Here is a 115,343-nt window from a genome sequence, read left to right on the forward strand (position 1 = left end):
ACCTCAATAAGCTGCACCAGATCCGTCGCCTGCTTGCGGTAGGCCAGCGCGCCGACGTCAGAAAGAGAAAGCTGATGTAAATCGTCAACCAGCTTGGTTAACAGGGCAACCTCACTTTGCAATGAGGTAATGGCGTCGGGCGTCAGCTTACGAACGCCATCCTGCATGGCTTCCAGTTCACCGCGTAAAATAGCCAGCGGCGTGCGTAACTCATGGGAGATATCGGCCATAAATGCCCGGCGCATACTTTCATTTTTTTCCAGCGAACGGGCTAACAGGTTAAAGTCATGGGCCAACTGACCCAGCTCATCCTGACTGCTGACCTCAACCCGGGTGGCTAAATTCCCTTCGGCAAGATGATGGGTGCCGTCCACCAGCCTTTTGACCGGCGCCAGTAGGCCCCGCGCCATCAGCCAGGTCACCAGCGCGGCAAGCAGGGTAGAGAGGCCAACGATATACCAACTGGTTCGTCGCTGTTGCTGGTCAAAATTAATATCGGTACTGCGCGTCAGGCGTTCAGGCGGGGAGCTGATTATCCAGCCCACGATTTTGCCGTTGCTGGTGGTGATGTTATGACGTATGCCTTCTGGCGGCACCTGTGAACGTGGGCCTACCATCACTTTGTACTGCTGATCGAGCACCCAGAACTGGGTTCGCCAGCCGTGCGGCGGAAGCTGATTACTGCTGTCGGGATTTTGTTCCAGCGATCGCAGCATGGTAAAAATCAGTCGGTCATTATTACGCAGAAAGTCCCAGTTGCCATGCTGCTCGTATTGATCGGCCAGCGCTGCACCCAGCAAATTCAGTCGCTGTTCATTACCACGTTTAATGTAGTCCACGAAGCCATGCTCAAAACTCAGCCTGACGCCCCAGTGCATGGTGATCAGCACCAGCATGCAGGTGGAGAAAATAGCCATAAACAGCTTGGCACCAATGCCAACGCGCAGAAACGATCTCATTCACTTCTCCGGCGCCGCAGATCGACGCTTTTACTCTCTTCTTTCGGAACGCGCCAGAACACCAGCGCAGGCAGAATAATAATCAGGGCCATACAGAGATAAACGTAGATAAAGGCCTGATGGCTTAGCCCGTGGTGCCCCAGCGCCGACTGGCCGAAGGCGCCCAGCAGCAGGCCCGCAACGGTAACGCCGATACTCATGGATAGCTGCATGATCATGGATAACAGACTGTTGCCGCTGGAGGCCAGTTCGTCAGGCAACTCCTTTAGCGTCAGCGTATTCATTGAGGAGAAGCGAATGGCATTCACCATGCCCTGCAGAAACAACACCAGCGGCAACATGGCCGTCCAGCCCAGCATCGCCACCAGCGGAAACAGTAAGACCACCAGCGCCAGGCCCACCGTCGATCCCACCAGCACGTTGCGGTAGCCAAACAGGTTAACGGTACGGACCACGATGCGTTTCATGCCCATATTTCCCAGCACCATCGCAATCATCATCAAACCGGCATGAAACGGGCTGAAACCCATGCCGATCTGTAAAAAAAGCGGCGTCATAAACGGCAACATTCCGCTGCCGATGCGGCCCGCCAGGCTACCGAGTAAGCCAATAGAGAACACCCGATTATCAAACAGCTTCAGGCTAAACAGCGCATCGTCGTTATGGCGCGCATGTAACAGGTAAAACAGCAGTGACCCCATTCCTGTCAGAATCATCGCCGCCAGCAACAACGCAGAGCCGCCGCTGCTGCGCTGACCATCAAGGGCCAGCGTCAGGGTTGCCATACCGACTGCCAGCAGGATAAAACCCAGAAAATCGAAGCGTCGTGGCGGCATGGCGTAGTTGGGTAACAGCTTTAAGGTGGCGATGGCGCCGATCACACCAACCGGGATGTTAATCAGGAAAATCCAGTGCCAGCTGGCATATTCCACCAGCACTCCGCCAAGCGCCGGACCCAGTAGCGGACCCACCTGGCCGGGCAGGGTGACGAATGTCATTGCAGACATATATTGATCGCGCGGCACAATGCGCATCACCGTCAGGCGACCCACCGGCACCATCATGGCGCCGCCGACGCCCTGCAGTACCCGCGCGACGAGCAGCTGATCCAGCGTGTTCGATAACCCACACATCAGCGACCCCAGGCTAAACAGAACGATGGCGCTAAAGAAGATATTTCTGACGCCAAACCGATCGGCCAGCCAGCCGCTCAGCGGCAGCGTCACCGCCACCGTTAACACATACGCGACAATGACCGAATGCATATGCAGCGGGCTCACGCCCAGATCCTGAGCCATTGACGGGATCGCCGTGTTGACGATCGTGGTATCCAGCGCCTGCATAAAGAAGCCAAAGGCGACAATCCATAACTGCCAACGGACAGTTACGCTCTGCATGATAGTGACCCCTTAATGCTGAGTGGCATTGATCGTCTGGGTGCGCTTTTTACGACGCAGTTTATCCATCATTAAGTACACCACCGGCGTGGTATACAGGGTGAGCAACTGACTCATGATCAGGCCACCCGCAATAGTAATGCCTAACGGCTGGCGCAGTTCCGCGCCATCTCCGCTGGTCAGCACCAGCGGGAGTGCGCCAAACAACGCTGCCAGAGTGGTCATTAAAATAGGGCGGAAACGCAGCAGGCAGGCCTGAAAAATGGCATCGCGCGGACTCAGGTTACCGTTGCGCTCTGCCTCAAGAGCAAAGTCCACCATCATGATGGCGTTCTTTTTCACGATCCCGATTAATAACAGAATACCGATCAGGGCAATCAGGCTGAACGGCGTATCAAACAGCGCCAGCGCCAGCAGCGCACCGACGCCCGCCGAAGGCAGCGTGGAAAGAATGGTTAACGGGTGCACATAGCTTTCATAAAGAATGCCCAGCACAATGTAGACCGCCGCAATGGCGGCCAGCATCAGCCACAGCTGGCTGCTCTGTGACTGCTGGAAAGCCTGCGCGGTACCAGCGAAGCTGCCCCGCACGCTGGAGGGTACGCCCAGCGCGGTCATGGTGCGCTCAATGGCCTCCGACGCCTGCGACAGCGACACGCCTTCTGGCAGGTTAAAGGAAATGGTCGATGCTGCAGACAGCCCCTCGTGGTTGACCGACAAAGGTGCGTTAGCCGGTTGCCATTTGGCGAACCAGGCGAGCGGAATCGGTTTGCCCTCGCTGTTGATCACAAACATCTGATTCAGGGCGCTAATGTCCTGGGTGTAACGGGGATCCACTTCCATGACGACCTTGTACTGGTTCAGCGGCTGATAAATAGTGGAAATCTGCCGCTGCCCAAAGGCATCATTTAACAGGGCGTTGGCTTCTGAAACGTTGATCCCCAGCCGGGCCATGCTGGCGCGGTCATAGGTCAGTGCCATTTCACTGCCCTTATCCTGTTGGTCGGAGTTGACGTCAGCCAGTTCCGGCAGGGCAGTAAAGGCCTGACGGATTTTAGGTTCCCAGGTGCGCAGCGCAGCAAGGTCGTCTGACAGCAGCGAGTACTGATAGCTGGCATTGGCTTCGCGACCGCCCACTCGGATATCCTGCACCGCATTAAGATACAGATTGGCACCGGGTTCGTTCGCCAGTTTGGCACGCAGGCGGGCAATCACCGCCTGCGCCGTGTCTTTCCGTTCAGACAGGGGTTTCAGAGAAATAAACATCAACCCCATGTTGGTGCGCATGCCGCCGGTAAAGCCTACCACGCTGGAAACGTCCGGATCGGCGCCAACAATTTTCATGAAATCTTCCAGCTTGCCGCGCATCGCCTGGAACGAAATACTTTGGTCAGCCGAAATAAAGCCAGACAGGCGGCCGGTGTCCTGCTCGGGCAGGAAGGTTTTGGGAATACTGATAAACAGCCATACCGTCAGAGCCACGGTGCCCAGCAGCAGGAGCAGTACCCAGCGGGCATGATTGAGCACAACGGTCAGCGAGCGGGCATAACCGCGCTGAACCGCCAGCAGCAGCCGTCCAACGCCCCGTCGCTGAGGTTGACTGCGCGGCGCGTGGGGTTTGAGCAGATAAGCACACATCATTGGCGTGAGCGTGACCGAGACAAACAGGGAAATCAGAATGGCGACCGACAGGGTGATTGAGAATTCGGCAAAAAAGCGACCAATCAATCCGCCTGTCATGAGCAGCGGCAGGAAGACCGCGATTAAGGAGAGGCTCATCGACAGCACGGTAAAGCCGACTTCACGCACCCCTTTCAGTGCGGCCGCCATCGGTTTCATCCCGGCTTCCACATGGCGGGCGATGTTTTCCAGCACCACAATCGCATCATCCACCACAAAACCCGTGGCGATCGTCAGGGCCATCAGCGACAGGTTATTCAGGCTAAAGCCGCACAAATACATTGCGGCGAAGGTGCCGATCAGGGATACCGGCACGGCAACGGCGGGGATCAGCGTGGCGCGGCCGGAGCGTAAAAACACGAACACCACCAGAATGACCAACGCAACGGCAATCATCAGCGACTGCTCCACTTCCTCAAGAGAGGCGCGGATGGTAGGGGAGCGGTCCTGAGCCACCTCAAGGTTGATGGCAGCCGGAATGATCTCGTGCAGTTCGGGCAGTTCGGCACGAATGCGATCCACCGTTTCAATCACGTTCGCATCGGCGGTTTTTCGTATCACCAGTAACACTGCCGGTTTACCGCGCGACATCCCGGCGTTGCGCACGTCCTGGACTGAATCCTGCACCGTGGCAACATCCGACAGGCGCACCGCCGCGCCGTTGTTGTAGTGCACCACCAGCGGCTGATATTCACTGGCAGTTTGTAGCGCATCGTTAGTGCGCAGCTGCCAGCGCTGCTGGCCGTCTTCCACCGCGCCCTGAGGGCGGCGCTGGTTGGCGTTGGAAATCGTCTGCCGTACTGCATCCAGCGAAACGCCCTGGTTAAACAGCGCCTGCGGATTCAACGCCACGCGCACCGCGGGCAAAGAGCTGCCGCCCACGGTCACATCGCCCACGCCGTTAATCTGCGACAGCTTCTGCGCCAGCTGTGTGGACGCGTAATCGTAAAGCTGAGCCGGGCTGTACAGATCTGAGGTCAGCGTCATGATCATGATCGGTGCATCAGACGGGTTCGCTTTGCGGTAGGTCGGGCGCGAAGGCATTCCCGTGGGAAGCAGACTCTGCGCGGCATTGATCGCCGCCTGCACATCCCGCGCCGCGCCGTTGATGTCACGATCGAAATCGAAAACCATAATGATGCGGGTCGATCCCAGGGAGCTGGTGGAGGTCATCTCACTCACGCCCGCGATGCGGCCCAGCGAGCGCTCCAGCGGCGTGGCAACCGAGGAGGCCATGGTTTCCGGCGAGGCACCGGGCAGAGAAGCCGACACCATTATGACCGGAAAATCCACCTGCGGCAGCGGCGCGACCGGCAGCAGGCGGAACCCCAGTATCCCCGCCAGCGCAATCGCCAGCGTGAGCAGCGTGGTGGCTACCGGCCGATGGATGAACAGCGCAAAGAACTTCACGACGGTTCCTCCGTGTGACCGATGCGGCGACGCAGATTGTGCGCCAGACGGTCAAACAGCAGATAAATCACCGGTGTGGTAAACAGGGTCAGAACCTGGCTCAGTATCAGGCCGCCGACCATGGCAATCCCCAGCGGTTGCCGTAATTCTGCGCCAACGCCGGTGCTGAGCATCAGCGGTAACGCCCCCAGCAGCGCCGCCAGGGTGGTCATCAGAATGGGGCGGAAGCGCAGCAAACAGGCCTGGTAAATGGCGTCATAGGGCTTCATGCCCTGTTCCCGCTCGGCGGCAAGGGCGAAGTCAATCATCATGATGGCGTTCTTTTTCACGATACCAATCAGCAAAATGATGCCGATGATCGCCACAATATCCAGCTCGTTACCGCTTATCATCAGGGCCAGCAGCGCACCTACGCCCGCAGTAGGTAGCGTTGAAAGAATGGTAATGGGATGGATAAAACTCTCATACAGGACGCCCAGGACGATGTACATCGCCACGACCGCCGCCACAATCAGCCACACCGTGCTGGTCAATGCGGCCTCAAAGGCCAGCGTGCTGCCCTGGAACTGGGTCATCACCTCTGACGGCATGCCAAGCTGTTCCTCGGCCTGGATGATGGCTTTTGTTGCGTCTTCCAGAGAGTAGCCTTTTGCCACATCAAACGAGAAAGTGGCAGACGGAAACTGGCTCAGGTGATTGATCGTTAAGGGCGCATGGCGTTGCTCAATACTGGCGATAGCATTAAGGGGAACGCTGCCGCCATCGGTACTGGTCAGGCGAATGCCATCCAGACTTGGCAGGCCCTGGATCGCGCTGTTGTCCTGTTCCAGCACCACGCGGTACTGATTTGCCTGGGTATAAATGGTGGAGATCAGCCGCTGACCAAAGGCGTCGTAGAGCGCATTGTCCACATCTGCCATGCTGATGCCCAACCGGCTGGCGCTGTCGCGATCAACCTTGATATAGGCTTCCAGGCCCTGATCCTGCCAGTCGCTGCTGACATCACGCAGCGCGGGCAGTTTCTGCAAGGCACTTACCAGCGCGGGCACCCAGGTGCTGAGTGAGTCCAGCGAACCGGACTGCAGCGTGAACTGATAGGGCGTTCGGCTGGCCTGGGTATCAATTGTCAAATCCTGAACCGCCTGCAGCCATAACGTCACGCCGGGGATCTTGCTGACTTGCTGTTGCAGGCGTTGCTGAATCTCAGGAATACGTTCGCTGCGCGCATCCAGCGGTTTAAGGTTTATCTGCAACCGGGCACTGTTAAGGGATGGATTGGTGCCGTCCACGCCCACAAACGAGGTGAGACTTTGCACCGCCGGATCTTTCATAATCACCGAGGCGACGTCGCGGGTGCGTTCCGCCATACTGGCATAGGACACCGACTGCGGGGCCTGCAGGGTGCCCTGAATAATGCCGTTATCCTGCTGCGGGAAAAACCCTTTGGGAATGGCGATCCATAACAGCACGGTAAGCAGCAGGGTTCCCAGCGCCACGGACAGCGTCAGCCAGGGATGATTGAGCACCCGGCTCAGCCCCCGGCCGTAAACCGCGATGATACGATCAAACATCGCTTCGCTGGCGCGGGAAAAGCGGTTCTGCCTGCGCAGTGATTCGGCGCTGAGCATGCGTGCACACATCATCGGCGTCAGGGTGAGCGACACCACGGCCGAAATCAGAATCGCCACCGCCAGCGTGACCGCAAACTCCCGGAACAGACGACCAATCACATCGCCCATAAACAGTAACGGGATCAATACCGCAATCAGTGAAAAGGTCAGCGAGATAATGGTAAAGCCGATTTCGCCGGCGCCCTTCAGGGCGGCGGTCATGGGTTTTTCGCCTTTCTCGATATAGCGTGAGATGTTCTCGATCACGACGATGGCATCATCCACCACAAAGCCTGTGGCGATGGTGAGCGCCATCAGCGTCAGGTTGTTGATCGAAAACCCCAGGAAGTACATCGCGGCGAAGGTGCCGATCAGCGACAGCGGCACCGCCACGGCCGGAATAATGGTTGCAGGGACGTTGCGAAGAAACAGGTAGATGATCATCACCACCAGCCCCATCGCCAGCATCAGTTCATGCTGTGTGTCAGTGACCGACGCGCGAATATTGGTGGTGCGGTCTGTCACCAGCTTCACGTCTACGGATTTAGGCAGGCTGGCAATCAGCGACGGCAGCATGGCACGAATGTTATCGGCCGTGGCGATAATGTTGGCACCGGGTTGGCGCTGCACATTCAGCACGATAGCCGGTTCACGATTAGACCAGGCTCCCAGCCAGCTGTTTTCTGCGCCCTGATCGATGGTCGCCACGTCGGCCAGCCGCACCGGGGCGCCATTTTTATAACTGACGATCAGCTGGCGATAATCCTCCACGGATTTCATCTGATCATTGGCGGAAAGGGTGACCGAGCGGGTAGGGCCATCCAGGCTGCCTTTCGCGGAGTTAACGTTAGCATTCGTGATGGCCGTACGTACCGCTTCACTGGTCAGCCCCATAGCGGCCAGCGCCTGGGTGTTCATTTTCACGCGCACGGCGGGACGTTGACCGCCCGTCAGCGTGACCAGACCAACGCCCGTGACCTGGGATATTTTCTGTGCCACGCGCGTTTCCACCATATCCTGCACCTGGGTTAACGGCATGCTGGTGGTGGTGACGGCCAGGGTCATGATCGGCGGATCGGCCGGGTTCACTTTGCTGTAAACCGGCGGGTTAGGCAGATCGTTGGGCAGCAGGTTGCTGGCGGAGTTGATCGCCGCCTGCACTTCCTGCTCTGCCACGTCGAGCGGCAGGGTCAGCTGAAACTGCAGAGTAACGATGGAGGCGCCGCCAGAACTTTGTGATGCCATCTGCTTGAGTCCGGACATCTGGCCGAACTGACGTTCAAGGGGCGCGGTAATCGAAGAGGTCACCACATCCGGGCTGGCCCCGGGATAGAGAGTAACGACCTGAATGGTGGGATAGTCCACTTCCGGCAGGGCGGAGACCGGCAAAAAGCGGTAACCCAAAATCCCAGCCAGAAGAATGGCGATCATCAGTAAGGTCGTTGCGACCGGACGCAGTATAAACTGGCGTGACGGCCCTCCGCTGTGGTCAGGAGGCATAACCTGCATTACTCAGATTCCCCTTTTGACGGCAAGCTGGCACGGGTCTCTTTTGTGGCGCGACTCTGCGCGGCAACCACTTCGACTTTTGCCCCTTCCGTCAGGCGGTCCAGCCCGTCGGTAACGACGCGGTCGCCTGCGTTGAGTCCGGCGCTGATCACTACTTTTTGGCTGTCCTGCAGTCCGGCGGTTACGCTTTTCTTACTGACCTTGTCTTCATTGTTGATCACCCAGACAAAGTGGCCTTCATTGCCCATTTGCAGCGCGGCGGCAGGAATAACCACTGCATCCTGCAAGGTATTCACCTTCAGCCGGGCGTTGACGAACTGGTTCGGGAAGAGCAGGTCATCCTGATTATCAAAGCGCGCTTTGATTTTGATCGTACCGGTCGTGGCGTCGATCTGGTTATCCAGACTGAGCAGCTTACCGCGGGTGATTAAATGTTGATTGCTGCGATCCCAGGCTTCTACCAACAAGGGTTCACCACTTTTCTGCGCCTGCATGATCTGACTAATATTATTCTCAGCGACGCTGAACACCACGTCCACCGGGTGCGTTTGCGTAATCACCACTAAGCCATTGGTATCGCCGCTGGTAATGTAGTTGCCAATATCAACCTGCTTCAGGCCTACACGGCCATCAATCGGCGAGGTGATGCGGCTGTAAGTCAGATTCAGTTGGGCGCTGGCAACACTGCCTTCGTCGGCTTTAATGGTGCCCAGGGTTTCACTGACCAGGGCGTTCTGCGTGTCCAGATCCTGCTGAGACACCAGCGACGTTTTCGCCAGTTTTTGATAACGGGCTAAATCGCGGCGTGCGTTAGCCAGAGTTGCCTGATCGCGTGCCAACTGGCCCTGCGCCTGCATGAGCGCAACCTGATAGGGGCGCGGGTCAATCTCCGCTAACAACTGCCCGGCTTTGACCTGCTGACCTTCCGTGAAGTGGATGGACATCAGGTTTCCATCAACCCTGCTGCGGACCGTCACGGTATTGGCGGCCGTCACGGTGCCTAACCCGTTAAGGTATTGCGGCACACTTTCTGTCACCGCGCTGGCCGCCTGAACGGGAGCCAGCGGTTTGTGCGCGCCATTGCCTCTTTTGCCATGTGCTGACTGACCAGACAGGTCACCGTCGCTGCTGGGCTGTGCCGGATGTTTCCACCAGTAATAGCCGCCTGCGGCTACGGCAATGACCACCAGCACAATCAGACCTTTTTTCATAACAGGGTATCGGTTGTTCATTGTTGTTGTTGCTCTCCAGCCATGTCTTTCCAGGGCGCGGGCTTAAACGGTAGCCTGCAAACCACGAATTGTAGTCGTCCCTGCCGGTAAAAATTTGAAGGAATTAAGGATTTCTGTCAGCACAGCGTAATTATGTTCTTTTTCTGAACAGACGTGGCCGTTTAATTGCCGCCCGTCAACAGAATGCGTTTCATAAAGTTTGCCACAGGATAACGGGTGATGAGCCGCTGTTGTCAGGAAATAACACGTTGAAATTTGATGAAGGGCAACACGGGTAAACGTCAGAGAGGAAATGTTCGCCAGGCGATAGTGATGCGCGGGGGCATCCGCTGGCAGTTGCCCGCAGGGAGGCGGGCAAAAGGCATGGCTGGCACAGGACGGTTCCGCCTGTGCCGGTAGGTCAGGCAAACATAACCTCTGCCCAGCGCGCCAGGCCAGCGGTCACTGAGGCAAAGTCGTCTCCTCCCGCTATCGGTGTGTCTGGCAGGGCCTGCTGGAGCGCCGCGCGCAAAAGTGGGGAACGGGCACTGCCGCCGGTGAGATAAATCACCTCGGGTTTGATATGGCTGGTCGCCAGTGCCAGATGAACCTGCTCCAGAATCTTCTCCAGCGGCTGGCCGATCGCCTCCTGCAGGGTCGCTACGCTGATCTCGGCCTGTAAGCCGGAGGTAACAAAATCCAGTGACGCCGCAAACGCAGGGCGCTCAGACAGCGCGATCTTGCTCTCTTCCGCCGTACGGACCAGGCGATAACTCAGCTTCTGTTGCCAGACTTTAAGCAGGTGAGCCACGGCGGCAGGATTTTCTGCATCGCGCACTAAATCACGCAGCAGCTTGCCGCAGGCGGCGCTGTAGAAATCGCTTTGTGCCGGCACGTCGTTCACCGCCACCGCATTCCACCAGGGCAGGGCAGGCAGGGCGGTGCCTTTTTGGGTGTTGCCGCCCGCGCCGAGCAGGGGCATCAGGGCTTTAAACGCCAGCATAATATCTAAATCGTTACCGCCTACTCGGCAGCCGCTGTGACCCAGCAGGCTTTCACGCCGGTCTGACAGGTTGCGCCATTGCGGGCCCATCAGCAGCATTGAGCAGTCGGTGGTGCCCCCGCCAATATCGACAACCAGTACGCGGGTCTCTTTTTCCAGTGTCGCTTCAAAATCCAGGCCCGCCGCGACCGGCTCGAACTGAAATTCAACATCCCGAAAGCCGGCGCGTTTGGCCGCGCGAAGCAGAATGCCCTGTGCCTGTTGATTCGCATCTTCGCTGCCTAATCCCTGAAAGTTGACTGGGCGGCCGATGACCGCCTGGTCGATAGGCTGCTGGGTCTGCGCTTCACCCTGCTGGCGAATGTGCAGCATCATGGCGCACACCAGATCCTCAAAAAAGGCAATCTGCTGCGGTTTCAGGCCGGTTGCGCCCAGAAAGGATTTGGGGGATTTAACAAACCAGACATCTTCTGGATCGACCATGTAATGCTGAAGTGCGGTCAGGCCGAACTGCACGCTGTCAGGTAAGACATCAATATCTTCTTCACGGTTGTAGCGCAGGGCCCGCTGCAGCAGCGCGGTGCTTTCCTGTTCCGGTGTTGCAACCTGATGATGGCGGTGAAGCCATTCCGTCACCGCTTCACGCGTTGGGGAGCAAATCATGGACGGCAGCAGGCGTTGGCCATTCTCCAGCGTTAACAAACGCGGCGCGCCTTTTTCACTGACTGCAATTGAGCAGTTAGCCGTACCGTAATCAAATCCAATGAACATTTTTCGCCCCCAGGCCGGAAAAAAGGGGGCGACTTTAGCGCAGCTGATCGGTCGTGGCAAGCGGTGAGCGGCAGAATTAGCGAATAGCGAAAAGGGGGGCTTCCGCAAGCCTGCTCATTGGCTGGCGTTCCGCAACGGCACTGCCCCAAACGCCGTCCACTTCAAGGCTGATCAGCGTGGTGAGCACCGCGGGAACGGACACCGGGCCGGCAAGCAGGGTGATATCACGCTGGCTGGTCTGGCTCTGAATAATGGAGATTAGCATCTCATCCATCAAATTGTTGTGCAGGTTAGCCACCAGTTCCGGGGACAGGATCAGGCAGTCCACAACTTTACCGGTCAACTGGTTAAAGGCATCCAGATTGCGGCCGAAATGCTGCAACACGATGCGGCAGCCCGCCTGGCGCAGTTTCATCAATGCACCGATCAGGCCATCGCCGCTGGAAAGCACGCTGGAGGCGTTAAGCGCGATCCCGCTATGGCTGCGGGCAAGACCGGATTCGGTGAAGCGCAGGCAGAGGTTGTCAACGAAAGCCGGATCGTACAGTGCGTGCACATCGAGAGGCAAAATCAGTGCGATACCTTTTTGGCTCATCGTTGCAATCTGCTGGCGGAAGAAGGCATTAACAATATTGTCTTCAAGCCGGCGTTTCAGCATATCGTCAGTCAGGTTATTACGTAGCAGATGCTCATCAATGAGTAACCCTTCTGGCGAAAATAGCTGAACCTCAACCAGCCAGACGCTGGCGGAATGCGGCTTGCCAGGCGGCGCAACGGCCCATACCTGCATGTCCACTTGTAAGGCATCCAGGGTCGCGAGATCCACGGAGTGATGGCTTCCCATGAGCGCCAGCGCATGCTGCTCATACACCTTATACCGACCCCGCCCACTCCGCTTGGCGTTATAACAGGCAATATCTGCCTGAGACAGCACATCGCTACTCTGACAGTTCTGCGCGTTGATTTGGGTTATGCCTGCGCTGGCACCGACCTGATAGGCGCGCCCCAGCCATTCAAAACAGTAGTCACCGACCGCGCGAACGATGTCCTGCACCACGTCGCGAGCCTGATCCAACGAACATTCGGGCATCAACACGGCAAATTCATCCCCGCCCAGGCGGGCCAGGAAATCGCTCCCGCGCAGGCGATGGCGCATTAAATCCGACAGTTCGCTCAACAGGGCGTCCCCGGCTGCGTGGCCTGCGCTGTCGTTCACCGCCTTAAATTTATCCAGATCGATAAAGACCAGAACGTGCTGATTCTGATGCTCGACGGCGTCGGACAGTAACCGCTTAAGCTGCAGTTCAAAGCTGGCACGATTAGGTAACCGGGTCAGCGTATCGTGCAGTGCGCTGTAGCTCAGACGCTTCATCACTTTACGTGACTCACTGACGTCCTGTATCACCATCACCGCTCCACGCTCGGTACCTGATTCAGATTTCAGCGGCGTTATACTGTAATGAATATCAATATGCTCGCCATTGAGCGTGTGCAGCACCCACTCCTCAGAGAGATAGGGCGCGGTTTTTTCAGACGGCACATGGCACAGCAGCAGATTATCGACTTCAGGGCCATGACGACCGTGCGTGATATGCAGCAGTTCGTTTACCGGTTTGCCCGCCGCAGCCTCTTGTGACCAGCCTGTCATTTTTTCCGCGACCGGGTTCATAAAGGTCACGCACATGTCCTGATCGGTACTGATAACGGCCTCTCCGATCGAGTCGAGCGTGATCATCATGCGCTCTTTTTCCTGAAACAGCGCCTCATTCAGGTTCCGTAATGAGGTGATGTCCTGAGAGATCCCCAAAATGCGTTCGATACGGCCTTCTTTACTGAGCAGGCGGTTTGCCTGAGAACGGATCCAATGCTGCCCGTCCTCCCGTACCACCCGGTACTCCATCTGGAAGGAACTGCTTTTCTCAATGGCACCCTGAATGGTGAGCACACAACGTTCGCGATCGTCGGGATGAACCAGCGTGACCCACAGATCGTAGCTGGGCAGTTCATGGGGCTTCATGCCAAACAGCGCATACATGCGTTTATCCCACAGAACTTCGCCGCTGGTCAGATTCCATTCCCATACGCCGATGCCGCCCGCCTCATTCGCAAGGGTAATGCGTTCCATCAGGCGTTTGTTCACCTGCTCACTCTGTTTCAGCTCAGAAATATCAATAATCTGCGCGATAAAATAGAGTGGTTGCTGCGCCTGATCGCGCACCAGGGAAAGCGTTAGCCGTACCCAGACGATTTCGCCGTCTTTGCGGAAATAACGTTTTTCCAGCGTATAAGAGTAAATCTCGCCCTGCAGCAGCTTATCCAGTCGGCCCTGGACGTCGTAAAGATCATCCGGATGAGTGATTTGCTGGAACGTCAGTTGAGTCAGTTCATGTTCCGGATAGCCCAGCGTGTCACACAGGGATTTATTAACCTGAAGCCATCGGCCTTCAGCAGAAACCAGCGCCATGCCAATCGCGGAATACTCCATGGCATGACGGAAACGGGTTTCGCTCTCACTGATATGGCGCTTCTCATGCCGAAAGGCATCCATCACTAATGCCATGATATGACAGGGAATTAAGACCATCAAAAACGGAAGCCAGCTGCTTATCACCGCATAGGTGCTGGCGGCCGTTGGCGTGACGTTAATCCAGCTCAGTGACAGCAGCAGTGCCATAAAGCTGGCGTTAACAAAAAACAGCACAAAGGCTTCCACCTTCGGCAACCGCACGGCACACCAGAACAGCACTACTAAAATAAAAGTAAAAGGCCAGGGTAAAAACCGCAGCGACAGGTAGCTGGCAGTAAGCGTCAGGGCCAGCGTGATGAGCGTCTCTACCAGAGACGCGCGTTTCAGGCCATTCTGCGACAGCGGCCAGGTCAGCAACAGTAAAACCGGCCCGAGCGCTAACATGCCGATAATTTCCGAAATGACCCAGGTGTAAAAGAAAGCAAATGAGGCCTGCTCTCCAACCTGCAGTATCCACAGCGCGAGTACGCCGCCAACCAGGGGCGAAATCAGGCCGGTAGCGATAACAAAGCGGATCCAGTCATTGAGCGAAACCAGCGGCGCCTCACGGTCAAGCAACGCGCGCAATAACAGCCCGCCCAGTATGGCCTGCAGCAGATTAAGCAGGGCAAATTTTAAATTAGAGAGGGCGGGACCGATAATGAAGGCATTCGCCAGTGCCGTACCGATAAGGCAGGCGATGAGTAACAGGGGGAGCTGGCGAGACGTGCTGCGAAACACCACGATGGTCATCAGTGCCGTCGAGAACCAGAGCGGTGAAATTTTACCGCTAACCACAATCAGCTCAAGGCAAAATAGCGTCAGGACGAAGGAAGCCAGGCCAAGCCAGCAGGCGTTTAGCCACTTTTTAGGTGATTTATCTGACGAGGCCAGTGTCTCAACGATCATTAATCGATCCAGCAGAGGGCAAAATAGTGCAATGGCATGCGCTGCATCGCCATTCTCATTCGAAGAATGCTAGCACATTTGATAGAAAAAACAGGGGGGAAATCATTAAATTGCGTTATTCGTTGGATTGAATGGCTCGCGGAAGCACGAGCCACCATGTGCATTATTCCCGGAAAAGATCGGCCCGGGTATAAGGTTTTTCCATGCCAGCCAGACGGGCAGAAAACTGCGCCAGGAACTGTTGTGTGGTGGCAATCCGACCGTGACCCAGCAGCAGAACCGGCACCAGCAGCGCAGCGGCGATTTGCGGCAAGCTGAACCCTTTAAGTGCCGTCTCGCGCTGGGAAAGTAAAAACGCGGTACTCAGCGTAAAGCCCAGCAGCAGACCGGTAATGACCTCGCTGACGGAATGCGCATGGATAACCAGGCGCGAAACGCCAACCATTAAGGGAATCACATAGCCCACGCCAATCGCCAGGCCGCGCCACAGGCTTGAGCAGCGCCCTGAAATTAACCAAAGCATAACCGGCCACAGGGTTGCTGACATCGCGCTGTGGCCGCTAAATCCCGTGAAGTTAAAGCGTGCGCTGCCAATACCAAAGCCAAGAAACAGTATTTTTGACACGCTGACCACCAGCCCGGCCAGGCCAAAGGCCAGAAGCCAGTACCACAGGGCGCGACGGTTATCGCTTTTCCACGGTAAAATCAGGGCAATAATCACCGCCGTGGGAATCAATAACATGCTGTCACCAAAATAGGTGAGGGTCTTCCAGAGCATAATCTTCCTTTCTTCTTCTTGGGCAAAATGCCCTTATTCATCGGCCATACCGAGCCCGACAGGTGCTGTGCGGCGTTGTTCTGTGTGAAGCGGCTAGTTTATCGGTGAAACCATTCAGGTTAAAAGGGGAAAGTCTGAAAAGGGGGGCGGTGCCATTTCTCTGGCATCAAAAGGCCGAAATCCCTATACTGAGCGCCAACTCACCCTCTCCGTTCAGCCCCATTAACTGGGTGCGCAGTTTGCGTACAGTTTCTGGCTCCAGTATCAGGTTTTTAAAAGTATGACTGACAAGTCCCATCAGTGCGTGATCGTTGGCATTGCAGGTGCATCTGCATCCGGTAAAAGTTTAATCGCCAGTACGCTCTATCGTGAAATTCGCGACCAGGTCGGCGATGAGCACATCGGCGTTATCCCTGAAGATGCCTATTACAAAGATCAAAGTCACCTCACCATGGAAGAGAGGGTTAAAACCAATTATGACCATCCCAGCGCGATGGATCATGATTTGTTATTGCAGCACTTACGTGCGGTAAAGGCAGGGCAGGACATTGAGTTGCCCGTTTACAGCTATGTTGAGCACACGCGTACTCAGGAAACGCTGCAAATTAAGCCTAAAAAAGTCATTATTCTTGAAGGCATTCTCCTGTTAACCGATGCGCGTCTGCGCCAGGAACTGAACTTCTCCATCTTCGTGGACACGCCGCTCGACATTTGCCTGATGCGACGTATGAAACGTGATGTCAATGAACGGGGGCGTTCAATGGATTCCGTCATGAGTCAGTATCAGAAAACGGTCCGCCCCATGTTTTTGCAGTTCATTGAACCCTCTAAACAGTACGCAGATATCATTGTGCCGCGCGGTGGTAAAAACCGTATTGCTATTGATATTCTTAAAGCCAAAATTAACCAGTTCTTCGAGTAGTTTACGTCTCAAAGGACGTGACGCGAGCAGGTTAAAAGCACAGATGCCGCCTGTTCGCTACACTTACTTCATGGAGTTACCGTAATGAGATTATGCGACCGCGATATTGAAGCCTGGCTGGATAGCGGGAAACTGGCGATCACGCCACGGCCACCGGTGGAACGGATCAACGGTGCAACGGTCGACGTACGTTTAGGCAATCAGTTCCGGACATTCAGCGGACATACCGCCGCGTTTATTGATCTGAGCGGGCCGAAGCACGAAGTGAGCGCGGCCCTGGATCGCGTGATGAGTGATGAGATCGTTCTCCCCGAGGGAGAAGCATTCTTTCTGCATCCCGGCGAGCTGGCCCTGGCGGTAACGCTGGAATCTGTGACCATTCCCGACGATCTGGTTGGCTGGCTGGACGGGCGCTCCTCGCTTGCCCGCCTGGGCCTGATGGTCCACGTGACCGCGCATCGTATCGATCCGGGCTGGCAGGGCCGTATCGTGCTGGAGTTCTATAATTCTGGCAAACTGCCTCTGGCACTGCGCCCGGGAATGCTGATTGGTGCGCTAAGCTTTGAACCGCTTTCGGGACCTGCCGCGCGTCCTTATAATCGCCGTGAAAATGCTAAATATCGTGGCCAGCAGGGTGCTGATGCCAGTCGTATCGACAAAGATTAATTCATGAGGATGTGATGAGAAGAGTGATAACCACGCTGGCCATCTTACTGGTGGTGGTCGTAGCGGGATTAACAGCCCTGGTTATGCTGGTCAACCCCAACGACTTTCGCAGCTATATGGTGCAACAGGTCGAACAGCGCAGCGGTTATCAACTCACTATCAATGGCGATTTGCGTTGGCACGTCTGGCCTAAACTCAGCATTCTGGCCGGGCGCATGAGCCTGACCGCGCCCGGTGCAGCCCAGCCCGTGGTCTCTGCAGACAATATGCGGCTGGATGTGAATCTTCTGCCCTTGCTATCACATCAGCTGAGCGTGAGCCAGGTGATGCTGAAAAACGCGGTGGTGCGGGTCACGCCAGACAGCACGGCGCAGGTACCGCAAAATGCCCCGCGCGGTCCGCACAACAGCGAGCCTGCATCTTCAGACCGATGGTCTTTCGATATCGGCAAACTCCAGCTGATGGACAGCCTGTTTATCTGGCAACAGCCTGGCGGCGATGCGTTCACCTTCCGTAATCTCAACCTGAATATGGAGCAGGATCAGTCGAGCCTGGCAACAATCAATCTCAGCACCAGCCTGACACGCAACCAGCGCACGGCGATGATCAATCTGAAGGGGCAATTTGATAAATCGCAGTATCCCCATCAGCTCAGTGGTCAGCTCGAACAACTGGATTACGCGTTGTCCGGGGCCAGCCTGCCACCGCAGGGCATTAAAGGTACGCTGAGCTTCCAGGGAAACTGGAATGGCGACAGAAATACCGTTGCCCTGTCCGATCTTAAGCTTAACGCCAACGACAGTGTTCTCAGCGGCAGCGCGCAGGGCGATCTTACGGCTCCGCAAAAGCTGTCTCTGGATCTTCATGCGACCTCACTGGATATGGATAACCTGCTTTTTATCTCTTCGTTAACTCAGCAGGTGAGTGGACAAAGCAGCCAGATTGCCCCTGCGCCGGTGATTGCAGACCAGCGCGAACCCACCAATGCGGACTCGCCGCTCAACGATATCGATCTGGACATAAAACTGCAGGCGGACAGCGCGGTCTGGCGAGGTCTTACGCTCTCAAAACTGGCTGTGGATGCGGTCAACCAACAGGGACTGATGACATTTAATACCTTGTCAGGAACGGTGGGGCAGGGGCGTTTCTCCGTTCCCGGCAGCATTGATATTCGTCAGCCCGTTACGCACGTCAGTTTCAAACCCGTGTTGAGTCAGGTTGATCTTCAGCCATTACTGAAGGCGTTGGCCCTGCCTCAGTCGCTGCAGGGAACCCTTGATCTTAACGGCGAGTTGGCCGGTGATAACCTCACCCTTGAGGACGCGAAACAGAGCTGGCAGGGCAAGGCGGATGTCCGTGTGAGCCATCTGAAACTGGCGCAAATTGACTTACAGCAGATGGTCCGTCGCGCGGTGGCGCGCGTGAGCGATCGCGTCAGCAGCGACGATCAGGTATTGGGACAGGGAATCGATCACATCAGCGGTCAGCTTGCGCTGAAGAACGGCCTCCTGTCCTTTAACCATCTCAGCGGCGAAAGCAAGCAGCTGACGTTACGTGGCGATGGGAGCGTCAACATGGTGCAGCAGCAGTTAGACGTTACATTGGGCCTGACGCTGAGCGGCTGGCACGGGGATGAAAAACTGGTTGCGGCCTTATCCGATCAGGTGATCCCGTTTCGCCTTTACGGCAGTTGGGAGAATCCGCAATATACGCTCCCGGTTGACGATATGCTGCGCGAGAAGCTGCAGAATGAGGCGAAATCGCGCCTGAATCAGTGGCTTGATCGTCAGCAATTAAAAGGAAATAACGCCACGCAGCCAGATTCGGCACGCCCTTAAGGCGCGGCATGCTGTTGCATGTCAGGCTGCGGCAGAATTTCAACCTTCTGAACCCGGTGCTGTTCAACCTGCAGAGTACGTAAGCGGTAATCCCCAAGGAGGATCTCTTCACCTTCCTGGGGAATATTCTGCAGGCGATCCATCACTAATCCGGCCAGCGTATGATAATTACGCTTCTCATCCAGCGGTAACGTCACGTACATCGCCAGATCCTCCAGCGGCATTTGGCCATTGGCAATCCAGCCACCCGACCCGTTAGGCTGGATATCATAGCGGGCATCGGTTTCGCCTGCTTCATTTGGCAGATTTCCCGCAATGGTTTCCATTAAGTCGCTCAACGTGACCACGCCCTCTACCGAACCAAACTCATCGACCACAAATGCAAAATGTGTGTGACCCTGACGAAACAGCTCCAGCGCTTGTAACAAGGTGATGTGCTCGTGGAACACCAGGGGCTGACGAATCAGGCTGCGTAAATCAAGGGAGTGGTGATGCAGTGACTGATGGAGCAGATCGTTAACATGCACAATGCCGAGCGGCTCTTTGCTGTTGTCCGTAACAACGATGCGCGTATGCTGATTACGATCAAGGTTAGCCATGATCTCCGCCGGATCGTCGCTTAAATCAATGTGCTGAACATCGTGACGCGTCGTCATGATGGTGTTGACATGACGCTGCCCAAGCCCCATCACTCTGGCGATCATCACGCGCTCCTGGCGATTAAACAGCGCGACAGCCTCTCCATCGGCAATCATTGACGAAGTTTTTGCATCCAGTTCCGCCTGTTCGGCTTCGCCACGTAACAGACGTAATACCGCTTCGGCAGTGCGCTGGCGTAACGGACGACCCGCCGACAGCACCTTGCGCCGGTTAAACTGTGCCAGCTGGTTCAGGGCTTCGATTAGCACGGAGAAACCGATCGCCGCATAGAGATAGCCTTTAGGAATAACAAAGCCAAAGCCTTCAGCCACCAGACTAAAGCCAATCATCAGTAAAAAGCTCAGGCACAGAATAACGATGGTCGGGTGACTGTTGACGAAACGGGTAAGGGGTTTACTGGCGAGCAGCATCAATAAAATCGCCACGGTAACCGCCACCATCATGACCGGCAGGTCGTTTACCATACCGACGGCAGTAATCACCGCATCCAGCGAAAAAATCGCGTCCAACACCACGATTTGCGCCACGACAGGCCAGAATTTAGCGCCGCCTTTTTGTTGAGCGTTCTCCTCGTCCTCCCCTTCGAGCCGTTCGTTCAATTCGGTTGTCGCTTTGAACAGCAAAAACAGTCCGCCAAACAGCAGCAGCAGGTCGCGCGCGCTGAAGGCGTGATTAGCCAGCGTAATCAATGGCTGCGTCAGCGTGACCAGCCAGGACAGGGAGGCTAACAGCAGCAGTCGGCACACCAGCGCCATCAGCAGGCCAATCACCCGCGCGCGGTCGCGTGCGGCTGCCGGCAGCTTCTCGACCAGAATAGCGATAAAGACCAGGTTATCGATACCCAGTACCAGTTCAAGAACGATTAGCGTTACTAATCCTGCCCATAGCGAGGGATCGGCCAATACCTCCAGCATGCTTTATTCACCTGAATGTCTAAAAATAAGCTTTGTCTGATGATAGTGGAGAGATGGCCTTGGGACAAATAGCGAGCTTACAGGGTCTTTACGATTTAATTGAATAGCCCATACATTAATTACAGGATAATTCTTCAGCAGATTGATTAATGCGGCGGTGAAGGTAGCGCATAAAGGTTGCAGATTAATGTCACCGTATTTCTCATTCAGAGGAATTTCTTATGCGATTATTCCTGGTGCGAACATGGAATAAATCTGATTTTTTCCTACCTGAAAGCTGAAAATGAGCGGCTTCAATACTTATTACTGGTAGTCTTTTTCCTAAAATAGTCCGGGGATGGCGGGGTCTACTTGTAAACATGCCAGTAATAACTAGTATAGCAACGAGTTAGACAACGCCTGCGCCCGAATCTGTAATTTGCGCAATCAACCGCCTCGGTACGCAGCAGAATGTCAACGCATTCTGCACAAGGACGCTTTGTGCGCAATCGCGCGCGGCGCAGGGAGAAACAGAGGTTATCAGGGCGGTATTGGCAGCGACAGCCAAGGGCGGTAGCGTGTCTGCGTCACCGCTTCGGTTTGATATTTAATCAGCACATTGCTGATAAAGTCAGAGTAATCTGTTGGTATTGTGCACGGTATTATTGGTTTCATAGTCAATGGCAATGGCGTAAATGCCGCAGGAGCTCCCCTCAGAAACGCTCGGGCTTAAGAGACAATGCTGGTTACTTAAGCGTCTGGTGTGGTGGGTTAAGGAAATAAAATAAAGAGTTAAATATGCGCGATAATGAATTTACGTTTAAAAGTCTTATCACCAAATTATTATTGGCTTGTTCTGATTTAATATGTTTCAACGCGGCATTATTTATCGCGATGATGCTAATTAATATGACATCTCCTTCACTGTTATCGGATATGTCTGATCGGGAATTTAATTTAAAAGTTGCTACACACATCTGTCTGTCAGTAATTTGCGTGGGCTGGTTTTGGGTCAGACTGCGCCATTACACCTACCGCAAACCGTTTTGGTTCGAATTAAAAGAAATTTTTCGTACCATTCTCATTTTTTCCGTCATTGAACTGTCGATCACGGCCCTGTCTCAATGGCAGATGTCGCGCTTTGTCTGGCTGTTAACGTGGCTTATCGCCCTGGTGGCAATGCCGGTGTGCCGCGCACTGTCCAAACGCCTGCTGAATAAATACGGCCTGTGGAAGAAGCAGACCATCATTATTGGCAGCAATAAAAATGCCCAGGAAGCGTGGGAGGCTCTGCAAAGCGAAGAGGTTATGGGCTTTGAGGTTATTGCCTTCTATGACGTGGACGGATCCTGCCCACAAGAGCTGATTTCGGGTATTCCGGTGCTGCGCGACGAGCAGGCGCTGTGGAGGCTCACTAACAGTGAAACCCAGTTCATTGTGGCGGTTGAGTTTGAGCAAAGTCAGTATCGTGACATGTGGCTGAAATCGCTGGCGATGCATAACTGCCGCTCTGTTTCAGTGATTCCTACCTTACGTGGGGTGCCGCTGTACGGCACTGACATGGCTTATATCTTCAGCCATGAAGTCATGATCCTGCGTGTTCAGAATAACCTGGCCAAACGCACCTCACGCTTCCTGAAGCGCACGTTCGATATCTTCGGGGCACTCTCCATCATTTTGATGCTGTTACCGGCGCTGCTAGTGCTGGGATTCCTTGTGGGACGTGATGGCGGGCCGCCTATTTATGGTCACGAACGCGTCGGCCTGAACGGGCGTAAATTTAAATGCCTTAAGTTCCGTTCAATGGTGATCAACTCGAAAGAAGTGCTTGAGGAAGTCTTGCGAACCGATCCGGTTGCCCGTGCTGAATGGGATAAAGATTTTAAACTCAAAAACGATCCCCGTATTACTAAAGTCGGTCACTTTATTCGTAAAACCAGCCTTGATGAGCTGCCGCAGTTGTGGAACGTCGTACGCGGCGACATGAGCCTGGTCGGGCCGCGCCCGGTTATTGAAGACGAACTGGCGCGTTATGCGGGCGATGTCGATTACTACCTGATGGCAAAACCGGGTATGACCGGATTGTGGCAGGTGAGCGGCCGTAACGATGTGGATTATGAAACGCGCGTCTACTTCGACTCATGGTATGTAAAAAACTGGTCGCTGTGGAACGACATTGCAATTTTGTTCAAAACCGTGGGTGTGGTTTTGAAACGTGATGGTGCTTACTAGCCGCAAAAGAGCTTCTGTCAGCCGCGCGCCGAAGTGCCACTTCAGGTTCCGGCGGGCAGATTTCTCTAAAAAAAAGCGGTACGGCATTGATAAACCGAAATGTTCTGCTTTGCTTTATTCCGTTCCGGGTAAAGCGCGTGATGGGTACAAGACAGGAGCTAAGAATAATGAACGACATGTTCAGGGCCTGAGTCAGGATAGCTTACTTTTTTCGAGCGCTTACACAGCGGCGTATTCGCCTCTATCAAACATTAACTGATAGCGAAGATCTAAATGATTACAATGAAAATGAAGATGATACCTGTTCTGGTATCTGCAACTTTTATGGCCGGGTGTACTGTCGTGCCGGGGCAAAATTTATCCACTTCGGGAAAAGATGTCATTGAGCAGCAGGACAGCAATTTTGACATCGACAAGTACGTTAACGTTTATCCGTTAACGCCAGGCCTGGTGGAGAAAATGCGTCCTAAGCCACTTGTGGCACAGGCTAATCCGTCGTTACAAACCGAAATTCAGAACTACGAATACCGCATCGGCATCGGTGATGTTCTCACCGTCACCGTGTGGGATCACCCCGAACTCACCACGCCTGCCGGTCAGTACCGTAGCGCCAGTGACACCGGTAACTGGGTCCATTCTGACGGCACGATTTTCTATCCTTACATCGGCCGCGTCCGTGTTGCCGGCCGTACCGTAGGTGACGTGCGTAATGAAGTGGCGCGTCGTCTGGCGCAGTACATCGAAAGCCCCCAGGTTGACGTCAGCATTGCCTCGTTTAAGTCACAGAAGACTTACGTGACCGGTGCCGTGACGACCTCAGGCCAGCAGCCTATCACCAACGTACCGCTGACCATCCTGGATGCGATTAACGCAGCGGGCGGCTTAGCGGCGGACGCAGACTGGCGCAACGTTATCCTGACCCACAACGGCCGTGAGCAGCGCGTGTCACTGCAGGCCCTGATGCAGAACGGCGATCTGAGCCAGAACCACCTGCTTTATCCGGGTGACATCCTGTATGTGCCGCGTAACGACGACCTGAAAGTGTTTGTCATGGGCGAAGTGAAACAGCAGGCCACCCTGAAAATGGACCGCAGCGGTATGACCCTGGCTGAAGCGCTGGGTAATGCGGCAGGCATGGATCAAACCACGTCCGACGCGACCGGGGTCTTTGTTATCCGACCGACGCGCGGCTCCGATCGCAGCAAAATCGCCAATATCTACCAGCTGAATACCAAAGATGCGGCATCCATGGTGATGGGTACCGAATTCCAACTTGAACCTTACGATATCGTCTACGTGACATCGACGCCGCTGACGCGTTGGAACCGCGTGATATCGCAGTTGATACCAACCATAGCCGGTGTTAACGATGCGACGCAGGCTGCACAGCGCATCCGCAACTGGTCGAACTAAGGTTTCGCCATGATTAAGTCCGTGTTAGTCGTCTGCGTAGGCAACATCTGCCGCTCTCCTACGGGAGAGCGCCTGTTCAAACGCGCGCTGCCGCACCTGCCTGTGGCCTCCGCCGGACTCGGCGCCCTGGTTGGGCACGCGGCGGATAAAACGGCGACGGAGGTGGCAGCCGAAAAAGGCTTATCGCTGGAAGGTCATGAGGCTCAGCAGCTAACGGCCAGCCTGTGCCGGGAGTATGACCTGATTCTGGTGATGGAAAAGCGCCACATTGAACAGGTAAACCGCATCGATCCGGCTGCACGCGGCAAAACGATGCTGCTTGGGCACTGGCTCAATCAGAAGGAAATTGCGGATCCGTACAGAAAAAGCCGTGAGGCCTTTGAAGAGGTTTACGGGTTACTGGAACACGCCACTCAGAAATGGGTCAGCGTACTAAGCCGATAGTTGGGATTATCCATGAATATAAAAAACAAAGTCATGACCGCGCCGCGCGAGGAATCGAATGGGTGGGATCTGGCGCATCTTGTGGGACAGCTTATTGATCACCGCTGGGTTATCGTCGCTGTCACCGCCTTTTTCATGCTGGTAGCAACGCTCTACACACTGTTTGCGACGCCTATTTACAGCGCCGATGCCATGGTTCAGGTGGAGCAGAAGAATACCAGCACCGTCCTGAATGAATTACAGACGCTGATGCCCACGACGCCAGCATCGGATACCGAAATCCAGATTCTTGAATCACGCATGGTGCTGGGAAAAACCGTTCAGGATCTTGGCCTGGATGCAGTGGTTTCACAGAACTATTTCCCGGTTATCGGCAAAGGTCTGTCGCGCCTGATGGGCAACAAGCCTGGCAATGTTGCGATCTCCCGTCTGGAGATTCCGCGTACGATCGAGAAGCGCAGTGTTGAGCTCGAGGTTACGGGTAAAGACAGCTATACCGTTTCTGCCGATGGCGATGAGCTGTTCAAAGGCAAAGTGGGGCAGTTCGAAAAACACGGCGATGTGAGCATGCTGGTCAGCGATATCAATGCGGAGCCGGGCACCACGTTTACCGTCACCAAACTCAACGATCTGCAGGCAATTAACAGCATCCTGTCTAACCTGACCGTTGCAGACAAAGGGAAAGACACCGGCGTACTGGGACTGCAGTATGTGGGTGAAGATCAGGAGCAGATCAGCAAAGTTCTGAACCAGATCGTGAATAACTACCTGTTGCAGAACGTGCAGCGTAAATCCGAACAGGCCGAGAAAAGCCTGGAGTTCCTGAAACAGCAACTGCCGGAAGTGCGTGGCAAACTGGATCAGGCGGAAGACAAACTTAACGCCTTCCGCCGTGAGAACGAGTCCGTTGACCTGTCGCTTGAAGCTAAGTCTGCGTTGGATTCATCCGTTAGCGTGCAGAGCCAGCTTAACGAGCTGACGTTCCGCGAAGCCGAAGTTTCGCAGCTGTTCACCAAAGATCACCCTACCTATCGGGCCCTGTTAGAAAAGCGTAAAACGCTGGAAGATGAGCAGGCGCAGCTGAACAAGAAAATTGCGCAGATGCCGAAAACTCAGCAGGAGATTCTGCGTCTGACCCGCGATGTGCAGTCAGGTCAGGAAATCTACATGCAGTTACTGAACCGCCAGCAAGAGCTGAGCATCAGTAAGGCCAGCACCGTGGGTGATGTTCGCATCATCGATCAGGCCGCCACGGCAAACTCGCCGGTTGCGCCGAAAAAGCTGCTGATCATCGCAGCCAGCCTGATTCTGGGGCTGATGGTGTCCGTCGGTGTGGTTCTGCTTAAAGCGCTGTTGCATCACGGAATCGAGAACCCGGAACAGCTGGAAGAGCTGGGCATGAACGTCTATGCCAGCGTACCGCTCTCTGAGTGGCAGCGTAAGAAGGATACCGAAGCACTGGCGCGTCGCGGTCACAAAGGCAAAACCGATCCGCATGAGACGCTGTTGGCACTGGGTAATCCAACCGACCTCTCTATTGAAGCGATTCGTAGCCTGCGTACCAGCCTGCACTTCGCCATGATGGAAGCGAAAAACAACATTCTGATGATCACCGGCGCCAGCCCGGGTATTGGTAAAACCTTTATCTGCGTTAACCTCGCTACCCTGGTGGCCAAGGCCGGTCAGAAGGTGTTGTTTATCGATGGTGACATGCGCCGCGGTTACACCCACGAACTGCTGGGGGCGGACAATAAATCCGGTCTGTCTAACGTCCTGTCTGGCAAAACCGAGTTTACGCCGACCATGATTCAGCAAGGGCCATACGGTTTTGATTTCCTGCCGCGCGGACAGGTTCCACCGAACCCGTCAGAGCTGTTGATGCACCGCCGCATGGGTGAGCTGCTGGAGTGGGCAAGCAAAAATTATGATTTAGTCCTGATTGATACACCGCCGATTCTGGCCGTAACGGATGCGTCCATCATCGGTAAGTTGGCCGGTACCTCGCTGATGGTGGCGCGTTTTGAAACCAACACCACAAAAGAAGTGGATGTCAGCTTCAAACGCTTCGCGCAGAACGGTATCGAAATCAAAGGGGTTATCCTGAACGCCGTGGTACGTAAAGCGGCTAACTCGTACGGTTATGGTTATGACTACTACGACTACGAGTACGGTAAACCAACGAAAAGCTAAGAGCTGAAAGAAAAGGGGCGGGTTTGACCGCCCCTTTTGATCCCTGGCTCAAGATAACGACACGTAACGATTTGCACAGGTGATTCTGGATACAACGCACAATAAGCGACGAGCTAACGTCAATCATCAGAATTCATCATCAACACGCTTTTGTCTGTCGCGATGTCGGCGCAGACCTGCTGAGAGATCAACCCGGAAGGTAATCAGCACAGGCCACTGTTGGCATGAGAACTTGTGGATTTAAGGAATCACACCATGGCTCCATATTGGTATATATCAGGGTTTTTGCTGCTGATTTCGCTGTTCGAAATCCTGGTGAAAAAAGACGAACGCACAAATTATATTTTGACCTGGCTGCTGTGCTTTGCGGCCATTATTCTGATCGTATTCGGGGGGATTCGTGGCCTCGGCACCGGCATGGATGACTTCCAGTACCGCAGTTTCTTTGAGGACTTTGTACGGCGCATTCAGATCAACGGTTTTTTCAATACCGTCGCGTTTTTCCGCTACGAACCGCTGATTTTTGCGATGGCGTGGATAACGAGTCTGTTTTCGCATAACGCCAGCGTGTTTCTGTTCGTCTTCTGTGCGATTGCGGTATCCATTAACGCCTTCTTTTTCAGAAAGATGTCGCCTTATCCGGTACTGGCGCTGGCGCTGTATTCGGCGCACATCTTTATTAACAAAGACATCAATCAGATACGTTTTGGCTTAAGCTCCGCCCTGTTCCTCGGCGTGCTGTGGACGATCTACCTGAAGCGTTACTGGTGGGCCTTTACCTTTTTTATCCTGTCGTTCATGAGTCACAACACCGCCGTTATGGTGATAACGCTGGTGCCTTTCCTGTTTATTCGTGACTGGCGCTGGTGGCCGGTGGTGATCATCGTTGTCAGCCTGCCGCTCTCGGTCGTCGGGGGTTCAAGCTTCATCGCCCTGATTGCCGGACACCTCGGATCGCTGGGGGAAAGGGCATCGGGCTATAACAACGATCCCTCCTATGCAATGGATGGCAGCATCCTGTCAGTCTCGAACCTGAAGAACATCATGCTGGTGTTTATTTTCTTCTATTTCATGCTGACTGAAGAACTGAAGCGCGAAAACTATGCCCAGTATCGTCTGAACTACTTGCTGATTTTAAGTTTTGCTATCGGCGGGGCGATCCGCATCTTCCTGTATAACTTCCCGTCAGGTTCGCGTCTTTCCAACTATTTGCAACAGGTTGAACCCATCATTCTGACCTCGCTTATCTATCAGGCCAGACGCGTCTGGAAGCCGGCGCTGTTTGGCATGCTGTTTTTCTTCCTGCTCTATTACCTCTACTACAACACCATCTCAACCAAGCAGGCGGTTGTAGGGTACGAAGTGGCCCAGGAGTTCTGGCTGATTCGGTAACGGACCCGGCGGCGCGCCCCCAGTGAACGGCTTCACTTCGCGGGGCGGTCGCCTGTAACAACACAGGTTTTTCTTCGGCGTTTGTCGATTGAATTGTTTATTTTTGAATACTTTAATGAGGTGCTGGCAATGAAGGACATTCGTTTCTCTATCGTAATTCCGGCTTATAACGCGTCAGAATCGATTGTCACGACGCTGGATTGCGTTAAAGCACAAACGTATCGCCATTTCGAAGTCATCATCGTGGATGACAAATCTGCCGATGCCGCCGCGCTGGCGGAAGTGGTGCGCAGTGAGCGCTATCAGGACCTGGACATCAACCTGGTCTTGTCTGAGGTGAAACTCAACGGTGCCGGCGCGCGTAACAAAGGCATTGAGCTGGCAACGGGCGACTATGTTAGTTTTCTGGATGCCGATGACGAGTGGCATGCCGACAAGCTTCTGCAGGTCAGTGAAAAGATTGCGGAGCTGGAGGCGCAGGGTCAGCACAATACCATTATCTTCAGCCAGGTAAATATCTATCAGGACGGTGCGTTCCTGAAGGTTATGCCGATGCAGCCTCCGGCAAAAAACGAAACTGTCGCAGAGTATCTGTTTGGCTGTTATGGCTTTATTCAAACCAGCACCATCGTGCTGAAGCGTGAAGATGCCGCTAAAATTCAGTTCGATGCGCGTTTTATCCGCCATCAGGACTATGACTTCTGCATCCGTGCCGACCGCATGGGTTACCGGTTTGAAATGATCGCCGCCCCGCTGGCCAACTACCACCTGGTGACGAAGTTTGGCTCCAAACACAAAGGTGAATCGGTCAAGTACTCCCTGTTCTGGCTGGATACGATGAAACCGCACCTTACCGCACGAGATATTCACACCTACAAAGCATTCAAGCTGCCCCTGCGCTACAAAATGGACGGTAACTCGCTGATGGCGAGCGTCAGCTTCGCGCGCTACTTCCTGCTCACCAATAAAGATAATCGCACCTACTTCCTGAACCGCGTGAAAGACAAACTGAAAGCGCGGTTGGGTGGCGAAAAGGCACTCTCCTGATTCTATTGAATGTCGTGACGTTTTAACGCTACCGGAAGGTTATCTGGTGGCCCCGTCTATTTTATTTATTCAGGTATGAAAATGAATAATCACTCTGGTACCGTCGGCATTGTCATGCCTATGTATAATGCCCGCGAGACGGTATTACGCGCTGTACAGTCCGTCATCAATCAAACCTATCAGGACTGGCACCTGTATCTGATCAACGATAAATCCACCGATGATTCACTCGCGTGGGTGCGCGAGCAGTGCCAGGACCCGCGTATTACGATTCTCGACAATGCGGTCAATATGGGCGCGGCCGAAACCCGCAATGTGGGATTACGTGCTTCGCAAGAAGAGGTGATCGCTTTTCTTGACAGCGATGACGAATGGCACAGTGATAAGCTTCGCCAGCAGATGCAGGCTATCGCCGATGGGGACAATCTGGTCATCACGGAATACCATTACAAAACCCGCAAAGCTGACCACGATATTCGCTATACAAAGCCTTACCTTAAGCAGGACAGCTATGTCAAAAAGCAGTATCGGGTGTGCTTCTCATCCGTCTGTTTCCGCCGTCCGCCAGGCGGGATTTTATTTGAGCGAAAAGGTCACGAAGACTTCCTTTTCCTCTACGAACTCTTTAATCGCTACAAACAGGCCCGCGTAATTCAGAGTATTCTGGTGAATTATTACGAGTTAGGGAATTCCCTCTCGCGTAATAAAAACAAAGCCGCCAAATGGCACCTCGAACTATTAAGAATTATCTATAAAAACAATCCGTTAAAAATCTATTACTATTACGCCTGGTATATGGTGAATGGTGTGCTGTTTAGCCTGAAACACCGTTAAGCCGATCGGCAGGATTGTGTATAAATTTGAGGTGGATAACGTTTCATGAAAAAAATCGTCCTGGTGATCAAAGACGCTTACTCGTATGCGGGCACCGAAAATATCTGTAACTTTATGTCGGAATGTCTTGGTGATGCGCATGAGGTCACCATCTACTCACTGGAGGGGCACGGCGAACCCTTTTACCCTTTCGACAAGGTCAAGCAGATCGTCAGCTTCGAAGGTGAAAGTAACCCCATCAAACGTGCCGTGGCGCGTATTCAGCAGGAAGGCTTCGACACCGTGTTTTTAATCAGCATGGGTCGTCTGAGCGTGATGTTTGCTTTCTGGAATCTGATGACGCTGAAAAAGAAGCGCTTCAAGGCCTATGCCTGTGAGCACGTTGCCATCAACTCCTTCAGTAAACCCATTAAGTTCCTCAAGTTCCTGCTACTGCGCTTCTACGACCGCGTCATTGTCCTGACGGATAAAGATCATCAGGTCTTTCAGCGCTGGCACATCCCCAGTCAGGCCATTCCTAATCCGGTGGTGTACAAATCCTGGCACCGTACCACGCGCCATCGTCAGGCGCTGGCGGTCGGCCGTCTGGACAATCAGAAAGGGTTCGACCTGTTACTGGATATCTGGCGTGACTTTTCCAGAGCGCATCCTGACTGGACGCTGGTGATTGCCGGCGACGGTGAGTTGCGCCAGCAACTACAGGATCAGGCAGCCGTGCTGGGCATTACCTCCAGCGTGAATTTCGTCGGTAAGGTCAGCAATATCAACGATTACTATCGCGACAGCGATATGGCGCTGATGACCTCCCGTTACGAAGGTTTGCCGCTGGTGCTCCTGGAAGCTAAATCCTGGTCGCTGCCGGTGGTGGCCTATGACTGTCCGACAGGTCCACAGGAGATTATTAATCACGGCGAAGACGGTTTCCTGGTGCCGATGAACAAGAAAAGCGAATTTCTGGCGCGGATGGAACAACTGGCCAGCGACGATGCACTGTTCTATGCCATGAGCGAAAAAACCCAGCAAACCGCGCTGAAGTTTGACGGTAAACAGATTAAACAAAGCTGGCTGGCGTTGGTGTAAGGGCTGAAGACGCTCACTTTTGATGTGCCTCATGGGACACCTTTTATGGCTGAGTTTACGGCCTTCATGACGACGGGATTAATTGCATGAAAAGAAGAGAAGTCTTGCAAACCGCAGCCTCCGCCCTTGTCGGCGCGCTCTCCGTGAGCACCTTTTCCAGCTACGCGGCCAAAAACACTGGCCTGGCGCTCAAGTCGGTTGATGCAAGCGCGGTACCCAAAGGCGATGTTCCGATTCTGACGCCTGAAAATGTCTACGCGATGCCGCCGCAGTTCTGGCAAAACTTCCAGGGAAAACTGTGGATCGGTAAATCGGGAAGCGATGCCAGCCAGGCGGGTAACCAGATCCCCGTGTTCCTGCGCGATGCCAGCGGCAAGCTGGCACAAATCACCCAGCCGATTACCCTGAATAAGGGAAATTTTGACCAGTTTGTAAAGGATAATGCGGCGCTGATCGCGAATCCGTCTCACTCTATGGCGCTGGAAGACAGCAACGGGCAGATGGTCTTTAACATTCCGGATGTCAGCCAGCCGGGCCAGGCTGCCTTTAGTCAGCGTCTGGCACAGCCTGCGGGTTATCAGCTAATCGGTGAGATCCCCTCGGTGGACGATCTGCGCAAGACGCGACCGCTGTTTGAAGGCGCGAAGATCAAGCTCAAAAGCTGGCACCCCGGCCTGGAAGTGGGGGGCGGCGAATTCGTCGGCAGTTTCCAGCCGGCGCAGGACGATCAGGGGGTGATTTTCAGCGGCGACGGTTTTCACTGGCGTCGCGTAGTCGATGACTATAACCGACTCTCGCTGTTTGACTTTGGCGCTATCGCCGACGGCAAAACCGACAGTGCGCCCGCGATTAAAGCGATGTACCAGTGGTCGCAGCAGAGCGATCAGCCTATCTGCGTACAGTTCCCTGCGGGCACGTTCTTCGTTTCCGCCTGTAACTTCGGTGAGGAGCAGCGCCGTTTCTTCCGCATCTCCGGTGCGATGGTCAACTTTGGGTATTTCCCGGCGACCAGCATCGTCTCCGACGGCAAATCGCCGTTTGTTTTCGAGGTCAGCGCCCGCTGGGTGGAAATCTCTAACCTGATTTTTAACGGCAATACGGATACGCATCCCAATAAGCAGGGATTGTTCCGTAATACCTGCCCGGGCGGACAGTTTTTCCGTGGGGCCTGCCTGCGCTTCAACCAGGTTGGCGGCACCGCGCTCAGCCTGCTGGATACGCTGGATTGTAAGATTGACCAGTGGTACGCCTCAGCCTGTACGGGCGACGTGATTCAGGCCGGCTGGTCTGGTCAGAAAAAGGGGAACTGGGACCACAGTACGGCGATTGAGCTGTCAAACTTTAACGCCCAGCACTGTAAAGGCGGCAAAGTTCTCAACCTGCCGCGCTGCAGCCAGTCGCTGATTCACAACGGCTGGATTGAGCACTGTGATAATCCCGGCGATATCTCAAACGGTCAATGGATTATCGATGCCTTAAGCCTTGAGGACTGCAAGAACCCGCTGATTGCCTGGCACTCCCGCCTGAATACGCGTCAGACCAACCTGCAATCCGGCAGCTGGATTGACAACTCAGAGCAGGGCGATCGTTGGCTAAGCGCCTGGGAAATGGGATCGACCCGCGTTGAGTCCTACGGCGTCGCGATCGATGGCAGCCTGAAATATAACTATCTGACCTCACGCTGGCTGTTGGAAAACAACACCAATCAGGCCGTGTGGTTTGAACTGGGCAATCTTTATTCCCCCACCGTTGGCGACTCGTGGGAAATCGAAATTTTTGGACAGTCGCAGTTCAATAACGGCACGGACGGTGAGCCGCTGATGAACCTCATCAGTGGGAAAAACACCGGCGGCCGGGCGGTTATTCACGTTCAACGCAAGAAAGACCATGCTGAAGCCAGCTGGTCGGCGGAAGGCAGCAGTCCGGTGGTGGATGTGCGCTACGTCGCTAAAACCGATACCGACACGCAGGTTTTCATCAGGCTGGCAGGCTGGACGCCTTCGGCAGCGGTGATGATCAAGAGCACGGCGAAAGATCGCTTTGTCACCGGCCGCTGTGCGCGGGTCGATGCCAAAATGACCCAGGCTGCGCCGGACAGCGGCAGTCATGCCGCGCCGCAGCGCTTTAGCCTGCATAACGGTAAAGCGGGCGTGGGCGCGAATGAGCAGGGGGATTTATTGCTGGCCTCCCGCGCGTTGTCTGATGACAAGGTGGATACCAGCAAACCTGAAGGATTCGTGTCTGTCGTTATTAACGGTAAGCAGGTCGCCTTACCGTATTTTGCGATTAAATCGTAGTCAGAGAGGGCTGCCCTGATACGGCAGCCAACACCAACAGCATCTGGGATGTTGGTGCAGGATTTTTATTTGCTGTTTTTCTCCCTATTCATTTTGCCCGTTTCGGAACTGGGCGGTTGGTAGAATTAGAAAAAATTATTCGGAGTTTTTATGAAGATTTTATTGGTGGGTAACCATACCTGTGGGAATCGTGGGGATGGCGCGATTCTGCGTGGACTGATTGATTCAATTCAGGCCGCGCGCAACGATGTGGATATTGATGTGATAAGCCGTTATCCAACCAGCTCCGGTTATCTGCTTCAGCAACATATTCAGCAGGATAAGCTATTCCTGCACAACAACTCCTCGGGTAAGGGCCTGATTGGCTCTGTTAAACGCAAAGTCGCTAACCGACTGATGCCGAATATCATGATGGCGCATCTGGGCAAGGGTGGACCCTACAAATCCTTCTCCGTGCCGCCACACCTCAAAGCCTTCACGGAAAGTCTGGCGCAGTACGATGCGGTCATTCAGGTGGGCGGTTCATTCTTTGTCGATCTGTATGGCGTGACCCAGTTTGACCATGCGCTCTGCGCGCTACTGGCTAAGAAGCCGCTTTACCTGATTGGCCACTCCGTTGGACCTTTCCAGAACGCCCGCACTAATCAACTGGCCAACTTCGTGTTTGACCGGGTTGACCGCCTTATCTTGCGTGAGTCCGTTAGCCTTGACCTGATGAAGCGCGATGGCGTGACCAGCTCAAAGGTGATGCCCGGTGTGGATACGGCCTTCCTGGTACGTGCCCGTCACGTTGAAAACCCCAGCCACAGTCTGCAGCACTGGCAGAGCGTGATTCGCACCCGCAAAACCATCGCGATTACGGTCCGTGAACTGGCGCCGTTTGATAAGCGTCTGGGCGTCACGCAGCAGGAATACGAAGCCGCCTTTGGTCGCGTGATCAACGCCATGATCGCCAGCGGTTATCAGGTCGTCGCCTTATCTACCTGTACGGGCATCGACAGCTACGCCAAAGATGACCGTATGGTGGCGCTCACTTTGCGCGATCGCGTTGAGCAGCCAGAGCACTACCACGTTGTAATGGATGAATTTAATGACCTCGAATTAGGTGTCCTCCTCAGCGAGTGTCACCTGACCATCGGAACCCGTCTGCACTCTGCCATCATCTCAATGAACTTTGGTACGCCAGCGGTCGCCATCAACTATGAACACAAATCCATGGGCGTCATGAATCAGCTAGGTCTGCCGCAAATGGCTACCGATGTTCAGAGCCTGATGGACGGTTCGCTGATTGATAAAGTTCAGGCTATCCTGGCCGACTACGACACGATCAAGCAAAACGTCGAAACCGCCGTGGCGCATGAAAGGGAAGTAGGTAACAGAATCACTGAAGAGATTCTAAACGTAATAGGATGATGTGATGAAACTGACTTTTTTCACGATGCGTTTCCCGGTTGCCTCTGAAACCTTTGTTCTCAACCAGGTCACTCATTTTATTGATGCCGGTTACGACGTTGAGATTATCTCGGTATTTCCGGGAGACCTGGTCAACCGCCACGGCGCATTTGACGAATATGGTCTGGCGGCAAAGACGCATTACCTGTTACCCGAAGAAAAAATTTCCCTGACGGACAAGCTGGGACAGCGGCTGAAACTGGTTCTGCCCAAAATCACCAAAGTGTCGTTACTCCGTTCCCTAAACGTGCGCCGCTATGGCGCACAGTCCAGTAAGCTGCTGCTGCCGGCGATCGTTGCCAATGCGCGTCAGACCTATGTCGCGGATGTTTTCCTGGTGCATTTCGGCTATGCCGGGGCGCTGGCGAATAAACTGCGTGAACTGGGTATCCTGAAAGGCAAACAGGCAACGGTGTTTCACGGGGCGGATATCTCTCGTCGTCACATCCTCGACGAGCATAAGCAGGATTACCGTAATCTGTTTCAGCAGAGTGAGCTGATGTTGCCCATCAGCCATCTTTGGCAGAACAAGCTGATTGAAATGGGCTGCCCGCCTGAAAAAATTCACGTTACCCGCATGGGAATTGAACCTGAAAAATTCAATTTCCAGCCGCGTAATGCCTTCCATACGCCGTTGCGCATTGTTTCCGTTGCCCGTCTGACCGAAAAGAAAGGACTGGATGTGGCGGTGAAAGCCAGCGCCATTCTGAAACAGCGCGGTGGCCAGTTCCAGTACACCATCATTGGCAATGGCGATCAGGATCAGATGATGCGTGACTTTATTGCGCGCGAAGAGATGGACGACTGCGTGACGATGCCGGGTTTCAAACCTCAGGAAGAGATCCGTCAGGCCCTCAATGAAGCCGATATCTTTCTGCTGCCCTCTAAAACGGCTGCAGATGGCGACATGGAAGGCATTCCGGTTGCGCTGATGGAGGCGATGGCGGTAGGGCTGCCGGTGGTCTCCACCTTCCACAGCGGCATTCCGGAACTGATCGAAAATAACGTTTCTGGCTGGTTAGTGAAGGAAGATGACGCCGAGGCGCTGGCCGAGACGCTGCTGAAATTGTCAGAAGGCGCGGTGGACGTGGCACCGGTTGTTGCCGCAGCCAGACATAAAGTTGAAACCGAGTTTAATCAGCACATCGCGTATCGCGAGCTGGCACAGATTCTGGAGCAAATGGTTTGAGTGGAATAAAGTCACAGGCGATTTGGTTGTTTGGCAGTACCTGTTTCTCTGCGGTATTACAGGTTGCTCAACTGAGTATTCTCGCCCGTAAACTCGAAACCCATGAGCTGGGGCTGTTGGCGATCATCAACGCTATTTTAGCGGTGGCGGGCGTGCTGCAGGACATGGGCATGAGCAGTTATCTGGTCCATCGCCAGAATATTACCCGACGCGAACAGAGCACCATCTATTGGGTCAACGTCTCGCTCAGCTTATGTACCGGCGTTGTCATGCTGCTGATTGCCTGGCCTGTTGCCTGGTTCTATCATCTGCCGGAACTGGTAGGGTTGATTATGCTGACCAGCCTGAACTTTCTGGTGCTGGGACATCTTTCGCAATATCAGGCCCACTACATTAAAACCAAACGCATGGTGTCGCTGGCGAAGATCGAAATGGGCACCAAACTGTTTGCCTTCCTGTGCGTGGTGGCGATGCTGGAGTTTACCTCGCTGACGGTGGCCGCCGCGATTCTGGGGCTGTTTATTAACGCCTTTACCCGCATCCTGTGCATGATCGCGCTGGGTGAGAAGTCATGGCGTCCCACATGGGAGTTCGATAAACAGACTTTTTTTAGTGCGATTCGTTACGGTATCTATCAACTGGGTTCGCAGACCATTAACCAGCTTCGTACTCAGGCCGATGCGCTGGTGGTAGGTAAAGTGATGGGGGCAGAAATGCTCGGCGTCTATTCTCTGGCGAAAGAGCTGGTGCTACAGCCCCTGAAGTTGGTTTCGCCGGTGATTAACCGTCTGGCGCTACCGCGCTTCGCGGAAAAACAGCAGGATCCCGAGCAGTTGAAGAAGCTGTTCCTGAAGGGCACGCTGGTGATTATGCTCTTCAGCAGTGCCATGTACCTTGCTATCGGTATCTTGTCTCCGGTCATCGTACGCATTCTGTATGGTGCGTCTCACGAGCAGGTTTATCATCTTATCCCGCTGATGCTGCTGTTTGGCATGCTGCGTCCGATGGGTGGACTGACCGGCGCCATTTCACAGGCGAATGGCCGAACCAACGTGGAGTTCTACTGGAACATCGTGGCCAGCCTGGTCGTCATGGCCGTGCTTGCGACCACCTTTATCTGGCCAAACGTGCTCTACGTCGCGCTGACGTTGTCGATCTCACAGGTGCTGATTTCCGCGCTGGCGCATCCGTTCTTTATCAAGCCGGTTATTGGTATTCGCTTCATCCCTTATGCCCGACAGTGGGTATCTGTATCGGTCCTGTTTGTGGGGCTGATGCTGCTGGTAAATCACTTTGACCTTTTCGTGATGCCAGAATGGTTTGAACAGTGGCTGTGATGCCAATAACAACGGGCGACTCAGGTCGCCCGTTTCTTTTTATGGTTGGCACCAAAAACGGCGACGTCAATTTCTCTGCCGCTCATGTGGTCGGCCTTTATTGTTTGTGTTAACTCAGTTTATGGGGATGTTTACTCTAGGTAAAATCCCGAATTTGTAAGATTTCACAGCGAGTTAGTGTCGGCTTTTCAGATAAAGATTATACTTCCTTTTCCGGTCCATCCGGCATAATTGACGCATGTCTTCACTTCATTAGATGGAATAACTATGACCAAGCTTAAAGCAGTAATCCCGGTTGCGGGTCTCGGTATGCATATGCTTCCGGCGACTAAAGCCATTCCGAAAGAGATGCTGCCTGTCGTGGACAAGCCAATGATTCAATACATCATTGATGAGTGTGTTGCAGCAGGGATCAAAGAGATTGTGCTGGTCACCCATGCGTCCAAGAATGCGGTAGAAAACCACTTCGATACCACCTATGAACTCGAAGCCCTGCTGGAAGCACGCGTTAAACGCCAGCTGCTGAGTGAAGTCCAGTCAATCTGCCCGCCGGGCGTGACCATCATGAACGTGCGTCAGGCGCAGCCACTGGGCCTGGGGCATTCTATTCTCTGCGCGCGTCCTATGATCGGCGACAATCCTTTTGTGGTTGTCCTGCCTGACGTGCTGTTGGACGATTCCACCGCTGACCATTTACGATATAATCTGGCGGCAATGGTTGCGCGTTTTGAAGAGACCGGTCACAGCCAGGTGCTGGCAAAACACCTCACCGACTACGATCTGTCTGAATACTCAGTGATCACGACTGAGCAGCCGCTGGAAAACCCAGGTGATGTCAGCACGATTACTGACTTCGTTGAGAAACCTGAGCACCCGGCCGAGTTAAACTCAGACCTGGCAGCGGTGGGACGCTACGTGCTTTCAGCCGATATCTGGGCTGAGCTGGAGCGTACCGAACCGGGCGCATGGGGCCGTATTCAGTTAACGGATGCTATCGCCAGCCTGAGTAAGAAAAAAACGGTCGATGTCTCACTCATGACGGGTCACAGTTTCGACTGCGGACGTAAAATGGGTTACATGCAGGCATTTGTCTCCTACGGTCTGCGCAATAACGCACAGGGCCGCGACTTCCGCGAAGCGATCGAGAAAATTCTGGCGAAGTAATCAACTATCATTCGCCGCGGCTAACGCGGCAGAAAGGGAGAAGAGATGGCTATTTTGGTAACGGGCGGGGCAGGTTATATCGGCTCCCACACAGTGCTGGCACTGCTTGAGCGCGGTGATGATGTGGTGGTACTGGATAATCTGTGCAATGCCTCGCGTGAGGCCATCAATCGGGTTGAGAAACTCGCCGGCAAGAAAGCAACGTTTATCGAAGGCGACGTTCTTGACCGCGCCTGCCTGCGTGACCTGTTTGCCTCCCACAGCATTTCTGCCGTGATTCACTTCGCCGCTCTTAAAGCGGTGGGTGAATCCACGCGTATGCCTCTGGAATACTACGAAAATAACGTATCCGGTACGGTCGTACTGCTTGAAGAGATGCGCAACGCGGGCGTCTGGAACTTCATTTTTAGTTCTTCCGCTACCGTTTATGGTGCCAATGCCCCGGTGCCTTACGTGGAAACCACACCGATTGGCGGCACAACCAGCCCATATGGCACCTCTAAGCTAATGGTCGAATTTATCATTCGGGATTTCGCCAAAGCTGAGCCGAAGTTCAAAACCATTGCGCTGCGTTATTTTAACCCGGTCGGTGCGCATGAGTCGGGCGAGATTGGCGAAGACCCAACCGGTATCCCTAACAATCTGCTGCCTTACATTGCCCAGGTCGCTATAGGTCGTCTGGATAAACTCGGCGTGTTTGGTGGTGACTACGATACGCCAGACGGCACCTGTCTGCGTGACTACATCCATGTCGTTGACCTTGCTGAAGGCCACTTGAAAGCGCTGGACCACCTCGATAAAATTGAAGGCTATAAAGCCTATAACCTGGGTGGTGGGAAAGGCTTCTCTGTGCTGGAAATGATCAAGGCGTTTGAGCAAGCCTCAGGCAAGCCCATTCCGTTTGAAATCAAGCCGCGTCGTGATGGTGATCTTCCGGCATTCTGGGCGGATGCGTCGCTGGCCAACCAGGAACTGGACTGGCGGGTTTCGCGTGGTATCGATGCGATGATGCGCGATACGTGGAACTGGCAGTCGAAGAATCCGGAAGGGTTTCGGTAGAGTACTGTAATAAAAGCACTAACCCCATATTGTTCAATAGCTTAATAGTTAATTGAACAAATGGGGTTTTTTTGTTAATTATCATTGTCATATAACACAGTCATGACTGACTCGATTGGACCCGATAGCCCCAAAACTGCGAAGCGCTGTCTGTTATTTATACAATACTTAATAGGGTAAAGAGACGGGACTTGGTGTTTTTGAGAAAAAAATATTAAAATAAGTGTGTAAACTGTTTAATTTTGTGCCAATCACAAGGTTGAAATTACAAATTTGTCAAAAACTCGCTTTTTAAAACTTGTTTCACGGCTTGGATAGTACGAGAATCGTAAAGTTTTATCGATAGCGCTGGGTTTTCAAAATAATAACCCGGCAAAACAACGCCATTGAGTAATGCAGTCTATGCTTAACGATGGCTTAAACTACGTTCACGCAGGTGGTTGCGATAGCCAGGGGCGGTAGCGTGGTTAAATATGACAACTCACCAGTGGTGCATACATGCAAGAGATCGTTTGCGTTTTTCTAAGTGCATTTGCGTTGCTCTTCATTGCGCGCAAAGTAGCTCGCAAAGTCGGGCTGGTTGATAAGCCTAACGACAGAAAACAGCATAAAGGACACATTCCACTGGTTGGTGGCGTTTCGGTCTACTTATCATTATGGATACTGTACATTATGCAGCCGGGTTGGTTACCCGACTTCACCATTTATATGTTCTGCGCTACTGTGCTTTTAGCCGTAGGCGTACTTGATGACCGTTTCGACCTGCCCGTGATGCCACGCATAATGATTCAGGCACTGATGGCTTGCATCATGATGTGGAATGGATACTACCTCTACTCGCTAGGTAATGTTCTCTTTGGTTTTCAGTTAGTTTTAGGGATCTTTGGTTATGCTGTCACACTATTCGCTGTTATAGGTGCGATTAACGCGTTTAACATGGTGGACGGAATCGATGGGCTATTGGGTGCATTGTCATGTGTGACCTTTGGCGGATTAGGCATTGTGTTTGGACTCGGTGGTAACCAGCACCTGGCGCTGTGGTGTACCTGCCTCATGGCCGCTTGTCTGCCTTATATATTGTTAAATCTCGGTATTCCATGGGGTAAAAAGTTTAAAGTCTTCATGGGCGATGCAGGAAGCACGCTAATCGGTTTCACAGTGATTTGGCTACTGATATTGGCCACTCAGGGAGCGGACCCGGTGATGCGACCCGTTACCGCACTGTGGCTTATTGCCGTACCTCTAATGGACATGGTGCGGGTGATGACAGCACGCATTCGTCGTGGTTCAAGCCCATTTAAACCCGATCGTGAGCATCTACATCATCTCCTTATGCGAGGTGGTTTAACCGGGCGCGGCACACTCGTTGTTATGGTTGCATGTGCGGCGATGCTTGCAGCAACAGGAATTGGCTTTGATGCTTTTGGCCTCAGTGACTGTTTGCAACTGATCTTTTTCATTGGCATCTTTTTTACATTCAACGCTATCATTTATAAGTCAGCGCGTTTCCATAGGGTTAATCAAATTAATCTGACAAATCAGAATGATAACAATGTATTTGCAGACAAATATTGATGCGTGTTTTATGAATGTTTTCAAATATGATAACGAATTTTTTTGTGGCTTGAAGTTTATCTTCATGTGAAAATTTAACGGCATTTTGAATTAGATGTTAGATGTTTAAAAATCTTTTCAGAATGTAGTACTAAAACAATATTCTGGATAGCGAACGTGAAAATTTTAGTTACCGGTGGTGCGGGATTTATTGGATCTGCTGTAGTAAGGCATATTATCGAAAATACTCAAGATACTGTGGTTAATGTTGATAAACTGACGTATGCAGGCAATCTTGAATCTCTAAAAGAAATCGATAGCCATGAACGCTACGCTTTTGAAAAAGCGGATATATGCAATGCAAGTGAGATGGCGAGTATTCTTCAGCGTCACCAACCTGATGCTATCATGCATCTGGCAGCTGAAAGTCATGTAGACCGTTCAATTACAGGTCCGGCGGCGTTCATTGAAACGAATATTGTAGGTACATACACTCTACTTGAGGCAACCAGACAATACTGGCTTCAACTTGATAGTGTTAAAAAAGAAAAATTTAGATTTCATCATATCTCAACGGATGAGGTTTATGGTGATTTGCCACATCCTGACGAGGTTGAGTTTGGGTCTGAATTGCCACTTTTCACTGAAGATACGGCCTATGAGCCGAGCAGTCCCTATTCTGCGTCAAAAGCATCGAGTGATCATCTGGTCAGAGCCTGGTCACGTACGTATGGGCTACCGGTAATCATAACGAATTGTTCGAATAATTATGGCCCATATCATTTTCCAGAAAAACTTATTCCGTTAGTCATTCTTAATGCGGTTGAAGGTAAGCCGTTGCCGGTTTATGGCAAAGGTGATCAAATCCGCGATTGGTTATATGTAGAAGATCATGCCAGAGCACTTGTCGTCGTGGTTAAAATGGGCAAAGTGGGTGAGACATATAACATTGGTGGTCATAACGAGAAGAAAAATCTCGATGTAGTGCATACTATTTGCGATTTACTGGATGAAATCTATCCTAAAAAAGTCTCTTATCGTGAACAAATTACTTATGTAAAAGATCGCCCAGGCCACGATCGCCGCTATGCGATTGATTCAAGCAAAATAGCGCGTGAACTGGGATGGAAGCCATTAGAGACATTTGAGAGCGGGATTCGTAAAACAGTAAAATGGTATTTAGCTAATACACAGTGGGTAAGCAATATTAAAAGTGGTGCTTACAAAAGCTGGATTGAAGAGAATTACGGAGATCGTCAGTAATGGATATCCTGTTGTTGGGGAAATCGGGGCAGGTAGGTTGGGAACTTCAGCGTGCTCTGGCTCCTTTGGGAAATGTAATTGCGCTGGACAGACACTCCAAAGAATATTGTGGCGATTTAAGTAAGCCCGAAGAATTAATAAAAACAATTCGCCATATCAAACCTGGTATCATCGTCAATGCCGCAGCTTACACAGCAGTAGATAAAGCTGAGTCTGAACCTGAACAAGCTTATTTGATTAATGCTCACTGCGTTGAAATGATTGCGAAAGAAGCGCAGAAAATTAATGCCTGGGTTGTTCATTATTCTACTGATTATGTATTTTCAGGAATAGGCGACAGCGCATGGTCTGAATCCGATATTACCCGCCCAATAAATACTTATGGTGCAAGTAAACTTGCGGGTGAGCAGGCATTAAGTACCTATTCAACTAACTATCTGATTTTTCGAACCAGTTGGGTCTATGCAGCGAAAGGACACAACTTTGCAAAAACTATGCTGAAGTTGGCCATGCAAAGAAACGAACTTTCTGTAATAGACGATCAGTTTGGTGCACCTACTGGGTCGGAACTCCTGGCTGATTGTACTGCTCATGCTCTTAGAATGGCATTGAGTCAGGCTGACGTCGCAGGTATCTATCATCTGACTGCAAGTGGTACAACGTCCTGGTATGAATATGCATCATTGATATTTGATGAGGCACGAAAAACAGGTGTTGTGCTGTCTCTGGAAAAACTCAATGCTGTAGCAACCAGCGCTTATCCCACTCCAGCTAGACGACCTAATAATTCCCGGTTAAACAATACCCGTTTCCAAGAGGTATTTGGATTAAGGTTACCTGAATGGCAGTTAGGTGTTAAGCGTATGCTAAGTGAAGTTTTTGCAGCGATTCCGTAACAATAACAAACTGATTGCCTGATTTCAGGCTGATTGTGCTTAAAGAGATAAATGAATGGCAAAGCGTAAAGGAATTATTCTTGCAGGTGGATCTGGAACACGCCTCTATCCCGTTACAATGGCCGTCAGTAAGCAATTGCTGCCTATATACGATAAACCCATGATCTACTATCCGCTGTCAACATTAATGCTGGCGGGTATTCGTGACATTCTAATCATCAGTACTCCACAAGATACTCCACGTTTTGAGCAACTTTTAGGTGACGGAAGTCAATGGGGACTGAATCTTGAATATAAGGTTCAACAAAGCCCAGATGGACTTGCTCAGGCTTTTATTATTGGTGAAGAATTTATAGGCAATGATAATTGTGCATTAGTTTTAGGTGACAATATTTTTTACGGTCATGACTTGCCAAAATTAATGGAAACAGCAATAGAAAAAGAAAGCGGGGCGACGGTATTTGCTTATCACGTCAACGATCCTGAGCGTTACGGTGTTGCTGAATTTGATAAAGACGGGAAAGCCATTAGCCTTGAAGAGAAACCAGCTAATCCGAAAAGCAATTACGCCGTAACAGGTCTCTATTTTTATGACAATCGGGTAGTGGACATGGCAAAAAATCTCAAACCATCATCTCGTGGTGAGTTAGAAATTACGGATATTAATCGTCTTTATCTCAAGCAAGGGGATTTATCTGTAGCAATGATGGGGAGAGGCTTTGCCTGGCTTGATACGGGTACACATCAGAGTTTGATTGAAGCGAGTAATTTTATACAGACAATTGAAGAACGTCAGGGATTAAAAATTTCATGCCCTGAGGAAATTGCATACAGGAAAGGTTTCATTGATCGAGAGCAGGTTGCAAAACTTGCAAAACCACTTGAAAAAAATCAATACGGCCAATATCTGATGAGAATGATAAACCAGTAATACTTGATTATTTAGCTAGTTTTATCATCTTAAATAAAAATCAGCCTTTAAGAAACTTATCATACAGATTGTAAATATGAATATCCTAAGAACAGATATTAATGATGTAATGATTATTGAACCAAAAGTATTTGGTGATGATCGCGGGTTTTTTTTTGAAAGCTTTAATAAAAAAATTTTTGAGGAAGCAGTCGGTTACGAAGTAAACTTCGTTCAAGATAATCATTCTAAATCGAAGAAGAATGTTTTACGCGGACTTCATTTCCAGAAATCACCCATGTCACAGGGTAAATTAGTTCGCTGTATTAAGGGTGAAGTTTATGATGTTGCAGTAGATATCAGACCGGACTCAGTTTCTTTTGGTAAGTGGATAGGTGTTTATCTCTCAGCTGAAAATAAAAAACAGTTATGGATTCCAGAGGGTTTTGCCCATGGATTTTATACGTTAACTGAAGAGGTAGAATTTGTTTATAAAGCAACAGACTATTATTCTCCAGAAAACGAAAGATGTATAAAATGGGATGATAAGGATTTGAATATTACCTGGCCTCTTATGGATAGTGTCATGCCTGAGTTATCAGTAAAAGATGAGAAAGGAAGTTCTTTTAAATCAAATTTTACTAATTTCATATCTGTATAACACAATGAGTTTGATAAAAAATAGCATATTTAATCTGTCAGGGTTCATAATACCGACTATTGTAGCTATTCCGAGTTTGGGTATTTTGGCACGTACGCTTGGAACTGAGCTTTTTGGAATTTTTACGTTAGCATTTGCTGTAGTAGGCTATGCAAGCATATTTGATGCAGGGCTAACACGTGCGGTTATAAGAGAAATATCTTTATACAGACATGATGACGATGAGCAAGTTAAAATAATATCAACAGCATCAGTTTCTGTTTTAGCATTAGGATGTATAGCGGGAGTAATACTTTACTTTATTACTTCTTATGTCCCGGGCTTTTTGAATGTTTCAACAGTAAATGTGAGTGACGTTCAATCATCATTTAAAGTGCTAGCGCTAACGATACCCGTTTTTTTATTGAATCAGATATGGTTAGCTTATCTTGAAGGGCACGAAAGGTTCGCTGTAATTAATATCCAGCGCGCACTAAGTAGCTCCTCTATAGCAGCAATACCTGCGATTTTAGTGTTGCTGCATAATAGTCTTTATTATGCAATTTTAGGGTTACTAGTAGGTCGGGTTATTTCACTAATAATGAGTTTCTACTTTAGCCGTGAAATTATTCTCAGAGACTTTAAATTAAGTAAAGAAACTTATCTTCGGCTATTAAAGTTCGGTGGATGGATTACAATAAGCAATGTGATATCACCTGTCATGGTCTATTTTGACCGGTTTGTGATATCGCATCTGCTCGGCGCAAACAAAATAGCATATTATACAGCGCCTTCAGAAGCCGTCTCTCGTCTCTTAAACATTCCTACAGCACTTTCCAGAGCGCTTTTTCCTAAACTAAGTGCGGGCAACGCTGACAGAAAAAAACTTGAGAAATTGAGTTATTTATTAATGGCAGGATGTTGTTTGCCCATAATTATCATCGGCATTCTATTTGCCGAAAAGATACTGGTTGCCTGGATGGGAAGTGATTATGCCGGAGAACCTGCAAAAATATTAAAGATCCTTTTAATTGGTTTTTTATTTAATGCGATGGCACAAATTCCATTTTCGAAAATACAAGCTATTGGCAAGGCACACATTACGGCAAGTCTTCATATGTTAGAATTAGTACCTTATTTGCTAATGCTTTATTATTTAACTGTTAATTATGCGCTGACAGGGACTGCCATAGCATGGAGTGTGAGGGTAATAGTAGATTTTTTCGCTTTATTTTATCTTTCAAGGAAATTAGATGCAGAACGTTGACATAGCAATGGCAACCTATAATGGTGAAAGGTTTATAGCTGAGCAACTGTTGTCTATACAAAAACAAACTTATCCTTACTGGACCTTGTATATCAGTGACGATGCATCTACCGATAACACGATTAAAATTATAAAAGATTTTGCATCTACTGATTCTAGAATAAAATTAATTAATACAGAAAGGCAAGGCGGTGTAGTCAATAATTTCAACAGAGCTTTACTGGCTACGGATGCAGAGTATGTGTTGCTTTCAGATCAGGATGACTATTGGCCTGAGCAGCGGCTCAATAATTTATTAACAGCAATGATGGAAAAGCCTCAGGATAATGTCGCAATGGTGTTCAGCGATCTTACTTTGGTTGATGAGAATTTAAATACTGTATCTGAAAGTTTTTATAAATCGAGATCTATAAATCCTACAGAAAATATTAACTGTAATACGCTGATTTGGAAATGCAGCGTGTACGGTTGCTCCGTAATAGTTAATAGAAAACTGCTTAAAAAATGCTTGCCTATGCCCGAAGGAATTACAATGCATGATAACTGGCTGGCGCTGAACGCTGCCACAGAGAGTGGACTCTATTTCTACAATCATCAGACTATTTTATACCGTCAACATAGCAATAACGTTGTAGGTGGGGCAGGTAAAACATTATGGGCAAAAATAACTACGCTTCCTTTAACAATTAAGAAAGTAATAAATTACAGAAAAAAAATAACGCGCCTGATCAGTGCAGCAAAAAAAATCGAAGGAAATGAATCCCTTCATCCGGTTTGTACTTCGTGGATATCGGACGTTTTTTTTGCTTTTAAATATATTATGCCCGCAGTTTTATTTGAGAACAGGAAAGGATTTGCCTTTACTATGTTCTTAGCTTTTGTGGTAAGCAGATGATTTATTTTACTTATTTTGCGATAACACTCGTTTTTTCATTGTTTAGGCATAAAAAAAGCGAAAGAATAACTTGTCTTATTATTACTTTGTTGGTTTTTTGTTTTTCTTATCCAGCCGGAAATGACTGGATAGGTTATTTTCAAAATTATGATTGTTTGCAAAATAATCATTGTGATAACAACGCTCCACAATTCGAACCTGGGTTCAATCTTATAGTCTATGTATTTGGAAGCTTAGGGTTTCTAGGCTATAATATAGTTATTGCCATATTTAATATCTATTGCCTTGATAAGTTTTCAAAACAATTCGAAAATAAAGCATTTATATATTTTGCAATGCTTAGTTTCATGTATTGGATGCTTTATCTCGAAGCAGTAAGACAATCGATAGCAATTTCATTGTTATTATTAGCAATACCTTTCCTTTTTAGAAGGAAAATAATAAGTTATGTACTATTGATTTTGTTAGCCAGCACCGTACACACAACAGCCATTGTATGTTTGCTTTTTATTTTCCCAATAATTTCGCCAAGACTTTCGAGATTGAGTTCTTTATCGACACTGCTATTTTCATTAGCATTTCTATTTATTCCTTTTATAATTTTAAATGTCGTTTTTTCATTGTTACAACCTGGTTCACTTGTGTATGAAAAATTAAACTTTTATCTCACCTCTGAAGCTTATCGCCCACAACTTTCAGCTGGTGTAGGTACCCTATTTGATTTCATACTAATAGTATTACTCTTTTTATGCTATAAGCAAATAAAACGCAAAGATGAATGGCTTACTAATCAGCGCCTAAATTTAGTTTTACCAGGTATTATACTTTATATAAGTTTTGCTATAATTATTGGCAAAATGATGCCTGTTATGACAAGAATAGGATGGTATGGGCTGCCATTTGTTATAATAATGCTTAATACGAAAATTTCAGACTCTGTTTATTTCGATAAAATTAAAAGCACAGCGTCTTTTCCTGTTACAAAGTTAATGATTTATCTTTTTCTGATTGCGCAAGCTGCGCGCCCCATGCTTTATGAGCATTCACGATATGGAATAATGAATCAGGAAACTATCTTTCAGGCAGCTAATTACCTTAATGATGAAGGGCTTTACATTAAAGCGCAAAAAAAATGCGCAGTACTACATGAGATGGGGCTTGAATTCCTGTGTTCAATATAATGGTTAACATGTGGAATAACTGATTAAGGCAACGTAATGATTTTTATTGATGGAATTATCTATTCTTTACAAAACTCAGGTGGAATATCTGTATATTTTGATGAGTATTTGAAATATTTGAAAAAAAATAAAATTGAAAGCGAACTAATTATTTATCCCAATAATAATCCCTATGCCAGCGACTTCAATGTAAATCGAACTCCGCGGATGAGTCTCAGCATTGAAAGGTATATTGACGTGGGCATTTCACCTGAAACAAAAAATGATATTTTCCATTCTAGTTATTATCGACTCCCCGCAAACAAAAAAAATGTAAAAATAATCACGACGGTGCATGACTTCACATATGAAGTTTTCCCTAAGGGACTCAAAACAATAGTTCATCATTGGCAAAAAAAACGTGCAATACTCAATAGTGATGGGATTATTTGTATTTCCGAATCAACGCGAAAAGATATGCTTAAATACATCCCTGAAGCGCAAGATATTCCTACAAAAGTCATATACAATGGCGTTAGCGATTTTACTCCTTTAGAGAAAACCTCCAGCAACGATAAATATGTGGTTTTTGTAGGAGCAAGAAATGGTTATAAAAATTTCACTTCTTGTGTAAAAGCACTTCAAAAGCATGAAGATATTAAACTTGTAGTCGTGGGTGGCGGTAAGTTTAATGCTGAAGAGATAACATTGTTAAATGAATATATTCCAGGTCGCTTTAATCATGCCGGATTTGTTAGTGAGGAAGAGCTCAACTTACTTTACTCAAATGCCTATTGCCTTATTTATCCATCCTTATATGAAGGTTTTGGAATCCCTGTCATAGAGGCAATGCGTTCTGGGTGTCCTGTTATAGCGTCGAACTCTTCTTCTGTAAAAGAAATCGCTACTGGCTCAGCAATTCTATTAGATAAAATCACCGAAGACGATATCAGCCATGCGTTGCTAAAACTCGGTGATAACGTTATAAGAGAGAAATTAATCTCAGCGGGATTAGTTAATTCTACTAAATTTTCCTGGACAAAAATGGCTCAGGAAACATTAAATTTTTATGATGAAATAAGAGATATAAAATGAAAAAAGCATTAATTACAGGCGTAACGGGTCAGGACGGATCTTATCTGGCAGATTTTTTGCTGGAAAAAGGATATGAAGTCCATGGAATCATTCGACGCACATCATCGTTTAATACTGAACGAATTGATAATGCTTTGAGTAAAAATCGTAATATGTACCTTCACTATGGTGATTTAACTGATTCTTCAAATTTAATAAGATTAATGAAAGATATCAGTCCTGATGAAGTTTATAATCTTGGCGCAATGTCCCATGTCGCAGTTTCATTCGAATCACCTGAATATACTGCAGATGTAGATGCGATTGGTACACTTCGTTTGCTTGAAGCGATTCGTATTTGTGGCCTTGAGAAAAAAACCAGATTTTACCAGGCTTCTACTTCGGAATTATATGGTCAGGTAAGAGAAATTCCGCAGAAGGAAACCACTCCTTTCCACCCTAGATCGCCTTACGCCGTTGCTAAAATGTATGCTTACTGGATCACCGTTAATTATCGTGAATCCTATGGTATGTACGCCTGTAATGGTATTCTTTTTAATCATGAATCTCCACGTCGTGGTGAAACATTCGTTACCCGTAAAATTACTCGAACACTGGCTAATATCGCGCAGGGGCTGGAGAAGCAGTTAGAGTTAGGAAATATGGATTCATTACGTGATTGGGGTCATGCAAAAGATTATGTACGCATGCAATGGATGATGCTGCAGCAAAACCAGGCTGACGATTTCGTTATCGCAACAGGTAAACAAATTTCAGTCCGTGAATTTGTAAGAATGTCAGCGCGTGAGCTTGGCATTGAGCTGGCGTTCACGGGTAATGGTGTTGATGAAATTGCTACGGTAACCTCTGTTTCAGGTGATAATGCGCCTGAAGTAAAAGTCGGCGATGTTATTGTTAAAGTTAATCCTCGTTATTTCCGTCCTGCGGAAGTAGAAACGCTTCTCGGTGATCCATCGAAAGCGAAGGAGCTACTTGGCTGGGAACCTTTAATTACTGTAGAAGAAATGTGTGCAGAAATGGTAGGACACGATTTAGATAATGCTAAACAACATGCATTATTAAAAAGTCATGGCTTTAACGTTTCAATTTCTGTGGAAAGTTAATTATGATCAAAAAAGTATTTATTGCAGGTCATCGCGGGATGGTAGGGTCCGCAATTCTACGCCAACTATCCAAGCGAACAGATATTGAAATTATTACAAAAACAAAAGAAGAGTTAAATTTACTTTCAAAAAAAGATGTAGAAGAATTTTTCCAGTCTTCTGATATTGATGAGGTTTATCTCGCTGCAGCAAAAGTTGGTGGAATTCATGCTAATAATCATTTTCCAGCTGAATTTATTTATGAGAACATGCTGATTGAATGCAATGTCATCCATGCAGCGCATCTTGCCAATATACCTAAATTGCTTTTTTTAGGTTCAAGCTGCATCTATCCAAAATTTGCCGAACAACCAATTAAAGAATCTGCTCTTCTTACTGGCGAGCTTGAACAAACTAACGAGCCCTATGCTATTGCTAAGATAGCAGGCATTAAATTGTGTGAATCTTACAACAGGCAATTTGGGCGAGACTATCGAAGCGTAATGCCAACTAATTTGTACGGTGAAAATGATAATTTTCATCCTGAAAATTCACATGTCGTTCCTGCTCTGATGCGTCGCTTCCATGAGGCCATGCTTAATGACGATTCAGAAGTAATTGTATGGGGAAGCGGTAACCCTATGCGAGAATTTTTGTATGTGGATGATATGGCGGAAGCTTCTGTTTTTGTAATGGAGCTTAATAATGCTACTTACGCAAACAATACTGCACCTATGCTTTCACATATAAACGTAGGAACAGGTATTGATTGCTCTATAAGAGAGTTGGCGCAAACAGTTGCTGAAGTAGTTGGTTACAAGGGCGAAATAAAATTTGACAGTTCAAAGCCTGACGGAACGCCCAGGAAATTACTCGATGTACAGCGCCTAAAAGATATGGGATGGTCCTACTCTACCGATCTTAATGTTGGACTTACAAAAACATATAATTGGTTTTTAGAGAATCAAAACTCTTTTAGGAAGTGAAATGGTACACCGACTAAGCAAAGATTTATTTGAGTCTGTTATCGCTAATGCGCCCTTAGTTTCTATTGATCTTATTGTTCAAAATTCTAAAGGTGAGTTTTTACTAGGATATAGAAATAATAAACCTGCACAAAACTATTGGTTTGTACCGGGTGGCAGGATATTTAAATCTGAGACAATCCCTAATGCCTTTAAACGGATCGCGCATGATGAGTTAAATCTTAACTTAGATATTGATCTTGCTACCTTTAAAGGTGTTTATGAACATCATTATGACGATTCATTCGTCAGTGATGATGTTACAACGCATTATATTGTTCTCGCTTACGCTATATTTAATGTATCTGATTCAGAAAGTATGCCTGACATACAGCATGCGAAATTTAAATGGTTCAGCAAAGAAGAACTTTTAGTTTCTGATTCCGTTCACACCTATACTAAAAACTATTTTCAAGAAAGGCATTGATCTTATGTCAGTAAAATTGTTACCTGTTATTATGGCTGGAGGTTCGGGTAGTCGTTTATGGCCATTATCGAGAACATTATATCCTAAGCAATTTCTTGCACTTACCTCTGATGCAACCATGCTGCAGGAAACGATTAAGCGTGTTGAATCTTTGCCTCATCTTTCACCTTATTTGATATGTAACGAATCGCACAGGTTTATTGTCGCTGAGCAACTCAGGCAACATAATATAAAACATGGAGGGATTTTCCTGGAGCCTGTGGGACGAAATACAGCACCTGCAATAACATTAGCTGCATTACAGGCAGTTAAGAACTTAGACGATCCTGTTATGTTAGTACTGGCTGCAGATCACGTAATTAAGGATGAGCAAGCATTTTTAACCGCAGTTGAAAATGCTATTCCTCTTGCTGAGTCTGGTAAGCTGGTGACATTTGGTATTGTACCTGACCGCCCTGAAACGGGATATGGTTATATCAAGCAAGGCGCTAATGTAAATGATTACTCTTTTAAGGTAGATTCTTTCGTAGAAAAACCAAATCTTGAAACTGCTCAAGAGTACTTGTCATCTGGAAAGTATTATTGGAATAGCGGAATGTTTTTATTTCGCGCCTCTGTGTTCTTAAAAGAAATAAGAAAGTTTCATAAAGAAATTTTAGAACATTGTGAAAAAGCCTTACTTGGTCAACATACCGATCTTGATTTTATACGTTTAGATGACGCCGCATTCAAAAATTGCCCAGATGAATCGGTTGACTACGCTGTAATGGAAAAAACCCAGGACGCTGTCCTGGTTCCAATGAATGCTGCATGGAGTGATGTAGGTTCATGGTCTGCTTTATGGGAAATAAACACTAAAGATAAAAATGACAATGCTATCAGAGGTGATGTCGTTACTTCAGATACATCCAATAGTTATATATATTCTCAAAATAAGCTTGTTGCTACTGTTGGAATTGATAATTTAGTCGTTGTCGAAACTAAAGATGCAGTGTTAATTGCACATAAAGATAAAGTCCAGGGCGTTAAAGATATTGTTCAACAGTTAAAAATTGATGACCGTTGTGAACATCTGCAGCACCGTGAGGTATTCAGACCATGGGGTTCACATGATACTATAAGCGAAGGTGCCCGTTTTCATGTTAAGAAATTGACTATAAAACAGGGGCAGCGCACTGCAACGCAAATTCATCATCATCGTGCTGAACACTGGATTGTTGTATCTGGTACTGCAAGAGTATATAAAGGCGAGCAAAGCTATCTAATTACTGAAAACGAATCCATATATATACCTATAGGTGAAGCGCACGCTATCGAAAATCCTGGTGTTCTTCCTCTTGAGATCATTGAAGTCCGTACAGGAACATACTTGTCTGAAGACGATGTCATCCGTATTGGTGATGACGGGACAGGATATTAAGAATGAAAGTTTCTATAATTACAGCAACTTATAATAGTGAAAAAACAATCAAAGATACTATCTTATCATTAGAGTCTCAAGATTATGATAACATCGAGTTTATTATTATTGATGGCGGATCTAAGGATAACACACTCACTGTTGCACAAGAACACAGTTCACGGATTGCTAAAATTATTAGCGAACCGGATAAAGGTATTTATGATGCTTTAAATAAAGGCATCCTTCATTCGACAGGTGATATTGTAGGTTTTCTTCACTCGGATGATGTTTTTTCATATCCTTCCGCGGTATCGGATATTGTAAATAGCTTTAGTAATAATAATGTTGATGCTGTTTATTCTGACCTTAATTATGTTTCTCAAAAGGACATGCATAAAGTAGTTCGTAAATGGCATAGTGGTATCTTCGATATTAGAAAACTCAAATTTGGATGGATGCCCCCGCATCCCACTTTCTATATGAAAAAGAAAAAATATGATGAGTGGGGTGCATTTGATATTTCATACAGAATCTCAGCAGATTATGACTCCTTGTTGCGATATTTATATGTTCACAAAGCCTCAGTATTTTATCTCCCAAAAGTTCTGATTTCGATGAGGGTGGGCGGAGAAAGCAATCGGTCACTCAGCAACATTATTAAGAAATCCAGAGAAGATATTGATGTTATCAAAAAAAATGGCTTGTTCTGGCCAGTTGTTCTGATATGTAAAAATCTTTCTAAACTTCCTCAATTCATCAAGTAATAATATGAAAAAATTAACTTGTTTTAAAGAATACGATATTCGTGGGAAACTTGGCGACGAACTTAATAATGATATTGCTTATAAGATAGGCCGCGCTTTCGGCCAGTTTTTACAACCTAAAACAGTGGTTGTAGGGGGCGATGTAAGACTTACAAGTGAAGAGCTTAAACTTGCTCTTGCCCAGGGCCTCCAGGATTCAGGGGTTAATGTACTTGATCTGGGTATGGTTGGTACTGAAGAAATTTACTTTGCCACATTTCACTTAGGCTGCGATGGCGGTATTGAAGTAACGGCGAGCCATAATCCTATAAATTATAATGGTATGAAGCTTGTCCGGGCAGGCGCAAAGCCCGTTAGTGGTGACACCGGCTTGAGAGAGATTCAGTCCCTTGCTGAGTCCGCTATTTTTAGTCCTGTTGAGAGTGGCGCTAAAGGGACTTATTCAAAAATATCAACACTTAACGAATATGTTTCTCATATCATAAGTAGTATCAATCTCAAGAACTTAAAACCCCTGAAGTTGGTAGTCAATAGCGGTAACGGTGTAGCAGGGCATGTCATTGATGCTATCGAAAAAAGATTCGTAGAAAATAATGTACCTGTCGAAATAATCAAAATTCACCATAATGCCGACGGCCATTTCCCAAATGGGATTCCGAATCCACTCTTGCCTGAATGTCGTGAAGATACGCAAAAAGCTGTTATAGAGCATAACGCCGACTTTGGCATAGCCTTTGATGGCGATTTCGATCGCTGCTTTTTCTTCGATGAAAAAGGAAGATTTATTGAAGGTTATTACATCGTTGGATTACTTGCTGAGGCTTTCCTCAAGAAAAATCCTGGCGAAAAAGTAATCTACGATCCTCGGTTGACATGGAACACTATTGACATTGTTACCTCCGTTGGGGGGCAGGCGATCATGTCTAAGACAGGCCATGCATTTATTAAAGAACGCATGCGCAAAGAAGATGCAATTTATGGTGGAGAGATGAGCGCGCATCACTATTTCAAAGATTTTGCTTATTGTGATAGTGGAATGATCCCGTGGTTGTTGATCGCTGAACTGGTTAGTCTTAAAAACGTCTCTTTAGGCGAACTGGTTTCAGAAAGGATCGCCGCCTATCCTTCTTCTGGTGAAATCAATATAAAATTAGCTGATCCAGACGCATCGATCGAACGTGTGCTCGGGCACTACAAAGATATTGCAGAAAGTAAAGACTTTACTGATGGTATTAGTCTTGATTTTGGAACATGGCGTTTTAATTTGAGAAGATCGAATACGGAGCCTGTGGTGCGTTTGAATGTAGAATCACGAGGCAATATTCAATTGATGCAATCTAAAACTTCTGAAGTATTGGACCTTTTAAATCCATCAAATTAGCCCTAAAGTCAAAAGTTTCTTTTAGTTTAGTTGTGTTTAGTACATCTATAAATTTAAGTTTTCGTGGTTCAAAGATATATGCTGAAACCATCAATTACTTCCCTCATCTCGTTATCATGGGATAACATGTCAACACATTGAAAGCAGTCATGTACTGCTGATTTCACATCAAGACAGGAGTAGATATGTCGAAGCAACAAATCGGTGTTGTAGGTATGGCAGTAATGGGACGCAACTTGGCTCTTAACATTGAGAGCCGCGGCTACACCGTTTCTGTCTTTAACCGCTCACGTGAGAAGACTGATGAAGTGATTGCTGAGAATCCAGGGAAGAAGCTTGCGCCTTTTTATACCGTTGAAGAGTTTGTCAATTCACTGGAAAAGCCGCGTCGTATCCTTCTGATGGTACAAGCAGGAGAGGCAACAGATAAGACGATTGCCTCTTTAACTCCCCATCTTGATAAGGGTGATATCCTGATCGATGGGGGTAATACCTTTTATAAAGACACCATCCGTCGCAATAAAGAACTTTCGGATCAGGGATTCAACTTCATCGGTACCGGTGTTTCCGGCGGCGAAGAGGGGGCACTGAAAGGGCCTTCAATCATGCCTGGTGGCCAGAAAGAAGCGTATGAGTTGGTTGCGCCTATTCTTGATAAGATTGCTGCACGTGCTGAGGACGGTGAGGCTTGCGTCTCTTATATCGGTCCGGACGGTGCTGGCCATTACGTTAAGATGGTTCATAACGGTATCGAATACGGCGATATGCAGCTGATTGCCGAAGCCTATGCTCTGCTGAAAGGGGCGCTCGGCCTGAACAATGAAGAACTGGCTGAAACTTTTACTGAGTGGAATAACGGTGAACTGAGCAGTTATCTGATCGATATCACCAAGGACATTTTCACTAAGAAAGATGAAGAAGGTCACTACCTGGTTGATGTCATTCTTGATGAAGCAGCCAACAAAGGTACGGGTAAATGGACCAGCCAGAGTTCACTGGATCTCGGTGAGCCGCTGTCGCTGATTACCGAATCTGTGTTTGCGCGCTATCTTTCTTCACTGAAGACTCAGCGTGTCGCGGCCTCAAAAGTTCTGAACGGTCCTCAGGCTAAAGCTTTTACCGGCGATAAAGCTGAATTCATTGAAAAGGTCCGTCGTGCGCTGTACTTGGGTAAAATCGTTTCTTATGCACAGGGCTTCTCACAGCTACGTGCAGCATCAGACGAGAACAGCTGGGATCTGCAGTATGGTGAAATCGCGAAGATTTTCCGTGCTGGCTGTATTATCCGTGCGCAGTTCCTGCAGAAAATTACGGATGCGTATGCAGAGAATGCGGGCATCGCTAACCTCCTGCTGGCGCCTTACTTCAAAGATATTGCTGACCAGTACCAGCAGGCGCTGCGTGATGTGGTTGCTTATGCCGTACAAAATGGTATTCCAACACCGACTTTCTCAGCCGCTATTGCCTACTATGATAGCTATCGTTCAGAGTTTCTGCCTGCTAATCTGATTCAGGCTCAACGTGATTATTTTGGTGCGCACACCTATAAGCGCATCGATAAAGATGGCGTTTTCCATACTGAATGGTTAGATTGATTTATAACGAAACCTCCCTGTGGGAGGTTTCGTTTTTTAGTTCGCTTTTTTGCATATAACGCGATTGGAAACAGTCTATCCCGAGTTGAATTTTATGAATGAAAATATCTCCACCAAAGATAAAGGGTCAGCAGCCCATGAAAATAATTCTGTTTCAAGCAATGAGCTTGACTTAATAGATGTTGTTTTTCAGCTGTGGCAAGGTAAGAAATTTATTGTCATTGGGATGATGACGGCGCTTATTATAGCAATAGTATATGTGAGTGTGGTTAAGGAAAAATGGACATCGCAAGCTACAGTAACCTTACCCGCTGCAGGACAGGTTGCTAACTATAATGCTGCCTTAGCTATTGTATATGCAGATACACCACAAGATAAACCTTCATTAAGTGGGTTACAAAATCAACTGTTTGGCCGATTCAGCGCTTCTCTAAATGCCTTGTCAGGCGCACTTGCTAACCTTGAGGAGCCTTTGTCGTTACGCGTAGAACCCATCAAAGGAAGAGATGATTCACTCAATATCTCATTTGTTGGAAGCACGGCTAAAGAAGCACAATCACAACTTTCAAAATATATTGATAATGTTAATGCTGATGTTGTGAGAGATTATGGTGATGATATTAAGCGTAACCTTGGCGTGAAAACCAGGGAGCTGACAAATACGCTCGATACATATACTCAGGTTGCCATTAATCAAAAAGAGCACCGACTTGATGTAATCAAACAGGCTCTCAAAGTTGCTCAGGAATCTAACGTGGATAAGCTGCAAGTTAATCAGGCAGATTTTCTTTCTGATGATACCTTATATTTACTGGGTACTGATGCACTGAATGCTATGGTGACAAACGAGAATTCTAAACCTCTTGATTATAGCAAAGAGTATTATGAAGCTCAGCGCGCTTTGCTGGCTGTGACGCATCTAAAAGTAGAGGTTGAAAACCTCCAATCCTATCGATACATTTCTCAAGCGGATCTGCCATTTAGGCGAGACAGTCCTAAAAAGGCCCTTATATTATTTCTTGCTATCATAGGCGGTGCAATTGTTGGGGCATTGTTTGTTATTACACGTAATGCTTTTCACAGTTACAAGAAAAAATAATAAAGGCGATTGATGCATTTAGAAATTCTAAAAATGACAGGCTGATATTGTACTTGTTAGAAAAAGCTCATTGTAAAATGAGCTTTTTCTATTTTAATAACATCAGGATTAAAAGAACTTTCATAAAATCTGTGAGTAGGTTGTAAATCACCTCCACATCCTGAACTTTTATTAAAGATTGTAGTTTTTACCTTATTGCACCAACAAATCTCCACTCCGCACCGACTTCTCTCCCGCCAGCCTCAACACCAGCATCCCTGCCGTGGCAAATCTGGCCCAGTGCCGGGCATAAAGTATCCCACCGAACTCCGCCACCAGTGGCGTGATATGGTCTGTTACCGGATCGACAATCTCCGCGACCACTTCACCTGGCCTGATAAGCGCACCCAGCGGTTTGCGATGCAGAATCAGTCCCGAGACGGGCGAGTGAACGTATTCGCAACCGGCAAGCGGGGTGGGCGGATTTTTCAGCGCAGGTGATGAGGCGGATGTACCCTCGGTGTGACGCTGCTTAATAATCCTGCTTTCATCGGCAACCTGAGCAAGACCTGGAGCACCGAGTCCTGTACCGCTCTCATCAACGCCGACTAAATCTTCGCCTCCGCTGGCGACGGATACCAGCTCATCGCCGCCAATCACCGGTGCCGCGACCTCGACAGAAACGGCCGCCTCATCGGCTGTAATGTAGCCCGATTCCTGTAGCGCGCTGATAATCGCATCGGCATCCTGTTCCGCTTGCTCTGGCGACACGTCACTTACGCCACGGAGTTCAAGGGTTACGGGTAATAAACCCTGCGGCATGGGGAACTGTTCGGCAAAACGCTCTGCCAGCGTCAGCCAGGGCTCACAACAGGCTTCATCAAATGGCTCCCCGCCGGAAACTTGTGCCAGCAACTGAACTTCACTACCTAACCAGCGTGCCAGCGGTTCGACCGCAGGCCATGCGTGCGGTGTGGTATAGAGGTGCGGCAGGGCTTCCCAGTCGCAGTGTAGATCGATCATTAAATCCGCCTGGCTCGCCATGCGCATGAGCGTGAACCGCTGCGCTTCCAGCTCCGTTTTCGGTACGGTATCGCGGTAGTAGCGATCGATTGCATCACGAATCAGTCGCTTGTTTTGGGTTTCGTTTGGCGTCAGTACGCCAGCCAGATCGTTAGCCAGCGTGGTGCCGAGTGATGGAAACTTACGGTTAAAGTCTTGTCCAGTCTGCGTATGGAAGCGTCCCAAATGGGTGCCATGCCAGTGCTGGCCTAGCGCAAGAGGATTTGAAACCGGGATCAGGGTGAAAGAGGCTTTTAACCGTCCGGCTGACTCCAGCGTTTGCAGACGTTGTTTCAGGTACCACGCAACCGCCATGCCAGGTATTTCATCGCCATGTAAGGCAGCCTGGATATAAACCTGTCGCGTAGCGTCATCGCCAAAATGGAAACTGATAATTTCACGCTGGGTGCCGAGAGAGGCGCTTAACAAGGGGTGATGTTGTTGGTACATACCGTGTTAATGTCCTTTTGTCGGTTCAGGGCGACAAGGGCCGCCCATAAAGTCATTGAGTATAGCCCTGCACAGGCAGGAGAGCGAAAAAGCCCGCCATGACGTTACTTCTGAATCGAAATATCGGTTGAGAAATAGCGCTTCTGAATCTTATCAAAGGTGCCATTTTTCTTAATTTCATCAAAGGCTGTATCCAGCGCGGTCTTCAGCTCGGCATCCCCTTTACGCAGACCAATCGCCGTGCCCGGTCCAATAATCGGATCCTGAACAATCGGGCCTGCCAGCGCAAAATCTTTGCCCTGCGGCTGTTTCAGAAAACCATTGGCGGCCTGCGCCGCGTCGGTAAAGACCGCGTCAAGGCGTCCGGCCACTAAATCGCTTTCCACCTGAGCCTGATCGCCGTAAGGCACCACAGTCACGCCATGCGGCTGCCATTTTGCGCGGGCATAACGTTCCTGCACAGTGCCCTGTTCAACACCCACCGTTTTCCCTTTCAGCGACTCTGGCGTCGGTAACAGGCCAGACCCTTTGCGTGCGATAAGCTGAGCGTGGGTATCGTAAAGCGGCTGGGTAAAGTCTATTTGCTTCAAACGCTCTTCTGTAATGCCCATGTCAGACAGGATGGCATCGAATTTACGGGCTTTAAGTGCCGGGATCATGCCGTCGAACTGACTTTCCACCCACACGCACTTCGCCTGCATTTGTGCACACAGGGCGTTGCCTAAGTCGATATCGAACCCTACCAGTTTGCCCTGCGGGGTTTTTGATTCGAAAGGCGGATAGGTGGGATCGACGGCGAAGCGGACCTGTTCGATTTTTGCCTGTGCGCCGAATGCGCAACCAGCAAGCACGGCCAGTGCAAGCGCAGCGCGCAGGCGAATTTTGAGGGTTTTCGTTGCCATAGTTCAGATCTTCTGTTGTCGTAATGTTGTATTACGCAGAGTACCTTTCGACCGGGATGATGGCAATTAGAGGATGATTTTCACAGTGTTAGCCCCACAAAGTGCACGGTAATCCTTGATGTTCAGGATCACTGAGTGGTCCAGCACGCCCGCATTAAACGCAATCTCATCGTAACGTTCAAACAGCAGCGGATCGACTATCGGCAGTAAATCAGGATGAAAGCTAAACGGGGGAATCGCACCAAATACACAGCCCGTCAGCGCATCGACCTCCGCAGGCGAGGCAAGGGATGCCCGACGTCCTCCCACCGCTAAGGCCACTTTACTGAGATCGGCCTGCTGGTCGGCGGGCAGTACCGCCAGAACATGCTGTTTGATCCCATTGCCTTTCACATGGCACACCAACGCCTTTGCACCCTGACCGATTTCCGTGCCACGAATCGTTGCCACCGCTTCACATTTGCCGGTCGCTTCGTGCTGCATCAGGCGATAACGTGCGCGATTTTGGTCGAGTAGGGCAATTAATTTTTCATGAGTAGTCACGGTTCTCTTCCTGAGCAGTGAGTTGCAGCATCAGCGTCTGCAGCATATGTGGTTGACGCGGTAGCACGCCAGTTTTCAGACCCAGCGGTCTTAAGGCCCGGTTGAGCGTACTCAGGGTCGTATTTTCTCTGTCCTGCTCGATATCTGATAGTGTCCGGCGGCTAATCCCTGCCAGCGCTGCATAGCGTTCCTGTGAAAATCCCAGCACGTTTTTGCGAAGCTGCATCAGGAGTTCACCCTGTGACAATTTTTCTTCAAGAAACTGCTGAAGAAGGTTTAGCAGCATTGCCTCACGTTCAAACGGTGACAGCGTTTTCTTCATAGTTGCCAGCCTTCAATACGCTGATCCAGATAATCAAAGCCAAGAGCCGGCATAGTCAGAATTGATGCTGGTATACCTCGCTGAAGCAGACGCTCTTTGAGTCCGATAAGCTGTCGGGCCAGTACGGCCAGCTCAGCCAGTAATCTGTCCGATGGCACCAGGTCATCCAATGCGGCAGCAATCTGTTGCCATTGATATTGTCCCCCCTCCTCAAAAGGCGCCCCCCATTGCGTCGTGCGTACCACGCCTTCAGGATCCGCTTTCATCGGCGCAAAATCATAGATGGGTGCAAGCCACATGCCGGTATCCTTTTTCAGAATCGCGCTGTTACGACCATGATTATCAGAATTGCCAAACGCAATATTCAGCATGTCACGTTTTACCCACTCAATGACGAACGCCTCTTGCGCGCGTCTGTCAGGATTAAGGTGTGTAATCAGCGTGCTAATTACCTCAAAATGATTGAGATAGCTGCCTGGCGGTTTTCGCATTATTGAATAGACAGATTCCAGACCATACATCACTTTTTCGCCCGCGATGTAAGACACATCAAAGCGGGGTAACCATAAGGAAGGATAACGGCTACCTTCACACAACTTCATTTTTTCACAGGGAATGGTGTCGAAACCCATCGACGCTAATTCATGATAGTAGTGGTATTCGGCGCGAAGTATGTCGCAATCGATCGCGCTGCGCGCACCGCGCGGATACTTCACCAGATAATGCACATCCTGATTGTGTACATCATCCTGCCAAGTATCTATCCATACCTCATCCTGTGGCGTATAGCGCAATAAGAGTTTTGGCGCTTCACCGCCAGCCCCGGTCGCTCCACCGCTGGCTGCACCCATTTGCTGAGCGTACGCCAGAAAATCACTGTCACGTTCGATGGCCCATTCAGACGGAAAACGTCGGTCACGTAGCTGACTTTGCGCGGGTAACGCGGGTATCGACTCTTTGATGCGCTGGTTTCCCACTGGTGCAATTGTGCCAGATTTCAGCAACCAGAAATCCTGCTCAGCGGCAGACTTTCCCTGTAACCCAAGCTGCTGAATCCAGTAACGTCTACTGGCACCTGCAGGCATAATGTCATCCAGAAAGGTAAACCACGGACGAGCCGCATAGCTGCCAATAAGCATGACCGGGTAATTCAGACTGCAGCTGGCATAATCATTCCGATCAAGATATTCAACAGCGTAGTCAAAGTTATAGGCGAGTAAAGCGGGACTTTCACGTCCCTGGTGGGGATGTTGGATATTGAGCTGGGCAGCATCATGCCAGCGGCCCTTAATAAACAGCTGGAGTGTGAGCATGACAACTCCTGTTGAGCAACATTATGCTCAATAATAGCGTTTAATTAATTTTTTGAGAAGGATACTGCTCAGAATCCGCATAAAAGTGGAATTCTGAGCAGTATATTGCACCGTTATTTATGACGGGCGCGCAGATTACTGATGATCGTGCTGAGATCTAAATCCTGGTCCTGCAGCAGAACCAGCAGATGATAGATCAGATCCGAGGCTTCGTTAGTCAGCTCTTCGCGATCGTTCACCGTCGCCGCCAGTGCGGTCTCCACGCCTTCTTCACCGACTTTCTGCGCGATGCGCTTGGTGCCGCTGGCATAGAGTTTCGCGGTGTAAGAGCTGTCTGGATCGGCACTTTTGCGCGAGGCCAGCAGTTGTTCCAGCTGATAAAGGAACGTCCAGTCCGGTGCAGCAGGCGAGAAGCAGCTGGAGGTGCCTAAGTGGCAGGTTGGGCCAATCGGGTTCGCCAGCACCAGCAACGTGTCGTTGTCGCAGTCCGGCGTGATGCTGACGACCTGCAAAAAGTGGCCTGAGGTTTCCCCCTTGGTCCACAAGCGGTTTTTGGTGCGTGAGAAAAACGTCACGTTACCGTCCTGCAGGGTTTTATTCAGCGCATCCTGATTCATATAACCGTGCATCAGAACTTCACCCGACACGTTGTGCTGGACGATAACCGGCATCATGCCTTGGGTCTTTTCCCAGTCTAACCGGGACAGCTGTTGTTCAGTTAACACGCGCGAATCTCCACACCGTTGTCGATCAGAAAGCGTTTCAGCTCGCCGATATTAATAATCTGTTTGTGAAACACCGAGGCCGCAAGGGCTCCGTCAACGTTGGCCTGCTCAAAGGCCTCAAGGAAGTGGGCCATGGTACCGGCTCCGCCAGAAGCAATCAGCGGCACCTTGCACACGTCACGGACTTTCTTGAGCTGCACCAGGTCATAGCCGTTGCGTACGCCGTCCTGATTCATCATATTCAGGACAATTTCGCCTGCGCCCAGCTTTTGCACTTCCTGTACCCAGTCCAGCGTTTCCCATTGGGTGACGCGCGTCCGGGATTCATCGCCCGTATACTGGTTAACGTGATATTTACCGCTGGCATCATCGAACCAGGTATCAATGCCCACCACAATGCACTGCACGCCAAAGCGGTCAGCCAGGCGGGTAATCAACGAAGGATCGGCCAGAGCAGGGGAGTTAATGGAGATTTTATCCGCGCCAAACTCCAGAATCCGGGCCGCATCTTCCGGGGTTTTAATGCCGCCGGCCACACAGAAAGGAATGTCGATAACCTCCGCCACGCGTGAAACCCAGCTTTTGTCTACAACGCGGTCGTCCGATGAGGCGGTGATATCATAAAACACCAGTTCATCGGCACCTTCTTCCGCATAGCGCTGCGCCAGCGGCACGATATCGCCAATAATTTCATGGTTGCGAAACTGAACGCCCTTAACCACCTGACCGTCGCGTACATCAAGACAGGGAATTATCCGTTTTGCCAGCATGCTATTGCCTCCGAAACTGTAAATTTGCCTTCCAGCAGCGCACGTCCGACAATCACGCCCTGAACGCCGCTACCGCGTAAGGCGGCAATATCACTGAGTTCACCAATACCGCCCGAAGACTGAAACGCGATCTGCGGAAAACGTGCGGTCACTTCTTTATACAGGTCGACGTTAGAGCCGCTGAGCGTACCGTCACGGGAAATATCTGTGCACAGAACATGCTTCAGGCCAACGGGCTGAAACTGTTCGATGACCTCTTCCAGCGTGATACCGGACGCTTCCTGCCAGCCGCTGATGGCGACCTCTTTGCGGTTCGCCGCATCGATGCGGACGTCCAGCGCCAGCACGATGGCGTCCGGACCAAATTCGTTAAACCAGGCTTTGACTTCCTCAGGCTGTTTGACGGCAGTCGAACCGACCACCACCCGGCTGGCACCGGCATCCAGCAACGCTTTTACGTCATCCCGGTTACGGATACCGCCGCCAACCTGCACGACCGCCTCAACGCCGTTGAGCAACTTCTTCAGTAAGGCAATCTGGCGTTTAGCCGGATCTTTGGCACCGGTCAGATCAACAAGGTGCAATACCGTTGCCCCCTGGCCGGCGTAGTCCTGCAACCGGGGCAGCGGATCGCTGCCGTAATCACGCTGTTGCGCATAATCACCCTGATGGAGGCGCACGACCTTGCCATCGATTAAATCTAAAGCGGGGATAATCATCACATCTCCAGGAAGTTTTTCAGCAACTGTGCGCCCACTTTGCCAGAGCGTTCCGGGTGGAACTGCACGCCAAAGAAGTTATCTTTCTGCACTGCGGCGGTAAAGGCCTGGCCATAGTGGCACTGGGCAATCGTGCTGGCATTCACCGGCATGGCATAGCTGTGGACGAAATAGAAATAGCTGCCTTCGTCGATGCCGCGAAACAGATGATTGCCCGCCTGAGCGGTAATCTGGTTCCAGCCCATGTGGGGAAGCGGTAATCCCTGTGTATCCATCAGCGAGACAGGATGGTCGATAATGCCCAGCGTCGGCACGCCACCGTTCTCTTCACTGTGGCTGCCCAGCAGTTGCATACCCAGACAAATACCCAATACCGGTTGCGTACAGGCCTTGACCAGCTCAATCAGCTCGCGCTCCTGCAGCTGGTTCATCGCGGCCTGCGCGGTGCCCACGCCCGGCAAAAACAGCTTATCGGCGCGCAGCACCACGTCAGGATGACGGCTGACTTCCGGCGCGTAGCCCAGACGCTCAACAGCCCATTTTACCGACGACAGGTTGGCACAGCCCGTATCCAGGATCACCACGTTCATCAGAGCACTCCTTTCGAGCTCGGCAGGGTATTTCCCTCAACGCGAATGGCCTGGCGCAGCGTGCGGCCGAAGGCTTTGAACAAGCTCTCTACGCGGTGATGGTCGTTTTTACCTTTCGTCTTGAGATGCAGGGTACTCATCATGGCGTAGGACAGCGAACTGAAGAAATGTTCCACCATCTCCGTGCTGAGATCGCCCACGCGCTGGTAGCTGAATTCGGCTTTGAATTCGATATGTGGACGACCAGAGATATCCAGCGCGCAGCGCGCCAGGCACTCGTCCATTGGCAGCACAAAACCAAAACGGCCAATGCCGCGCTTGTCGCCCAGGGCTTTCAGCAATGCCTCGCCCAGCGCCAGACCGGTATCTTCAACCGTGTGGTGGTCGTCTATATACAGATCGCCTTTCACTTCGATATTCATGCGAAAGCCGCCGTGCACCGCAATCTGATCCAGCATGTGGTCAAAGAAGCCCACACCGGTGTTAATCTTGCTGCCGCCTTCGCGATCCAGCCACAGTTCAACGCGAACCTGGGTTTCTTTGGTGTTGCGCTGCACCAGTGCGTAACGATCGCGTTGCGTCAGCTGCTGCTGAATGGCCTTCCAGTCCTGACCTTCTGCACCATAGCGAATACCCTGAATGCCCATATTCTCGGCCAGCTGAATATCGGTCTGACGGTCGCCAATCACATAGCTCTGAGCCGTGTCGAGAGCGCCCTCTGCCAGCCAGGCTTCCACCATTTTGGTTTTTGGCTTGCGGCAGTCGCAGTCATCTTCTGGCTTATGGGGACAGATCAAAATATCGCTAAAGCGAATGCCCTGGGAAGCCAGAATCTGCATCATCAGATTATGCGGGCCATCAAAATCGGCCTGAGGAAAACTGTCCGTGCCCAGGCCGTCCTGATTGGTGATCATGACCAGCTGATAGCCCGCGTCCTGTAATGCCAGTAAGGCGGGGACAACATCAGGTTCGAACGCCAGCTTATCCATCCGATCTACCTGAAAATCCTGCGGAGGTTCAGAGATAATCGTGCCGTCGCGGTCAATAAAAAGGGTCTTCTGACTCATGCTTACTCCAGAGATAAGGCTTGCAGCGCGGCGATCAGGCGCTCGCACTCTGTTCGGGTTCCTACAGAGATACGCAGACAGCCTGCAAGGCCGGGGTTCTTGTTTTGGTCACGCAAAATAATGCCCTGATCCCACAAGGTTTTAAATACCCTGGGCGAGTCAGTAAAGCGCACCAAAATATAGTTGGTTTCGCTGGGAAATACCTGCTCGACCGCGCGAATCCGCGGTAACTGCTCAAACAGCCAGCTGCGATTGGCATTCAGCTCGGCTACGTGCTGACGCATCAGGGCAATGCCTTCTTCGCTCAGTGCCTGGCCTGCCACGTCGGCGACCGGGGTGGCAAGCGGATAGGGCGCAATAACTTTCATCAGCAGATCGATAACCGTCTTATTGGCCAGCGTAAAGCCACAGCGCAGGCCCGCCAGCGCGAAGGCTTTTGATAACGTACGCAGGATCACCAGGTGCGGGTAATCCTTTAACCAGCCCGCCAGCGTCGCCTCGGGACAGAATTCAATATAGGCTTCATCCGCCACCACCAGGGCTTTTCCGGCGGTCATAGCCAGCAGCTGACGGATAGCGTCCTGATCGATCAGGTTACCGGTGGGATTATTCGGGCTGCACATATAGACGACTTTCACGCCGTCCAGCTGTTCGGCGATGGCGGGCAGGTTTAACTGCCAGTCTTCCCGCGCCGGAACGGTACGGTATTCAATGCCGATGGTTTCGGCACTGACGCTGTACATGCCGTAGGTCGGCGGGCAGAAAAGAATGGCATCTTTGCCCGGCTCGCAGAAGGCACGCATCAGCAGCTCAATGCCTTCATCTGCACCACGGCTGACCAGTACCTGCTCTGGCGTAAGCCCGGCATAGGCCGCATAGCGGGTGATAACCTGTTTCGGCTGGCACTCCGGGTAGCGATTCAGGGTTTGCTGCGACAGCTCGAAGGGCACCGGCAGCGGGAATTCGTTGGCATTCAGCCAGACATCGCCATTGCCCCCCAGGCGGCGAGCTGACTGATAGGGCGTCAGCGCACGCACGTTGGCGCGTGCCAGCTGTTCAATTTCCTGACTCATGCTTGCTCCTTGAGTGCGGCAACGCGCAACGTGACGGCATTTTTGTGGGCGTGCAGCTGTTCAGCGGCCGCCAGGGTTTCGATGGTCGCCGCCAGGTTCAGGAAGCCCTGCGGCGTCAGCTCCTGTACCGTCATGCGTTTCTGAAAGTCGGCCAGGCCCAGGCTGGAGCATGTCGCGGTGTAGCCGTAGGTCGGCAGCACGTGGTTGGTGCCCGAAGCATAATCTCCTGCGGATTCCGGTGACCAGTCGCCCAGGAAAACCGAACCGGCGCTGGTAATCTGTTCCACCAGATCCCGTGGCGTGCGGGTTTGCAGAATCAGGTGCTCCGGACCATAGCGGTTGGAGATCGCAATGCATTGCTGCATATCCCGGGCGACGATCAGGCGGCTGCTTTCCAGTGCCTGGCGGGCTGTCGCCGCACGTGGCAACTGGGCCAGCTGATCCTCCACCGCCTCGGCGACGCGCTCGGCCAGCGCCAGCGAAGGCGTCAGTAAAATCACCTGCGAGTCAGGGCCGTGTTCCGCCTGCGACAGCAGATCAGAGGCAACGAAGGCCGGTGTGGCACCTTCATCGGCAATCACCAGCACTTCCGACGGGCCAGCGGGCATATCAATCGCCGCGCCATCAAGGCACTGGCTGACCTGACGTTTGGCTTCGGTAACCCACGCGTTGCCCGGACCAAAAATTTTATCTACCTTAGGGATGCTTTCGGTGCCAAAGGCCAGGGCGGCAATCGCCTGTGATCCACCCACCTGGAACACTTCTTCCACACCGCAAAGTTTGGCCGCGTAGAGAATTTCATCAGCAATCGGCGGGGGCGAGCACAGCACCACGCGACCACAGCCCGCAATCCGCGCCGGGGTAGCCAGCATCAGAACGGTAGAAAACAGCGGGGCAGAACCGCCCGGAATATACAAGCCCACCGATTTCATCGGGCGCGTAATTTGCTGACAGCGCACGCCGGGCTGCGTTTCCACATCCACCGGCGGCAGGATCTGCGCACGGTGAAAGGTTTCAATATTGCCAATGGCCACGGCCATCGCCTGTTTCAGCTCGTCACCAAGGCGATCGCTGGCCGCCTGCATCTGCTGTGGCGTAACGCGCAGGTCGTCTGTTTCAACCTTGTCAAAGCGCGCGCTGAATTCTCGTAAAGCCGCATCGCCTTCCTCTTTCACTCTGACCAACACATCGCGCACGATCTGGCTGATGCTCTCAGACGAGGCGAGCGCAGGGCGTGCCAACAGCGCCTGCTGCGCCTCGCTGCTGCAGGCTTCCCAGTTCACGGGCGTCATGATTCTGCTCATCGTTTACTCCAGCATTTTTTCGATTGGCAACACCAGAATTGAACTGGCACCCAGCGCTTTGAGTTTTTCCATGGTTTCCCAGAACAGCGTTTCACTGCTTACCATGTGCATCGCCACGCGGCTGACATCGCCCGCCAGCGGCAGAACGGTAGGGCGCTCGGCGCCAGGCAACAGGCTGATCACGTCTTCCAGACGCTCACTCGGCGCGTGCAGCATGATGTATTTGGATTCTCGCGCTTTAATCACGCCCTGAATACGGGTCATCATTTTATCAATCAGCTCCTGCTTGGCCGCTGGCATCTCGCCGTCGCGCTGAATCAACACGGCTTTCGAGCGATAGATGACTTCGACTTCGCGCAGGCCGTTCGCTTCCAGCGTCGCGCCGGTGGACACCAGATCACAGATGGCGTCGGCCAGACCGGCACGCGGGGCCACTTCGACCGAGCCGTTTAATAAACAGGATTTAAAATTGATGCCTTGCTTGTCGAGGTACTGCTTTAACAGGTGAGGATAGGAGGTGGCGATACGGGCGTTATTCAGGCACTGTGGGCCGGTATATTCGTCATCAACCGGCATTGCCAGCGACAGGCGGCAGCCGCCAAAATCCAGGCGACGTAGCGTGAAGTAACGCGGGTCTTCGCCCTGCGCGCGGCGGTCCAGCATCTCTTCTTCCAGCACGTTCTCGCCGATAATGCCCAGATCCACTACGCCGTCCATCACCAGTCCCGGAATATCGTCATCGCGCACCCGCAGGATATCAATAGGCATATTTTCCGCAAAGGCGATCAGACGCTGTTGCTGAAGATTAATTTTGATACCACAGCGCGCCAGGAGCTCGCGTGAATCATCGCTTAATCGACCTGATTTCTGCATAGCTATGCGTAAACGGCTATTGTCTAACATCGTTCCTGTCCCCTTGATTGACCTGTCCTGAATGATTGATTTGCGTCAGCCCATAAAAAAACCCCCGGAAGACGATCTTCCGGGGGTTCTCTTGCGTTCGCACCACTGGAAGATCCTAGACGTCTTCCAGCACACATCGCCTGAAAGACTAGTCAGGGTGATGGTGGTGATGATGGTTGAACTGAACGCGTGTCATAAAATTCTCGATTAATGAAATCTTATTCATTTGTGTGGAATTAACCTAACGAAGATAGTTGAAATTGGCAACTCTTTTTTAATGTTGATATTCGCAAAGCGCCGAAACACTTTGAACTGGTTTGCAACTCAGGGGGAGCTTAAGATGGGAGAATCTTTGAGTCTGCAGCAGGAGACAACATGAAAAAGGTCGCAATAGTAGGACTGGGTTGGCTAGGCATGCCGTTAGCCATGGCGTTGAGCGCCCGAGGCTGGCAGGTGACCGGCAGCAAAACCACGCCGGATGGCGTTGAAGCCGCGCGTCGCTGCGGGTTAGACGCGTTTCAACTGGAACTGACGCCCGACCTTATCTGCGATGCTGAAGATCTGGATGTGCTGTTCGACGTTGACGCCCTGGTCGTTACCTTACCCGCCAGTCGCACGGCAGAGGGCGGGGACGCCTACGTTCAGGCGGTACAAAACGTGGTAGACACGGCGTTGGCCCATAGCGTACCGCGCATTATTTTCACCAGCTCAACCTCCGTGTACGGCGGCAGTTCGGGGATCAAAACGGAAAAAAGCCTGCTGCAGCCGGAAACCACAGCGGGCAAAACGCTGGTGGATCTGGAAAACTGGCTGCACGATCTGCCCGGTACCAGCGTGGATGTTCTGCGTCTGGCGGGGCTGGTGGGGCCTAAGCGTCATCCGGGACGTTTTTTGGCCGGTAAGCAGGCGCTACCCAACGGTTCCCACGGGGTCAATCTGGTTCACCTTGATGATGTGGTGGAAGCGATCATGCTGCTGCTGCAAACGCCCAGGGGCGGCCGGACCTTTAACCTGTGCTCTCTGAAACATCCGTCCCGCGCGCACTTTTATCCCGGCGTGTCACGCCAGCTCGGTATGACGCCGCCGACTTTCGCCGCCGAGGCGAGTGACGACAGCGGTAAGCTGATAGACGGTTCGCGTATCTGTCATGAGCTGGGTTTTGAGTACCGCTACGACGATCCCCAAAAAATGCCGCTGGAATAACGCTGGCGCTGCCCTGCACGCGCAACCCGGTATTTACACGCCGAGCCTGTCGCGCAGCGCATACCATGCGGCGCCCATCGCCGTCAGTGGCACTTTAAACCGCCGTCCGCCAGGGAAGGGCAGATGCGGAAGCTTCGCAAAGGCGTCGAAGCGCTCCGCATCGCCGCGCAGCACTTCGCTGATAAGCTTGCCGGAAAGGTGAGTACAGGTGACGCCGTGACCGCTGTCGCCCTGCATAAAATAAACGTTGTTTTCCAGCCGACCAAACTGCGGCATGCGCGACAGCGTCAGCAAAAAATTGCCGCTCCAGGCGAAATCAATTTTTACGTTGTGCAACTGCGGAAAGGTGCGCAGCATCTTGGGACGGATCATTTTCTCCACGTCGCCAGGTTCCCGCGCGCCGTAAACGACGCCGCCGCCGTATAGCAGGCGGTTATCTGCGGTCAGGCGGAAATAATCCAGCAGATAGTTACAGTCCTCGACCGAATAGTTATTGGGTAACAGCGCAAGCGCCCGATCCCGTGACAGCGGTTCGGTCGCGATAATCTGCGAGCCGCACGGCATGCTTTTCCGGCTCAGGCGTGGTTCCAGCTCCGAAGGTAAATAGGCGTTACCCGCGAAGATCAGAAAAGTGGCACGCACTTCACCTTGTGCTGTTTTCACCCGGTTTGGCGCACCATAGTCAACGCTTAACGCAGCAGAATGCTCATAAATGCGTCCGCCGTGACGACGAATCGCTTCGGCTTCGCCCAGCGCCAGATTCAGTGGATGCAGATGCGCACCACGTTTGTCGAGTAATCCGCCGACATAGCGTTCTGTCGCGACTTCCCGCCGAATGCCCCGTTCGTCCAGCAGTTCCAGCTCATGATTGCCATAGCGCGCCCAGGCCGCTTTTTGTTTCGCCAGATGCGCCATCTGACGAGAATTAAAGGCGGCAAAAATGCCACCCGGGCGGTAGTCGCAGGCGATCGCATAACGATCGATACGATCGCGGATAATATCCCCGCCTTCAAACATCATGCTGCCCAGCATTTTCGCGGTGTCTTTGCCATAACGCTGTTCAATCACATCTACATCCCGGCTGTAGGAGTTCACTGCCTGTCCGCCGTTGCGACCGCTGGCACCAAAACCGACCCGTGCGGCTTCAAGCAGTACCACATCATAGCCCGCCTCGGTTAAAAACAAACCGGCTGACAGGCCAGTAAAGCCCGCGCCGATAATGCAGACGTCACACTGAATGCTTTCCTGTAATACTGGCCAGGGCGCATGTGGATTCATTGTTGCGGTGTAGTAATTTTCCACATAATTCATATTTAGCTCCTTGGCAGACGGCCCCCATCAAAAATTGGCGGGCGTATGGGCACTGACGATGCGGCAGGGCACATCGGCAAGGTTGGTAAAGCTGTGCGGCAGGCCGGTATCAATGACGTAACTCTCACCGGCAGACAGGTGAAATTGCTGGCCGTTTATCTCCAGAACGATCTGACCTTCCAGCAGCGTACCGGTTTCTTCGCCCGCGTGGTGCAGTTTTTCCCCGGTACTGGCACCGGGAAGATAGGTCTCCAGCAGCATGCCCAGGGCGCGCTTTGGGGTGCCGTTATCAATCAGCTTCAGTGAAACGCCCCGGCTGCCGATCTCCAGCAGATCCTCGGGCCGGACAACCACGTTGGGCGCATCCTGGCTGTGAGGTTCGGAGAAAAATTCCGACAGCGACAGACCATAAACTTTCAACAGTTTTTGTAGCGTGCTGACCGCCGGGCTGACCTTGTCCTGCTCAATGGTGCTGATGGCACTGTGCGTCAGGCCAGCCAGTTCAGCGACGCGCCGTTGAGATAATCCCATCGCCTGGCGAATTTGCGACAGCCGACGTCCGGGAGCCTGATTCGCATCATTCATTGCTGCTTTTCCCGTTGATAATGACGCGCGGCCTGAATAAAGCCGTTAAACAGCGCAAAGGACGGCGTTGCGGGTTTCAACTGCCACTCGGGATGCCACTGTACTGCCAACGCAAAAGGATGCCGGCTGAGGCTGACCGCCTCAATCAGGCCATCTGGCGCCCGGGCTTCAATGCGCAGCTGTGGCCCGGTTTCGCGTATCCCCTGATGATGAACGGAATTCACGATTAACGGCGCCGGGCCGAGCAGCGCGGCCAGTAGCCCTCCGGGTTCAATATTCACATCATGGGCAGGTGCGTACTGTTGCGACAGCGGGGCAGCGTCATCGTCGTGATGGCGCTGAAACTGTGGATGCTGATTAAGATGACGGTAAAGTGCGCCGCCGTTGGCTACCACCAGCTCCTGCATGCCGCGGCAGATGCCAAAGAGCGGGAGTTGCTTACCCACGGCGTGTGTGATCAGATTAAAGGCCAGCCTGTCCCGTCCGACATCCGCGTCGGGTTCTTCGCCTGCTTCACCATACAGCCAGGGTTCAAGGTTGCTGGGGCTGCCGGTCAGTAAAATTCCGTCCAGCGCAGCCATAGCGTTTTCTGATAGATGAGGGGCAGCCATAAGCTGATGAGGCAGCGCAAGCGGCACGCCACCGGCGGTAACGACGGCATCAAGATATTTATTGTGCACCGACTGAACCGGATGCCCGTGATGATGCGTCTGACACATCACTACGCCGATCAACGGCTTGTCAAAAATAATGCCCATCTTTCCCCCTCAACAGCTGTTCGAAATATTTGACGAAAAGGGCATATCTGATGGTTAAGTGTGCAATATTTTGTCAATCTAGCAACCCACTGCCGGATCTTCAAACAGATTTGTTACATTTGCACACTTTTTGTGTTAGCGCTATGTTAGAGGTGTGGCGGTTTTTTTGAGCATTACGCACTCCCATTTTGTGGTTAAAGGCGGATGAAATCATGACTAACCTGGTAGAAGTAGAAGACTTCACGTTGCACAGTGAAGAGAGACGAACCAGCGCGTTCCAGCAAGAGGTTAAAAACTGGCTGGAGCGCCACCCTGAAACCCAGTACGTTGATATTTTACTTAATGATTTAAATGGTGTTTTTCGCGGTAAGCGTATTCCCGTCTCCGCGCTGGCTAAGCTGGAAAAGGGCTGCTACTTTCCCGCCTCGGTCTTTGCCATGGATATTCTTGGCAACACCGTTGAAGAGGCCGGACTGGGACAATCCCTCGGTGAGCCCGATAATCTTTGCCTTCCTGTTCCCGGCACGCTCGTTCCCTCCGCCGCCGATCCGCAACACATTGCACAACTGCTGCTAACCATGTGCAACCAAGATGGCACTCCCTTTGACGTTGAACCCCGAAATGTCCTGAACCGGCTGTGGCAACAGCTGCGTAACCGTGGACTGTTTCCGGTGGTAGCGGTAGAGCTGGAGTTCTATCTGGTCGATAAAAAGCGCGACGCGGAAGGTTTTATTCAGCCGCCCTGCGCACCGGGCAGCGACGATCGCAATATGCAGAGCCAGGTCTATTCCCTGGACAATCTTGATCACTTCTCTGAAGTCTTACGGGATATCGATACCCTGGCCCGCCTGCAGGGCATTCCTGCCGACGGCGCGCTGGCGGAAGCGTCACCGGGGCAGTTTGAAATTAACCTGCATCACACCCGGGATGTCCTGAGCGCCTGCGATCATGCCATTCAGCTTAAGCGCCTTATCCGGCAGGTGGCTGAGAATCACGGTATGACCGCTACCTTTATGGCGAAGCCCTATGAAGACTATGCGGGCAGTGGGATGCACGTACACATCAGTATGCTGGACGCGGCCGATCACAACGCCTTTGCCTGCGACGACGGCAGCGACTCTCCGCTGCTGAAGCGAACCCTGGCCGGTATGATCGATTTAATGCCGGCCTCCATGGCGTTGCTAGCCCCTAACGTCAATGCCTTCCGCCGTTTTGTCCCGGAGGCGTACGTGCCGTTGCAGGCCTCGTGGGGCCATAACAACCGCACGGTGGCGTTGCGCATTCCCTGTGGGGATCTTGAAAGCCGCCGAATCGAGTATCGAGTGGCGGGAGCGGATGCTAACCCCTATCTGGTGATGTCCGCGATTTTAGCTGGCATGTTGCACGGTCTGGATACGCAACTGCCTTTGCCGCAGCCGGTTAAAGGCAATGGTCACGAGGCGGAAGGGTTAGCGTTACCCATCCGTCAAAGTGATGCCCTTACCGAGTTTGAAAGCAGCTATCCTTTACAAAAATTACTGGGTGAGAAATTTGCCAAAGTGTGGTTTAGCTGTAAAAATTATGAGCTAATGCAGTTTGAAAGGTTAATCACTGCCACAGAAATCGACTGGATGTTAAAGAATGCCTGATTAATTTTTTGCATTCTCTGCGACAACGTCTTGAAATAATGCGTTGGGTTGGGGCAAAATACGCCTCCTGCAAATTCAGAACATAACCGACGCTCACCGCGTCGGTTATTTTTTTGCATGTTACAACAGAGTGAATTTTCACTGACACAAACGAGGCCGGGCGCGTACCCGGATAGATAAACACTGAAAACACGCACCCGCGTGAGATTGAGGATGTAAAGATGGGGTTGTTTAACACACTGCCAGCGCAGGCTGGTACACGTTTTCGTGATGACTACGGCGCCGCTGCCGCAAACCTTACTCCCTGTCGCTTAATGCGCAGTATCCTTGTGAATCAACCCAGTCAGGTTGCTGCGCAAGGAGGACTGAAGCATGTCGCTTAATACCTCTGCTGCACCACAACGTGCCCAACTGAAAAAAACGCTGACTTTACTTCCGGTCGTCATGATGGGCTTAGCCTACATGCAGCCTATGACCCTGTTCGATACCTTTGGTATTGTGTCGGGCCTGACCGATGGTCACGTTGCCACCGCCTATGCTTTCGCCCTGATTGCGATTCTGTTCACTGCCGTGAGTTACGGTAAGCTGGTACGCCGCTTCCCATCTGCGGGCTCCGCTTATACCTACGCTCAAAAGGCAATCAGTCCGCACGTCGGTTTTATGGTGGGCTGGTCATCGCTGCTGGACTACCTGTTCATGCCGATGATCAACATCCTGCTGGCAAAAAACTATTTTGAAACCCTGGTACCAGGTATCCCCTCGTGGATTTTCGTGGTGCTGCTGGTGGGCTTTATGACGCTCTCCAACCTTAAGGGAATCAAAACCGTCGCCAACTTCAACAGCGTGATCGTGATCCTGCAGGTTGTGGTGATGGTCGGTATTACTGCCATGGTGATCTACGGTGTGGCGCACGGTGAAGGTGCAGGAACAGTGGTAAGCAGCAAACCGTTCTGGTCGGAAAACGCCCACGTGGTGCCGATGATTACGGGAGCGACCATCCTGTGTTTCTCTTTCCTGGGTTTTGACGGCATCAGTTCGCTGTCGGAAGAAACGAAAGATGCAGAACGTACCATTCCGCGTGCGATTTTCCTGACCGCGCTGATTGGTGGCCTGATGTTTATCGTGGCCTCCTACTTCCTGCAGCTGTACTTCCCAGACATCTCGCGCTTTAAAGAGCCGGACTCCTCACAGCCGGAGATCATGCTCTACGTCGCGGGCAAAGCGTTGCAGGTCGGTATCCTGATCTTCTCCGTGGTCACCGTACTGGCTTCCGGCATGGCGGCGCACGCGGGCGTATCGCGTCTGATGTACGTAATGGGCCGTGATGGCGTATTCCCGGAGCGTTTCTTCGGCTATATCCATCCGAAATGGCGCACGCCGTCACTGAACGTGATTCTGGTCGGTGCCGTCGCGCTGATGGCCATCAACTTCGATCTGGTTACCGCGACTGCGCTGATTAACTTTGGTGCGCTGGTGGCGTTTACCTTCGTTAACCTGTCGGTGATTGCGCAGTACTGGGTACGTGAAAAACGTAACAAAACCCTGAAAGATCACTTCCAGTATCTGGTTCTGCCGATGCTGGGCGCGCTGACCGTTGGTGCGCTGTGGATTAACCTGGAGCAGAGTTCGATGGTTCTGGGCTTGATCTGGGCCGCCATTGGTATTCTCTACCTGGCCTTTGTGACCCGCAGTTTCCGCAATCCGGTTCCCCAGTTTAGCGAAGAAGTGTAATCCCCCTGGTCCTGCTCTGTGCCCAATAACGGGACAGAGCAGGGCTGTTCTTATTCGCTTTTTCCGGCCATCATCAGTTCCCAACTTCCTGCCTGTAACGCATTTCGTCCTGCGGCATTCAATTGATCATCCGTCACGATCACATCAAACTTCTCCAACGGTAAGGCCAGCCACGTCGCGATTTTATCGTACTTAGAGCTGTCGCTGAGCAGGATGCGTTTGCTGCTGACCTCGCACACGGCCTGTTTAACCGCCACCTTGTCTTCATCCGGCGTAAACAATCCGCGCAGCCCCCAGCTTGAGGTGGACACAAAAGCGATATCTATCGCAAGTTGACGCAGGTGGCGTGCCGCCGCATCGCCAATGCAGGAGCGGTTATCCCGGCACACCGTACCGCCGGTGTGAATCACCCGACAACGACTCGCCTCCATCAGCAGATTGGTCACCATAAAATCATTAGTGACGACCAGCAGATCCTCCCGATCGGCAATTTCCCGCGCCAGCGCCAGCGTGGTGGTGCCGGCATCCAGATAGATGCAGCTGTCAGGCGGAATAAGCTGAGCGGCTAACTTGCCAATGGCTTTTTTTTCTTCATTGAACAGGGCCGTTTTGGTCAGATGTGAGGGCTCGCTCGCCAGCCGGTTAGCGGAACGAACACCGCCCGACACCGAGAGTACCGCGCCCTGTTCTTCCAGCTTTTGCACATCCCGGCGAATAGTCATATGTGACACGCCAAAACGCTCCGTAAGCTCGTTAATGCTCATTACGCCGCGCTCTGCCACCAGAGCCAGAATCTGTTGATGACGCTCAACCGGAATCATAACCACCTCGTTTTATCATTTTTTCACATTGTAGAGCATCGTCATGTGAAGAAACATGGAAATTTTGACTCTATTTTTCCTGAAAAACCGCGCATTCACTGCCCGGGTGGGGGAATAGCAAGCGGTGAGTGATGTGAAAAAATGTTTTACAGTGGCCTCTTTGAGTTAATTTATGTGAATAAGGACACGTTTTTGCGCGTCGTTTATTGGCACTATTAACAACAGAAATCAAAAATTCACTTAAATTAACAATGGAGGCCAGCGATGCCAGTTTCACATATTTGTGTCATAGGCTTAGGCTCAATGGGAATGGGCGCCGCGCAGTCCTGCATTCGTGCCGGGCTGTCAACCTGGGGCGTGGATCTGAATCCGCAGGCGCTGGATGCGCTGCGTCAGGCGGGCGCGCGCGATGCTCAGACGTCGGCGCATGCCTTTGCCAGCCAGCTTGATGCTGTGCTGCTGCTCGTGGTGAATGCCAAACAGGTTAACACGATCCTGTTTGGCGAGCAGGGGCTGGCCGCCAGGCTGAAGCCAGGCACGGCGGTAATGGTTTCTTCCACCTTGTCCGCGCAGGATGCACAGCAGATCGCCGCAAAACTGGCGGACTATCACCTCCTGATGCTGGATGCACCGGTATCCGGCGGGGCGGCCAAAGCCGCCAGCGGCGAGATGACCGTGATGGCGTCCGGCAGCGACGAGGCGTTTGCTGCCCTGCAACCGGTACTGGATGCGGTGGCCGCGAAGGTTTATCGCGTCGGCACGGAAATCGGTCAGGGATCGACGGTCAAGATTATTCATCAGCTGCTGGCTGGCGTGCACATTGCCGTCGGGGCCGAAGCCATGGCGCTGGCCGCCCGCGCCGGGATCCCGCTGGAGACGATGTATGAGGTGGTGACCAATGCGGCCGGCAACTCGTGGATGTTCGAAAACCGTATGCGCCATGTCGTCGATGGCGACTACCGACCGACATCCGCGGTAGATATCTTTGTCAAAGATCTCAACCTAGTCGCCGAGACGGCGAAAGCCCTGCATTTCCCGCTGCCGCTGGCCTCCACCGCACTGAATATGTTCACCGAGGCCAGCAATGCCGGTTATGGCCGTGAGGATGACAGTGCGGTCATTAAAATCTTCAGCGGCATTACGCTGCCTCAACGCGAGGGGGAAATCTGATGCGGTTAGGGGTCATTGCCGACGATTTTACCGGCGCAACCGACATTGCCAGCTTTCTGGTACAGAACGGGCTTTCTACCCTTCAGTTTAACGGCATCCCGAAACAGGCCGCTGTGCCGGATGCACAGGCCATTGTGGTCAGCCTGAAATCGCGGTCCTGCCCGCCCGCGCAGGCCGTCAGCCAGTCGCTTGACGCGCTGCGCTGGCTGCAGGCGCAAGGCTGTGAGCGCTTTTATTTTAAATACTGCTCCACGTTCGACAGCACCTCCGCGGGCAATATCGGTCCGGTGACGGATGCGCTCATGGCCGCACTGGATGAGACGCTGACGGTGATCTGCCCGGCGTTGCCGGTGAACGGGCGCACCGTTTATCAGGGTTATCTGTTTGTGGGTGAACAGCTGCTGTCGGATTCCGGCATGCGCCATCATCCGGTCACGCCAATGACCGACAGTAACCTGCTACGGCTGATGGAGAGCCAGAGCACGGGAAAAGCCGGGCTCATCTCTGCGACCACGATAGAGCAGGGTGCAGGCGCGATATCACGGCAACTTGAGCAGCTGCGTGCTCAGGGGGTGAATTACGCGGTGCTTGATACGCTTACTGAGCAACATCTGCTGAACCAGGGCGAAGCACTCACCTCGATGCGGCTGGTCACGGGCGGCTCCGGGCTGGCGATTGGCCTGGCGCGCCAGTGGTCAACGACCCACCGCGATGACCCGCAAGCACAGCGCGCGGGTTACCCACAGGGCCAACGGGCGGTAGTGCTCTCGGGCTCCTGCTCACAAATGACCAACCGCCAGGTCAATGCCTATCGCCAGCAGGCATCCGCCCAGGAGATCAGCGTGTCGCGCTGCCTCAGCGACGAAAAGTACGCCGAGGCGTTATGCGACTGGGTCGCAGAGCATGCTGATGAGCCCCTCGCACCCATGCTCTATGCCACAGCGGATGCGCAACAGCTGCAGTCGATTCAACAGCACTATGGCGCACAGCGCAGCAGTGAGGCGGTGGAGCAGCTGTTTGCCCAGATAGCTCGCACGCTGAAGTCCCGGGGCTGGCAGCGCTTTATCGTCGCAGGCGGCGAAACCTCTGGCGTGGTCGCCCAAAGCCTGGGCGTGACTGCATTCCATATTGGTCCGGTGATTTCGCCCGGCGTGCCCTGGGTGAGAGATATCGGGCAGCCGTTGTCACTCGCGCTGAAGTCAGGCAATTTTGGTGATGAACAGTTTTTCCGCCGCGCACAAACGGAGTTTTCCCATGACTGAACAACAGGCCCGTGAAGAGATGGTCAGGCTGGGCGCATCTTTCTTCCAGCGCGGTTATGCCACAGGATCGGCCGGTAATCTTTCGCTGCTGCTGGACGATGGCACCCTGCTGGCGACGCCCACCGGCTCCTGCCTGGGCGAACTGGATGCCCAGCGCCTGTCTAAAGTGACGTTACAGGGGGAGTGGATAGCCGGGGATAAACCCTCAAAAGAGATCGCCTTTCACCGGGCGCTCTACCTGAATAACCCCGACTGCCGGGCGGTGGTTCATCTGCACAGCCACTATCTGACCGCGCTCTCATGCCTGCAAAATCTGGACAGCCAGAACTGCATCCGCCCGTTTACGCCCTACGTGGTAATGCGGGTGGGCGATGTGCCGGTGGTGCCCTACTATAAACCCGGCGACGCGCGACTGGCGGAAGATCTGGCTCTTCTGGCGCCGCGCTACCGTGCTTTCCTGCTGGCGAACCATGGTCCGGTGGTGGTGGGCAAATCCCTGCAGGAAGCCGCGGACAATACCGAAGAGTTGGAAGAAACCGCACGCCTGATGTTTACCCTGGGCGACCGGGCCATTCGCTATCTTACCGCCGACGAAGTCGCCGAACTCAGGAGCCGATAATGCCAACGTTTGCAGCTAACTTATCTACCCAGTTCAATGAGGTGCCCTTTCTGCAGCGCTTTGCCGCCGCTGCACAGGCGGGCTTTGACGCGGTTGAATTTCTGTTTCCTTACGACTATCCGGCTGAGCAACTGAAAACGCTGCTCGATGACAACGGGCTTAAACTGGTGCTGTTCAATACCGCACCGGGCAACGTGGCTGCGGGGGAATGGGGGGTTTCAGCCATTCCCGGCCGGGAAGCGGAGGCAAGAGCCGATATCGACAGGGCTCTGGACTACGCGCTGGCGCTGGATTGCCCACAGGTGCACATCATGGCGGCAACCGTCCCTTCCGGTGCCGATCGCCAGCAGTATGTTGAGACGTTCATCGGTAATATGCGTTATGCAGCAGAACGCTTCGCCCCACACAACATCCGGTTGTTAATCGAAGCGTTAAATCCCACCACTAAACCCCATTATCTCTATGCCAGCCAGTATCAGACGCTGGAGATGGTTGAGCTCATCGATCGTCCCAACGTCTTTACCCAACTGGATCTGTTCCATGCCCAGATGGTGGACGGCAATCTCAGCCACCTCATTCGCCACTACGCCGGGCGTTATCAGCATGTGCAAATCGCCGCCGCGCCCAGTCGTCATGAACCTGACGAGGGCGAGATCAACTATCCCTGGCTGTTCAGCCTGCTTGATGAGGTGGGTTACGAGGGCTGGATCGGCTGCGAATATTTCCCGCGCGGGGACACCGTGGAAGGGCTGAGCTGGCTGGCGCCCTGGGCGAAACACCGCTGAGTTAAGGTTAAAAAATCACACCGGTGCTGCGGCAGCGGTGCAGTTCTGGTCGTCTTTAAAACGGACCAGCACCAGGTAGAGCTGTAGCCAAAAAACGCTAAAAAAGATAACTATTCCAGAGGTTTACTATGACGACTGCGTTGCTGTTAGCCATTGCGACCGCCAGCATTGTGATTTTGCTGTTGCTGGTCATTAAAGCCAAAGTCCATCCCTTTGTCGCCCTGTTGATTGTCAGCCTGCTGGTGGCGATCGCCACCGGTATTCCGGCTGAAAAAATCATGGAAACCATCATCAGCGGTATGGGTGGACTGCTGGGGCACATCACCATCATTATCGTGCTGGGAGCCATGCTCGGGGCGATTATCGAAGCTTCGGGCGGCGCCGAGTCGCTGGCCCAGCGCTTCAGCAAAACGCTGGGCCTGAAACGCACTGTTGCTGCACTGACCATGGCCGCCTTTATTCTGGGCATCCCGGTGTTTTTTGAAGTGGGTTTTATCATTGTTATCCCGCTGATCTACGGCTTTACCAAAGTGGCGCGGGTTTCTCCCCTGAAGTTTGGCCTGCCAATGGCCGGTGTGATGTTAACGGTACACGTGGCGCTGCCCACCCATCCGGGTGCCGCGGCCGCTGCGGCCATTTTGCACACCGATATGGGCTGGCTGATGATGTTGGGGATTCTGGTCTCGGTGCCGGTCGGCATTTTAGGTTATTACGTCGCAAAGGTGATGAACCGTCGCCAGTATCATCTGTCGGTCGAGGTGCTGGAGCAGTTGCAGATGGCGAAGCCGGAAGGCGCGCAGAAGAAAAATGAACCTGCACCGCCGGGTGCGCTGACCATCAGCGGTTTGATCGTGGTGCCAATTGTGCTGATTGTATTAGGTACGCTGTCTCACTCGCTGCTGGCGCAGGACAGCCTGCCAGGTAAAATCATGACGGTGATTGGCACACCGCCCATAGCGCTGCTGATTGCGTTGGGCCTGGCCGCCTGGCTACTGGGCATCCGCCGTGGCTGGAGCAAAGATAAGCTGGAAGATCTGACCGGCCGGGCCATCCCGGGATCGGCGAGCGTGATTCTGGTGGCGGGCGCGGGTGGGGCCTTTGGGAAGGTGCTGGTGGAGTCCGGCGTCGGTAAAGCGCTGGCGCTGGCGCTGGAAACGCTGCACCTGCCATTAATCCCCGCGGCCTTTATTCTGTCGCTGGCGCTGCGCGCCTCGCAGGGGTCGGCTACCGTCGCGATTCTTACCACCAGCGGACTACTGACGCAGGCCGTGACCGGCATTGATGATATGCACCGTGTTCTGGTCACGCTGGCAGTGTGCTTCGGCGGGCTAGGGCTGTCTCATGTCAACGATGCGGGCTTCTGGGTGGTGACGCGCTATCTGGGCCTGTCGGTAGCGGATGGATTAAAAACCTGGACGGTACTGACAACCCTGATGGGGATGACCGGTTTTGTTCTGACGTGGGCGCTGTGGTTTGTGATTTGATATGTTGGCCGGGAAAGGCGATTCGCGTTTCCCGGCCAGTCTGAGCGTCAGGACACCAGTTCCTGCGCATACAGATACAGCGCTTTTAACTGGGCCAGCTTTTCCTGATCGCTTTCATGCAGGCTGGCCAGCGATTCCAGCTCCATCAAAAACGACTGCACCTTATCCGGATTCAGTACTTCGCGACGGTGCTGCAGCCAGCGCTGTTGTTCAGCATCATCCAGGGTGCCGGGGAAGTTCCGCGCCCGATAACGAAACAGCAGCTTCGCCACGCGCGGACTGTCAAACGTCAGATCCAGCGCGGGCAGGTTAGCCGGCGCCGTCTGGCGAATAATGTTCATGCCCGCCCGATCGGCATCGCTAAAGAAGCCATCGTAGAGCTGGGTATCCACATCATCCGACGGCGTAAAGGGTTCCGCATCGGCAAATATCGCCACCAGCTTTTCACGTATTTCAGGATGCTGACGCAGCGTCGCCAGATTATCCAGACAAGACTTGCGATCGATGCCCAACCGCCCGGCATCTTCAGGCCGCAGGGTATTCGCCGGAGCCAGCACCGGGCACTTATTGATGTGCACCAGCTTAACGGGGATGGCTGATTGATCGCCCAACTCGCTTTTGCGCGTGTAGAGACGTTCGCGCAGGCTGTCGGCATCCAGTGTTAAAAGCGGCGTCATATCCCCGGCCAGGTCGACCACGATTAGCGCATTGCGGTTATCCGGATGCCAGGCAAGCGGCACCACCCAACTGGTATTGCCGCGTGCGGCGCCAAACATCCCGGAAACGTGCACCAGCGGCTTCATCTGTGGAATATCGATCAGGGTCATGAGTTTGTTTTTGTTGCGATGCGTAAATAAAAACTCGAACAGCTTAGGCTGTTTCTCTTTCACCAGTTTCGCCATCGCCAGTGTGGCATAGACATCCGACATCGCATCGTGGGCGTTTTCATGGGCTACGCCGTTGGCTTTGGTCAGGTGCTCCAGCCGGAAGCTGGGAAAGCCGTCTTCATTTTCGGGCCAGTTGATGCCTTCGGGCCGCAGCGCATAGCAGGCACGCATCACGTCCAGTAAATCCCAGCGCGAATTACCGTTTTGCCAGCTCCAACCGTAGGGATCGTAGAAGTTGCGGTAGAAAATATTGCGTGTCACTTCATCGTCGAAACGGACGTTGTTATAGCCCACCACGCAGGTTTGCTCTGTGGTGAACAGGGCATGAATGCGGGCGGCAAACTCGGCCTCGCTGACGCCCCGCGAGGCGGCAATTTGCGGCGTAATACCGGTAATCATTACCGCTTCAGGCTGGGGCAGATAGTCGTCCGGCGGACGGCAGTAAAACACCTCTGGCTCGCCAACCGGATTAAAGTTGCTGTCGGTACGTAACCCGGCAAACTGCGCCGGACGATCCCGTGACGGACTGGTGCCGAAGGTTTCGTAATCATGGAATAAGAAAGTGAATTCAGAGGCGGGCACGTCGCTGTCCTGTCTGCAAAAAGATCAACGTTCAGGATAGTCTTCTGCGCTCGCCAGCACAACCGTACTGACCAAAGCTGCGTGGTGGCACCCGGCAGTTCATATTTTTTTTCAATTTAATTAAACCTTATTAAGGCTTTTGCCGTAAAACGTCCGGCTGTTCCCGTCTGTTTTATTTGTGCAACTAAGGATGAAGTGTTGAAAAGGCGTCTGTTAATTACCGTAACTGTTTTTTGGGCTTCGCTGGCACAGGCCGACGATATGCCGTTTCCCGTGACGCCACCGGCGATCGATGCCGCATCATGGGTGCTAATGGATGCCACCACGGGGCAGGTGCTTACGGCGGGCAATCCCGACGAACGCCGCAATCCGGCCAGCCTGACCAAGTTAATGACGGGCTATGTCGTTGACCGCGCCATCGATCAAAAGAAAATTACGCGCGACGATATGGTCACCGTGGGGAAAGACGCCTGGGCCGCAGGCAATCCGGTCTTTAAAGGTTCATCGCTCATGTTCCTGAAACCGGGCGATAAGCTGAGCGTGCGCGACTTAAGCCGCGGTGTCATTATCGATTCGGGTAACGATGCCTGCGTGGCGCTGGCCGATTATGTCGCGGGCAGCCAGGACAACTTTGTGAAGTTGATGAATCATTACGTAGAGAAACTGGGCCTGACCAATACCCATTTCGAAACCGTCCACGGTCTGGATGCGCCAGGACAGTTCTCCAGTGCGCTGGACATGGCAAAGCTGTCTCGCGCCATCATCGACGGCGAGCCGGATTTCTATGCCATGTACCGTGAGAAAACCCTGACCTGGAATGGCATCACTCAGAACAACCGCAATGGTCTGCTGTGGGATAACAGTCTTCACGTGGATGGTCTGAAAACAGGTCATACCGAAACCGCAGGATTTAATATCATCGCCTCAAATGTGGTCGGTCAGCATCGCCTGATTGCCGTGGTGATGGGCGGTAAAAGCGCGAAAGGGCGCGAAGAGCAGGCGCGTAAACTGCTGGTCTGGGGCCAGAATACGTTCGACACGGTCCAACTGTTCCATGCGGGCAAGAAGATCGGCAGCGAACACGTGTGGTACGGCAATCCGCATCAGGTTGAGGTGGGCACGGCAAATGATGTTTACCTGTCGCTCCCGCGCAGTGAAATTCCGAACGTGAAAGCCAAATACGTGATTAACCGTAGCGATCTGGAAGCACCGCTGAAAGCCAATGAGAACATTGGTGAGATTCAGGTCATGGATAAAGACAAGCAGATTGCCAGTTATCCGCTGGTGGCGCTCAGTGCCGTTAACGAAGCCGGCATGTTTAGCCGCCTCTCCGACTATCTGAAACGTAAGTTTTAATCTCAGGCCACGCGCACCTGCCTGCCGGGCAGGTGCCGCGAGGGCACGCATCGCAGGACCTTATTGCCACCTGAACGTTTTATTTTGCTGATTTACCGCCATAGGTTGGTGATAATGGCCCAATGTGTCACGTATTGACTAAAATATTGACGGCGCGCCAGAACTCACACGGTGCATCGCGTAGAATCATCTCTTTACCCGCGGACAGCTATCTTGCGCTCTGATAAGCCCATCTCTAATCTGGAATTCTGGTTATATCGCCATTACCGTAGCGTGCACGGCTTGCGCATCGCGGTGGCGTTTCTTTTTGCCTTTTTGTTTGTGCGAATGACCGGCATTCCCGAAGGCACCTGGCCGCTGATTACGCTGGTGGTGGTGATGGGGCCGATCTCCACGTGGGGCAATGTGTTTCCCCGCGCCATTCAGCGCATTGGCGGCACGATTGCCGGGTCAATTTCGGGATTGATTGCGCTCAAGCTGGAGATGATTTCGCTACCGGGCATGCTGGCCTGGTGCGCGCTGATTATGTTTATCAGCGGCTATCTGACCCTGGGGAAGCATCCCTATATGGCGCTGTTGATTGGCATTACGCTCTGCGTAGTGGTCGGCGCGCCAATGGGGGATTTCACCGTCGCCATGTGGCGTGGCGGCGATGTGATTTTAGGCTCGCTGCTGGCGCTGATATTTACCGCTGTCTGGGCACAGCGCGCCTACATTCACTGGCGTATCCAGCTTTCGGATACGCTGGGCGAGATGGCAAAAATCTATCATGCAGGGTTTTCCGCTAACCTGGTGGAAAAGCCGCGACTGAATAAGCCCTTTGGGAAGTTGCTCTCCAGCGTCATCAAAATGCGCGCGCTGCTGGAGCCGTCCAGCAAAGAAACGCGTATTCCTAAATCGGTATTTGAAGCGATTCAGACCATAAACCGTAATATGGTGTACACCATTGAGATGCAAATTAATGCCTGGTGGGCATCGCGGGAAAGCCATCTGATTATGCTGAATGCGCCGACGCTGCGCCGTACTCAGCAGATGACGGAAAACGCGCTACGGACGTTGTCGGAGATGGCGGTGAAAGGGGAAACCTATGACATCATCGCGGCCAACCATGAGTTAACGGAAATCGTCAATGAACTTAAGCAGTTGATCGCCAGCGGCAGTGACCGTCTGGAGGAAACGCCAATTTATGGCTATGTCTGGTTGAGTCTGGAGCTGGCGAAGCAGCTGGAGCGCATGACGGACTTACTGCGTCTGGCGCTGCGTAAATAATCACCTCAGACAATGACTTAATGCGAAACCCGGTTTTTTTGCGCTAAGATAAGAGCCAGTCCGAATTTAGCTGTGAGAATTGCCCTTAAGGCTGGCTAGCCGCTAAGCTGATCGTTTTGACTCTCTCCCTGCTTTAGCAGGCTTAAAGAAAGGTGCCATCATGGAAAATGCCAAGCAATCATTTCAGGACGTACTTGAGTTTGTCCGTACGTTTCGCCGCAAGAACAAACTGCAGCGTGAAATTGTCGATAATGAGAAGAAAATTCGTGACAACCAAAAGCGTGTTCTGCTGCTGGACAACCTGAGCGAATACATTAAACCCGGCATGAGCGTGGAAGCGATACAGGAAATCATCGCCAGCATGCGTGCGGACTATGAAGATCGCGTGGATGAATACATCATCAAAAACGCCGACCTCTCGAAAGAGCGCCGTGAGCTGTCTAAAAAGCTCAAGACCATGGGCGTGGGTGAAACCAAAGCGCCGTAAGGGCGCGCGAATAACGGAAACCCTTCGCTGCTGATAACGGGCCCGCGCAACCTTCAGGTTGGGCGGGCTTTTTTTATGGCTGAGAGACGTCGCTGAAGACTTAGCGGGTCAGCTTACGTGCAATCTGCTGGAGTTGACGCGCCAGATCCGATAAGTCCAGGTTTTGGCTGGCGGGCGCTGCGGTGGTTTCTCTGATCACCAGCATCGGCTCCAGGGTACGTGACGCCACCGCTTCACCCCGCAGTTCGGCCAGCACCTGATCCACGCTGTGGGTGCCGAGCTGCTGAAGATCCTGGCGAATGGTGGTCAGTGGCGGCTGGTACCAGGCGCTTTCTGCCGTGTCATCGTAGCCGACAAGAGAAATATCGCCCGGAATCGCCACGCCGTGCTGATGTAGCGCCCGCATCGCGCCCAGCGCCATCTCATCATTCGCCACTAAAAGCGCCTGGGGCAGGGCATTCGGGAGTTGCGCCAGCATCGCCTGATAGCCGGATTTGGCGCTCCAGTCGCCGCGCAGGACGCAGCAGGGAGATAACTGACGCTCTGCCAGCGCCTGACGCCAGACCGCTTCGCGCTGACGAGCCGATACTGAGCGCACCGGGCCATTCAGCAGGCCAATTTGCCGGTGCCCGAGCGCAATCAGATGTGCAACGGCGGCACGCGCCCCTTGTTCGTTTGAATACTGGCAATGAGATACGAGAGCATGGGGATCGGCATCCAGAAACAGTACCGGCTTTTTACCGCACATCACGCGGATTTTTTCCGCCTCGGCCGCCTCTAACGGCATATTGATCAGCACCGCATCCACGCGCTGGGCCATCAGTTCATTCACTGTCGCTTCCGCATTATCCTCACTGTCCATCGCGATCACCAGGTGATAACCGGCGCTGGCGGCGCGCTGCTGAATGGCCGAAGCAATCTGCGCCGGGGCCATCAGGGCCAGGTTACTGGTTGCAAGGCCTAAGGTTCGGGTCGCTTTTCCCGCCAGTTGCTGCGCGACCCGATTGGGCACATAGTTAAGCTGCTGCATCGCCGCTTCAACTTTTTCACGGGTGCGGGGGGAAACCTGCTCAGAGCGGTTAAGCACGCGAGAAACCGTTTGATAGGAAACGCCAGCCAGTTGGGCAACATCATCAAGGGTCACAGAGCGGGACGTCATTATTCCTCCAAAAGATGAGGCAGCGAGTGTAACAAAATTCCGTTACTCGCGCGTCCTGCGACGACGCGGCTGCTTTCCCATCACATCCGTGTTTAACGGTTCTGTTGATAGATTTGCAGGTTAACATTCACCGCATTCAACAGTGGCACAGTCATACTATGATGGCTGGCTCGTCGTAGCAGGTCGCCAATGATCGTATCGGCTTCAATAGCAAAACCCTGGGTCAAATCACGATACATGGAGGAGGTCATCGGCGTCGACGGATCGTTCAGCAATTCATAAATTTTTGCGGTAACGGCAGGGCGGGGCTGATAGCCCTCCGCGCAGATAACCTGAAGCACCTCGCTGTAAATGCCCTGAAGCAGCATCTCGCCACCGGCCTGGGCCAGTATCTGTTGCGTGTTCCCCCGCGCCAGACAACACACCGCGCCGAGCGTGCTTAACAGCAGCCATTTTTCCCATAACTCACCGATAATATTGTCGGAAAAAAACGTTTCCACGGCACTACCACGTAGCGCGGCATCGACCTGCTGCAGTCGGTCATCGTTGTTGCCATCCAGTGCGCCGTAATAGATCTGGTGTAAGGGCGTCAACTGCACCACATGGCCTTTATCGTTCAACGTGGCGTTGATTTTGCACAAGCCACCGATCACCCGATCGGCACCGAAGTGGGTGAGCAAGGTGTCAATATGTCGCATGCCATTCAGAATCGGCATGATCAGGGTTTGTGGCCCGACAGCCGGCTGGATGTCGTGAATCGCCTGCGCCAGGCCGGTACTTTTAACCGTTAAGATGATTAAGTCGTAATGCGCGTCAAGCCTGGCGGCGGTGACCAACTGGGGTTCAAGCGTTTCCTGCCCTGAGCGGGTCTGCAACACCAGGCCGGTTTGTTGTAACTGATTAAAACGGCCTTCACGGACCAGGAAGGTCACATTCTGCCCGGCCTGTATCAGCCGTGCGCCAAAATAGCCGCCGGTTGCCCCCGCACCTACAATCAAAATACGCATCCCTTCTTCCTCCATTGAACGCATCTGCCCAGATGCAGGGCAGTGATTTACGTTATGCGTTAAAACCCAATCTGCCCGCAAGCATTATTACAATCTGCACCCACACAGAATAGTGCACTGACCGCAGTCAGGTCAGCGCAAGCTATGTCAAAATTCTTGAATGTAGCGCTTAAGGATATTCACTATCCGTCACGGCGCGGCTGGCGTAACCTTATTTCATTGAGGTTTATCACGCGAAAGCATTGTTCTTTCGTCAGGAGACGTTACAGATGAAAAAGATTGGTTTTCTCTCATTCGGCCACTGGACGCCATCATCGCAGTCCGCCACGCGTTCTGCTCAGGACGTGTTGCTGCAGTCTATAGATTTAGCGGTAGCGGCAGAAGAACTCGGTGCCGATGGTGCCTATTTCCGTGTGCATCACTTCGCCCGCCAACTTAGCTCGCCGTTTCCACTGCTGGCAGCGGTCGGCGCTCGCACCAAAAAAATTGAAATAGGTACTGGCGTTATCGATATGCGCTATGAAAATCCGCTCTATATGGTGGAGGATGCCAGCGCTGCCGATCTGATTTCCAACGGTCGCCTGCAGTTGGGCCTGAGCCGCGGCTCGCCAGAGCAGGTGATTGAGGGCTGGCGCTATTTTGGTTATGCGCCGCAGGAAGGCGAGACGGATGCGGACATGGGCCGTCGCCACACAGAAGTTTTCCTGGATGCGCTGCGTGGCGAAGGTTTTGCCAAACCGAATCCACAGCCGATGTTCCCGAATCCACCGGGCCTGCTGCGTCTTGAGCCGCTGTCTGAAGGCCTGCGCGATCGCATCTGGTGGGGTTCGGGCTCCAACGCCACGTCAGTATGGGCGGCGAAGATGGGCATGAACCTGCAAAGCTCGACGCTCAAAGATGATGAAACCGGCGAGCCGTTCCACATCCAGCAGGCAAAACAGATCCGCGCCTACCGTGAAGCATGGGAAGCGGCGGGGCACTCGCGTAAGCCACGGGTTTCCGTCAGTCGCAGCATTTTTGCGCTGGTGAACGATATGGATCGGGCTTACTTTGGCCGCAGTGGACAGGATCAGGATTCAGTCGGTTTTCTGGATGAGAAAACCCGCGCCATCTTTGGTCGCAGCTATGCCGCCGAGCCGGAAAAACTGATCAAACTGTTGGCAGAGGATGAGGCGATTGCCGAAGCGGATACACTGCTGCTCACTGTACCGAATCAGTTGGGCGTGGACTACAACGCACACGTCATTGAATCGATTCTGAAGTACGTGGCACCGGAGCTGGGCTGGCGTTAAGCCTGCTTGATCTTGCCAGATTAATAACCCCACACAATCCTCGCTGCGTGGGGTTTTTACTAAAATAATAATGCCTCTTCTACTGTAATATTTCTCACATTCCCCGCCGATAATATTGCTGGCCAGTGCAGCGAGATGTTTAGCGTTATTAACCTCTGAAACTATCAGCCGCTGAAAACATCAGCTTTCAGATTTATCTCAATAATACATTGTTAGTTGTAAATTAATTGACATGAAGTTGTGTTAATTTTATTAATGTATAAAGGCCTTCAAGGTTAACTGTATTCTGGTTACCTGACATATTCATATTTACTGAGAAAATTCTCAGGCGTTACTATTTCTGTTAGCACGATGCAACAGCATTGATATGCTGCTGCCTGTTTCTTAATGCAAATGGCTCTAAATTCTGTCTGAACCTGCCGAATATAACGGATTGCAACACCCGTTTCATCATTATCACAGCGTAATCGGAAAAAATTAATGGCGATTGATATTTATTTGAAAGTTGAAGGGACTACTGGAGAATCACAGGACAGCAATCATAAAGGATGGACCGACGTGCTCTCATTTAACTGGGGGGCTTCGCAACCCGGTAATATGGCGGTAGGTGGCGGTGGCGGCTCAGGAAAAGTGAATTTCAACGATCTGCGTGTTAAAGCGTTAATCGACAAATCCACTGCTGCCATTCTTAAATACTGCTCCAGCGGAAAGCATGTTTCAAAGGTAGAACTGTCGGTTTGCAAAGCCGGTGGCAACCAAATTGAGTACACGAAGATTGTGCTGGAAGATGTACTGGTTACGGCAACGGATTTTAACGGAGTAGGGCAAGGTGACACCATTGTGGTGGACTACGCCTTTCAGGCATCCAAAGTGTCTACCAGCTACTGGGAACAAAGTGCCAGCGGTACCAAAGGGGCGGAAAGCAAAGCTGGTTGGGATATTAAACAAAATAAAGAGAGCTGAGTTAATCCGCCCTTAAAATAAAGGTGAAAAATGGCTATTGATATCTTTTTGAAAATAGATGGAATTGAAGGTGAGTCGCAAAATGCAAACCATAAAAAATGGATAGATGTTCTGTCATTTAACTGGGGCGCGCAGCAACCAGGTAATATGTCCGTTGGCGGTGGTGGCGGTGCGGGAAAAGTGAATTATCGCGATTTAAGCGTTGAGGCATTGATCGATAAGGCCACACCGGCGTTAGTGAAATATTGTGCCAGTGGTAAACATCTGCCAAAAATTCAGCTGTCTGTTTGCAAGGCAGGCGGGCAGGAAGTGGAATATACTCGCATCACGCTTGAAGATGTGCTGGTTACGCAGACTGACTTTACCGGCATTGGTCACGCGTCCACGCTGGGTATGCAGTATTCCTTTCAAGCCAGCAAGGTTGCGCTGGAATACTGGGAACAGGCTTCTCAGGGAACGAAAGCCGCTTCTGTGCAGATGGGTTGGGATATCAAGCAAAATAAAGAAAGCTAATCAAAGGAACTGTTACATCTTAAAAAGAGGTTATTATGGCATTTCCAGGCATACATGTGATTGAGGGACTCACGACGAATCCCAGTTTAAATTCTGATACTTCAGGCAGCTTTTTACCCTCTGAAATTCTCAAAGAATCATTGATTCTGATGAGTTCGCTTGAGCCGATGGAAATTGCCAGTCTTTCTAAAAGGGAAACCAGTGTTATTGCCAGTGCGTTGAACGATTATAAAAATAACAGTAACAGTCGTTTTAAAAATCCTCCCACAGAGCAGGCTACAGGGCGGCGGCCGAATGGTGAGATAAAGCATATTAACAATCGCATACTCGGCATTCCTGTACAGCATTATAATACCACTTCAATGGGAGCCGTTGCGTTAAGTTCAGCCACCTTATTGGCAATCTTTTGGACCTCAACTGCAGGTTTATTTAGCATCGTTGGACGAAGTATCGTCCCTGCTGTGGCGAGTCTTGGCGGAATTGGTTTATCGTACCATTCAAATAACCGCACCCTGTCAATTAATCAATTAGCTGCGCATTTGAAAAATCTGGCAGACAATTTTAACAGCGCGCATGATGCGCTCGTTGCTTTTTCTCAGAAGGCAAAGTTGAAAAAACATAATTTTAAACCCTCCAAAGACACAGAGCCGACTTTTGCAGGGGAGGTCATATCTAAAAACCCTATTCCAGCAGCACACCGTGAAAGAATGTCGTATATTTTAAATCAATTTACTTTTACAGAGTATCAGCGCGTCGAGCTCATTGGTGATAGTGCGAATTTTGTGAAGCTGTTTTTTAATCAGAATGAGCAATTGACTTTAACAAAGATTGAATATGGCTACCTGACTGCGATGGATATTCCCTAATTCCGCGCCCGTCAATCTAAACCTCCAGATGGTGCATTTTAACGCTTCGGCAACCCGGATGAATGATCCTTGATAAAAGGGGCATAAGTCAAATTGTGCGAGCCGGGTTCCAGCACCTGGCTTGTTATCATCTACTTTAGGCGCTATGTTTTATCTGCTTTGTAAAAGCAGATAACGGGACGCTAAAAACGCTACTGGCCAGACAGCCAGCATAAATTTTTAACAGATATGCTTTTAATTTTTTACAGCCATGGCTGGCGCATTGTGTAAATACACCATCATCAAATAAGGGAGATTATTCAATGTCTGTTACCACGCTTAATCTTGTTCAGAAACCGTCTTCCGCGATTTCAAAAACTCAGCGCCGGTACAAAGTCGGCTACGTACCTAATTTTGGCGACACCAGCACGCCTGCGCTGAATATCAGCGGCAAATGGTTGCGTGAAGCCGGATTTGATACCGGCACGCGGGTCTCGGCAGAAATTAGCGAAGGATGCATTGTGCTGCGGGTCGATAAGTCATAAAACGGAAAGGTGTGATTGATTGCTCACTTCTCAAAGGCAGCGTTGCGGGTTGCCCCTTGAATTCAGGTCAGGTGAGCATAAAACCGCCTGGCCTACTTTATTGGCAGAACAAACAGATAACGCGGTTTCCTTCACCGCGTGAATTCAGTTGCCAATAAGGAAATGCCATCCGTTTAACCTCCTCAGGGTGCGACCCGGCAGGGCCGCAAACCGCCGTCGTTAACACTGCAAATACACAACATGCGTTTGCAGATATTCCTCGAGCCCATGACGACCATCAGCACCGCCGATGCCAGATTTGCGCCAGCCGGCATGGAATCCCTGCATGGCTTCAAAATTTTCGCGGTTAACGTAGGTTTCACCAAACTTCAGCTGACGCAGGGCGGTCATTGTGGTGGTCAGGTTCTGAGTGTAGATTGAGGAAGTCAGGCCGTACTCACAGTCATTGGCCAGTGCGATAGCTTCTTCGAGCGTTTTAAAGGTCATTACAGGAAGCACCGGGCCAAAAATTTCCTCACGCATAATCTCCATCTCTTGGCGTACGCCGGTAATAATCGTGGGCTCGAAGTAAAAGCCCTCGCGACCCGCCCGTTTACCGCCCAACACAACCCTGCCGCCTTCTTCTACTGCCCTGGCAACTTTTTGCTCAACCCGTGCCAGCGCGGCGGCGGTGATCAGTGGCCCCATATCGATATCGTTTTTTTCAGCCGGATTGCCAAACGTCACGTGTTGCATCGCCTCTGTCAGTGCGCTGATAAAGCGGTCATAAATCCCTTCCTGCACATAAACCCGCTCTGCGCAGTTGCAGACCTGACCCGTATTAATGACGCGTGAACTGACAATCGCCTTCACAGCCAGATCGAGGTCGGCGTCATCCATCACAATGGCCGGCGCTTTACCCCCCAGCTCCAGAGAGACTTTGGTAACGTTTTTTGCTGCCGCTTCCATGGCGGCAATCCCGGCATTAACGCTGCCCGTCAGGCTTACCAACCCCACTTTTTCGTTGCCAGCCAGCTCCTGACCGATCTCAGGGCCGTAGCCGTAAACAACATTGAACACACCTTTTGGCAGGCCGATATCCGCAACGATCTGTGCAAACAGGGCCGCGTTATTGGGCGTCAACTCACTCGGTTTTATCGCAATCGTATTGCCCGTAATCAGTGCCGGCGCCGCTTTACGCGCAATCAAAAAAAACGGGAAGTTCCACGGTAAGATGCCGGTAGTGACGCCAATCGCTTTTTTAAAGACGAAAATATTTTCATTAGGACGATCGCTGTTCACAATCTCACCTTCGTAGCGTCGCGCCCATTCGGACATGTAGTCCAGGTAATCAGCGGTAAAAAGCACTTCGGTTTTTGCCAGCCCCTGGGTTTTACCGCCTTCTGCCACGATAGTGGCGCTGAGTTCGGGTTCACGCTGACGAATGGCTGTGGCAATTTTACGCAGCCAGCTGCCGCGCTCCACGGCCGGTAAGGCTTCCCAGCCCGGCTGCGCGGCATCGGCAGCGGCGATAGCGTCTGCGGCGTCCTGACGCGTGCCTTGAGGAATGCGTGACAGTAGCGCTTCGGTAGCAGGATTAATCACTTCAATCCACTTTTCGTTGTGATTAGGCACAAAAACACCATTAATGAAATGTTGATGATGTGTTGTCATATGCAGGGCTCCGCGTTTAACTCGTTAACGTTATGTGAAAACAGAGTGAAACAGATCACGACGATACACCTTTTTATCTTTGCCAAAGCCGCACTGCAGATGGCAGGGAAGGGAAGAAAGACACGACGAAGCCAGCATTTCCACAGCGTGTTTTGTTATCTGAGCGGTCAGCGTCTTATAAGAAGGGGCGACGGGCTGAAACCCTGTATTCGCCAGCAAATGCCGGAACGCCTGGGATGGCGATAAGCCCGTGCCTGCCCGCGCAGTCAATGACGAAGCGGTAGGCTTTTGACGGTAGGCATCCCTGGCCGATTGTCCTTTCGGTTTGCCCTGCCACGCAAACGTCTCATTGCGTGACTGCAGTTAATAACACGCGCAGCGACTACTGCGCTGAATCGTAGAGTGCTTATCCAACATCATGCGATCTCCCGCTGATCACAGTATCCCCACTAGCCTTGAGTCATATCACAAACCTTTTCTGCCGACCGTTTTCCCTCTTCGTCCGCCAAACCATCTTTGCAGCGAACCCGCAGCTCAACTTTATGTCATTGCCACGTTAATAAGCGTGCTGGCAGTAAGATTAAAACTGTGCCGATCAACACAACAAACAACAAAAATATCTCGAATAATAAGAGGTTTAGGTAAAACGTCCGGTTACTGTCCTTAAATGTGAATTTGTGATCTTTATGTTGAAAATTCACCGGATTTTGCCAGCGGCCTGTGTTTTCCGGCAGCCATTCAAAGGCTGAGTGAAAGCAGCTCCCTCTAGACTGCTGCTTATCAGGAAACGTCGGTTTCCTGTTTGGCCTCAACCTTGCGAAGGAATAACAATGAACAGTGCCATTATTGCCGGTATTTTCTGGCATCTGGTGGGTGCCGCCAGTGCCGCATGTTTTTATGCGCCGTTTAAACAGGTCAAAAAATGGTCATGGGAAACCATGTGGGCAGTAGGTGGCTTGATGTCGTGGCTGATTTTGCCATGGGCAGTCAGTGCCGTACTGCTGCCGAATTTCTGGGCGTACTACAGTAGTTTCAGTCTGTCACAGCTGCTACCTGTGTTTTTGTTTGGTGCAATGTGGGGCATCGGCAATATTAACTACGGCCTGACCATGCGCTATCTCGGCATGTCGTTAGGCATCGGTATTGCTATCGGCATTACGTTAGTCGTCGGGACACTCATGACGCCGTTGCTGCAGGGCCGTTTTGTCGCGCTCTTTAGCTCGGCTGGTGGCCGTATGACGCTGCTTGGCGTTCTGGTCGCGCTGATTGGCGTGGCAATTGTATCGCGAGCAGGTTTGCTGAAAGAGCGCGCGCTGGGCATTAACGCCGAAGAATTCAATCTGAAGAAAGGGCTGATACTGGCGGTTATCTGCGGTATTTTCTCAGCCGGCATGTCCTTCGCTATGGATGCCGCAAAGCCGATGCATGTTGCGGCAGCTAATCTGGGTATTAATCCGCTGTACGTGGCGCTACCCAGCTATGTGGTGATTATGGGCGGTGGTGCGCTGATTAACCTGGCGTACTGCTTTATCCGCCTGGCGGTTAAGCCGGAGCTCTCCCTCCGCCGGGACTTCTCCGTGGCAAAACCGCTGTTAATTGCCAATATCGCTTTCGCTATTCTTGGCGGCACCATGTGGTATCTGCAGTTCTTTTTCTATGCATGGGGCCATGCCAAAATTCCACCGCAATATGACTTTGTCAGTTGGATGCTGCACATGAGTCTGTATGTGCTGTGTGGTGGTCTGGTCGGACTGATGCTGAAAGAGTGGAAATCTGTCGGGCGTCGTCCGGTTAGCGTTCTGTCGATTGGCTGCATAGTCATTATCATCGCTGCCAATATTGTCGGGCTTGGCATGGCTGCCTGACTCCGCAGAGATAAAAGCCTGATGCGTTAACGCGTATCAGGCTTTTGCGTTATCAGTTAGCGTGGCGCATTGCGGTACAAAACGTTGCCGCCAGGCACTGGGCGTCATGCCGGTTTCACGCGTAAACACCACCGAAAAATAGTTACTGTCATCAAAGCCGCAGCGTGAAGCAATCTCGCTGATTAAACTTTCCTGGGTGCGCAGTAAGTATTTTGCCTGACAGAGTTGAAGCTGACGCAAATAGTGGCCAATTGTCATGCCGGTTTGCTGGCGAAACAGCTGTTTAAGCGCTCGCTCGCTGAGTTGGTGCTGCTCGCAAAAGTAGGCGAGGTCAAACGGACGGCTGATATCGGCCAGCAGCGACGACATCAGCAGATCAAGCTGTTCGCCTTCCGGTAGCGCCCAGGAACGATCGGCCGCGTAACCGTGGCGGCGCAGAATCAGCGCCAGCTGTAAAAACAAGGCTTCAGAAAGCTGAATGGACAAGGGATCGTTTTTGCGGCTTTCCCGCTCCAGTTGGCTGATGACGCCACGCGCTAGCGCCATACCCTGGGTGGTTAATCGCCAACCGGACTGAGCATTCTCTTCCTGAGGCGGTATAAGCTGGCTCCAGTCAAGATCGAGCCGAAAGCGATCGCGGCAATAAAGAATGTTGTCGAGCGCCAGGTCATGAACGCTGTCATAGCTATGGCAGTCGCTGTCGTGAATATAAAACACATCGCCGCAGGTAATCAGCCAGGGGCGATCGTTGAGGATGTGCAGCCCGTTGCCGCGCCAGACAATCACAATCTCGCTAAACCTGTGTTGATGAGGCGGGAAAGAGGGTTGTGGCATACGTTCGGCCACTGCAATGGGCAGGTTTCTGGCAGGAAAGTAGTCCTCGCGCGACAGAATTAGCGACATATTAAAAGCTCCAGTTACCACATCTGTTGACGCTCCATGCGGGGCGCGTAGCCAAATTCACGCCGGAACAGCGTGGAGAAGTGGTTGCTGTCACCAAACCCACACTGATAGGCGATGTCCGTTATACGCATATCGCTGTGGCGAAGCAGATGACGCGCCTGCAATAACCGCAGCCGATTCAAATAACGCTGTGGCGTACTGCCTGTCTGCTGCTTCATCTGGCGGTGCAGCGTACGCAGCGACAGTGAAAAGCTGTCGGCCAGCGCCTCCCATGCGATCTCTTCACTGTAATGCTCATTCAGCCAGTCAAGCAATCGGTGCAGTCTGGCTTCCTGGTCCTGCGCGTTGTCATTGCGAGCGGCCTCACGTAGCAACACCAGCATTTGCAGAAAGAGTTGCTCCTGATGTGCCTGACGTTCGAGTGACCACAGAGGTTGCTGCTTCATCTGTGTCACCAACTGCAAAGCGTGCCCCATCACTTTTTGATTAATGCGCCAGTGCGACGCGTACCGGCCGTCCTCTTCACGCGGCAATAGTGCCTGCAGCCCGGAAAGAAAGCGGAACGCCCCCGGGCTTCGGTACAGCACATTGGTCAGGCAAAGGTTGTCGGTTTTTTCATACAGATGGCGATCGTGGTCGCGTACAAAGCACACGCAACCGGCACTCAACGCCTGCGGCTGACCATTAAACACATGAATACCTGATCCCTGTTCAACCAGCACAATTTCATGGAAATCATGATGATGCTCTGGAAAAGCCTGCTGTGGCACGCGTGGCTCGATGGCAATGGCGTAATTTCCGGCGGGAAAGAAATCCGCGCTATGCAGAACGGTCATGGCTTGCTCTCCGTTAACAATGTTGCAACTGAGTCTACGCAGGCGCTGCGGACATCACCTTGAATTTTGAACGGGGCGGCGCAAGAAAATGGCGAATTATTTAAGATCGCCTAAGTGATTGATAGAAATGCGGCAAAGCTCACAACTCTATCGTCACGCGGTTCTGTGAGCTATCTCACGAACACCTTTGCAAACCTGCCAGCGAAGATCCTCTGCTGGCACTGCGCCTAAGGTGGCAGGCCTGCAGGCTTTTTATTCTGTAGCCATGTCATTTCAGGAAAACATGCCATGAATATGCGTAACATCGTTGCCATTGATTTAGGCGCATCCAGTGGGCGCGTCATGCTTGCGCAGTGGACGTCGGACAGCCAGAAAATCGCCCTGCGTGAAGTCCGTCGTTTCGCGAATCAGCGGGTTCAGCGCGGCGGCTATGACTGCTGGGATCTGGATCGTCTGGAGCAGGACATTCGCGCCGGACTGCAGCAACTGGATGATGAAGGCATCGTGCCGGACAGCATGGGTATTGATACCTGGGGCGTTGATTTGGTACTGCTGGATGCAGACGGACATCGCGTTGGCGAAGCCGTGAGCTACCGTGACAAACGCACTGAGGGCCTGATGGCCCGGGCGATTGACGATCTTGGCCAGCAGGCGATATACCAGCGCACCGGCATTCAGTTTCTGCCATTTAACACTCTATATCAACTGCGCGCACTGCATCTGCAGCAGCCGGACTGGCAGGCGCGGGTGAAATATGCGCTGATGATTCCGGACTATCTGCACTATCGCCTCACCGGCGAAATGAACTGGGAATACACCAACGCCACCACCACGCAGTTACTGAATATTCAAAGTGGTGAGTGGGATCGTGACTTGCTGGACTGGGCTGGCGTCGACTCCGCCTGGTTCGGCACACCGCATGCACCGGGCAATAACGTGGGTTATTGGGCCAGCGCCAGCGGCAATCGGATCCCGGTGATTGCCGTAGCCACGCACGATACGGCCAGCGCGGTGCTGGCCACGCCACTGATGCACAACGATGCAGCCTATCTTAGTTCCGGTACCTGGTCGCTAATGGGGATTGAAAGTCTCCAACCCTATGTGAATGCGACTGCTTTACAGGCCAACATAACCAATGAAGGCGGCGCGGAAGGTTACCGGGTGCTGAAAAACATTATGGGGCTATGGCTTTTACAGCGCGTCTGTAGCGAACTGAACATCCGCGACTTGCCCCTGCTTATTGCGGATGCCGCAAAGCAGCCAGCCTGCCGCTCGCTCATTGATCCTAACCACCCTCGCTTTATTAACCCAGACAACATGGTGCAGGCAATCCAACATGCCTGTGCTGAACAGGCGATGCCGATACCGCACACTGCGGCCGCACTGGCACGCACCCTCTTTGACAGTCTGGCGCTTTCATATCGCCAGACAATGCTGGAACTCGGCCAGCTACGCGGCACACCGCTACGGCAGCTGCATATCGTGGGCGGCGGCAGCCAGAATCCTTTACTCAACCAGCTGTGTGCCGATGCCTGTCAACTGCCGGTGATTGCCGGTCCGGTAGAAGCCTCCACGCTGGGAAATGTGGGTTGCCAGCTCATCGCGCTAGGTGAACTGCGTGACGTCGCGGATTTGCGCCGCTGCATCAGCCGTAATTTCCCGTCAGACATCTTTGAACCGCTCGACAACAGCGCGTTTGCGGCCCATCAGGCGCGCTTCACCGCGCTGCTCCAACCTGCTAAGGAACTTGCATATGACAAAGCTGATTGAACAGGCCTTTGACCTGGCGAAACAACGTTATGCTGAGAATGGCGTTGATGTGGACCTTGTGATGGCGCAACTGGATGAGATCCCGGTCTCGATGCACTGTTGGCAGGGTGATGACGTGCGCGGTTTTGAAAATCCCAACGGGCAACTCACCGGCGGTATTCAGGCCACCGGCAACTATCCGGGACGGGCACGCAACGCCGACGAATTGCGCGCCGACATTGAAAAAGCCATATCGCTGATTCCGGGCGCCTTACGTCTGAATCTGCACGCGATCTATCTTGAAAGCAGCCAACCCGTTGAGCGCGATGCCATCGAGCCGAAACACTTCAGCAACTGGGTAGCGTGGGCAAAAAGCAACAGGCTGGGGCTGGATTTCAATCCCACCTGCTTTTCACATGCAAAGAGTGCCGATGGCTTTACGCTGTCGCACGCCGATTCAGGTATTCGCCAGTTTTGGATCGACCACTGTAAAGCCAGTCGCCATATTTCGGCTTACTTTGGTGAACAGCTCGGTACGCCTTCCGTGATGAACATTTGGGTGCCGGACGGCATGAAAGATCTCACCATCGACCGCTTTGCGCCGCGCCAGCGCCTTGCCAGCGCGCTTGACGCGATCATCAGTGAGCAACTCAACCCGCAACACCATATTGATGCTGTGGAAAGCAAACTATTCGGGATTGGTGCGGAAAGCTACACCGTGGGTTCCAACGAATTCTGCCTTGGCTACGCCAGCAGCCGGCAGATTGCGTTGACGCTGGACGCCGGGCATTTCCACCCGACTGAAGTGATCTCCGACAAAATCTCTACCGCGATGCTGTACGTGCCGCGCCTGCTGCTGCATGTGAGCCGTCCGGTGCGTTGGGACAGCGATCATGTGGTGCTGCTCGATGATGAAACCCAGGCGATTGCGCATGAGATCGCCCGCCAGAAACTCTTCGATAAGGTGCATATCGGTCTCGACTTTTTTGATGCCTCAATCAACCGCATTGCCGCCTGGGTCATTGGTACGCGTAACGCCAAAAAAGCGTTGCTGCGGGCGCTGCTGGAGCCCAGCGATCGGCTGCGTAGGCTGGAGAGTGAAGGGGATTTCACCACACGGTTGGCCCTGCTGGAAGAGCAAAAGTCGCTGCCGTGGCAGGCGGTGTGGGAAGCATGGTGCCTGCGTCATGACGTTCCTGCCGATGCCAGCTGGCTGAGCGACGTCCGTCATTACGAACAACATACTTTGCGTCAACGCTAAGGGATAAACCATGCAAAACATTCTGACATCCTGGTTCGTACAGGGGATGGTAAAAGCCACCAGCGATATGTGGTTGAAAGGCTGGGATGAGCGTAACGGCGGTAACGTTAGCCTGCGCCTGCTTCCCGAAGAAGTGCAGGACTTCGCCAGCGACTTTTATGCCGAACCGCGCTGCATTGAACTGAGTAAACCGGCACCGGCGTTAGCTAACGACTGGTTTTTAGTGACCGGGTCTGGCAAGTTTTTTCGTAACGTGCAGCTCGACCCGGCAGACAGTCTGGTGCTGCTGCAGGTGGATGACCAGGGGTTGTCGTATAAAATTCACTGGGGATTAAGCAACGGTGGGCTGCCGACCTCTGAACTGGCGGCGCATTTCCAGTCGCACAGCGTACGCAAGCAGGTGACTCAGGGAAGCGATCGGGTGATTATGCACTGCCATGCTACTCACTTTATGGCGCTGAGCTACGTTGTAAATCTGGATTCGGCACGCTTTACGCGCCTGTTGTGGGAAGGCAGCACAGAGTGTCTGGTGGTGTTCCCGGACGGGGTGGGCATTTTGCCATGGATGGTGCCGGGCACTGACGGTATCGGTCAGGCAACGGCAGATGAGATGGCGATCCACAGCCTGGTCATGTGGCCCTTCCACGGCATCTTTGGCGCGGGTCCTAATCTTGATGAGACCTTTGGTCTGATCGACACCGCTGAAAAATCATCGGAGGTTGTCGTAAAAGCTCTATCTATGGGCGGTATTCGTCAGAGCATCACTACCGCGCAGCTGATCGCGCTGGGTGAACGCTTTAATGTTAAACCCTGGCAGGCAGCACTGGATGCGGAGCGCAGCGATGTTACGTAAAGCTTTTGTCATGCAGGTGCATGCTCACTGCCACGATGAATACCTGCGTCGCCATTCACCCATCTGGCCGGAACTGGAACAGACGCTAAAAGCGCATGGTGCCCATCACTATGCTATCTGGCTGGATGCCGATCGTAACCTGCTGTTCGCCAGCGTTGAGATTGAATCAGAAGCCCGCTGGCTCGCGGTGGCGCAAACCGAGGTTTGCCAGCGCTGGTGGGCATCGATGAAAGATTTAATGCCGTCTAATGCGGATAACAGCCCGATAAGTGCAGAGCTTAAACCGATGTTTTTTCTGCCTTAGGGAGCTGATGAACAGAACGACACAATCCCGAACCGCGCATAACCAAACCCGCTAGCCATGGCGCGCTAGCCAAATGGCAAAAAACATAAAGCCCGCTCGGGTTTCCCTGAGCGGGTTTATTGATACAGATCGTAAAACGCTGAATGTCCTCGTAGCCATTCACTGAAACAACCGAATGCGCTTTCAGCTTTGCAGCAATACCGCATGAACCCCTCATTCCTTCGCGCCATACTTCTCTTTATCGCTTTACACCTATATAGCATTTAACCTATATCCCGGGGTTGTGTGGCCGATTAAAACAACGGATACGTTTGACTGCTGGTTTACCTCGCTTAGCGATATCGACAGGGCTGACGTGCTTGCAGCATTGTTGGTCCTGCGGGAGAAGGGGCCGGGTTTGTCCAGACCTTATGCCGATACGCTCAAAGGCTCCCGCTATAGCAACATGAAAGAACGACGTATCCAGAGCCGGGGCGATCCTTTACGGGCATTTTTGCCTTTGAGCCGGCCCGAACCGGCATTGTGCTTTGTGCTGGAAATAAGGTCGGCAATGAAAAACGTTTTTACGACGCGATGCTCCCGGTTGCTGACCGGGAATTTACGAACTGGCTTAACGCATTAAAAATAAGGAGTAACGCGATGGGCAGAACGCTGGAACAGCTTATTGCGGATGAAAAAAATGACGTCGTGGATGAAGCTCAGGCGATGGCGACGGACATCCTGCTCAATATTCACCTTGCCGAACTGCGTGAGAAAGTACAAAAACGCAGGTAGAAATGGCGCAGGTGCTGGGCATCAAACAACCTACCGTTGCAGGAATGGAAAAACCGGGGCGCGACCTGAAGCTGTCCACGCTCAAACGCTATGTTGAAGCGACCGGTGGCAAGCTTCGCCTTGATGTTGAACTGCCGGATGGTTCTCACTACGGTTTTGTGCTTTGAACCCGCAGGGCCGTTCAACGTAGCCAGCCGATCGTTTCTTAGGGTTTTGCACGATGCCTGCGCGACGGCCTCAACGCATTTTCCATTCGCGCGGCGACGCTCTCAGCCAGGTGTTGCTGCGCGAGACAGCTATTCTTTGTCAGTCGTTAACGGATAAACTCGCGCTGCTTGCGGGCACCGGAAACAAAGTAAAGCCTGCGGACGGGTACTCGCACAATATAGGGCTCTTTTCGGATGAGGCGATAGTTGAATACCAAAGACGTGAATCGCCTGAATCAACAAGCAGAGACGGACCATAAGAATCGGTCAGTTCAGGGGTTTTGCAAGACGTGATACGACGGATTTTCAGGGCTGAAAAGGGACAGGTTTGTCGTGCCATTATCGAAATGAAATAAAAGGAATCGTACAACGCATTTCGCCGGACGCGTAGGGTAGGTCGATACGCGTCGGGGAAGATTTTCACGCTAACTTACGGCAACCTGGCTGAGCAGGTACGTTTCAGTAGGCCTGAAAACAGGAAGATGGCTCCTCTGACTGGACTCGAACCAGTGACATACGGATTAACAGTCCGCCGTTCTACCGACTGAACTACAGAGGAATCGTTTGAACGGGGCGCATATTATCGACGTCCCGCAGGCTTGTCAAAGCTCTTTTTCACAAAACTGTCTAATTGCTGAAATACTCGCCAACTCCCGCGTTTTAACCGTTTTCGCTTAGCGTACTGACGCAATCGAATAGCTGTAATTTTGCACCTTTTATTCAGTAAACAGAACCTCCGTTTCATTTTTATAAAGCTTTGCACGACATTCCCTCACGAATGTTCTTTATGTTCGTCACATTTATTTCATTTTTAATTTGAAATACTCGTAAATGGAATTTAAATTTCATTTAATCCTTTCTCTGTCAGCCCGGAGTTAAAATGAACAAAGTCAGAATCGGCATGATCGGTAGCGGCTATATCGGTCGTTGCCACGCGATTGCCTATGCCCAGGCACCCGCGGTGTTTGCGTTAAAAGGGGAGATCGTGCGTGAAATGCTGGCAGAGGTTAATCCCGAACTGGCCGCAAAGCAGGCTGCCACCTTTGGTTTTTCCCGCTCTACGGGCAACTGGCGCGAGCTGGTGAGCGACCCGAATATTGATGTTGTGGACATCTGCGCGCCCAATTTCCTGCATAAAGAGATGGCGCTGGCCGCCATTGCTAACGGCAAACACGTGTATTCCGAAAAGCCGTTATCCCTGACGGTGGCCGATGCGCGGGAAATGGTTGAAGCGGCCAATACAGCAGGGGTTAAAACCCTGGTGGGCTTCAACTATATGAAGAATCCGACCAGTCAACTGGCAAAAGAGATCATCGCGCGCGGTGAAATCGGCGAGGTGGTGCACTTTTACGGCACGCACAACGAAGACTATCTGGCGAAACCGGAAACGCCACTCGACTGGCACTGCCAGAAAGCGCTGGCCGGGTTAGGTGCGCTGGGCGATCTGGCGGCGCACATCGTCAATATGGCGCACTACCTGGTGGGCAATATTGCGGAAGTCAGTGGGGATATGATGACGGTGATTAAAACTCGTCCTGACCCAAAGGATCTCAGCCGTCAGTTGCCGGTGGAAAATGAAGATCAGGCCAGCGCCTTGCTGCGCTTTCACAACGGTGCGCACGGTGTGATTGAAACCTCGCGTATCGCCTGTGGGGCTAAAATGGGGTTGACCTATGTCGTGACCGGCACCAAAGGTACTCTGCGTTACACTCAGGAGCGCATGGCCGAGCTGGAACTGTATATCCATGATGAACCGACGGGGCGGCAGGGCTTTAAAACCCTGCTGACCGGCCCTGCGCATCCAGACTATGCTAACTTCTGCGTCTCTGCAGGTCATGGTATTGGCTTTAACGATCAGAAAACGGTAGAAATTCGCGATCTCATTAATGGCATTGCCGCTGGCGACCCTATGTGGCCTGATTTTGCAGAAGGATTGCAGGTGCAGAAGGTGCTTGAGGCCATCGCGCTGTCGGCGGCAGAAAGGCGCTGGATGGCGGTATAGCCTTTTAGTGACATTATACAAAACCAGTCCATGATCCGGATGTGGCCCCGGGCTTAATGCCGGGGCCGGTTGATGCTGATCAGGCAGAGACTTTATCCCACCACAGTTTATCCATCGCATAATAGCGATCACGCTGACTAACCGGCTGAGACAAATCGCGCTGCCACGGCTTATCCAGAATGTAATGCAGGTTCTTCACCTCTTCACATTCCCACAGCTTATCGTGCTGGAAACGCAGCGTTTTTAGGGCATTGTAGACATAGGAGAGCGGCAGCCACTGACCTTTAAAAGCCTCGTTCAGCAAATCCTGCTCTGAAAAGGCGTACTGGCTCAGGTCCTCTATAGCGGCAATGCGCGCTTCAAGTTTTTCAAAAACGGCGTTATCAGGCTCCAGCACCAGAAAGCCGCCGTTGAGGTAATAATCCACATGTGCGGGCGGCGACTCCTCACGTTCCTGCCAGGTGTAGTGGCAGAACTCGGGCTGCCAGCTGTCTGGATAGGCCTCGATCTGATTCGGATTGCAGCGGCAGGCGTGGCAGGCGGCAAGTGCATGACCGCCCAGATCCAGCGAGAACAGCTCATCCATATTCTGTAATACCAGCATATCGGCATCCAGAAAGACCACCCGCTGATAGTCGGTTAACTGCCAGGCGCGCAGTTTGGTCCAGACTTCACCAAAACGTTCAGATGCATACTGCGGGTTCAAATCGCTGTGCGGATAAAGCCCCTCCACACGGTGGATTACGCAGCCTTCCTCTTCCAGGATCGCGCAGTCTTGCTCATCAATGGCAGCGGTTGCCATCACGACCAGGGGCCAACGCGTTTGACTTTGAGTGAGTGAACGGTGCAGCGCTTTTACGCCGACCAGATAATCCGGTTGCGTCAGTAAGGTTACCCAGGCAAACATATCATCCCTTATCGAATTGATTAAACAGTGCAGCGGTGTAGTCGTTGCTCAGACGGCCTTGCGGATCGAACTGCTCACGCAGAGCACGGAAGGACGCCCAGTGCGGGTAGAGATCCTGCCAGCGGTACAGCGAGGCGTCGTAGTACTTGCCCCAGTGAGGGCGACCGCCTTCTTCTGCCAGCAGCTTCTCCACCTCACTTAAAAAGTGCAGGCCCGCTTCTGAAAGGGAGCCGTCATCCGCGTAATACACCACAAAGCCAAAGAAGCAGGTGGGCTGGTCAAAGGCCGGGCTGAGCCATGCCGATGACGCACCGGTACAACGCAGGATGATGGGATAGTGCATATGCGGGCGATTGTCGGCGTACCAACGTTTGATTTTGCTGATGACTGCTGGCGTTTTTTCCAGCGGTACGCCAATTTCGACGTTGATCTGCGGCACGGCGATACCGCGACAGAACAGCTGATAGATGTCGCCTGTCACATCGGTAAAATCCCGAAAGCGCGTTACGGTACGGAACTGTTTGCCGCCCTTGCCGTGAATTTGGGTGTCGCGATGCATGTGTTCCAGCGTCTGATCGATCGTGTCGTTGAGGCTGTCGTCGCCTTCATCGGCGTGTTCCACCACCTCACGATCGTTCTGCGCATAATGGTGGCTCTCCTCCTCGCTGGCCTGATGTGCATTCCAGACGTGGATAAAATTGTCATCCACAAACCACCAGGCTTTGCTGAGTTCGTATTCATCATTCCAGCGCAGCAAATCACTTTCCAGGCTGTCCGCCGACACCGCATTTTTATGGCAGGTGAAAATACGAAACGGCTGCGTGCGCAGGGTCACTTCGGTCACAATACCCAGCACGCCCAGCGACACCAGTGCGGCAGGAAAATCTGCATCGCCACGTGACAGCTCACGGACCGAGCCGTCGCTCAGCACCATGCGAATGTGCTCAGCCTCATCGGCAATGGAACTCTGGTGCAGGCCCTGACCGTGAGTGCCGGTAGCCATCGCGCCAGCCAGCGTCTGAACCGAAATCACGCCGGGTGAGGAGGCGAGCATACGATCCATTTCCGTTAAGGTACTGTAGATTTGTTCCAGCGGGGTCGCGCCGGCGAACGTGACGCTGTGTGCATCACTGCGGATCAGGCCGGACAGTGCACTCAGATCCAGCAGCAAATCATCGGGGTGCACGGCCAGCATTCTGCCTGGGGAGTAGGTTTTACCGGTTACGCGCACTTTGCCGCTTGACTCACGCAGTAACTGCCGGAGTGCGGCCTCGTCAGCAGGGCGTTTAACCTGCTGCTGCGTACCAATCTGTGCGTTTTGCGCCCAGTTCCAGACTGCATCATCTTGTGGATCAAGGTGGGTCTGGCGAAGCGGATAAAGGTTGGCGTCTTTGCTCAAACTGCTTTCCTTACTTAAGTGATATTAAGAATACCCCTTAAGCATAGACTATCGCTTTCAACGCCCTGTGAGCCTACTGATGCCGACAGATATAACGCAGCGTGGCCGTCACCGCTAACTGGCGATTGCGGCTGATAATATCCTCTTCACTTTTGTCCGGACTGAACAGCGTATTAAACGTGAACCGGTTAGAAACCTGATGTACGCAGATACTACTGATAAGGCGATGTACATCCAGCGTGTCCAGCGGCTGAATAAACAGCCCCTGCTGCTGACCGCGCGTCAGGATGTCATCCAGCAGATCCAGCGCGCTGCGGTTAAGCTGGCTCAGCCGCACGGATTGTGAGATGTAGCGTCCGCGAGAGAGGTTCTCCATGCAGATCAGCCGAATAAAATCAGGATGCGAAACGTGATAATCGAAGCTGGCCTCAACCAGTTTCGTAATGGCCTGTCCGGGTTCCATTGCCGCCAGATTCAGGCCGGTTTCATGTTCCCTGATCTGCTGATAAACCTGCTCCAGCACATCAATATAGAGCTGCTCTTTATTGCCAAAGTGGTAGACCACCATGCGTTTCGTCGTCTGAGCACTCTCGGCGATCTGCTCCAGCCGGGCGCCCTGCATGCCGAACTCAGCAAAGATTTTGAGTGCGCCAGCCAGAATGCGTTTTTTAAGCCCTTCAGGATCGTTTTTGCGTTTTGTCGTGTCCGTCATAGTGCTCAGTGGGTTGCCAGGTAACGAGAAGGTAAGGGGGCGATATTACCACAGCGTAACCATGCGGGTGGGGATACAGCAGTAAAATCCCCTTTAAGCAGGATGAATCAGCCTGTTCTGAAGCCCCGTTATCCACAAGGCAGCCGTCACCTACCTGTTATTTCGCCGAGTTACAGCGTTTTAACAATCATACCCATGGCAGCCAGCAGCATCATCACGCCCACGACCCGGTACATGATCCGCAGCGAGCGCGGGCGGGTCAGAAACACGCGGACTTTCACCGCCGCCAAAATAAACATCGCGCCCACGGCCAGTAATACGGCAGCGGTAACGGGAACCAGTACGGCACCCCAGAATTTCAGTGAAATTGCCTCCAGGGAAATAACGAGCGGCAGTATTGCCAGATAAAAGGCAATCGTTTTGGGGTTGCCCAGCGTAATACTCAGCCCCGACAGCCAGGCGGAGACCAGTTGCTGACGGGTAACCTTCTGGTCAATGCTGATAGCACGGGGTTGATAAGACCAGAACTGCCAGGCCAGATAGCCCAAATAAAGCGCCGCCGCCCAGTTAATCAACGTAAAGAGCGCGGTGTAGGTCTTGGCCACAATGCCCAGACCAAATACGGCCAGGGTTAAATAAAACACATCGCCCATTATCACGCCGATAAGCGCAGCAAAGCCTGCCAGGGAACCCCCATTGATGCTACGCGCAACGATCGTCGTCATCCCGGGGCCCGGAATCGCGGCGGCCAGTCCCAGCGCCAAAATATAAGGCAGTAATTCAGTTTGAAGCGACATGATGTTTCCTTCATTCAATAGGGATAAGAACGTTGTTTACAGGCGTGATTGCGTTAACAGAGCGTGCATTCTGGAAAGAATGCGATGCCGCTTGCTCATCCCGCTTCTGAGCATAAGAACCTGCTCTGTGCCGTTTAATGCCATTCCTCTGCTGCGCAATACAGCCTGATTAAAGTATGCCTGAGCTGGGCAGAAATACGTTGTCTGAATCTCGCTTCTGTGCCGTAATTATGGCAATAATTTGCCTGTAAAATAGGTTAAACAGAAAGGATATGACTGATATGCCGCTTGATAAGACAGAGGTGAAAATTTTAAGCATCTTGCAGGATGATGCCCGGATGACCAATCAGGAGCTTGCCGATAAGATCGGTATGTCTGCCTCGCCCTGCTGGCGCAAAGTCCGCAAACTGGAAGAGCAGGGCGTGATCAAGGGCTATCGGGCAGTGCTGGACCGTAAGAAAACCGGCTCGGGCGTTATGGTTTTTATTCGGGTGGTCATTGACTGCCACAGCGAAGCTGAAGCGGAAAAGTTTGAGCAGCAGGTGACCGCGCTGGAGGATGTTGTGGCCTGCTACAGTATCGGCGGCGATGCCGATTTTTTGTTACAGGTGGTGGCAACCGACCTCGACTCTTACGCCGAGTTTGCCATGTCGGTGGTGCGCAGGCTGCCGCGCATTAAAGAGATGCAAAGTATGTTTGTTTTGAAAGAGATTAAACCGCTGACGGCCTATCCGGTTAAAAACCCCCGATGAGATGATTGGCTCACGCTTATGCCGTGTTTGTCAGAAGGCCTTTGTTATTTTAATGCGATATTGCGACACGGCGCTTAACGTGCAGGTCTGTTTTAGCCGGTGAGTTATAATGTCCGGTTTTTGCACCCTAAAGGCCGGTAAAAGACGTTCGCCCTTTAGGGATTTGAATACGGCTAGCGCGTTTCTGCGACAGGCAGGCGAATATCATCATTGCAAACTCACAACGCGATATCACCTGCCTTTGTCATTTAAATACGCCATTGACGATGACGTGTTAAAGGCTCGGAAAATCGCGGGCTGTTTTAAATGGCCCGCCCGATTTTTTTCTTGCCTTTCATGTAGTAAAGATTGTGATAGTGACCATTTGAATAAATCACCACGAATCTGCGCGCGCCAACATAGGCGCCAAAACTGTTTTTTGCGTTAATCACGCCCGGGATGACCCAGCCAAACATCAGTTCTTCTTTATCCTCGGGCACATTCATTACCCAGGTATACCCTTTAAAAGGTTTAAAAAAGCGATAATGCGCGCTGTAAGGATCTTTCAGGTGATAATAAAACGTATTTCTGACATCCGTTTTATAAGTGTCTGGCAGCGTACCGTAGTTGGCGAGCTGCACTTGGAGGGGATCGGGTTCATGGGAGCGTGCTACACATCCTGTCAACATCATGGTTAAAGCAAAATACAGAATGGGATTTCTCATCCATAGCCTCTTAGGGGGACGTTTTTTATTATAGAGCGAAACACTAGCACCCGGTTTATATTTCGGTCTATAAACCGTTGATGAACGGATAATTTATATTCAGTAATCAGTTGGTCATGTGCATGGATCAAATGGGAAAAAGCGAAGGGTGTACTGGCTTGTTCTGGGAACCTGATGTTGGCAGCAATCGTCGTTCAGAGGCGACTGGAGAGTATAAAGATCAACAAAAAGCCCGCTCAGGTTTCCCTGAGCGGGCTTCTTTAAATCTGGCTCCTCTGACTGGACTCGAACCAGTGACATACGGATTAACAGTCCGCCGTTCTACCGACTGAACTACAGAGGAATCGTGCTACAGGGCGCATAGTAATGGAGTCGGCATGCTGAGTCAAAGCGGTTTTACCCGCTTTCGGATCGTTTGCTGAAGGATTCAGCAGCCTGGTTGTTTCATCCACAGTTTACCGCATGGCAGGGCCGTTCAAATCGTCAGGAAAGGCCAGTTTAAGACGCTCAAACGGTCTTATACGATGTTTTCTGCAGGTTAGCCACTGTGTCGCAGCGCCGCAATGTGCCGCCTGTTTCGTGATAAACGGCTATGGTTAAAGAGAGCAAACCCAACCATGGAGATGCGAATGAACGAGCAACTGAAAGCGCAGATAGCCTCAAGGCTGGCGATTACGGCCGGGCAACGGCAGCAGACGCGCACTGCGCTCAGCCAGGGCCAGCAGGCGGAACCGGACTCACGACGAGCGCAGCGCTATGCGTTTCAACAGCGGGCACGCCAGAGCGTCATTATGGGCGCTAACGACTTGCTGCCGGTGTCATTTTTACAGCAGGGGTTACGCGCAGCCCGCGCCGTCGCGCTGGTCAGAGAAGATGGCATACCTAAGGGAAGTGGATTTCTGACCTATGGCAACCTCTTCGTCACGAATCATCACGTGCTGCCTGAAGCCGCCATTTCGGGGCGCATCACGCTGCAGTTCGGTTATCGCCAGGGCGAATCCGGCGAAATTCTTCCAGGACGTCTTTATGCGGTGGATGCCGACAGCTTCTGGCTTTCCAGCCCAACGGAGGCGTTCGACTGTACGTTAATAGCGCTTGGCGAGGCGCTTACCGACAGCGGTGAGCAACCGCTGCCGCTGGCACTTAACGATCGTAATGATAAACATGCGCTGGGCATCAGCCTCAATCTCATCCATCATCCGGGTGGTGCGCCACAGCAAATCACGCTGCGCAACAATGCCCTGTTAGCACGTCACGAACAGTTTCTGCACTATGAGGCCGACAGTGAAGGCGGCTCGTCAGGTGCACCGGTCTTCAACGACGGCTGGCAGCTGGTGGCCCTTCATCATGGCGCCACAGAAGACAGCGGAAAATGGGTTAACGAAGGCATTCGCATGAGTGCGCTCACCGACTGGCTGAAGGGCGAGTTGCCAGCGCTGTCCCCGCATGGGCAGGCAATCCTGATGCAGGCGCTCACGGCCGATAATGCACCGCTACTGCCTGAGTCCAGTGCCGCCGCGCCAGATGAAAACTACGCTAATCGCGACGGTTTTCAGGCAGACTTTCTGGCGGACAATCCTGTCGATATGGCACAGATTATCGCGCCGCGTGCAGGGGAAGTCGCCCCTCTGCGTGACGGGCGCAACGGCGCTGATGCCAGGCTGAATTACGAGCACTTTTCTCTGCTGATGAATGCCGAACGACGGCTGGCTTTTTTTACCGCCACCAATATCGATGGGGCACGCTATATCAACATTGACCGCGGCAGTGGGCAACCTTCGCTGTTGCCCGAAGGTGACCGCTGGTATGAAGACAGCCGCATCGACAGCCGCTATGTTACGGGTCAGTCGTTTTATAGCGCGTTCAGTCGCTGGTTCGATCGCGGTCATCTCACCCGCCGCAGCGATCCCACCTGGGGCACGGCGGCTGAGGCGGTGCGCGCCAATAAAGACACGTTCCACTTCACTAATTGTTCCCCGCAGCATTTTCGCTTTAACCAGAGCGTGCAGTACTGGCAAGGGGTTGAGCGCTATATCCTGGAATATGGTGTGTTAAAAACCAAACAGCAAATTAGTGTACTGACCGGCCCGGTACTGAACGATCAACATCGGCAGTACGGGGATTTGCAGGTCCCGCTGCTGTTCTGGAAGGTCGTTCTGCGCATCGGTCCACAGGGCACGCCGCAGGCCACCGCACTGCTGGTCAGTCAGGATAAGCTGCTGGATGAGCCTCGCCGCGTGTTGCCGCTTTTACAACCGGAAGCGGTGCCGCAGGTGGATGAATATCGCGTGGCGGTTCGTTCACTGGAAACCCTGACCGGGCTTGATTTCAGCGCATTTCGCGACTGGGACAGCTGGCAGCCCGATCCCAGCCTGCTGGCCGAGCCTGTGCAGGCAAAACTGATTATGACGTGGCCGGAGCTATTGTAAACGCGAAGAAAACGTCACTGGCTGACGCCTCAAGCTGGGGCTGCATATTCCCAAGGCGTGCGGTATGGGCATCTTCGGCACCTGCAAGGTGAAATGCCTGGAAGGGGAAGTGGAGATGAACCACAACGGCGGCATCACCGATGAGGACGTAGAAGAGGGCTATATTTTGTCGTGCTGTAGCATTCCCAAAGGCAATATTGTCGTCGAGTTTTAACCCCATGCAGACGAAGGCTTGCGGGGAGCATCCTCTTTTTTCCGACGTTGAGGCGTCAGTGAACAGCGAACCTCATCGAGATTCGCTGTGTAATGCCATTGTAAAAAGCAGGCGGGAGCGCGTGAAAGGGGGGCTACTCCGGGTGTGGCGATTGTTGTCATACGTGCGCAACAACGGCAGCAATGCCAGCCTGAACCCTGTGATTTTCTGTGCTGTGGATCAGGGCTTTATTCCTGTGCCGGCACCCGTTGAACCGGGATGCGCTACGAAAACAGAAAATATGCTTCACCATGAACCCACAACCCGTTTTCAGACATGAAACGCCGCTACCATACCGCGCAGCGCCTGCGCCTGTTCAGACAGCGAACGCGAGGCTGAAGACGACTCCTCGACCAGCGCCGCATTGTTCTGCGTCACGCCGTCCATCTGACTCACCGCCACGCTGACCTGTGAAATCCCCTGCATCTGCTCGGAGGACGCCAGAGAGAGGGAGTCCATGGCCTCCGCCAGCTCGCCGACCATCCCTACAATTTTGATGATGCTCTGCCCGGTCGAGGAGGCCACGGCAACGCCACTTTCCACTTGCTCAACGGCCTGTTCAATCAGGACTTTGATATCGCGGGCCGCCGTGGCGCTACGCTGCGCCAGCGTGCGCACCTCACCGGCCACCACGGCAAAACCGCGGCCTTCCTCGCCGGCGCGCGCCGCCTCCACCGCGGCGTTCAGGGCCAG

At 51.9% G+C, this 115,343-nt stretch carries 97 protein-coding genes, 2 tRNA genes, 3 pseudogenes and 1 other annotated feature (2 of these 103 cut by a window edge); of the genes and pseudogenes, 61 read left to right on the forward strand and 41 right to left on the reverse strand.

Going from position 1 to position 115,343, the window contains the following annotated elements:
• The 8 genes from baeS to QLG08_RS01955 form a co-directional block, all read right to left on the reverse strand.
• Positions 1–959, reverse strand: partial view of a two-component system sensor histidine kinase BaeS gene (baeS, locus tag QLG08_RS01920; protein ID WP_014594091.1) — the 5' portion only. The gene continues 430 nt to the left of window position 1, outside the view; 959 of the gene's 1,389 nt are visible here — the first part of the coding sequence; its start codon is at positions 957–959; its stop codon lies off the left edge, out of view.
• Positions 956–2,356, reverse strand: coding sequence for an MFS transporter (locus tag QLG08_RS01925; RefSeq protein ID WP_282472794.1), 1,401 nt, complete (start codon positions 2,354–2,356; stop codon positions 956–958). The genes baeS and QLG08_RS01925 overlap by 4 nt, the downstream gene beginning before the upstream one ends.
• 12 nt (positions 2,357–2,368) lie before the next feature.
• A complete protein-coding gene (mdtC, locus tag QLG08_RS01930; RefSeq protein ID WP_028715330.1) occupies positions 2,369–5,446 on the reverse strand; it encodes a multidrug efflux RND transporter permease subunit MdtC in 3,078 nt (1,025 codons plus the stop codon).
• A complete protein-coding gene (locus tag QLG08_RS01935) occupies positions 5,443–8,565 on the reverse strand; it encodes an MdtB/MuxB family multidrug efflux RND transporter permease subunit (protein WP_022623403.1) in 3,123 nt (1,040 codons plus the stop codon). The genes mdtC and QLG08_RS01935 overlap by 4 nt, the downstream gene beginning before the upstream one ends.
• On the reverse strand, positions 8,565–9,797 hold the full coding sequence (locus tag QLG08_RS01940) for an MdtA/MuxA family multidrug efflux RND transporter periplasmic adaptor subunit (protein WP_013026394.1): 1,233 nt from the start codon (positions 9,795–9,797) through the stop codon (positions 8,565–8,567). Before QLG08_RS01940 ends, QLG08_RS01935 begins: the two co-directional genes overlap by 1 nt.
• A gap of 400 nt (positions 9,798–10,197) precedes the next feature.
• Positions 10,198–11,550: a molecular chaperone gene (gene yegD, locus QLG08_RS01945; RefSeq protein ID WP_022623401.1), complete on the reverse strand. Its 1,353-nt coding sequence runs from the start codon at positions 11,548–11,550 to the stop codon at positions 10,198–10,200.
• A gap of 76 nt (positions 11,551–11,626) precedes the next feature.
• Positions 11,627–14,965: a diguanylate cyclase gene (locus tag QLG08_RS01950; RefSeq protein WP_282472795.1), complete on the reverse strand. Its 3,339-nt coding sequence runs from the start codon at positions 14,963–14,965 to the stop codon at positions 11,627–11,629.
• 163 nt (positions 14,966–15,128) lie between these two features.
• Entirely contained in the window at positions 15,129–15,743 is a 615-nt protein-coding gene (locus QLG08_RS01955) for a phosphatase PAP2 family protein (protein WP_013026390.1), read from the reverse strand.
• A gap of 280 nt (positions 15,744–16,023) precedes the next feature.
• Between QLG08_RS01955 and udk the strand changes: the two genes are divergently transcribed.
• The 3 genes from udk to asmA all read left to right on the forward strand — a co-directional run bounded on the left by udk (position 16,024) and on the right by asmA (position 19,169).
• Positions 16,024–16,665 carry a uridine kinase gene (gene udk / locus QLG08_RS01960; RefSeq protein WP_013026389.1) on the forward strand — a complete coding sequence of 214 codons (642 nt, stop codon included), beginning with the start codon at positions 16,024–16,026 and terminating at the stop codon, positions 16,663–16,665.
• Between the two features lie 84 nt (positions 16,666–16,749).
• Complete coding sequence (gene dcd / locus QLG08_RS01965; protein ID WP_013026388.1) at positions 16,750–17,331, forward strand: dCTP deaminase; 582 nt, start codon at positions 16,750–16,752, stop codon at positions 17,329–17,331.
• Positions 17,332–17,345: 14 nt separating this feature from the next.
• Positions 17,346–19,169: an outer membrane assembly protein AsmA gene (asmA, locus tag QLG08_RS01970; RefSeq protein WP_072138152.1), complete on the forward strand. Its 1,824-nt coding sequence runs from the start codon at positions 17,346–17,348 to the stop codon at positions 19,167–19,169.
• On the opposite strand, the gene QLG08_RS01975 is transcribed toward asmA, so the two are convergent.
• On the reverse strand, positions 19,166–20,743 hold the full coding sequence (locus tag QLG08_RS01975; RefSeq protein ID WP_028715325.1) for a TerC family protein: 1,578 nt from the start codon (positions 20,741–20,743) through the stop codon (positions 19,166–19,168). The two genes, asmA and QLG08_RS01975, sit on opposite strands and share 4 nt — an antisense overlap.
• A gap of 777 nt (positions 20,744–21,520) precedes the next feature.
• Here QLG08_RS01975 and wbaP point away from each other — a divergent pair.
• From wbaP to wzzB, 31 genes are all read left to right on the forward strand, one after another.
• Positions 21,521–22,954, forward strand: a complete 1,434-nt coding sequence (gene wbaP, locus QLG08_RS01980; protein WP_013026385.1) for an undecaprenyl-phosphate galactose phosphotransferase WbaP — start codon at positions 21,521–21,523, stop codon at positions 22,952–22,954.
• A gap of 273 nt (positions 22,955–23,227) precedes the next feature.
• The gene (locus QLG08_RS01985; RefSeq protein WP_013026384.1) at positions 23,228–24,367 is read left to right on the forward strand and encodes a polysaccharide export protein; all 1,140 of its coding nucleotides are present in this window, start codon (positions 23,228–23,230) and stop codon (positions 24,365–24,367) included.
• A 9-nt stretch (positions 24,368–24,376) separates the two neighbouring features.
• A complete protein-coding gene (locus QLG08_RS01990; protein WP_013026383.1) occupies positions 24,377–24,811 on the forward strand; it encodes a protein-tyrosine-phosphatase in 435 nt (144 codons plus the stop codon).
• Positions 24,812–24,823: 12 nt separating this feature from the next.
• The gene (gene wzc, locus QLG08_RS01995) at positions 24,824–27,001 is read left to right on the forward strand and encodes a tyrosine-protein kinase Wzc (RefSeq protein ID WP_014594083.1); all 2,178 of its coding nucleotides are present in this window, start codon (positions 24,824–24,826) and stop codon (positions 26,999–27,001) included.
• Positions 27,002–27,256: 255 nt separating this feature from the next.
• Positions 27,257–28,393 carry an EpsG family protein gene (locus QLG08_RS02000; RefSeq protein ID WP_014594082.1) on the forward strand — a complete coding sequence of 379 codons (1,137 nt, stop codon included), beginning with the start codon at positions 27,257–27,259 and terminating at the stop codon, positions 28,391–28,393.
• Positions 28,394–28,522: 129 nt separating this feature from the next.
• Complete coding sequence (locus QLG08_RS02005) at positions 28,523–29,440, forward strand: glycosyltransferase family 2 protein (RefSeq protein ID WP_014594081.1); 918 nt, start codon at positions 28,523–28,525, stop codon at positions 29,438–29,440.
• 81 nt (positions 29,441–29,521) lie between these two features.
• Complete coding sequence (locus tag QLG08_RS02010; RefSeq protein ID WP_014605450.1) at positions 29,522–30,274, forward strand: glycosyltransferase family 2 protein; 753 nt, start codon at positions 29,522–29,524, stop codon at positions 30,272–30,274.
• A gap of 45 nt (positions 30,275–30,319) precedes the next feature.
• Complete coding sequence (locus QLG08_RS02015) at positions 30,320–31,354, forward strand: glycosyltransferase family 4 protein (RefSeq protein ID WP_013026378.1); 1,035 nt, start codon at positions 30,320–30,322, stop codon at positions 31,352–31,354.
• An 86-nt stretch (positions 31,355–31,440) separates the two neighbouring features.
• Positions 31,441–33,651 (forward strand): phage tailspike protein, encoded by a 2,211-nt coding sequence (locus QLG08_RS02020; protein WP_029570273.1) that lies wholly within the window; start codon positions 31,441–31,443, stop codon positions 33,649–33,651.
• A 150-nt stretch (positions 33,652–33,801) separates the two neighbouring features.
• Positions 33,802–35,064 carry a colanic acid biosynthesis pyruvyl transferase WcaK gene (gene wcaK, locus QLG08_RS02025; RefSeq protein WP_013026376.1) on the forward strand — a complete coding sequence of 421 codons (1,263 nt, stop codon included), beginning with the start codon at positions 33,802–33,804 and terminating at the stop codon, positions 35,062–35,064.
• A gap of 4 nt (positions 35,065–35,068) precedes the next feature.
• On the forward strand, positions 35,069–36,292 hold the full coding sequence (locus tag QLG08_RS02030; RefSeq protein ID WP_072404059.1) for a glycosyltransferase: 1,224 nt from the start codon (positions 35,069–35,071) through the stop codon (positions 36,290–36,292).
• Complete coding sequence (locus tag QLG08_RS02035) at positions 36,289–37,629, forward strand: lipopolysaccharide biosynthesis protein (RefSeq protein WP_013026374.1); 1,341 nt, start codon at positions 36,289–36,291, stop codon at positions 37,627–37,629. Before QLG08_RS02030 ends, QLG08_RS02035 begins: the two co-directional genes overlap by 4 nt.
• Before the next feature lie 267 nt (positions 37,630–37,896).
• A complete protein-coding gene (galF, locus tag QLG08_RS02040) occupies positions 37,897–38,793 on the forward strand; it encodes a UTP--glucose-1-phosphate uridylyltransferase GalF (protein WP_014594076.1) in 897 nt (298 codons plus the stop codon).
• Between the two features lie 45 nt (positions 38,794–38,838).
• Complete coding sequence (gene galE / locus QLG08_RS02045; protein ID WP_022623396.1) at positions 38,839–39,852, forward strand: UDP-glucose 4-epimerase GalE; 1,014 nt, start codon at positions 38,839–38,841, stop codon at positions 39,850–39,852.
• 498 nt (positions 39,853–40,350) lie between these two features.
• Positions 40,351–41,427 (forward strand): UDP-N-acetylglucosamine--undecaprenyl-phosphate N-acetylglucosaminephosphotransferase, encoded by a 1,077-nt coding sequence (wecA, locus tag QLG08_RS02050; RefSeq protein ID WP_210452795.1) that lies wholly within the window; start codon positions 40,351–40,353, stop codon positions 41,425–41,427.
• 156 nt (positions 41,428–41,583) lie between these two features.
• A complete protein-coding gene (rfbB, locus tag QLG08_RS02055; protein WP_041455858.1) occupies positions 41,584–42,669 on the forward strand; it encodes a dTDP-glucose 4,6-dehydratase in 1,086 nt (361 codons plus the stop codon).
• Positions 42,669–43,565: a dTDP-4-dehydrorhamnose reductase gene (gene rfbD, locus QLG08_RS02060; RefSeq protein ID WP_015699944.1), complete on the forward strand. Its 897-nt coding sequence runs from the start codon at positions 42,669–42,671 to the stop codon at positions 43,563–43,565. Before rfbB ends, rfbD begins: the two co-directional genes overlap by 1 nt.
• Positions 43,566–43,620: 55 nt before the next feature.
• Positions 43,621–44,496: a glucose-1-phosphate thymidylyltransferase RfbA gene (rfbA, locus tag QLG08_RS02065; protein WP_015699945.1), complete on the forward strand. Its 876-nt coding sequence runs from the start codon at positions 43,621–43,623 to the stop codon at positions 44,494–44,496.
• Positions 44,497–44,572: 76 nt separating this feature from the next.
• A complete protein-coding gene (gene rfbC / locus QLG08_RS02070; protein ID WP_064352349.1) occupies positions 44,573–45,136 on the forward strand; it encodes a dTDP-4-dehydrorhamnose 3,5-epimerase in 564 nt (187 codons plus the stop codon).
• A gap of 4 nt (positions 45,137–45,140) precedes the next feature.
• Positions 45,141–46,382 (forward strand): flippase, encoded by a 1,242-nt coding sequence (locus tag QLG08_RS02075; protein WP_210452792.1) that lies wholly within the window; start codon positions 45,141–45,143, stop codon positions 46,380–46,382.
• Positions 46,369–47,277 carry a glycosyltransferase family 2 protein gene (locus QLG08_RS02080; protein ID WP_210452791.1) on the forward strand — a complete coding sequence of 303 codons (909 nt, stop codon included), beginning with the start codon at positions 46,369–46,371 and terminating at the stop codon, positions 47,275–47,277. Before QLG08_RS02075 ends, QLG08_RS02080 begins: the two co-directional genes overlap by 14 nt.
• The gene (locus QLG08_RS02085; protein ID WP_210452790.1) at positions 47,274–48,458 is read left to right on the forward strand and encodes an EpsG family protein; all 1,185 of its coding nucleotides are present in this window, start codon (positions 47,274–47,276) and stop codon (positions 48,456–48,458) included. The genes QLG08_RS02080 and QLG08_RS02085 overlap by 4 nt, the downstream gene beginning before the upstream one ends.
• A 36-nt stretch (positions 48,459–48,494) precedes the next feature.
• Positions 48,495–49,532 carry a glycosyltransferase family 1 protein gene (locus QLG08_RS02090; RefSeq protein WP_064352352.1) on the forward strand — a complete coding sequence of 346 codons (1,038 nt, stop codon included), beginning with the start codon at positions 48,495–48,497 and terminating at the stop codon, positions 49,530–49,532.
• The gene (gmd, locus tag QLG08_RS02095) at positions 49,529–50,635 is read left to right on the forward strand and encodes a GDP-mannose 4,6-dehydratase (protein ID WP_176019006.1); all 1,107 of its coding nucleotides are present in this window, start codon (positions 49,529–49,531) and stop codon (positions 50,633–50,635) included. Before QLG08_RS02090 ends, gmd begins: the two co-directional genes overlap by 4 nt.
• Complete coding sequence (locus QLG08_RS02100) at positions 50,635–51,600, forward strand: GDP-L-fucose synthase (protein ID WP_176019153.1); 966 nt, start codon at positions 50,635–50,637, stop codon at positions 51,598–51,600. Before gmd ends, QLG08_RS02100 begins: the two co-directional genes overlap by 1 nt.
• Position 51,601: 1 nt before the next feature.
• Positions 51,602–52,066, forward strand: coding sequence for a GDP-mannose mannosyl hydrolase (locus QLG08_RS02105; protein ID WP_210452789.1), 465 nt, complete (start codon positions 51,602–51,604; stop codon positions 52,064–52,066).
• A gap of 4 nt (positions 52,067–52,070) precedes the next feature.
• Positions 52,071–53,486, forward strand: a complete 1,416-nt coding sequence (locus QLG08_RS02110) for a mannose-1-phosphate guanylyltransferase/mannose-6-phosphate isomerase (protein ID WP_015699951.1) — start codon at positions 52,071–52,073, stop codon at positions 53,484–53,486.
• Positions 53,487–53,488: 2 nt separating this feature from the next.
• Positions 53,489–54,232 carry a glycosyltransferase family 2 protein gene (locus tag QLG08_RS02115; RefSeq protein WP_015699952.1) on the forward strand — a complete coding sequence of 248 codons (744 nt, stop codon included), beginning with the start codon at positions 53,489–53,491 and terminating at the stop codon, positions 54,230–54,232.
• 4 nt (positions 54,233–54,236) lie between these two features.
• Positions 54,237–55,613: a phosphomannomutase CpsG gene (gene cpsG, locus QLG08_RS02120; protein ID WP_210452788.1), complete on the forward strand. Its 1,377-nt coding sequence runs from the start codon at positions 54,237–54,239 to the stop codon at positions 55,611–55,613.
• 185 nt (positions 55,614–55,798) lie between these two features.
• Positions 55,799–57,208 (forward strand): NADP-dependent phosphogluconate dehydrogenase, encoded by a 1,410-nt coding sequence (gene gndA / locus QLG08_RS02125; RefSeq protein WP_015699954.1) that lies wholly within the window; start codon positions 55,799–55,801, stop codon positions 57,206–57,208.
• Between the two features lie 94 nt (positions 57,209–57,302).
• Positions 57,303–58,307 (forward strand): LPS O-antigen chain length determinant protein WzzB, encoded by a 1,005-nt coding sequence (gene wzzB / locus QLG08_RS02130; protein ID WP_015699955.1) that lies wholly within the window; start codon positions 57,303–57,305, stop codon positions 58,305–58,307.
• 192 nt (positions 58,308–58,499) lie between these two features.
• Here the strand turns inward: wzzB and QLG08_RS02135 are convergent, their stop codons facing one another.
• The 14 genes from QLG08_RS02135 to hisL all read right to left on the reverse strand — a co-directional run bounded on the left by QLG08_RS02135 (position 58,500) and on the right by hisL (position 70,225).
• Complete coding sequence (locus tag QLG08_RS02135) at positions 58,500–59,798, reverse strand: succinylglutamate desuccinylase/aspartoacylase family protein (protein ID WP_238493186.1); 1,299 nt, start codon at positions 59,796–59,798, stop codon at positions 58,500–58,502.
• Between the two features lie 104 nt (positions 59,799–59,902).
• Positions 59,903–60,700 carry an ABC transporter substrate-binding protein gene (locus QLG08_RS02140; protein ID WP_014605468.1) on the reverse strand — a complete coding sequence of 266 codons (798 nt, stop codon included), beginning with the start codon at positions 60,698–60,700 and terminating at the stop codon, positions 59,903–59,905.
• 66 nt (positions 60,701–60,766) lie between these two features.
• Positions 60,767–61,243: a YbaK/prolyl-tRNA synthetase associated domain-containing protein gene (locus tag QLG08_RS02145; RefSeq protein WP_014605469.1), complete on the reverse strand. Its 477-nt coding sequence runs from the start codon at positions 61,241–61,243 to the stop codon at positions 60,767–60,769.
• Positions 61,230–61,565, reverse strand: coding sequence for a helix-turn-helix domain-containing protein (locus tag QLG08_RS02150; protein WP_014594063.1), 336 nt, complete (start codon positions 61,563–61,565; stop codon positions 61,230–61,232). The genes QLG08_RS02145 and QLG08_RS02150 overlap by 14 nt, the downstream gene beginning before the upstream one ends.
• On the reverse strand, positions 61,562–62,878 hold the full coding sequence (locus tag QLG08_RS02155; protein WP_014605470.1) for a HipA domain-containing protein: 1,317 nt from the start codon (positions 62,876–62,878) through the stop codon (positions 61,562–61,564). Before QLG08_RS02155 ends, QLG08_RS02150 begins: the two co-directional genes overlap by 4 nt.
• Before the next feature lie 113 nt (positions 62,879–62,991).
• A complete protein-coding gene (gene hisIE / locus QLG08_RS02160) occupies positions 62,992–63,603 on the reverse strand; it encodes a bifunctional phosphoribosyl-AMP cyclohydrolase/phosphoribosyl-ATP diphosphatase HisIE (RefSeq protein ID WP_013026354.1) in 612 nt (203 codons plus the stop codon).
• Complete coding sequence (gene hisF / locus QLG08_RS02165; protein ID WP_013026353.1) at positions 63,597–64,373, reverse strand: imidazole glycerol phosphate synthase subunit HisF; 777 nt, start codon at positions 64,371–64,373, stop codon at positions 63,597–63,599. Before hisF ends, hisIE begins: the two co-directional genes overlap by 7 nt.
• Positions 64,355–65,092 carry a 1-(5-phosphoribosyl)-5-[(5-phosphoribosylamino)methylideneamino]imidazole-4-carboxamide isomerase gene (hisA, locus tag QLG08_RS02170; protein WP_014594060.1) on the reverse strand — a complete coding sequence of 246 codons (738 nt, stop codon included), beginning with the start codon at positions 65,090–65,092 and terminating at the stop codon, positions 64,355–64,357. Before hisA ends, hisF begins: the two co-directional genes overlap by 19 nt.
• A complete protein-coding gene (hisH, locus tag QLG08_RS02175; RefSeq protein WP_014594059.1) occupies positions 65,092–65,682 on the reverse strand; it encodes an imidazole glycerol phosphate synthase subunit HisH in 591 nt (196 codons plus the stop codon). The genes hisA and hisH overlap by 1 nt, the downstream gene beginning before the upstream one ends.
• Positions 65,682–66,749, reverse strand: a complete 1,068-nt coding sequence (gene hisB, locus QLG08_RS02180; protein WP_014594058.1) for a bifunctional histidinol-phosphatase/imidazoleglycerol-phosphate dehydratase HisB — start codon at positions 66,747–66,749, stop codon at positions 65,682–65,684. Before hisB ends, hisH begins: the two co-directional genes overlap by 1 nt.
• A gap of 2 nt (positions 66,750–66,751) precedes the next feature.
• A complete protein-coding gene (gene hisC / locus QLG08_RS02185; RefSeq protein ID WP_013026348.1) occupies positions 66,752–67,822 on the reverse strand; it encodes a histidinol-phosphate transaminase in 1,071 nt (356 codons plus the stop codon).
• On the reverse strand, positions 67,819–69,126 hold the full coding sequence (hisD, locus tag QLG08_RS02190; RefSeq protein WP_013026347.1) for a histidinol dehydrogenase: 1,308 nt from the start codon (positions 69,124–69,126) through the stop codon (positions 67,819–67,821). The genes hisC and hisD overlap by 4 nt, the downstream gene beginning before the upstream one ends.
• Before the next feature lie 3 nt (positions 69,127–69,129).
• Positions 69,130–70,029, reverse strand: coding sequence for an ATP phosphoribosyltransferase (gene hisG / locus QLG08_RS02195; RefSeq protein WP_013026346.1), 900 nt, complete (start codon positions 70,027–70,029; stop codon positions 69,130–69,132).
• A gap of 52 nt (positions 70,030–70,081) precedes the next feature.
• Positions 70,082–70,202, reverse strand: a sequence feature (His leader region).
• Positions 70,178–70,225: a his operon leader peptide gene (hisL, locus tag QLG08_RS02200; protein WP_100396937.1), complete on the reverse strand. Its 48-nt coding sequence runs from the start codon at positions 70,223–70,225 to the stop codon at positions 70,178–70,180. (Overlaps the previous feature by 25 nt.)
• A 179-nt stretch (positions 70,226–70,404) precedes the next feature.
• Between hisL and QLG08_RS02205 the strand changes: the two genes are divergently transcribed.
• Positions 70,405–71,232, forward strand: a complete 828-nt coding sequence (locus tag QLG08_RS02205) for an SDR family oxidoreductase (protein WP_013026345.1) — start codon at positions 70,405–70,407, stop codon at positions 71,230–71,232.
• Between the two features lie 33 nt (positions 71,233–71,265).
• On the opposite strand, the gene QLG08_RS02210 is transcribed toward QLG08_RS02205, so the two are convergent.
• The 3 genes from QLG08_RS02210 to puuD are packed head-to-tail and all read right to left on the reverse strand — an operon-like array spanning position 71,266 to position 73,886.
• Positions 71,266–72,543, reverse strand: a complete 1,278-nt coding sequence (locus QLG08_RS02210; protein WP_013026344.1) for an FAD-binding oxidoreductase — start codon at positions 72,541–72,543, stop codon at positions 71,266–71,268.
• A gap of 27 nt (positions 72,544–72,570) precedes the next feature.
• Positions 72,571–73,128, reverse strand: a complete 558-nt coding sequence (gene puuR / locus QLG08_RS02215) for an HTH-type transcriptional regulator PuuR (RefSeq protein ID WP_013026343.1) — start codon at positions 73,126–73,128, stop codon at positions 72,571–72,573.
• Complete coding sequence (gene puuD / locus QLG08_RS02220) at positions 73,125–73,886, reverse strand: gamma-glutamyl-gamma-aminobutyrate hydrolase (protein ID WP_013026342.1); 762 nt, start codon at positions 73,884–73,886, stop codon at positions 73,125–73,127. The genes puuR and puuD overlap by 4 nt, the downstream gene beginning before the upstream one ends.
• 209 nt (positions 73,887–74,095) lie before the next feature.
• Between puuD and QLG08_RS02225 the strand changes: the two genes are divergently transcribed.
• On the forward strand, positions 74,096–75,514 hold the full coding sequence (locus QLG08_RS02225; protein WP_181134497.1) for a glutamine synthetase family protein: 1,419 nt from the start codon (positions 74,096–74,098) through the stop codon (positions 75,512–75,514).
• Positions 75,515–75,886: 372 nt separating this feature from the next.
• Positions 75,887–77,245, forward strand: a complete 1,359-nt coding sequence (locus QLG08_RS02230) for an APC family permease (protein WP_238493185.1) — start codon at positions 75,887–75,889, stop codon at positions 77,243–77,245.
• 50 nt (positions 77,246–77,295) lie between these two features.
• Here QLG08_RS02230 and ygbI read toward each other — a convergent pair whose 3' ends face one another.
• Complete coding sequence (gene ygbI, locus QLG08_RS02235) at positions 77,296–78,066, reverse strand: DNA-binding transcriptional repressor YgbI (RefSeq protein WP_014594051.1); 771 nt, start codon at positions 78,064–78,066, stop codon at positions 77,296–77,298.
• A 264-nt stretch (positions 78,067–78,330) separates the two neighbouring features.
• Here ygbI and ltnD point away from each other — a divergent pair, with 264 nt between their 5' ends.
• The 5 genes from ltnD to QLG08_RS02260 all read left to right on the forward strand — a co-directional run bounded on the left by ltnD (position 78,331) and on the right by QLG08_RS02260 (position 83,386).
• Entirely contained in the window at positions 78,331–79,236 is a 906-nt protein-coding gene (gene ltnD / locus QLG08_RS02240; protein WP_013026338.1) for an L-threonate dehydrogenase, read from the forward strand.
• Positions 79,236–80,498: a 3-oxo-tetronate kinase gene (gene otnK / locus QLG08_RS02245; RefSeq protein ID WP_013026337.1), complete on the forward strand. Its 1,263-nt coding sequence runs from the start codon at positions 79,236–79,238 to the stop codon at positions 80,496–80,498. Before ltnD ends, otnK begins: the two co-directional genes overlap by 1 nt.
• Positions 80,491–81,117, forward strand: coding sequence for an aldolase (locus QLG08_RS02250; RefSeq protein ID WP_014605475.1), 627 nt, complete (start codon positions 80,491–80,493; stop codon positions 81,115–81,117). The genes otnK and QLG08_RS02250 overlap by 8 nt, the downstream gene beginning before the upstream one ends.
• A complete protein-coding gene (locus QLG08_RS02255) occupies positions 81,117–81,902 on the forward strand; it encodes an HPr family phosphocarrier protein (protein ID WP_013026335.1) in 786 nt (261 codons plus the stop codon). Before QLG08_RS02250 ends, QLG08_RS02255 begins: the two co-directional genes overlap by 1 nt.
• 128 nt (positions 81,903–82,030) lie before the next feature.
• Positions 82,031–83,386, forward strand: a complete 1,356-nt coding sequence (locus QLG08_RS02260) for a GntP family transporter (protein ID WP_014594048.1) — start codon at positions 82,031–82,033, stop codon at positions 83,384–83,386.
• 47 nt (positions 83,387–83,433) lie between these two features.
• Here QLG08_RS02260 and sbcB read toward each other — a convergent pair whose 3' ends face one another.
• Complete coding sequence (gene sbcB / locus QLG08_RS02265) at positions 83,434–84,855, reverse strand: exodeoxyribonuclease I (protein ID WP_029568970.1); 1,422 nt, start codon at positions 84,853–84,855, stop codon at positions 83,434–83,436.
• A gap of 198 nt (positions 84,856–85,053) precedes the next feature.
• Between sbcB and dacD the strand changes: the two genes are divergently transcribed.
• The 3 genes from dacD (at position 85,054) to tmaR (ending at position 87,967) form a co-directional block, all read left to right on the forward strand.
• Complete coding sequence (dacD, locus tag QLG08_RS02270; protein ID WP_014605477.1) at positions 85,054–86,211, forward strand: serine-type D-Ala-D-Ala carboxypeptidase DacD; 1,158 nt, start codon at positions 85,054–85,056, stop codon at positions 86,209–86,211.
• 213 nt (positions 86,212–86,424) lie between these two features.
• On the forward strand, positions 86,425–87,480 hold the full coding sequence (locus tag QLG08_RS02275) for an FUSC family protein (protein WP_024471873.1): 1,056 nt from the start codon (positions 86,425–86,427) through the stop codon (positions 87,478–87,480).
• A 160-nt stretch (positions 87,481–87,640) separates the two neighbouring features.
• A complete protein-coding gene (gene tmaR / locus QLG08_RS02280) occupies positions 87,641–87,967 on the forward strand; it encodes a PTS system regulator TmaR (protein ID WP_013026330.1) in 327 nt (108 codons plus the stop codon).
• Positions 87,968–88,067: 100 nt separating this feature from the next.
• Here tmaR and QLG08_RS02285 read toward each other — a convergent pair whose 3' ends face one another.
• Positions 88,068–89,126, reverse strand: coding sequence for a LacI family DNA-binding transcriptional regulator (locus QLG08_RS02285; protein ID WP_029568969.1), 1,059 nt, complete (start codon positions 89,124–89,126; stop codon positions 88,068–88,070).
• Positions 89,127–89,218: 92 nt separating this feature from the next.
• Positions 89,219–90,133, reverse strand: coding sequence for a ketopantoate reductase family protein (locus tag QLG08_RS02290; RefSeq protein ID WP_014605478.1), 915 nt, complete (start codon positions 90,131–90,133; stop codon positions 89,219–89,221).
• A gap of 269 nt (positions 90,134–90,402) precedes the next feature.
• On the opposite strand from QLG08_RS02290, the gene QLG08_RS02295 reads away from it, so the two are divergent.
• The 5 genes from QLG08_RS02295 to QLG08_RS02315 all read left to right on the forward strand — a co-directional run bounded on the left by QLG08_RS02295 (position 90,403) and on the right by QLG08_RS02315 (position 94,291).
• On the forward strand, positions 90,403–91,425 hold the full coding sequence (locus QLG08_RS02295; protein ID WP_019106503.1) for an LLM class flavin-dependent oxidoreductase: 1,023 nt from the start codon (positions 90,403–90,405) through the stop codon (positions 91,423–91,425).
• Between the two features lie 480 nt (positions 91,426–91,905).
• Entirely contained in the window at positions 91,906–92,388 is a 483-nt protein-coding gene (locus tag QLG08_RS02300; protein WP_013026326.1) for a type VI secretion system tube protein Hcp, read from the forward strand.
• A 30-nt stretch (positions 92,389–92,418) separates the two neighbouring features.
• A complete protein-coding gene (locus QLG08_RS02305; RefSeq protein WP_013026325.1) occupies positions 92,419–92,901 on the forward strand; it encodes a type VI secretion system tube protein Hcp in 483 nt (160 codons plus the stop codon).
• Between the two features lie 35 nt (positions 92,902–92,936).
• Entirely contained in the window at positions 92,937–93,767 is an 831-nt protein-coding gene (locus QLG08_RS02310; protein ID WP_013026324.1) for a hypothetical protein, read from the forward strand.
• Between the two features lie 302 nt (positions 93,768–94,069).
• Positions 94,070–94,291 carry a SymE family type I addiction module toxin gene (locus QLG08_RS02315; RefSeq protein ID WP_013026323.1) on the forward strand — a complete coding sequence of 74 codons (222 nt, stop codon included), beginning with the start codon at positions 94,070–94,072 and terminating at the stop codon, positions 94,289–94,291.
• Between the two features lie 219 nt (positions 94,292–94,510).
• Here QLG08_RS02315 and aldA read toward each other — a convergent pair whose 3' ends face one another.
• Positions 94,511–95,944: an aldehyde dehydrogenase gene (gene aldA / locus QLG08_RS02320; RefSeq protein ID WP_014594041.1), complete on the reverse strand. Its 1,434-nt coding sequence runs from the start codon at positions 95,942–95,944 to the stop codon at positions 94,511–94,513.
• Between the two features lie 830 nt (positions 95,945–96,774).
• Between aldA and rhaT the strand changes: the two genes are divergently transcribed.
• A complete protein-coding gene (gene rhaT, locus QLG08_RS02325) occupies positions 96,775–97,809 on the forward strand; it encodes an L-rhamnose/proton symporter RhaT (RefSeq protein WP_014594040.1) in 1,035 nt (344 codons plus the stop codon).
• Between the two features lie 36 nt (positions 97,810–97,845).
• Here the strand turns inward: rhaT and rhaR are convergent, their stop codons facing one another.
• Positions 97,846–98,712: an HTH-type transcriptional activator RhaR gene (gene rhaR / locus QLG08_RS02330; protein ID WP_015699971.1), complete on the reverse strand. Its 867-nt coding sequence runs from the start codon at positions 98,710–98,712 to the stop codon at positions 97,846–97,848.
• 14 nt (positions 98,713–98,726) lie between these two features.
• On the reverse strand, positions 98,727–99,548 hold the full coding sequence (gene rhaS / locus QLG08_RS02335; protein WP_029568966.1) for an HTH-type transcriptional activator RhaS: 822 nt from the start codon (positions 99,546–99,548) through the stop codon (positions 98,727–98,729).
• 288 nt (positions 99,549–99,836) lie between these two features.
• On the opposite strand from rhaS, the gene rhaB reads away from it, so the two are divergent.
• The 6 genes and pseudogenes from rhaB to QLG08_RS02365 all read left to right on the forward strand — a co-directional run bounded on the left by rhaB (position 99,837) and on the right by QLG08_RS02365 (position 104,656).
• Positions 99,837–101,318: a rhamnulokinase gene (gene rhaB / locus QLG08_RS02340; protein WP_238493182.1), complete on the forward strand. Its 1,482-nt coding sequence runs from the start codon at positions 99,837–99,839 to the stop codon at positions 101,316–101,318.
• Complete coding sequence (locus QLG08_RS02345; RefSeq protein WP_072138140.1) at positions 101,302–102,558, forward strand: L-rhamnose isomerase; 1,257 nt, start codon at positions 101,302–101,304, stop codon at positions 102,556–102,558. The genes rhaB and QLG08_RS02345 overlap by 17 nt, the downstream gene beginning before the upstream one ends.
• Before the next feature lie 10 nt (positions 102,559–102,568).
• The gene (gene rhaD / locus QLG08_RS02350; RefSeq protein WP_013026315.1) at positions 102,569–103,411 is read left to right on the forward strand and encodes a rhamnulose-1-phosphate aldolase; all 843 of its coding nucleotides are present in this window, start codon (positions 102,569–102,571) and stop codon (positions 103,409–103,411) included.
• Positions 103,401–103,715: an L-rhamnose mutarotase gene (rhaM, locus tag QLG08_RS02355; RefSeq protein ID WP_015699977.1), complete on the forward strand. Its 315-nt coding sequence runs from the start codon at positions 103,401–103,403 to the stop codon at positions 103,713–103,715. Before rhaD ends, rhaM begins: the two co-directional genes overlap by 11 nt.
• Positions 103,716–103,998: 283 nt before the next feature.
• Positions 103,999–104,339, forward strand: a pseudogene (locus QLG08_RS02360) (type II toxin-antitoxin system RelE/ParE family toxin); the annotation flags it as partial.
• A 15-nt stretch (positions 104,340–104,354) separates the two neighbouring features.
• A pseudogene (locus tag QLG08_RS02365) lies at positions 104,355–104,656 on the forward strand (helix-turn-helix domain-containing protein).
• Between the two features lie 522 nt (positions 104,657–105,178).
• Here the strand turns inward: QLG08_RS02365 and QLG08_RS02370 are convergent.
• Positions 105,179–105,254: transfer RNA gene (locus QLG08_RS02370), tRNA-Asn, on the reverse strand.
• A gap of 321 nt (positions 105,255–105,575) precedes the next feature.
• Between QLG08_RS02370 and QLG08_RS02375 the strand changes: the two genes are divergently transcribed.
• Positions 105,576–106,697, forward strand: coding sequence for a Gfo/Idh/MocA family oxidoreductase (locus tag QLG08_RS02375; protein WP_022623363.1), 1,122 nt, complete (start codon positions 105,576–105,578; stop codon positions 106,695–106,697).
• Between the two features lie 79 nt (positions 106,698–106,776).
• On the opposite strand, the gene QLG08_RS02380 is transcribed toward QLG08_RS02375, so the two are convergent.
• From QLG08_RS02380 to QLG08_RS02395, 4 genes are all read right to left on the reverse strand, one after another.
• The gene (locus QLG08_RS02380; RefSeq protein ID WP_013026310.1) at positions 106,777–107,604 is read right to left on the reverse strand and encodes a glycosyltransferase family 8 protein; all 828 of its coding nucleotides are present in this window, start codon (positions 107,602–107,604) and stop codon (positions 106,777–106,779) included.
• Position 107,605: 1 nt separating this feature from the next.
• The gene (locus tag QLG08_RS02385; protein ID WP_013026309.1) at positions 107,606–109,003 is read right to left on the reverse strand and encodes a D-arabinono-1,4-lactone oxidase; all 1,398 of its coding nucleotides are present in this window, start codon (positions 109,001–109,003) and stop codon (positions 107,606–107,608) included.
• 73 nt (positions 109,004–109,076) lie between these two features.
• A complete protein-coding gene (locus QLG08_RS02390; RefSeq protein WP_013026308.1) occupies positions 109,077–109,715 on the reverse strand; it encodes a TetR family transcriptional regulator in 639 nt (212 codons plus the stop codon).
• A gap of 170 nt (positions 109,716–109,885) precedes the next feature.
• Positions 109,886–110,512, reverse strand: coding sequence for a LysE family translocator (locus QLG08_RS02395; RefSeq protein WP_015699983.1), 627 nt, complete (start codon positions 110,510–110,512; stop codon positions 109,886–109,888).
• A 281-nt stretch (positions 110,513–110,793) separates the two neighbouring features.
• Between QLG08_RS02395 and QLG08_RS02400 the strand changes: the two genes are divergently transcribed.
• Positions 110,794–111,264, forward strand: coding sequence for an Lrp/AsnC family transcriptional regulator (locus QLG08_RS02400; protein WP_014605491.1), 471 nt, complete (start codon positions 110,794–110,796; stop codon positions 111,262–111,264).
• Positions 111,265–111,566: 302 nt separating this feature from the next.
• Here QLG08_RS02400 and QLG08_RS02405 read toward each other — a convergent pair whose 3' ends face one another.
• The gene (locus QLG08_RS02405; RefSeq protein ID WP_110015404.1) at positions 111,567–111,968 is read right to left on the reverse strand and encodes a hypothetical protein; all 402 of its coding nucleotides are present in this window, start codon (positions 111,966–111,968) and stop codon (positions 111,567–111,569) included.
• A gap of 267 nt (positions 111,969–112,235) precedes the next feature.
• Positions 112,236–112,311, reverse strand: a tRNA-Asn gene (locus QLG08_RS02410).
• A 286-nt stretch (positions 112,312–112,597) separates the two neighbouring features.
• On the opposite strand from QLG08_RS02410, the gene QLG08_RS02415 reads away from it, so the two are divergent.
• Together QLG08_RS02415 and QLG08_RS02420 are read left to right on the forward strand one after the other, a co-directional pair.
• Positions 112,598–114,397: a DNA/RNA non-specific endonuclease gene (locus QLG08_RS02415; RefSeq protein WP_022623361.1), complete on the forward strand. Its 1,800-nt coding sequence runs from the start codon at positions 112,598–112,600 to the stop codon at positions 114,395–114,397.
• Positions 114,398–114,428: 31 nt separating this feature from the next.
• Positions 114,429–114,611, forward strand: a pseudogene (locus QLG08_RS02420) (2Fe-2S iron-sulfur cluster binding domain-containing protein); the annotation flags it as partial.
• A gap of 309 nt (positions 114,612–114,920) precedes the next feature.
• Here the strand turns inward: QLG08_RS02420 and QLG08_RS02425 are convergent.
• A protein-coding gene (locus QLG08_RS02425; RefSeq protein ID WP_022623359.1) for a methyl-accepting chemotaxis protein crosses the window boundary here: on the reverse strand, positions 114,921–115,343 show its 3' portion. Its footprint extends 1,122 nt past the window's final position; the window shows 423 of its 1,545 coding nt (coding positions 1,123–1,545); its start codon lies off the right edge, out of view; its stop codon occupies positions 114,921–114,923.

The sequence above is a fragment of the Pantoea sp. V106_11 genome, assembly GCF_029967885.1.
In the GTDB taxonomy this organism is placed as follows: Bacteria; Pseudomonadota; Gammaproteobacteria; order Enterobacterales; family Enterobacteriaceae; genus Pantoea; species Pantoea ananatis.

Bases quoted from the DNA above. Each gene is read 5' to 3' on its own strand.
- QLG08_RS01925 (WP_282472794.1), bottom strand. From the start codon at position 2,356: ATGCAGAGCGTAACTGTCCGTTGGCAGTTATGGATTGTCGCCTTTGGC.
- QLG08_RS01935 (WP_022623403.1), bottom strand. From the start codon at position 8,565: ATGCAGGTTATGCCTCCTGACCACAGCGGAGGGCCGTCACGCCAGTTT.
- QLG08_RS01940 (WP_013026394.1), bottom strand. From the start codon at position 9,797: ATGAACAACCGATACCCTGTTATGAAAAAAGGTCTGATTGTGCTGGTG.
- yegD (WP_022623401.1), bottom strand. From the start codon at position 11,550: ATGTTCATTGGATTTGATTACGGTACGGCTAACTGCTCAATTGCAGTC.
- QLG08_RS01950 (WP_282472795.1), bottom strand. From the start codon at position 14,965: ATGATCGTTGAGACACTGGCCTCGTCAGATAAATCACCTAAAAAGTGG.
- QLG08_RS01955 (WP_013026390.1), bottom strand. From the start codon at position 15,743: ATGCTCTGGAAGACCCTCACCTATTTTGGTGACAGCATGTTATTGATT.
- udk (WP_013026389.1), top strand. From the start codon at position 16,024: ATGACTGACAAGTCCCATCAGTGCGTGATCGTTGGCATTGCAGGTGCA.
- dcd (WP_013026388.1), top strand. From the start codon at position 16,750: ATGAGATTATGCGACCGCGATATTGAAGCCTGGCTGGATAGCGGGAAA.
- asmA (WP_072138152.1), top strand. From the start codon at position 17,346: ATGAGAAGAGTGATAACCACGCTGGCCATCTTACTGGTGGTGGTCGTA.
- QLG08_RS01975 (WP_028715325.1), bottom strand. From the start codon at position 20,743: ATGCTGGAGGTATTGGCCGATCCCTCGCTATGGGCAGGATTAGTAACG.
- wbaP (WP_013026385.1), top strand. From the start codon at position 21,521: ATGCGCGATAATGAATTTACGTTTAAAAGTCTTATCACCAAATTATTA.
- QLG08_RS01985 (WP_013026384.1), top strand. From the start codon at position 23,228: ATGATTACAATGAAAATGAAGATGATACCTGTTCTGGTATCTGCAACT.
- QLG08_RS01990 (WP_013026383.1), top strand. From the start codon at position 24,377: ATGATTAAGTCCGTGTTAGTCGTCTGCGTAGGCAACATCTGCCGCTCT.
- wzc (WP_014594083.1), top strand. From the start codon at position 24,824: ATGAATATAAAAAACAAAGTCATGACCGCGCCGCGCGAGGAATCGAAT.
- QLG08_RS02000 (WP_014594082.1), top strand. From the start codon at position 27,257: ATGGCTCCATATTGGTATATATCAGGGTTTTTGCTGCTGATTTCGCTG.
- QLG08_RS02005 (WP_014594081.1), top strand. From the start codon at position 28,523: ATGAAGGACATTCGTTTCTCTATCGTAATTCCGGCTTATAACGCGTCA.
- QLG08_RS02010 (WP_014605450.1), top strand. From the start codon at position 29,522: ATGAATAATCACTCTGGTACCGTCGGCATTGTCATGCCTATGTATAAT.
- QLG08_RS02015 (WP_013026378.1), top strand. From the start codon at position 30,320: ATGAAAAAAATCGTCCTGGTGATCAAAGACGCTTACTCGTATGCGGGC.
- QLG08_RS02020 (WP_029570273.1), top strand. From the start codon at position 31,441: ATGAAAAGAAGAGAAGTCTTGCAAACCGCAGCCTCCGCCCTTGTCGGC.
- wcaK (WP_013026376.1), top strand. From the start codon at position 33,802: ATGAAGATTTTATTGGTGGGTAACCATACCTGTGGGAATCGTGGGGAT.
- QLG08_RS02030 (WP_072404059.1), top strand. From the start codon at position 35,069: ATGAAACTGACTTTTTTCACGATGCGTTTCCCGGTTGCCTCTGAAACC.
- galF (WP_014594076.1), top strand. From the start codon at position 37,897: ATGACCAAGCTTAAAGCAGTAATCCCGGTTGCGGGTCTCGGTATGCAT.
- galE (WP_022623396.1), top strand. From the start codon at position 38,839: ATGGCTATTTTGGTAACGGGCGGGGCAGGTTATATCGGCTCCCACACA.
- wecA (WP_210452795.1), top strand. From the start codon at position 40,351: ATGCAAGAGATCGTTTGCGTTTTTCTAAGTGCATTTGCGTTGCTCTTC.
- rfbD (WP_015699944.1), top strand. From the start codon at position 42,669: ATGGATATCCTGTTGTTGGGGAAATCGGGGCAGGTAGGTTGGGAACTT.
- rfbA (WP_015699945.1), top strand. From the start codon at position 43,621: ATGGCAAAGCGTAAAGGAATTATTCTTGCAGGTGGATCTGGAACACGC.
- rfbC (WP_064352349.1), top strand. From the start codon at position 44,573: ATGAATATCCTAAGAACAGATATTAATGATGTAATGATTATTGAACCA.
- QLG08_RS02075 (WP_210452792.1), top strand. From the start codon at position 45,141: ATGAGTTTGATAAAAAATAGCATATTTAATCTGTCAGGGTTCATAATA.
- QLG08_RS02080 (WP_210452791.1), top strand. From the start codon at position 46,369: ATGCAGAACGTTGACATAGCAATGGCAACCTATAATGGTGAAAGGTTT.
- QLG08_RS02085 (WP_210452790.1), top strand. From the start codon at position 47,274: ATGATTTATTTTACTTATTTTGCGATAACACTCGTTTTTTCATTGTTT.
- QLG08_RS02090 (WP_064352352.1), top strand. From the start codon at position 48,495: ATGATTTTTATTGATGGAATTATCTATTCTTTACAAAACTCAGGTGGA.
- gmd (WP_176019006.1), top strand. From the start codon at position 49,529: ATGAAAAAAGCATTAATTACAGGCGTAACGGGTCAGGACGGATCTTAT.
- QLG08_RS02105 (WP_210452789.1), top strand. From the start codon at position 51,602: ATGGTACACCGACTAAGCAAAGATTTATTTGAGTCTGTTATCGCTAAT.
- QLG08_RS02110 (WP_015699951.1), top strand. From the start codon at position 52,071: ATGTCAGTAAAATTGTTACCTGTTATTATGGCTGGAGGTTCGGGTAGT.
- QLG08_RS02115 (WP_015699952.1), top strand. From the start codon at position 53,489: ATGAAAGTTTCTATAATTACAGCAACTTATAATAGTGAAAAAACAATC.
- cpsG (WP_210452788.1), top strand. From the start codon at position 54,237: ATGAAAAAATTAACTTGTTTTAAAGAATACGATATTCGTGGGAAACTT.
- gndA (WP_015699954.1), top strand. From the start codon at position 55,799: ATGTCGAAGCAACAAATCGGTGTTGTAGGTATGGCAGTAATGGGACGC.
- wzzB (WP_015699955.1), top strand. From the start codon at position 57,303: ATGAATGAAAATATCTCCACCAAAGATAAAGGGTCAGCAGCCCATGAA.
- QLG08_RS02135 (WP_238493186.1), bottom strand. From the start codon at position 59,798: ATGTACCAACAACATCACCCCTTGTTAAGCGCCTCTCTCGGCACCCAG.
- QLG08_RS02140 (WP_014605468.1), bottom strand. From the start codon at position 60,700: ATGGCAACGAAAACCCTCAAAATTCGCCTGCGCGCTGCGCTTGCACTG.
- QLG08_RS02150 (WP_014594063.1), bottom strand. From the start codon at position 61,565: ATGAAGAAAACGCTGTCACCGTTTGAACGTGAGGCAATGCTGCTAAAC.
- QLG08_RS02155 (WP_014605470.1), bottom strand. From the start codon at position 62,878: ATGCTCACACTCCAGCTGTTTATTAAGGGCCGCTGGCATGATGCTGCC.
- hisF (WP_013026353.1), bottom strand. From the start codon at position 64,373: ATGCTGGCAAAACGGATAATTCCCTGTCTTGATGTACGCGACGGTCAG.
- hisA (WP_014594060.1), bottom strand. From the start codon at position 65,092: ATGATTATCCCCGCTTTAGATTTAATCGATGGCAAGGTCGTGCGCCTC.
- hisH (WP_014594059.1), bottom strand. From the start codon at position 65,682: ATGAACGTGGTGATCCTGGATACGGGCTGTGCCAACCTGTCGTCGGTA.
- hisB (WP_014594058.1), bottom strand. From the start codon at position 66,749: ATGAGTCAGAAGACCCTTTTTATTGACCGCGACGGCACGATTATCTCT.
- hisC (WP_013026348.1), bottom strand. From the start codon at position 67,822: ATGAGTCAGGAAATTGAACAGCTGGCACGCGCCAACGTGCGTGCGCTG.
- hisD (WP_013026347.1), bottom strand. From the start codon at position 69,126: ATGAGCAGAATCATGACGCCCGTGAACTGGGAAGCCTGCAGCAGCGAG.
- hisG (WP_013026346.1), bottom strand. From the start codon at position 70,029: ATGTTAGACAATAGCCGTTTACGCATAGCTATGCAGAAATCAGGTCGA.
- QLG08_RS02205 (WP_013026345.1), top strand. From the start codon at position 70,405: ATGAAAAAGGTCGCAATAGTAGGACTGGGTTGGCTAGGCATGCCGTTA.
- QLG08_RS02210 (WP_013026344.1), bottom strand. From the start codon at position 72,543: ATGAATTATGTGGAAAATTACTACACCGCAACAATGAATCCACATGCG.
- puuR (WP_013026343.1), bottom strand. From the start codon at position 73,128: ATGAATGATGCGAATCAGGCTCCCGGACGTCGGCTGTCGCAAATTCGC.
- puuD (WP_013026342.1), bottom strand. From the start codon at position 73,886: ATGGGCATTATTTTTGACAAGCCGTTGATCGGCGTAGTGATGTGTCAG.
- QLG08_RS02230 (WP_238493185.1), top strand. From the start codon at position 75,887: ATGTCGCTTAATACCTCTGCTGCACCACAACGTGCCCAACTGAAAAAA.
- ygbI (WP_014594051.1), bottom strand. From the start codon at position 78,066: ATGATTCCGGTTGAGCGTCATCAACAGATTCTGGCTCTGGTGGCAGAG.
- ltnD (WP_013026338.1), top strand. From the start codon at position 78,331: ATGCCAGTTTCACATATTTGTGTCATAGGCTTAGGCTCAATGGGAATG.
- otnK (WP_013026337.1), top strand. From the start codon at position 79,236: ATGCGGTTAGGGGTCATTGCCGACGATTTTACCGGCGCAACCGACATT.
- QLG08_RS02250 (WP_014605475.1), top strand. From the start codon at position 80,491: ATGACTGAACAACAGGCCCGTGAAGAGATGGTCAGGCTGGGCGCATCT.
- QLG08_RS02255 (WP_013026335.1), top strand. From the start codon at position 81,117: ATGCCAACGTTTGCAGCTAACTTATCTACCCAGTTCAATGAGGTGCCC.
- QLG08_RS02260 (WP_014594048.1), top strand. From the start codon at position 82,031: ATGACGACTGCGTTGCTGTTAGCCATTGCGACCGCCAGCATTGTGATT.
- tmaR (WP_013026330.1), top strand. From the start codon at position 87,641: ATGGAAAATGCCAAGCAATCATTTCAGGACGTACTTGAGTTTGTCCGT.
- QLG08_RS02285 (WP_029568969.1), bottom strand. From the start codon at position 89,126: ATGACGTCCCGCTCTGTGACCCTTGATGATGTTGCCCAACTGGCTGGC.
- QLG08_RS02290 (WP_014605478.1), bottom strand. From the start codon at position 90,133: ATGCGTATTTTGATTGTAGGTGCGGGGGCAACCGGCGGCTATTTTGGC.
- QLG08_RS02295 (WP_019106503.1), top strand. From the start codon at position 90,403: ATGAAAAAGATTGGTTTTCTCTCATTCGGCCACTGGACGCCATCATCG.
- QLG08_RS02300 (WP_013026326.1), top strand. From the start codon at position 91,906: ATGGCGATTGATATTTATTTGAAAGTTGAAGGGACTACTGGAGAATCA.
- QLG08_RS02305 (WP_013026325.1), top strand. From the start codon at position 92,419: ATGGCTATTGATATCTTTTTGAAAATAGATGGAATTGAAGGTGAGTCG.
- QLG08_RS02310 (WP_013026324.1), top strand. From the start codon at position 92,937: ATGGCATTTCCAGGCATACATGTGATTGAGGGACTCACGACGAATCCC.
- QLG08_RS02315 (WP_013026323.1), top strand. From the start codon at position 94,070: ATGTCTGTTACCACGCTTAATCTTGTTCAGAAACCGTCTTCCGCGATT.
- aldA (WP_014594041.1), bottom strand. From the start codon at position 95,944: ATGACAACACATCATCAACATTTCATTAATGGTGTTTTTGTGCCTAAT.
- rhaT (WP_014594040.1), top strand. From the start codon at position 96,775: ATGAACAGTGCCATTATTGCCGGTATTTTCTGGCATCTGGTGGGTGCC.
- rhaR (WP_015699971.1), bottom strand. From the start codon at position 98,712: ATGTCGCTAATTCTGTCGCGCGAGGACTACTTTCCTGCCAGAAACCTG.
- rhaS (WP_029568966.1), bottom strand. From the start codon at position 99,548: ATGACCGTTCTGCATAGCGCGGATTTCTTTCCCGCCGGAAATTACGCC.
- rhaB (WP_238493182.1), top strand. From the start codon at position 99,837: ATGAATATGCGTAACATCGTTGCCATTGATTTAGGCGCATCCAGTGGG.
- QLG08_RS02345 (WP_072138140.1), top strand. From the start codon at position 101,302: ATGACAAAGCTGATTGAACAGGCCTTTGACCTGGCGAAACAACGTTAT.
- rhaD (WP_013026315.1), top strand. From the start codon at position 102,569: ATGCAAAACATTCTGACATCCTGGTTCGTACAGGGGATGGTAAAAGCC.
- rhaM (WP_015699977.1), top strand. From the start codon at position 103,401: ATGTTACGTAAAGCTTTTGTCATGCAGGTGCATGCTCACTGCCACGAT.
- QLG08_RS02375 (WP_022623363.1), top strand. From the start codon at position 105,576: ATGAACAAAGTCAGAATCGGCATGATCGGTAGCGGCTATATCGGTCGT.
- QLG08_RS02380 (WP_013026310.1), bottom strand. From the start codon at position 107,604: ATGTTTGCCTGGGTAACCTTACTGACGCAACCGGATTATCTGGTCGGC.
- QLG08_RS02390 (WP_013026308.1), bottom strand. From the start codon at position 109,715: ATGACGGACACGACAAAACGCAAAAACGATCCTGAAGGGCTTAAAAAA.
- QLG08_RS02395 (WP_015699983.1), bottom strand. From the start codon at position 110,512: ATGTCGCTTCAAACTGAATTACTGCCTTATATTTTGGCGCTGGGACTG.
- QLG08_RS02400 (WP_014605491.1), top strand. From the start codon at position 110,794: ATGCCGCTTGATAAGACAGAGGTGAAAATTTTAAGCATCTTGCAGGAT.
- QLG08_RS02405 (WP_110015404.1), bottom strand. From the start codon at position 111,968: ATGAGAAATCCCATTCTGTATTTTGCTTTAACCATGATGTTGACAGGA.
- QLG08_RS02415 (WP_022623361.1), top strand. From the start codon at position 112,598: ATGAACGAGCAACTGAAAGCGCAGATAGCCTCAAGGCTGGCGATTACG.